This window comes from Akkermansia sp. UNK.MGS-1 (genome assembly GCF_000980515.1).
In the GTDB taxonomy this organism is placed as follows: Bacteria; Verrucomicrobiota; Verrucomicrobiia; order Verrucomicrobiales; family Akkermansiaceae; genus Akkermansia; species Akkermansia muciniphila.
Window position 1 is genome coordinate 173,015 of record NZ_LBCB01000040.1, and the last position, 84,653, is coordinate 257,667.

Sequence of the window (84,653 nt, forward strand, 5' to 3'; positions counted from 1 at the left end):
GTTCAGCTTGTAACGCCCCACCAATTCGGCGGCCAGGTGCTGGGAATCCGCAGCGGAGCCTCCGTTGCCGCAGAACATGATCTTATTCCCGGCCTTAAGGGTATCCGTACAAATGCGGGCAACCTGTTCAATATCCCCGGCCATGGAAGCCAGGGCTTTGAAATTGTCCGCTATCCCTAAAATCTGGTTCCTGATGTATTCGCTCATTCCGGGCTGCTTTTCATGCGGTTGATGATATTGGTGGAGGAAAAACCCTCCAGGCGGGGCAGTTCAAGAGCCTGCCCTCCATAAGATTTCACGAACTGTCCTTCCGGCCAGCATTCCAAGGGATACCCTTCTTTGGCAATCACGTCCGGACGCAGCTTCTCAATCAGAGGCAGAGCCGTATCTTCATCAAACGGCACTACATAATCGACAAAATCCAGGGATGCCAGCAACAGGGAACGCATCTCCTCATTATTAATCGGCCTGTCCTCGCCCTTCAGCCGCTTGATGGAGGCGTCCGTATTCAACCCTACGAAAAGCACGTCGCACGCTTCACGCGCCTTCATAAAGGAATGCAGATGCCCCAGGTGGAGCAAATCAAAACAACCGTTTGTAAATCCAACCACCTTCTTCTCACGGCGGAAACGTTCCGCCAGCTCCGCCGCGGCCTCCGGCGTCAGGATATTGTCGCGGTGACGCCAGGAGGGCGTCTGGATATCCTTCTCCTTCAACGCCTCCTTCAATTCCGTTCCGGTCACGCTGGCCGTTCCGAACTTGCCCACTACGATGCCGGCGGCCACATTGGACACGACCAGAGCATCCGGCACCGCGGCTCCGGCGGCCAGCGCCGCGCCCAGACTGGCGAGGGAGGTATCACCCGCACCGGACACGTCAAAAACATCCCGGGCCTCCGTAGGAATGCAGACAAAATCGGAAGGGCTGGAGGAAGGAATGAAAATCATACCGTGTTCGCTCAAAGTGACAATCAGATTCTCAATGCCGAATTCGGAAAACAGCCTCTGCGCCCCCGCCACGGCATCCTGTTCCCACCCGTCCATGGCAGGATTGAGCGCCACGCCGGTAGCCTCCTGGAACTCCTTCATATTGGGTTTCACCAGCGTGGCCCGCCTGTAGCGGGAATAATCCGCTCCCTTCGGGTCCACAATGACGGGCTTGCGCGCCGCACGGCACCGGGCAATCACATCCGGGGCGGTTCGTCCGTCAAACAGGCCTTTCCCGTAATCGGACAAAAGGACAAGATCCGCCTCCGGCAAACAGGCATCCACTCGTTCAAAAAAACGGGAAGCCAGCTCCGGCTCCATCCTCAGCGGCTGTTCCTGGTCCGCTCTCAGCAAATGGTGCTTGCCCGCCACAAAACGGATCTTCACGGTCGTCTCGTACCCTTCGCACTCCACCAGCTCCGGAACGCAGTGCGTCTCTTCCAGAAAACGCCTTACCTGCCGCCCATGGCCATCATCCCCGACCACGCTGATAAAAGTGGTGCGGCATCCCAGCGCGCACAGATTGGACACGACATTGCCCGCGCCTCCCAGCATGCGCGTCTCCCGGTCCATCTTCATGATGGGAACCGGAGCCTCCGGCGAAATACGGCTGACGCTCCCATACAGGAACTTATCCAGCATCACGTCCCCGATGCAGAGAATCCGCACCCGGGAAAATCCGTCAATCAATGTATGCAGCCGGTTCATGGGAGACGCCTCTTTCTACCACGCCCCCTGTTATAAGGCAAGGACAGTTGAACCGCGCTCCGGAACCGGAAAACGGGGCAACGCGGCCGCTTCCCGCCGTTCCGGACGGCAGAACTCTCATTCAGTGGCAAAAAATAGGTCAGTCATGATAAAAATCTTGACCTGTAAGCAGGAAAGCACTACCTATTGTCTCCCGTTCCCGGACGAATAGAAAAAGGAAAACAAATCATGCGTGAAGTTACCGTAAGAAAAGGTGAACCTATCGACCGCGCTCTCAAGCGCCTCAAAACAAAACTGGATGTTGAAGGCATTCTGGATGAAATGCGCCGCCGCCGCGCCTTTGAAACCCCGATGGACGAACGCCGCCGCAAGGCCCGTTCCGCCAGCAAGCGCAACAAGGTAAAATGGCGTTACAGCAACAAGAGCGAAGAAACCGCTTCCGAAACTGCTGAAACACCCGCTTCCGCTCCTGAAGCTTAAAACAGTATTAGTTCGGGAATAAGAACCCAATTTCCATGAGGGCAACCCTTTCTCAAGGATTGCCCTTTTTGCTTCCCTCTGCACATGAATCAGTCAGCCCAGCTCTTCTCCCGCGCACGCTCCGTTATCCCCGGCGGAGTCAACTCCCCCGTCAGGGCCTTCCGCAATGTGGACGGGGACCCCTTCTTTGTTCAATCCGCCAAAGGAGCCTACATCACGGATGCGGACGGGCGCCAGCTTATTGACTACATAGGCACATGGGGCCCGGCCATTCTGGGCCACGCTCCGCAACCCGTTCTGGACGCAGTACATGCCGCCGTGGACAGGGGGCTGGGCTATGGAATTCCTGCGCCGGCGGAAGTGGATATGGCGGAAATGATCACGGACATGGTTCCCTCCGTGGAAAAAGTGCGCATGGTCAACTCCGGAACGGAAGCAACCATGTCTGCCATCAGGCTGGCGCGCGGCTATACCGGACGCCGCAAAATCATCAAATTCATCGGCTGCTACCACGGCCATGTGGACTCCCTTCTGGTAGCGGCGGGTTCCGGAGCGCTCACCTTCGGAGAACCGGACAGCGCGGGCGTACCCAGGGAAATGACGCAGCTCACCCTCACCGTGCCCTACAATGACCGGGAAGCAGTAAAAAAAGCCTTTGAACTCCATGGAAGCGACATTGCCGCCGTCATCCTGGAACCCTTTCCTGCCAATGCCGGACTCTACTTTCCGCAAAACGACTTCCTTCACTTCCTGCGGGAAATAACGCTCCGCCACGACGCCCTTCTCATCTTTGACGAAGTCATGACGGGCTTCCGGGTCGCTCCCGGAGGCGTGCAGCAGCTTTACGGCATCACTCCAGACCTTACCTGCATGGGCAAAGTCATCGGCGGAGGCCTCCCCGTGGGAGCTTTTGGCGGCCGCTCGGAAATCATGGACTGCCTCTCTCCGCTTGGCCCCGTGTATCAGGCGGGAACCCTGTCCGGCAATCCGGTCGCCATGGCGGCGGGATTGGCCCAGCTCCGGGAACTCCTGAAAGGGAACGCCTATGAACGCCTGGAACAGCTCGGAGCGCGCATGGAAGAAGGCATCCGCGAAGCCCTCAAAAAACACGGCAGAAATTACACCTTCCACCGTGCGGGCTCCATGTTCTGCCTCTTCTTCACGGAAGAGGAAGTCTATAATCTGGAATCCGCGCAAAAAGCTTCCAAAAAACTCTTCAAATCCTTCTTCTGGAACATGCTGGAACAAGGCGTCTACTTCGCGCCCTCCCCGTACGAAACGGGCTTTATCTCTGCAGCCCATACGGAAGAAGACATTGACCGCACGGTGGAAGCCGTCCGCATCAGTCTCTCCAGGCTGGGTTAACATGCCCCTGATTTGAAGTGACAGCTCACGACCCTTCCCCTATAAGGACTTCATGAGACAAATGACAGGAACCATGCTGCTTCTGTCCTCAGCAGTCGTTATGGCAGCTCCCTGGGCGCATGCGGAGGAAAAGACAATCCGGCTCACGGAAGCGGAACAACAGGAAATCAAGACGGCAAACGAAAAACTGCTGGGCCTTACCCTCCGTTTCCTGCATGACTCCTGGCCGCTGGAAATCATGTTTCCCGGAGAAGTGCAGGAGGAATTCCACTCCATTCTTCAATGCCATCAGATGCTGGAACAATTCCGCCAAACCGGCAACCTCCTGCTCCAGACGCCGGACCGTACCACGCCTCTGCACCTCTGCATTGCCCTGGGATTAAACCGACTGGCCGTCCGGATGGTAGAGGCGGGCGCTCCCGTCAATGCTCAATCCATTTTCATGCATGACGGCACAAAAGAGCCGGGAGACACCCCTCTTACCTGGGCGTGCCTCTCAGGCCTCTATATGAATTCCACCGCGGAAGAAAGGCTGCCGTTGGTGCACGCCCTGCTCAAACACGGCGCCGACCCGGATCAGCCGGGGCCTTGGGGCGTCACCCCGTTCATGTATTCCGCCGCCCTCAATGACTCCGATCCGGGCCAGGAAAAAATAGCGCTGGCGCTCCTGGACGCAGGCTCCCCGGACCTCAAGCGCAGAATGAACGCACAGGCGCGCGGAGTCGGCTTCCTCAGCCTGTCCCCCGCCATTTACGAACGGCTCATCAAAGCCGGCTGTGATGTTAACGAACGCTTTTTTGAAAGCAAGCAATCACCCCTCCACCTGGTCTGCACCAAGGAAAAACCGGCGGAACGCCTCATTCCTCTCATTGAACTTCTCATCAACGCGGGAGCGGATCCCAACCAGCCGGACGTGGATGGCCTGACTCCGCTGATGGCTTGCAACTCTCCGGAAATAGCCGTTTGCCTCATGAATCACGGCGCCAATCCCTCTCTCCGCAACGATGACGGCCAGACAGCCTATGACTTCCATATGAAAAACGGGTATCCCCCCATTGCGGAAGCCATCAAACACTGGCAGTCCAAGCAGAAAAAAGGGGAAGCCCGCTAAATAGCGGGCGCCATCGCCGGCTTTGCCCCCCTCCTTCTCCTACTGGTGCGGGAAAGAAAAGCGGATACCGTCACGGCCCGGGAACAGGTGGCCGGAACCCTCTCCCCGGAACAGCCGTGCTTCCGAAGCCATGCAGGCAGCCCACCCTGTTTCCTGTTATAAAAAAGCCGCTTCCCCAATTCAGGGGAAGCGGCCTTGAAACCACAGGAAGAAAGAATTATTCCTCCGCTTCAATGCCTTCGCCAATCATCTTGGGATCTTCCGGCATTTTGCCTGTTGTGAAGTAACCTTCAATTTCCTCCAGGGAACGCCCCTTGGTTTCAGGCAGGAAGAAGGTCACCGTAATGAAATACAGCACCGTAATGCCGCCCAGCGTAAAGAACACGCCGGAATAACCGCAGCTGCCCACCCACGGGAGGAAAGAACCGGCGATAACCGTGGAAACCAGCTGGTTGATCAACAGAGCAATCGCCATACCGTTGGAGCGGATGCGGGCGGGCATCAGCTCGGACAGTGCCAGCCAGACGCATACGCCGGGGCCGGTGGCATAAAAAGCAATAAAGATAATGAAGAACGCAGTCACGCCCCAGCCCATGGAGGTATCCGGCTTTTCGCCCAATTCCGCCTTCAGAATGGAAACGGGCTTCATGGCATAACCGTCCTTGCCGTTCACCACCATTTTATTGGTGGAATCCGGAACGGCCTTGATCACGGCCAGAGAAGCCTTGTCCTCTTCCTTCTTGATATCCTTGGTATCCTTGGTCAGTTCGGAAAACTCTACGACGGAAAGCTGGGTGGAAGACCCCATCAGGAACTGGTACCAGGCGGGATTGGCTTCCGGCTGGTCATAGGTGATGATGAGCTGCATCCTGTTGATGTCCTTGTCGGCCATGCCGTTCTTGGCAAGAAGATTCCTGATGAAGGGGGAATCCGGAGTACGTTCCAATTGAAGCGTGCGGATGGAACCCACATCCTTGCCCTGTTCAAACTCCTTCTGGACGGAAGGGCTCTGGGCGGCCAGCAGGGCAGCCACATCCGCAGTCACATCCTTGCGGGCTTTTTCCACATTATTGAACAGGAACCCGGTGCCAAGAAGGCCGACCACGATGCCGGCCGTTCCGATTTTAAGCAGGAACTTGCGGCCCTTGCGGTCCACCAGCACCATGGCGACAATAGTCATCAAGCAGTTCACGACCTTGATGGTAAAGTCTGCCCAGTTGGCGGTGGTGCCTTCCAGGCCTGCCTGCTGGAATACCTTCACGGAATAATTCAGCACGGAATTAATGCCCGTAGCCTGCGTAAACGCCAGAACGAGCACCGCCAGAACAAAGGGATAGATATACTTGCGTTGAAGAAGGGACTCGCCGGAAGAGCTCTGCTTTTTGAGTTCCTCCGCCTTCTGCTTCTCTTCCTCTTCAATGTGGACCATTTCATCAAACACTTCCTTGGCGCGGGCATCCCCGTAACTGCGCACCAGCACAGCCATGGCTTCATCCTTGCGGCCGCGGCGGAACAGGTAGCGGGGAGATTCGCTCAAACGGAAGGAACCGAAAAACAGGAACAGGCCGGGAATGGCGCAAACCCAGAAAATAGCCTGCCAGGCCAGAACCTTGGCGGAAGTCAGCGATTCTTCGCTCGCGCCGGAATTCTCGACGCCGCCCACATAACTGGCGGCAAGCAAACCGACGACGGCGGCAAACACCAGGCCCACCGTCAGCAGGAACTGGAACATCCCCGTTCCCTTGCCGCGGGATTCGGCGCTCAGGCACTCGGCCAGATACAGCGGAACGACCACGCCCACAATACCGGCGCTGGCGCCCTGAAGAATACGGCCCAGCAACATAATGCCGAATACCTCCTGGGACAGGCAGATCACGGGGATGCTCGCCGTAAATAAGGCTGCGGCCACGGTAATCAACGCCTTGCGTCCCATCTTGTCGGCCAGATAGCCCGCAAACAGGGAAGAAAGAACGCTGCCGAACAGCACGGCGGCCACCACCTGGGAAAGCTGGGAGGGATTAAAACCGGCCGTCTGCTCAATGTAGGGAAGCGCGGCAGCAATCACGCCAACGTCCACACCGTAGAGCAGGCCGCCCAAACCGGCCATGATGAGGAGATAGCGCATATATCGCCTGGCCGCATCCGGAACGGCGGCTTTCATGTTTTCTTGGTCTGTCATGGTCGTTGCATTCTAGTAAATTGGCTCTTCTCCGCAACCAAAAAAGACACTTCCCGGGCAAAAACAAATTTCCTACCCGGAAATGCGTTCAAATGGTGAAAATATCGCAAAAGAAACAAGTAACAAACTGTCCGAAAACAGGAAATCATTTGGACACCTCTGCAAAAAAGCCCTCATGCATCCCCCGGCTCCGAAAAACAGCCATGGGAAAATTCCGGAGCCGCACTTCAATCCCCGTAAACCGTCCGGAAAAAACTCCCCTTCCGTATTGGAGCCAGAAAAACAGCGCGATGCGCCATCACGGAAACGGAAGCCGCCCTTACCGGCCTCATCTGGCGGAAGAATCTATCCCAAGCCGCTTTTCAATCAGGTTCACAGACAACTCCGCGCACAGGCGCAATTCGTTATCGGCGTCATGAGTGAAAGCCTTAAGCGCGGACAGGGAAGCTTCCGAACCGATTTCCCCAAGAATGCGGGCGGCGGAACGTTTCAAAACAAAATCGTCCGACTCATTCAGCGAACGGATGATATCAGCTTCTCCCGTTGGGCCGGCTGCCTTGCATTCGTCCTCCCACTTCTGGGGATCCTTTTTCCATTCCTCCAGAAGCAACGCCAAACTTCTCTTTTCCGAACCATGCAGTAAAAACCTGATCAGAGACGCCGGAATTTCGCAATCCGCCTTCTTCAGCTCCGTAGCCACGTAATCAACCACGCGCTGAGCCTCCTCATGATCCGGTTCCGCCCATACCACAAGGGCCGAAGCCAACGCGGTCACATATTCCGCATCACGCCCCCACGGTTCCCGGAGAAGCTCCACCAGCCTGGAAGAAACCTCACCTCGCATCTTATCCGGATTCACAGCCGACAAACGTTTTGCAGCGGCAATAACGCGACGGATGTCCAGACAGGACAGCTCCTTCAAATTGGCCAGCACGAAATACTGGTGGCGCTCATCCTGCAACGCGGCGGAAGCGGGCCGCGCTTCAAACCTGTCCCGGTTCAGAATCACTTCCACAAAAAAACGCTCCTTATCCTGCAGGGACACCTTCCCCATCTTGCCCGCAACCTCTACAAATTCCTTAAACGTAATGGGAGTGGGAGTAATAACGAACAGTCCGCCGCCCGTTCCCTTGCGGTCATAAAAAATAGGTTCGTCCTCGGACTGGGTCATCCTCTTCAAATACGCCTTTACCATATCCCGGTTGGCTGCATTCACCCCAACCACCCATACGCCCAGAACCCCCTGGGATTCCTTGCGGTCAATAGCGGAAAACAGAGGTTTCAAATCACCGTCCCCATAATTCTGGACAGAAGCGTTCTTGGAGGGCAGCTGCTCCAGCCCCATGCTGGTAAAGCCGGAGACATCTTCTTCCCCGGCGCTCCCCTCTTCATGACCTCCGAGCAGGGAAGGATTCACCTTGACCGGATACACGAAAGGCAGGGAAGCAATCCCCCCTGCAACCAGCAACCCCAGCAAAATGAAAACAATCTTGTGCCTGCGTCCAGCACAGGCCATCAAGCCTCCGGCAAGACAGGCAAAAAACAGGGCAAACGCCTTCTGCTGGGGCTGCTGCAGCATGGAAAGGAAAAAGGTCCCATCCATCTCGGAAGAAGCATTGTAAAAAATCCAGACGCAGCCGGCGGCAACAGCCAGAGACGCGCAAAGGCACACCAATTGAATCAGCCCCGTTTCCACCAGGGCGCTCTGAATGGCTTCCCTCCTGTCTTTGGGGGAATGGACGGAAACGGCTTTCTTCGCTTTGGCAAAAGGTTTCTTAGGAATCAGTTTTTCCCTGTCGCAAAGAAATTCATGCCCGCATTTGCTGCAATTCACCATAGAACCCTCCGCGGAAGAAGGCACATTGATATGTCGTTTGCACTGTGGACAATTCAGATTCACCGGACTCCAATATGCACGTTTTTCATTCTTTTGCAATACCTGTCTTCCCAACTTTCCTCTTACCATGTACCCCGCGAAAATATGCAAGAAACTTCCATCGGCTCCTATTTCCATCATTTCTCCTTTTCATTTCGACTCTCTGATTTTTTTCTGAATGTAAAAACTCGCTCAAACCGCTCTCATTGAAAATAACATTTAATCGAAAACCATTCCGCAAACTTCGGAAAACAAGGTAAAGGGAAAATTCCCATCTTCCCCTGGCGAAAAGCTGGAAATTTTTCAGTCTCCCTTATCAGGGGCTCAATTTCCAAACGCACCTTGATATAAATTATTTGAATTTTACAACACGGGCCATTGGAAAAAGATAAAAACGCTCTTCATGCTCCTCTTCCCGCCTCACGTCATTCCGAGTGAACACGCTTGCAGAAGAGGAAATTTGGTAGTAGAATTTTCGCCATGTCATTGCAGCCTGCCGAACGCCGAGATTTCATCCGCGATATGATTTCTGATGACCTTGCCTCCGGCAAGCATCAGGCCCCGGTAACACGCTTTCCCCCGGAACCCAATGGGTATCTTCATATCGGACATGCCAAATCAATCTGCCTCAACTTCGGCATCGCCCAGGAATTTCCGGGTGCGCGCTGCCATCTGCGTTTTGACGACACCAACCCCAGCAAGGAAGACCAGGAATATGTGGACAGCATTCAGGAAGACATCCGCTGGCTGGGCTTTGACTGGGGCGATAACCTTTTCTTTGCCAGCAACATGTTCGACTTCTTTTACGAATGCGCCGTTTCCCTCATCCGCAAGGGATTGGCCTACGTAGACGAACAAACGGTGGAGGAAATACGCGCCCAGCGGGGCAACGTGAACGTGCCCGGACAGGAATCACCCTACCGCAACCGCTCCGTGGAAGAAAACCTGGCACGCTTCCAGGCCATGAAAAACGGAGAAATCCCGGAAGGCAGAGCCATCCTGCGAGCCAGGATAGACATGGCCTCCAGCAACATGAACATGCGGGACCCCGTGTTGTACCGCATCATGTTCGCGGAACACCACAACACGGGCAGTTCCTGGTGCATTTACCCCATGTATGACTTCGCCCACCCGCTGGAAGATGCCTACGAACACATCACCCATTCCCTCTGCACGCTGGAATTTGAAAACCACCGCCCCCTCTATGACTGGGTCATTGAAAACTGCCCCGTCCCGGCACGCCCGCGCCAGACGGAATTCGCCCGCCTGAACCTTACCTACACCGTCATGAGCAAGCGCAAGCTGCTGCAACTGGTGCAGGAAGGACACGTCTCCGGCTGGGACGATCCACGGATGCCCACCGTCTCCGGCATGCGCCGCCGGGGCTACACTCCTGCCGCCATCCGCAACTTCTGCCACACCATAGGCATCACTAAATTCAACGGCTTCACAGATGTGGCCCTGCTGGAATACAGCGTAAGGGAAGACCTGAATGCCAACGCGCCGCGCCGCATGGCCGTGCTCAATCCCCTCAAGGTCACTATCACCACCCTGCCGGAAAACGCGGAAGAAATGGCTGAAGTGCTGAACAATCCGGAAAAACCGGAAGAGGGCGTCCGCCGCCTCCCCATCACAAGGGAAGTCTGGATTGAACGGGACGACTTCATGCTGGACCCTCCTAAAAAATACTTCCGTCTGGCCCCCGGCCGCACCGTACGCCTCCGGGGGGGCTACTGCATCACCTGCACGGACTACAAGCAGGATGCGGAGGGAACTATCACGGAAATCTTCTGCGAACACATTCCCGGCACCATCGGCTCCAACCCTCCGGAAGGAATCCAGTGTCGCGCCGCCATTCACTGGGTAAGCACCAAATACGCGGTGGACGGAGAAATCCGCATCTATGACCGCCTTTTTACGGAAGAAAACCCGGACGCTGCTGAAGAAGGGTTCCTGTCCGTCATGAATCCCTCATCGCTGACCGTCATCACAAACGCCAAGCTGGAACCCTCCCTGGCCGGAGCCGAACCAGAATTCCGCTGCCAGTTCGAACGTCTCGGCTACTTTGTGGCGGACCGCAGGGACCATGTACCGGGCCGTCGTCCTGTTTTCAACCGCACGGTGGCTCTCAAGGACTCCTGGGCAAAAAAACAAAAATAACCTCTCTTCATCCCCTTTTATGGACAATCAACTTCAATTCTGCACCGTTGAAGAAGCAGTGGAAGAAATACGGCAGGGACGGATGATCATCGTTACGGACGACCCTGGGCGTGAAAATGAGGCAGACTTGATCATTGCCGCCGAATTCGCCACGCCGGAAGCCATCAACTTCATGGTTACCCACGCCAGGGGCCTCGTCTGCGCACCTCTTTCACCGGAACGGGCGGACGCCCTCCAACTCCCGCTCATGACCTCCGTCAACCGGGAAAACATGTCCACAGCGTTCACCGTCTCCGTGGATGCGGCCCATGACATCACTACGGGCATCAGCGCCGCGGAACGCTCCCTCACCATTCGCACGCTGGCGGACCCCAAAGCCACCGTCAACGACTTTGTTCAGCCGGGTCACACATTCCCTCTCCGCGCCGTTCCCGGCGGAGTGCTGCGCCGCGCCGGCCATACGGAAGCCACCATTGACCTCGTGCGCATGGCAGGCCTCCAGCCCGCCGGCGTCTGCTGTGAAATCATGAAGGAAGACGGGACCATGGCCCGCATCGGGGACTTGGGAGGATTCCAGAAAAAACATGGTCTGAAAGCCTGCACCGTAGCCCAGCTCATTGAATACCGCCGGGCCAAGGAAAAGCAAATCCGGCTGGTGGAAACCGTCAACATGCCCACAGACTACGGTGACTTTACCTGCCGCCTCTATGAATCCCAGCTGGACGGTGCTCTCCACCTGGCCCTGGTTCACGGGGAAATCTCCCCGGACAAACCCACGCTGGTGCGCGTGCATAGTGAATGCCTGACGGGTGATGTCTTCGGCTCCCGCCGCTGCGACTGCGGCAGCCAGTTGCACACCGCCATGCGCCGCATCGCCCAGGAAGGAGGCGTCCTGCTCTACCTGCGGCAGGAAGGCCGAGGCATCGGCCTGGCGGCGAAACTCAAGGCTTACAAACTTCAGGAACAGGGTCTGGATACCGTGGAAGCCAACCTCAAGCTCGGCTATCCGGACGACCTGCGCGACTATGGCATCGGCGCGCAAATCCTGCATGACCTGGGAGCAAACCAGTTGCGTCTGCTTACCAACAACCCGCGGAAAATCGTGGGGCTGGAGGGCTTTGGCATAAAAATCACGGAACAGGTTCCTCTCATCATCCCACCCAACGAACAAAACAGCAAATACCTGGCTACCAAAAAATGCAAGCTGGGCCACATCCTGTAACTTTCCACTCCATCCCTTCATGTCCACGGAACTTCCCCGCCGCCAGCGCGCCACGGGCACGCGCGCCAAAATCTGCATCGTCGCCTCGGAATACAACGAACAATACACCCAGGCCCTGGTAGAAAACTGCTCGGAAGAACTGAAAACCGTGCTTCCCTCGGTCCGCCTGGAAATCATCCGCGTACCGGGAGCCTTTGAAATTCCGGTGTCCATTAAATCCGTTCTCTCCCGCTCTCCGGAAAAACGTCCTGATGCCGTGGTGGCTCTGGGGGTCATCCTGCGCGGCAGCACAGACCACGCGGACCTGATCGGCTCCACCATTACCCAGGCCCTGATGCAGCTCGCCCTGGAATTCACCACCCCCGTCATTCATGAAGTCCTGCTGCTGAATGATGAAAAGCAGGCCTTCGCCCGCTGTATCGCCTCTCAGCTCAACCGCGGCCGTGAAGCGGCCCGCACCGCTGCCCGCATGGCGGAACTCTTCCTCAACTCCCTGCTCCGGCAATAATACCTATTACTCTCTCTTCTCTATCGCCATGCTCTCACGCAACCAAATCAGACAAGCCGCCCTCCAATACCTTTACGCCGCCTCCCAGACGCCGGAAACGGAACAGGAGGGAATCTGGGATATCCTGATGGAACCTTTCCGGGGAGACTACTGCAAACTCAAGGCCAAGGCCGTCTCCGGCCACCTGACAAGGGACTATCCGGACAAGCTGCGCCTCTTCATCACCCGTGCGCGGGAAACGGCGGACAAACTGCAGCAAGACCCTCTTACCCTGCCCGTCCGCGACCAGCTTCAGGACCTGCTGACCAAGGAAGGAGAATTCAACGCCGCCCTGCTCCGGCTGAAAAAAGCCCTGCACGAAGACCCCGCCAATGACAAGGGTTCGCTTTCCGCCGCCTGCGACGCCGCCCAGGAACTCAATACCGCGCTGATGCAGATGCGCCGCCGCCTGCTGGACACGCTCAAGGACTTCCCAGCCTACAACGCAATCTGGCCCTCCCTCATTTCCTCCTGCAGGAAACTCCAGGAAATCAATGACCGCATCAACTGCCTCATCCACCCGGACGACCGCCCCTCCCTGGCGGAAATAAAAAAAGTGGTGGAGGCAGGACGGGATGCGGATGAACTCTACCGGGAAGCCAAAACCCTGGGGGAAGACATCCTGCGCCGCCGGGACGGGTTGGACGCCGCCATCGACTCCACGTTGGAAAACTACTCCCCGGAACGCGTCAGCGCCATTGACCGCGCCATCCTGCGCCTGGGCGCCTATGAACTCCTTCATCGCAAAGACCTCCCGGCTCCCATCGTCATCTCGGAGGCCATCCGCCTGTCGGAACGCTTCTCCTCAGCGGAATCCCCCCGCTTCGTCAACGGCGTCCTGGCCGGAATCTCAAAAACGGAACACCCGGCATAACTCCGCTTCGCGCCATGGCAGGATTCTTTAAAAAACTATTCACCAAATTCTCCCGAAGCTCCCGGATAGACTGGGAAGAACTGGAAGCTGAGCTGGTAGCCGCGGACATCGGCATCAGGCGCGCCATGGGTATTGCGGACCAGCTGAAGGAAAGCAAAGGCCTGGATGCGGAAAATCTGGTGGAATCCACCCGTGAAGTGCTCCGCCGGGCCTTTCCTTCCACCGCTCCGTCCCTGCCCGTCCCTCCGGAAGGCAAACCGCTGGTCATTCTGGTCGTGGGCGTCAACGGCACCGGGAAAACTACTTCTGCGGTCAAATTGGCCCATTTGCTGCAAAAACAGGGCTCCCGCGTCCTTCTGGCTGCGGCGGACACTTTTCGCGCGGCCGCCGTGGAACAGCTTCAAAGCTGGGCGGACAAGCTGAATATCCCCATCTGCAAGGGAGCACCCGGCCAGGATCCGGCCTCCGTCTGCTATGAGGCCCATACGCAGGCCATCAGGGAAGGCTTCCAATACCTCATTTGCGATACCGCGGGGCGCCTCCATACGCGCCACAACCTCATGGAGGAACTCTCCAAAATTCGCCGGACTCTCGCAAAGCAGGATGCATCCGCCCCCCACAGCACCCTGCTGGTAGTGGATGCCACTACAGGCGCTAACGCCCTGGCACAAGCCAGGGAATTTCATAAAGCAACGCCCCTGGACTCCGTCATTATCACCAAAATGGACGGTTCCGGAAAGGGAGGCGTGGCCGTAGCCATCATGGATGAAATGCACATTTCCCCCTCCTTTCTGGGAACGGGGGAAGAAGCCGAAGACTTTGAACCCTTCAACCGGGACCGCTACGTGGATTCCCTGCTGTAACGGGACCGCCTCAAATCCATGCCACCGCTTCCCCTCATCACCGCCCAGACGGAGGAAAAGCTGCTCGCCTTCCTGACGGAACATGGGCACACCAAATTCCGCACCCAGCAGGTTCTGGACTGGGTGTGGCGCAAGCGCGTCACCACCTTTGACGCGATGAGCAACCTCCCCCCCGCGCTCAAAAATCTGCTGGCGGAAAATTTCCGTTTCCACACGCCGGAAATCGTGGAAATCCACGGCTCTGCGGACACCACACGGAAATTCCTCACCAGAATGGAAGACGGCAGCCTGGTAGAATCCGTCATCATTCCTGCCGCAGCAGCGGAAAATGGAGAAAAATCGGAGCGCGTCACCCTTTGCGTTTCTTCCCAGGTAGGCTGTGCCTTCGGCTGCAAATTCTGCGCTTCCGGGCTGCTGGGCCTTAAACGCCACCTCACCACGGGGGAAATCATCGGGCAGATTCTCTCCGCGGAAGCCATCGCGGGAAAACGGGTCAACAACATCGTCTTCATGGGCATGGGGGAACCCCTTTCCAATTTTGACAACGTGGTGGATGCCCTGGAAATCATCACTTCCCACCGCGGTTTGGAAATAGGGGCGCGCCACATCACCATCTCCACGTCGGGATTCGTGCCCGGCCTGAAAAAACTGGCGGCCTATCCCAGGCAAATCCGTCTGGCCGTTTCCCTGCACGGAGCCACGGACGAAGTTCGCGACCAAATCATGCCGGTCAACAAAAAATGGCCGCTCTCCCAGCTCATTCCGGCCCTTGAAGAATGGAGCAGGGGAAGAAACCAGATGCCCACGCTGGAATACATCCTCATCCGGGACATCAACGACTCTCCGAAAGACGCGTCCCATCTCGTCCGGCTCGCCAAACGCCTGCACGCCAAAGTCAATCTCATCCCGTACAACACCGTGGAGGGGCTTCCGTGGAAACGCCCTTCGGAAGAACGCTGCCGTTCCTTCCGGGATGCAGTTCACAAGGCGCGCATCCCCGTTACCATGCGGTATGAAAAAGGTCATGACATCAACGCCGCCTGCGGGCAGCTGAGGCTGAGGAAAGAACAGGAAAAGAACGGATGGACGCCCCGTTGACGGAACGGGGCTTTTCCGAATTTGCAACGTTGCCTATTGCCCGGCTCCCTCCGTTGTGCTATCCTTCCCGGCCGGATGCCACCCATCCAGCCGCCTCACCATGGAAACTACGACAACCACCACTGCCGTTCCCCCGCTGGAACTGACCAGGGCCCCCCGCAAAACCCCGTCCCTGGACCTCAGGGACATTCCGCAGGCTCCCGGCCCGGAAAAAGGAGTGCTGGCCCTCATGGCCATGGACCCGGCCACTTACGTGGGGCAGTGCGTGACCATCGGCATGACGGAGGACTACTTCTACCTCCCCGCGCACAAGCTGCTCTGGCGCCTTTTCCAGGCCCGATATAACAAAAACGAACCCATTGACATCGTTTCCATCACCCAGGCTTTGGAAGACATGCACCAGCTGGAAGCCGTAGGCGGAAGCGCGGGCCTGGCGGAAATATACACCTTTACCACCACCGGAGCCTATTTTGAGCATTACCTCAATGTCCTGAAGGACAAATTCATCCTCCGCTCCATCATTGACATCGCCAACCAGTCCACCACGCAGGCCTTTGACAATCCGGACGACGTAGCGGAACTGCTGGATTCTGTGGAAACCCATATTTTCCAGATACGGGAACGCTATAACAGCGCCAAGGATGAACAAAGCCTGGCCAGCATCCTTAAACAGGCCGTCACCAATTTTGAAAAATTTATCGCAAGCAAAGGCCAAATCCAGGGACTGACCACGGGATTTGAGGAACTGGACAAAAAAAGCAACGGGCTTAAACCGGGGGACATGTTCATCATCGCCGCCCGTCCCTCCATGGGTAAAACCTCCTTCCTGCTCAACATCATTGAGCACATCGCGCTTAACGAAAAAAAGCCTACTCTGCTCTTTTCCTGTGAAATGCCCGCAGTCCAGATTGTGGAACGCCTTCTTTTCGCCCGTTCCGGAGTCCGCAGCCGGGAAATCATCAAGAGAGGCAACCTCACCCAGCTTGAAATGAAGCACTTCAAACAGGCCGTCAAGGAAGTGGGGGCTTCCCAGCTTGTCATTGACGATACCGCAGCCATCTCCATCAACGAACTCCGGGCCAAAGCGCGCCGGGTCATGCGGGACCAGGGCGGTTTGGCAGCCATCGGCGTGGACTATCTCCAGCTCATGCGCTCCCACTCCAAACAGGCGGCCAACAGCCGTGAACGAGAAGTGGCGGAAATATCCGCCGGCCTCAAAGCCCTGGCCAAGGAACTTAAAGTGCCTGTTATCGTTCTGGCCCAGCTCAACCGCGGTCCGGAAAGCCGCACGGGAGCCAGCCTGGGCGTCCCCCGCATCTCCGACCTTCGCGAATCCGGCTCCATCGAACAGGACGCGGACATGATCGGCCTGCTCTACCGCTCCGCCTACTATGCGGAAGATGAGGAAAAACGCCAGCAGATGGCCGGACGGGCCAATCTGCATCTGGCTAAAAACCGCAACGGCCCCACGGGGGACGTTCCGCTCCACTTCGAAGCGGAACTCATGCGCTTCTCCACACGTGAGGCGGATGAACACGACCAGGAAAGCGAATAAAACATCTCGCTGTCTGTGCCTGTTCTCTGCGGATTAACAATCCGTTACAGGCTGAAACCGAAGATAATTCTGTTTAATTCGGGCAAAGTTACAAGTTTCTACGATCATTGAAATGATACGTTCTTTCTACATGTAACTATTTCCAGAAAAGGGAATTCTCAAAATTTTATTGCAAATTTAAATACCGCAAAGGCCTGTTGAATTTTCATTGGAGACCGATGATGCCAGTCGGGCTTGATTTCATGAAAACGTCCTCTGATACGAAAGGAAACGTCTACACAAGTTATTTTCTCTTAGAATCAAATCTTGACCCCGGATTGTTAAACCGGTAGCATCGCGGCAGCGTCAGCATTTCTTCTGACCCTATTGATCAAGTTATTTCTGTTTTTAATATGAAAAAAAACTTATTTATTGCTACAATCCTCTGCGGATCATGCATCTGTGCCAATGCCGCCAGCATGGTCACGGAATGGACCGGCAATGCCGGCCCTACGGAAGGCAACACCTATGAACTGGGCAATGCGGACAACTGGAGCAACGGTGTACCCGCCCGCGGCAACAACCAGGGGCCGGACGTCATCTTCAATAACACCGGAACCATCACCCTCAGCGGCTCCATGGTGGACACATCCGATGGCGGCAGCATCACCGTCACGGGCAACAGCAATGTTACGGTTGGGGGAACCCGCTGGACGGGAAATGTCACCATTGGAGCAGGTTCCGCTCTTTCCCTCTCACAAGTGGACTTTAAAAGCAGTGACATCATCCTGGACGGCACCTTCAACCTTGGTGTCTGCGGGATTGATTCCGGCGGCAACGGCGCCCGCCTTGTCTTCGGCATTGGAGGCATCATGAACGTCAACCAAAAAATATGGGGAGCTTCGGACTTCTCCGTTTCCGGTACGCTGGCCACCACATCCACGGATCTGGCTGCTGGAGAATTCCAGTTTGTTACCCGCACGCTGATTACCTCCGCCGGCTTTGACGGCGGTTCCATTTCCCTGGGAGACTTCACCGCTGAAGACGGCGGAGCGCTGACCAAGGCATCCGGCATCATGGAAGGGAACGCCGCAGACTATCAGGGCCAGTACTATCTCTACACGGAAGACGGGAACGTCAAAGTGCAGTACGTAGTGGCGGGAGCCGTTCCGGAACCTGCTACGGCCACCCTCAGCCTGCTGGGGCTGGCTTCCCTGATGCTGCGCCGCAGGCGCGCCTGACCTTCCACACCCTGTCTTTTTTCCTCAACAGCCTGTATGCCCACGCATACAGGCTGTTTTATTTTCAGGCGAGTGACGAAAACGTCACAAAAAACATCTTCATGCCATTGCCGGGAATCCGTAGCATTTTTCCATTATCTCCCGTTCGACGCCATGCAAACCCACGCAAAATCACTCAACGAACGTTTCCGCACACTCATCTCTCTGATTTTCGGTCTGGCTATCGGCTGTTCCCTGCTCTTCGGGGAGTCCCGCTGGGAAACGTCTCCGCTCATTGAAGAAAGCCTCATGCTCCTGGCCTGCTTCATGGCCGGCATAGGCGCCTTCGGGCGCATCTGGTGTTCCCTCTACATTGCGGGCTATAAAAACAACGTCCTGGTTACTGACGGGCCATACTCCATGTGCCGCAACCCGCTCTATTTCTTCAGCTTCGTTGGCAGCATAGGAGTATCCTGCGCTACGGAGACCTTCACCATCCCCCTGCTTACGGCGCTGGCGTTCGGAATCTACTACCCGTCCGTCATCAGAAAGGAACAGGAAAGACTCACCGCCCTTTTCGGAGACGCCTACCGGAACTATTGCAGGAACGTTCCCTCCTTCATTCCCTCCCTCTCACGGCTTAAACCGCCGCCTGCCGCCTACTCCGTCAATCCCGCCACATTCACGCACAACATTGTGGATGCGCTGTGGTTCATCTGGTTCATCGGCATCTTTGAATTCATCAGCGGACTTCATGAAGCCGGAATGCTTCCCGTGTGGTTCCTCATTCCGTAACAGGCTCTTTTCTCCTGGCATCCAGAAGCCCCGCAAGCGCCCGTTGGGAAACCATCTTACGGAAAGATGCGCGGTCCCGCGGATAAAGCATCATCTCCGTCCGCGTCTTCCCCCCCCGGAAAGCCCAGGCAAGCCATACGGTCCCCACAGGCTTTTCCGGCGTACCGCCCCCGGGGCCCGCGATGCCGCTGACGGCGACAGCGACATCGGCTCCGGAGCGTTCCAGGGCTCCTTCCGCCATCGCTTTAACCACGGGCTCGCTCACAGCCCCGCAACGCTTCAGGACCTCCTCCGGCACGCCCAGCATCTCCGTCTTTGCCCGGTCGGCATAAGTAACCCACCCGCATTCAAAAACCCCGGAGGCCCCCGGCACATCCGTAATCCTCTTGGCAATCAGGCCGCCGGTGCAGCTCTCCGCCGTCGCCGCCTTCAGACCCTGCTGCGCCAGATGGCACACAACCGCTTTCTCCAGGGATGCCCCCACAGGAGCCAGCACATACGCCCCGGCCAGAATGCGCAAACGGGCCTCTCCCTGTTTCAAAGCCACCTCACTGCCCACCAGGCGCACGTCCACTTCCCCGACGCGCGCGCAATACGCCACCTCCAGACCCTCCACCTGGTGCAGGGAATCATCCACCAGCTCTTGGAGATCGCTCTCCCCTATCCCTACCAGGCGGAACACGCGCAAATGAGAAATATCCTCATCCGCCAAATCTTCCAGAAGCGGCATCACGGAATGTTCCACCATCGGCTTCAACTCCGCCGGCGGCCCCGGCAACAGGATGAACATGGGAAGGGAACCGCTGGCAGGCATCACCAGTCCGGGCGCCGTCCCGTTGGAATTCTCCAGCACCGCGGCGCCATCCGGAACCATGGCCTGCTTGAAATTACACTCCGCAATGGGAATCCCCCTCCGTTTAAAATAACTCTTCAGCCACTCCGCCACATGCTCGTCACGGTGCATGTCCACGCCGCAAACGTCGCACAGGGCTTCCCGGGTCACATCATCGCTCGTCGGCCCCAGTCCCCCGCTTACAATCACGATATCTGCGCGCCGGGCGCTCTCCCTCATGGCCTCGTTAATAGCGTACCCGTCAGGCACTACGGTTACCCTCCCCACGCGGAACCCTGCCTCAAATAATCTGTTGCCCAGCCATGCGGCATTTGTATTCACAATACTCCCCAGCAAAATTTCCGTCCCGGTGTTGATCAATTCAACCCTGATCTGTTTCATGCAGCCAGTATGCTCCCTCAAGCGCTCCGTGACATGCAACAATCCTGCCATGTATCATAAAAAACTTCATTTAAACGCCCCGTAAGATACATTAGGGGCACTGACAAAGACCATGAACACACCTTCCCGGCCCCGGGCCACCAAAATCATCTGTACTATTGGACCAGCAACAGACACTTCCGACATGCTGGGCCAGCTTATTGAAGCCGGAGCCAACGTCTTCCGGCTCAACATGAGCCATTCCAAACACGACTGGGTCCGGGAAGTCGTCTTCCGCATCCGCCGGAAAGCAGCGGAACTGAAAGCGAACGTAGCTATCCTCTTTGACCTCCAGGGGCCTTCCATTCGCACGGGAGATCTGATGGAACCCTACCATTTGAAAAAGGGAGACACCGTGGAAATCCGCCTGGGCACAGCCAAGCCGGAACTTCCTTTTTCCACCACGGTAAACTATGACGGCCTCCTGCAGGATGTTCAGGCGGGCCATACCATGGTGGTGGATAACGGAGGCATCCTCATGCGCATTGCGGAAGTGCGCCCGGACAGGCTCATCTGCGACGTGCTCACGGAAGGCGTATTCGGCTCCCGCCGCCACATCAACCTTCCCGGCGTAGCGCTGCGGCTCCCGGCCCTGACGGAAAAAGACTTGGCGGACCTGGCCGTGGCCGTAGAATGCGAGACGGACTACGTAGCCATGTCCTTCGTCCGGGATGCCGCCCATATTGCCCAGCTCCGGGAACACATCGACAACTTGGGAGGCAAGGCCCAGATCGTCGCAAAAATTGAAGACCAGCAGGCTGTCCGCCACATTGACGATATCATCCTGGCCGCAGACGTTATCATGGTCGCGCGCGGAGACCTGGGCATTGAAGTCAGCATTGAAGAACTGCCCATCATCCAGCGCCGCATCGTCCGCCATTGCCACAGGCTGGGACGCCGCTGCATCGTGGCAACGCATATGCTGGAATCCATGATAACCCAGCCCACCCCTACCCGTGCGGAAGTCACGGACGTTTCCAACGCCATCTTTGAACAAGTGGATGCCGTCATGCTTTCCGGAGAAACCTCCGTGGGCCATTACCCCGTACGCTGTGTGGAAGTGCTGGATTCCATCGCCCACCGCATGGAGTGCTCCGGCAATCTCAACTTCGCGGCATCCGCCATCCTGAACGGAGACCGCCAGAAAGCCACCAAGGCAGCCATCTCCCTGGCGGACTCCGTGGAAAACGCCTGTCTGATCGTCTTTACCCGCCGCGGCCTGGCCGCCACGCAGGCAGCCGTCCTCAGGCCGGAACGGGCTGCCATTTTCGCCTTCAGCAATGACCCTGTCGTTGTCAGGCAACTCGCCCTGGCGCGTGACGTAACCGCCTTTGAATCACCCTTCCTGAAAGATCCGGCCCGCATGATCTCCACCGCCCTGGACCTGCTGAAAGAAAAAGGGCTGATCTCCTCCGGCCAGCCTGTCGTCATCCAGGGGGACAGCCTGCAAGGGGAACTGCTGGCGGACTCCATCATCTTCATGCGCGTGGAATAATGGCCTGCACCTTTCCTATAGAGCGGGAGATGGCCGTGTGGCCCCCGCCCGCCCCCCTCAGGGAACTTCTGCTGGATGCGGATCCGGACGAACGCCGGATAGCGGATCATCTGGCCCACGGCGAACTTTACGTCGCAAAAAACTGCGGGACTGCCGCCGGAGTCATTGTTATCCGTCAGACGAGGGAACATACATGGGAAATCATGAATTGCTCCGTAGCTCCTGAATATAGAAGGCAGCATTGCGGAACAGCCCTAGTGCGGCACGCCCTGGACATCATCAGAAACAAAGGGGGCCGGTATGCGGAAGTGGGAACGTCCGATGCATCTCCGGGGCCAATGGCTCTCTATGAAAGCTGCGGATTCCAGATTTCTGGCGTTATCAACAACCACTTCACGGACAACTATCCGGAACCCGTCTGGGACAATGGCGTGCAATGTATTGACATGATCCGCATGCGTGCGGACCTCTCCCTTCGGAAAGAAGGAGCGCATCATGCTGCTCAAAAAGTATAAACCACGCTGACTCCCGTCACCCAGCTATTGCCCTTTACCAGCGTTCTTCCATACACGCGGTTCACCCCGTGGGAACCCTTGCCGAGCCAGTGCAGGCCAACGAAAGGCTCTATAAAAACATTCCCGAACAGACGGTAATTCGCCGTCACCCTGAAATAGAGAGACTGCCAGCCATTGCTGCTGGAAGGCCAATAGGAAGAACTCAACACGGCGCCGAATTTAAAACCCATATAAAGGTTTTCCGTCATCCGGAAATCCGATCCCGTACACATGTCAAACCACCAGCCCGTGATTCCGTAAAAGGAATATGCGGCACTTCCCTGCGCATAAAAACCGGGAAGGAATCCCACATCATGGCGCATGATCAGCGCCGCTTCATACGTTGTTCCCCCATTGCCGAACAAACGTTCGGAAGCAAACCCCGCCAATCCGCCGTCATTCGCACGAAAGGATAATGCCGCATACGTAGCTTTTCCGAACTTCCGCTGAAGACCAAGATCCACCATCGTCTCATTCTCTATATCCGCCGCCGGATGCCCCAGTAAAATCTCCTCCTTCAAAGCCAGAATCAGGGAATACCGGTCATTCAAATCGCTTCTCCAATCCAGCCGCAAAGGAGCCGTAGGATTACAGCCCGCGGGAATCAGCCCCCTGAACTCGTAATTAGTGGAATACCCGGCTTTGATACTGCCGCTGACCGGTCTTAAAGCAGGAGCGGAAGGAACCTCCGGAATGCGTGATTCCGCCGAAGAAACGGCCATGGAAGCGACAGAGACGATGCCCGCTCCAAAGAGAAAAGAAAAAAAGAAATTCATAACATCGAAATGCCGTGCGGAAAGTATTCTGGATAAAAAAACTCCTCTTGGCAACAAGCAAAAACGCCGCTGTTTTCTGCTCTGCTTCAGGAAACATCATTCAGGCCTGCCTGCTGCCAACTTCAGAAAGAATAAACGAGACCAGCCCCGGCTACTACTCCGAAATTCTTATAAGGCTTGTCGCCCCTGTCCGAACCTCGGTTGGCCTTCAAGGCGCCCTCTCCGGCCCAGTTGAAGCTGACGAAGGGAACGAGAGACAGGTTCTTGGCACCCAGTTTCACCGGAAGTTCAGCCTTCAGCCACCAGGCCTGGGAACCGTTGGACATAAAAAGGGATTTATTGTCAAAATAAGAGGAAGTGGCAGACATCCCGGCGCTCAATACAAAATCGATGTCGGAGCAGATAGCTGCCTGATGCCCCACATGCGGCCGGAACCACCAGCCGGTCATGCCCTGGAAGGCATAGCTCATGGTTACGCCGGCAAACCAGTTTCCGGGCAAACCGTAATCCAGCGTCAGATAAAATTCCTGAATGACGGAATGGGTATTCCTTATATACACATCTTCATCACTCATCCAGGTGGCGTTATAATCATACCTGGCAAAATTCCCAAGCAGGCCGCCGTGAATCAGGTTCCAGCCAAGCGTCGTGGACAGGTTCTTCAGTAAACCATCCCGGTTCTTCCATCCAAAAAGAAAATCGGTCTCGTTATGAAAAGAGAAATCTCTTTCCCCTGCCATGTGGTGTCCTGAAATCAGGAACGTACAAGATGCCGCCCCAACAACGGAATTACAATCATCCAATTTATAATTCAAATCCACACTGGCAGGAATAATTCCATCTCCTTCCGTCAGTGAATGAGAAGCCACAATGCCGCGGCAGGTGTAATTGGAAGCATACCCGGCATCAACTTCCCCGGACAAAGGACAGTCCTGTTCCACGGGAACAGAAACCGGAGAAACAGTTTTAACGGAAATTTCCGCAAAAGCGGAAACGGCAAAAAAAAACGGCACCCCCCGCAATACCAATGATATTTCTGAATTGCATCATCACGCTTCAAATGACAATCTGGATATCGGCGCATTGCAAAAAACGGAGTTCATAAAAAACGATACGCCGCCAGCAATTAAAAAAAGCGCGGCGGATTTCTCCGCCGCACCTGAAAATATAATTCAATCGCAGGCCGGATGGCTTAGAAAGAATAGACAAGGCTGGCTCCAGCCACTACGCCGAAGTTCTTGTAAGGCTTGTCTCCCTTATCCAGGCCCTTATTGACCTTCAACGCGCCGCAGCCGGCCCAGTTGAAGCTGACGAAGGGAACAAGGGACAGGTTCTTCACTCCCAGCTTCACCGGAAGTTCAGCTTTCACCCACCAGGCCTGAGCGCCATTGGCCTGCTCGAACGCAGCGCCAAAATAGCTGGACGTGGCAGACATCCCGGCCGTCACGACAATGTCCGTGACGGGGCAGAGAGCGGCCTTGTAGCCAACATAAGGTTGGAACCACCAGCCGGTCATGCCCTGGAAGGCATAGCTCGTGGTTACGCCGGCAAACCAGCTCTGAGTCAGATCGTAATTCAGATTCAGGTAAAATTCCTGCGTGACGGAATGAGCATGGTCATACTTGGCAAAGCTGCCCAGCAAACCGCCGTGAATCAGGTTCCAGCCAAGCGTCGTGGACAGGTTCTTCAGCAAACCGTCCTTATTCTGCCAGCCAAGGTTGAAATTGGTCTCATTGTGGAAGGAAGTATCCCTGTCCCCCATGAGATGGTGGCCTGAAGTCAAGGTCGTATAAGAAGCGGAAGCCACAATGGAGTTGGCATCGCACAGCTTGTAATTCAGATTGACACCGGCGGGGATGACGCTATCCCCTTCCGCCAACGCGTGGGAAGCCACAATGCCGCGGCAGGTGTAATTGGAAGCGTAGCCGGCGTAAATATCGCCGGACAGCGGGCTGGAAGTCGCCACAGGAGCGGGAACCGGAGTCGGAGCAACAATCTTGACGGGAGTACCCGCAAGAGCAGCTCCGGCAAAGGATGCCACAACTGCCGCAACACTGATGATGTTCTTGGTTTGCATGACTATTACTTGGTTAGGGTATTAATTGTTGATTTGCTAACATGGAAAGAAAAATGCTTTTTCCCCCCTTGTTAAGAAAAGTGAAACATTTTCGTCACAAAAGTAAAGAATTTTCTCTTGATAAATCAGCAAGTCATTGATTTCACATTATTTACATCCACCAGCCCCATGACAAAAAATCCAATTCTCCATATCTTGCCAAACCTTCCCTTCCAAGGCCTTGCTGGATACAGACACTCCGCACCATCCAGAAGCCTGTCTTCTTTCAGGGCAGGAGAAGGATTCACCAAAACCCTCCGCCTGCAGGAAAGCAGCATGGGCAAATCCGCGGCACTGTCGCTGTAGGCAACGGCGTTTTCCAGAACACCATGTTCCGGCAGTACATTCCGCTCCCGCAGACGTTCCACCTTCACCGCCCCCTTATTATTACCGTTCGGCAGTTTCGGCATTGCCGGCATGCGTTCCTCCAGAAGCACATCCGTTCCCAGAATTTCGTCAAATCCCAGCAGTTCACCCAGAGGCTTCACGTAAAATGATGGAGAAGCGGAAACCATGAGACACAAATACCCCTTCTTCCGATACTCTGCCAGCCGCTCCTTCAGCTCCGGATAAATCCATTCCTGCGCCATCTCGGCAAACTTCCGTCCATATTCCCGCACCGTTTCAGCGGGAAGCCCCCACAAATACATGAGATAAGCCCTCTTCATCCGGTTCTCATCCCATATTCTCAAAATATAGAGCGGGATACAGGCCAGGAAAAGAAAAATCAGCAAGCGTCTCCAAGGATGGCGCCTCACCACAAAACAGGAAAAAACATATTGCGTATCCCAGGGAAGGAGCGTTCCGTCCATATCGAAAAGCGCTGCGCCTCTTTTTTTCCAATCGTCCGTCATGCTTTCATCTTATATCCGCTTCCCTTAACTCTCAACAGCCAACTCTTCCATTACTCCCCCCTGAATGCCCAAAACCCCGGCCGCCGAAAAGCAACCGGGGTTTTGAAGCAAATCCAGAAGGAAATAAAGATTAACGGGAGTAGAATTCCACGATGAGCTGCTCGTTGACGATGGGAGCAATCTCTTCCTTGGAAGGCACGCGGGCAATCTTGCCCGTGAGCTTGTCACGGTCGCATTCCAGCCAATCCGGAACCACAGTAGCCTGAGTCAGGTCAAGGGAACGGGTAACCAGCTGCTGGGAGGAAGCCTTGCCGCCAACGGCAATGACATCGCCCGGACGGCAGGAGTAGGACGCAATGTTCGTCTTTTTGCCGTTCACGGTGATGTGGCCGTGGGAAACGAGCTGACGGGCTCCGGCGCGGGTGTTGCTGAAACCGAGGCGGTACACAACATTGTCCAGACGAAGCTCAAGGAGCTGAAGCAGAATATCGCCGGTAATGCCGCGGCGGCGGGCGGCTTCTGCATAATACTTGCGGAACTGGCCTTCAAGCACACCGTACTGGAAACGCAGCTTCTGTTTTTCAGCAAGCATCACGCCATAGTCGGATTTCTTCTTGCGGCCGGCGCGCATGCCATGCTGGCCGGGAGGGAAGGGGCGCTTTTCAAGAGCCTTGGTGGAACCGAAAAGGGCAACGCCAAAACGGCGGGACACTTTATCGCGGGGACCGGTATAACGAGCCATGATATATTAGATCTATAGGTAAAGGATTCTCAATTAGACACGGCGGGCCTTCGGAGGACGGCAGCCGTTGTGGGGAATGGGAGTCACGTCCTTGATGGAGGTGATTTCAATACCGATCGTCTGCACGGCACGTACAGCGGATTCACGACCGGAACCGGGGCCCTTCACACGCACTTCCACTTCACGCAAGCCGTGGCCCATGGCCTGGCGGCAGGCGTCCTGGCACACCACCTGCCCGGCATAAGCCGTGCTCTTGCGGGAACCCTTAAAGCCCATCTTGCCGGCGGAGGACCAGCCGATGACATTGCCGCGCTGGTCGGTCACAGTCACGACGGTGTTGTTGAACGTGGAGGAAACGTGAACCACGCCCGTGGAAACGTTTTTGCTGCCCTTGGCCTTCAGGATTTTGGGCTTGTCGTCATCGCCGCCCAGACCAAGTTCCGCAAAGATGTCCTTGCGGGGTTCGGGCTTCTTGATTTCTTCAGGAGCGGAAACAGCGGCGGCCGGAGTTTCAGCGACGGGAGCGGGAGTTGCCGCTTCCACAGGCTGTTCGGCGGTTTCGTTGGTGATTTCTTCGCTAGCCATAGTAAAGCTATATTAAAATTCAGATTGGCGGATTACTTCTTCTTGGCCTGCGCGCCAACAGTCTTCTTCTTGCCTTTACGGGTGCGGGCATTCGTACGGGTACGCTGGCCGCGTACCGGAAGGCCGCGGCGGTGGCGCTGACCACGATAGCAGTTAATGGAGGTCAGACGCTTGAGAATGGATTGCTTTTCACGACGAAGGTCACCTTCAATCAAAATGCCGTCAGTGGTGATTACTTGAACAATCTTCGTGAGCTGTTCGTCGGTAAGCTGTCCCGTGCGGATGTCGGGATTGATGCCTGCTTGTTCCAGGATTCTCTTAGAAGTCGAGCGACCAATTCCGTAAATATACGGAAGGGAAGCCTCGATGCGCTTCTCGTTGGGTATTTCTGTACCGAAAAGGCGTGCCATAATGGATTGGATTTGCTAGCTGTTATTTTTCTCTGCCTCGCGCAGAGCTATTGCTTGGGGCAAGATGGATACCATAAATTGAGGTTTTGACAAGACCAAAACATCATTTTTTCTATTTTTAATCTCTTGCACCGCTTGAAGATGCATGCCGCCCGTAGCGGCGGAGGATGCGCTCCACAGCCCAGGAAGCGTGTTCCTCCACCAGAGGAGACTCCCCGTAAAGCGCCTTCAGAAAATCAATGTCATCCGGAGTCCCCGCATTCCCCAGCACAACGCAGCCGTTACGCAGCAGCCCTTCCCTCTTGAGCCTTTTCAACGGGGAATTCCGGAACAGGGCCGCAAAACCGCCGGCATCCAGGGAAAGAAGACCGCGCAGGGGAATGGAAGCCAGCAGACGGGACATGCGGAACCGTTCGTCAACATCCGGCAAAGGCTTACCGTTCCAGGGACAGACCGTCACGCAGGTATCGCACCCGTACAGGCGCGTGCCTATCAGGGGACGGATTTCTTCCGGAATAGCCCCCCGGTGTTCAATCGTCCAGTAGGAAAGGCAGCGTCCGGCATCAACCTGACCGTTTCCCATAATTGCGCCCGTCGGACACAGGGCCGCACAACGGCAGCAACTGCCGCATCCGTTTGAAACCGGAGCATCCGGTTCCAGTTCCAGCGTAGTCAGCAGGGTAGCGATAAAAAAGCGGGAGCCCCCTTTCCTGCGCACGATCAGACCGCTTTTCCCGCGCCAGCCCAGGCCGCAGGCCTCCGCATGGTCCCGTTCCATAACGGGGCCGGAGTCCACATACCCCTTCTGCTTCCCGCCGTAAATGGAAAGCAGCTCCTGCAAATCCGCCAGTTTTTCCTCCAGAATTCCGTGGTAATCCTTTCCATGGGCGTAAAGGCAAATGCTTCCCTCCCCCTCCGGACGCCTACCGGGGCTGTCATAATCATAGGACAGGCAGATGACGGAACGGCATCCGAGAAGCACTTCCGCAGGATCCGTGCGCCGCTCCGGGGAACGCGCCATCCACTCCATCCCGGCGTGCCATCCGCGCTCCAGCCATTGAAACAATTTTTCCGCATGCGGGCTTTTTTCCGCACGGGCCACCCGGCAGCCGGAAAAACCAAGCTGCCGGGACACGGCGCACAAGGAATCTTTAATAACAGAGGAATCCGGAGTCAGCACGCCGGAATCATGAACAAGAGCGTGCCTCCCACCAAGAATTTTCTTCTGTCCGGTGGAAATTGGATTGCCTGCACCCCGCCGCCGCTTCATAATGCCGCATATATGAACATCCGGATTCTGAGCGATGGGAAACAGGGCCACCTCAACCAGTCCCTGGGGCTGGCGCAAGCTCTGATCTCCAAAGCGGGGGGAACTGTGGAAACGGTGAACCTGCAGGGGCTTTCCCTTTTGGGGAAAATCCGGAAGGTCGTCTCAGGCAGCGACATTCCACGGCCGGATCTGTTCATTTCCGCCGGACATGCAACGCATATCCCGCTCATCTGCGCGCGGCACCATTTCAAAACCCGGGCCATCCTCTGCATGAAGCCCACGCTTCCCTGCTCCTTTTTCGACCTCTGCCTTATTCCCCGCCATGACCTGGATTCCGGCCGCGATTACACGGATACGAATATCTTCCCTACCCAGGGAGCTCTCCACCCCATGAGACCGGATACTTCCGTACCAAAGGATACCACACTGATTCTCATAGGAGGACCCAGCAAAGATTTTGACTGGGATGACGAAAGCATGCTCAACCAGCTCGCGTCCATCAGCATCCACACCCCCGGAGACCTCGTTCTGACCACCTCGCGCCGGACGCCGGACGGCTTTGCGGAAAAAATCCGGACGGCCGTTCCGGAACTAACCGTTGTTCCCGTGGAGGAAACCCGGCCGGGGTGGGTAGCCCGGCATCTGGCGCACGCCTCCGCCGCCTGGGTCAGCCAGGACAGCGTCTCCATGGTATATGAGGCTCTTGGCTCCGGCGCTCCTGTAGGCATCCTTTCCGTACCGCGCCGACATGGCAGCCGCAAATCCCGCATCCTGTCCGGCCTGGAGACACTGGAAAAGGAAGGCATGGTTACTGGATACAGTGACTGGAAAAAACAGAACTTCCGCCTGACGGCTCCCGGTTCCCCGCTTCTGGAAGCGGACCGTGCAGCAGACTACATCCTCTCCAGATTTTTCCCTCAGCTCCGCGCCTTATGAAAATAGTACATCTCGTCCCCTCCATGGAATCCGGAGGCGTGGAACAAGTCGTTATGGAACTGGGCAGCGGCCTTTCTTCCCGGGGCGTGGAAAATATCGTCGTTTCCGGAGGCGGACGCCTGGTGCCCCGTCTGGAAAAGGAAGGCTCCCGCCACATCCTGATGCCGATAGGCAAAAAAAGCATCTCCACTCTCTTCCGCATCGGGGCCCTCCGCGCCCTGCTTCAGGCCGTCAGACCGGATATCCTGCATCTCCATTCCCGCGTTCCTGCGTGGGCAGGCTACTTGGCATGGAAAAAGCTCCCGCCGGAAGACCGTCCCGGCCTCGTCACCAGCGTTCACGGCTTCTACTCCGTCAATCGGTACTCCGCCATCATGAGCCGGGGAGAGAGGGTGATCGCCGTCTCCAACTGCATCAGGGACTACATCCTTGACCATTATCCGTCCACCCCTCCGGACCATATCAGAATCATACCCAATGCTATTTCCCCGGACCAATATCACCCGGCCTACTCCCCCTCCCGGGAATGGCTCACGGGCTGGTTCATGTCCTATCCTGAACTGAAGGGGAAATTCACCCTGTGCCTGCCGGGCCGCATCACGCGCCTGAAAGGGCATCTGGATCTGATTCCGGTCGTCAGGCAGCTTCTGGAACAGGGAATTCCGGCCCACGCCGTCATTGTAGGAGAAGCAAAGAAGGGAAAAGAAGAATATAAAAACGAGGTCCTGCGGGCAATAGAACGTTCCGGCGTCTCCCAGTCCTTCACCTGGACAGGCCATCGCCAGGATCTAAGGGAAATCCTTTCCACATGTTCCGTCACCCTCTCCCTGACCAAAAGCCCGGAAGCCTTCGGCAAATCAACCCTGGAGGCGCTCGCCCTGGGCAAGCCCGTGGCCGGATACGCTCACGGCGGAGTCAAGGAACAGCTGGACGCCTTCCTTCCTGAAGGGAACGTCGCCGTAGGAAATACCGCCGCCATGGCGGACCTGCTGGCCCGCTGGCATGCCCAGCCCCCCCCCCTGCCCCGGCAAATTCCTTCCCCTTACAATATGCAGGATATGATTCAAGCCCATCTGGACGTTTACCAGGAACTGACCCCTTATTCATGACACCCCGGGAAGCAGCCATAGCCCTGAACCTGATACCGGGCCTGGGCCCTGTCAGAATCATGCGTCTCCTGCAGGTATTCGCCTCTCCGGAACTGATTCTGGAATCCCCTTCCTCCCTGTTGATGGAAATTCCCGGCGTGGGGGCGCAGCTGGCTTGCCGCATTTCCTCTTGGCGGAGTACCGTCAACCCGTACAGGGAACTGGAACTGGCGGATAACGCGGGGGCCGCGGTAACCACGGTTTTTGACGACTCCTACCCATCCTCCCTGCGTGCTCTCCCAGACCCGCCCATTGTCCTCTACTCCTGGGGAAACTGGACCGGAACGGATGCCGAACGCTCCATTGCCGTCGTCGGCTCACGGATGGCCACCCATTACGGCAGGCTTTGCGCCAGAAACATCTCCCATGACCTGGCGGAAGCCGGAGTCACCGTCATTTCCGGACTGGCGCGCGGCGTGGACACGGAAGCCCATACCGGGGCCATGGACGCGGAGGGGCGCACCATCGCCGTTATCGGAGCAGGACTCAACAAACTGTATCCTCGGGAAAACAGAAATTTGGCGCAGCGCATTGCGGACGGGCATGGAGCGGTAGTCTCCGAGTTCCCGATGGACTTGCCCCCTTCCCGCACCACTTTTCCCATGCGCAACCGCATCGTGAGCGGCTGGAGCTGCGCTACGCTGGTGGTGGAGGCGTCCGGACGCAGCGGAGCCTTGATCACGGCCCGAACGGCGGCCGAACAGGGCCGAGACGTTTTTTGCATTCCCGGACCGGTTGACCGGCATTCTTCCGACGGATGCCATGCCCTCATCCGGGACGGAGCCATCCTGGCTACCGGAGCCTCCGATATTCTGCAGGACATGAACTGGGCCGTTCCGGAACAGGGACTGCCTCTCTTCTCGCCATGTCCCCCTTCCGGAGCCTCACCCCCACCGCTTCCCACTTTGGAAGAAAAGGAGATTCTCCACGCCATCAGACTGGGTTTCAATACTATTGACACCCTCTGCACCTCTCTGGGAAAAGCGGCGCATACTATCACCCCGCTTTTGGCCAAAATGCAAATTGCAGGGCAAATTACTCCGGACGCTGGAGGGTATTTCTCCATTAACAGCAGGGAACTTTAGGAAGATTCCGCTTTTCCGCCGGGGAAAACGCCAGGTCCGGGCCTCCTCTCCCTGACCATGGAACCGGAAGGGAGCGCCGTCCATCTCCCGTATAAAAACCTTTCCATCCGGATGCAAAAAAACGTCTTAAAACAGTCACCAAATCCTCTCCTTCAATAATTTTATTCCAAAAATTAAATATATCGTCAGGACATCCCCGGCATTTTAAATGTCTGCGGCAAAATTTACATGCCCGCGAAAAACAAAATATGTTCGGAAAAAATCTCTGCTATATTTACGGGACACAGGCTCGGGCGCATACGGCAACACCTCTTAAAAAGAACTGTTGACGAACATATTTTGAACGCATCTCTCCTGTCTGGAGTCTCATCCTTCACAAGATCTGTCCGACGGATGGAAAAAGCAATTCAAAATCCGTTCAGGGTGGTTTTTGGTTCCATAGGTAGTTAATAGAGAAAAAAGGCCGCGGATTATCCGATCCGCGGCCTTTTTCGTCCGGCTCTCTTTCAAATGCGGAGTTTGGGCTTGATGAACGAAACTTCTTACTGTAGCAACAAGACATGCGTTTATTCGCCCTTCTTGCAGGATTCTCCCTTTGCCTGAGCTCCACAAGCTGCCAATCGTACGGGGATTCAAGTGACTACATCCCCCTCGCAACGCCCGTTCCCCCACAACTCTCCCAGCCGGTTTCCCATGCCCTCCCCCGACCGGCCAATTTCCCCACACGCCCTGTAGCCATCCCCTCAAGCGCCCCGCGCACGCCCCGCTGCGCCAGTGCCTGCGTCATGGACGCCCTTACCGGCAAAGTGCTCTTTTCCCACAACGGCCTCCAGCACCGCCAGGTAGCCAGCACGCAGAAACTCGTGACAGCCATGGTCGTGATGGAACACGGCAGCCTGGACAAAAAAGTGGTCATCCAGCCTTCCGATACCAAGGCGGACCCCACCAAACTGGGATTCCGGGCGGGGGAAGTCTATTCACGCCGCGAACTGCTCAATGCCATGATGATCCGCAGTTTCAACGACGTAGCCCTGGCGCTGGCCCGCGATACGGCGGGTTCCGTTCCCCGTTTCGCCCAGTTGATGAATGCCAAAGCCCGGCAGATGGGCATGTACAACTCACGCTTCGCCAATCCCAACGGCCTCCCGGCAGATCAATATTCCACTGCCATTGACATGGCCCGCTGCGCCTATTACGTGTACCGCAACCCGGAACTGCGCAATATTATCTGCAAACGCCAATATGCCTTTACCCGCGCCAACGGCAGAACGCTTCTGTTGAGAAACACCAACAAGCTGCTCACCCAGAACCCCTGGGTTACCGGGATGAAAACTGGATACACGAACGCCGCCGGACGCTGCCTGGTTTCCTCAGCCGGCGTCAACGGGCGCCATGTCATCGTCGTCGTCCTCGGCTGCCATCCGTCCCGTATCTGGACGGAATCGGAAAACCTGATCAGATGGGCTCTGGGATACGCCGTATAAATGCCCGTCGGCAATTGGTATTTGACTTTCACGGCGTGACCCGCTATCAGTCCTGCCTATGTTACAGGCAGGTATTGTAGGTCTCCCCAACGTCGGCAAATCCACTCTATTCAATGCGGTCACCCGGACGCGCAAGGCCCAGGCGGCCAACTATCCCTTCTGCACCATTGACCCGAACGTGGGTATGGTAACAGTCCCGGATCCCCGCCTGCAGGTTCTTTCCGACATGTCCGGTTCTGAAAAAATCATCCCCACGCTTATTGAATTCGTGGATATTGCCGGCCTGGTCAAGGGCGCCTCGGAAGGCGCCGGCCTGGGCAACCAGTTTCTGGCGAACATTCGTGAAGTGGACGCCATCGTGCAGGTAGTCCGCTGCTTTGACAATGATGATATCATTCATGAACTCGGTTCCGTGAATCCTCTGCGCGACATTGACATCATCAACTCGGAACTCATTCTGGCGGATATCGCCACCATGGAAAAGAGACTCTCTTCCCGCGAACGCAAGGCACGCAGCGGCGACAAGGAAGCCAAGGCCGAAGTGGCCCTCATCACCAAACTCCTGCCCCACCTGAACGAAGGCAATCCCGCCCTCACCCTTGAACCGCAGCTGGACGACGATGAACGCAAGCTGCTCCATTCCTTCCAGCTGCTTTCGGATAAAAAAAGCATTTTCGCCTGCAATGTCAATGAAGACGAACTGGCGGACGCCATCTCCAACCCGGACGCCCATCCCTACGTCTCCCAGGTGAAAAAATACGTAGCGGAACACCACAACGCGGAAGCCATTGTCATCTCTGCCCGGATTGAAGAGGAACTCATCGACGTCTCGGAGGAAGAATCCCGCGAATTTCTGGAATCCCTGGGCGTGCGGGATTCCGGCGTTTCCGACCTCATCCGGGCCGTGTACCACCTTCTGGGCCTGCGCACCTACCTCACCACGGGAATCAAGGAAACGCGGGCCTGGACCATTCCGTCCGGGGCAAAAGCACCTCAGGCGGCCGGCGTTATCCACACGGACTTTGAACGCGGTTTTATCGCCGCAGAGGTAGTGCACTACGACGACCTGGTTTCCTGTGGCGGCAAGGCCGGAGCGAGGGAACACGGCAAGCTGCGCATCGAAGGAAAAGAATATGTCGTCAAAGACGGGGACGTTATCGAATTCCGCTTCAATGTCTAGACGGAAGCGTTACCGGAATTCCATTGACTTTTACTGATATAAGGAGCAGATTGCTCACAACCTTCACATCGCCTCATGACTGATACAGACGTCAAATCCACCCCCCTGGCAGCTAAACACGTTGAACTGGGAGCCAGAATGGTTCCTTTTGCCGGCTGGAATATGCCGGTGCAGTACACCGGCATTCTGGACGAACACAAAGCAGTGCGCGAAACCTGCGGCATCTTTGACATCTCCCACATGGGGCAGTTCACGGTAGCCGGCGATTCTGCCGCGGCCTGGCTGAACTCCATGCTGACCAATGACATCAACAAATTGAATGTAGGGCAGGGGCAATACTCCGTCATGCTCAATGACAGAGCCGGAGTCATTGACGACCTTATCCTGTACCGGATGGAACCGGAAACCTTCTTCGTAGTGGTGAACGCCTCCAAGATTGATGAAGACTTCGCATGGCTTTCCGCCCATCAACCTGCAGGCGTAACCCTGGAAAACCACTCCGACGAATACGTGGGGCTGGCTGTTCAAGGTCCCGAATGCGGAGAAGTATTCTCCCGCGTCATCCCCGGTGTGGAACTTCCCCCCCGCAATGGAATTTCCCGCATCTCGGCGGAAGGGACGGATCTCATTGTCTGCCGCACCGGCTATACCGGGGAAGATGGTTTTGAATTCTTCTGCCCGGCTAAGGAAGGCGTCAAATGGTTTGAAGCCTTTCTTGGAGCAGGAGCCAAACCCTGCGGCCTGGGCGCCCGCGACAGTCTGCGTCTGGAAATGTGCTATCCTCTGAACGGCTCCGACCTCTCTCCGGACAAGACGCCTCTGGAAGCCGGGCTCGGCTTCTTCTGCGCGCTGGATACGGATTTCATCGGTTCCGATATCCTCCGGGAACAAAAAGCCAACGGTCTCAGCCAGCGGCTGGCGGCTATTGAATACACCGGCAAGGGAGCCCCTCCCCGCGCCCATTATGCCGTTCACGTCCCCGGCGGAGAAGCCATCGGAGAACTTACCAGCGGCGTGCTCTCTCCTTCGCTGATGAAGGGTATTGCCCTGGCCTACCTGCCTGCCGCCCATGCCAAGGTCGGCACGGAGCTGGAAATTGACGTAAGGGGAAGGAAATTTCCGGCCGTGGTCGTAAAAAAACCCTTTTATAAAAAAGGCTGACACGACGGCGCAAAAATAAACTGACAAACACCTCATTTTACTACACTCTCACTTCAAACAATTACATCTTATGCACGACGTACCAGAAAATCTGCTGTATTCCAAGGATCACGAATGGATTGAAATTGACGGGGACATCGGCACCATCGGCATTTCAGACCATGCCCAGGCCGAACTCTCCGATGTCGTCTTTGTAGACCTTCCCGAAGTAGGCGCCACCGTCGCGGCCGGCGACCCCGTCGCCGTCGTGGAATCTGTCAAAGCCGCCAGCGACGTGTACACCCCCGTTTCAGGAGAAATCCTGGAAGTGAATGAAGAGCTTTCCAATGACCCCTCCCTCATTAACTCCGACCCCTACGGCGCAGGCTGGCTGTACAAAATCCGCCTGGACGTTCCCACGGAAACGGAAGATATGATGAACGCCACGGATTACGAGGAATACTGCTCCTGAACCATTCTTTCCTCCCCCGCCCCGGTGATTCCATCCCGGGGCATTTTGTTTGGCCCGTCCCGCGGCCGGACGCTATTACCAGCCAGAGATACCACATGAATACCCACTCAGATTTTGCCAGCCGGCACATCGGCCCCCAGGGGGAAGAACGCCGGGAAATGCTTGACAGCCTCGGCTACCGGACGCTTGACGAACTCATTGCGGACATCGTCCCCGCAGATATCCGCATGAAGGCCCCGCTGGACCTGCCCGCAGCCAAATCGGAAACGGAAGCCCTGGAGGAACTCCGTTCCATTCTGCGGAAAAACAAGCTCCTGAAAACCTTCATTGGCCAGGGCTATTACGGCACCATCACTCCCTCCGTCATCCTCCGCAATGTACTGGAGAACCCCGGCTGGTACACGGCCTACACCCCTTATCAACCGGAAATCGCCCAGGGACGGCTGGAAATGCTCATGAATTTCCAGACCATGGTCTCTTCCCTGACAGGGCTGCCGGTAGCGAACGCCTCCCTGCTGGATGAAGGCACCGCAGCAGCAGAAGCCGTCACCATGTGCCGGAACGCGCGCCCCAAAGCAAACACCTTCTTTGTGGCGGACACCTGCCATCCCCAGACCATCAGCGTCATCCGTACCCGCGCCGCCTTCCAGGGCGTTAACATCATCGTGGGAGATTGCTCATCCTTTGACCCCGCATCCATCGGTGCGGATCTGGCCGGAGTGCTTGTCCAATATCCGGACACGCTCGGCCGCATCTGCGACTACACGGACTTCTTTTCCCGCGTGCATGCCACGGGCGCGCTCTGCGTCGTGGCGGCGGATCTCATGGCCCTTACCGTCATCCGGGAACCCGGCGCCTTCGGAGCCGATATCTGCATCGGCAACACGCAGCGCTTCGGCATCCCAATGGGCTTCGGCGGCCCCCATGCCGCCTACATGTCCTGCACGGACGCTCTCAAACGCCGCATGCCCGGCCGCCTTATCGGCATGTCCATAGATACCCTGGGCCGCCCGGCCTACCGCCTGGCCCTGCAAACGAGGGAACAGCATATTCGCCGCGACAAGGCGACCTCCAACATCTGCACCGCCCAGGTGCTCCTGGCCGTGCTTGCCGCCTTTTACGCCGTATACCACGGACAGGAAGGCCTCAAACGCATCGGCACGGAAATCCACTTGAAAACCAAAAGCCTGTACAAGGCGCTCACGGAAGCCGGCATCGCCATTAAAAACAAAAACTTCTTTGACACCCTGCTGCTGTCCGTTCCCGGACAAGCGGACGCCATGGTGCAAAAAGCCCTGGAAGCCGGGTACAACATCCGCAGGGTGGATGCCGACCACGCAGCCATCTCTCTGGATGAAACCGCAACCTGTGCGGATATAGCGGCACTGGCCTCCGCCCTTGCAGGTGCGGAAACATCCGCTGCCTGCGATTGCGACGCTCCTGCCTGGGATCCCGTCCACACGCGCCAGACGCCTTTCTGCACGGAAAAGGCTTTCAACTCCTACCATTCCGAAACGGAAATGATGCGCTACATCCGCCGCCTGGAATCCCGGGACCTGGCTCTAAATGAAGCCATGATCCCTCTGGGCTCCTGCACGATGAAGCTGAACGCCGCCTCTGAAATGATTCCCATCACGTGGCCGGAAGCCAACTCCCTGCATCCCTTTGTTCCGGCGGACCAGTCGGAAGGCATCCGGGAAATGCTCTCCGTCCTGTCCGACCGTCTGGCGAAAATCACCGGCTTTGCCGCCGTATCCCTCCAGCCCAACGCCGGCGCCGCAGGGGAATATGCCGGGCTACTGGCCATCCGCCGCTACCAGAAGCACGCCGGAGAAGGCCACCGCAATGTCTGCCTCATTCCCACCTCCGCCCACGGAACAAATCCCGCATCCTCCGCCATGGCCGGCCTCAAGGTGGTGCCCGTCAAATGCGACGAAAGAGGCAACATCGACATGGCAGACCTGAAATCCCAGGCGGAAGCCCATAAGGACAATCTCTCCTGCATCATGGTCACGTACCCCTCCACGCACGGGGTATATGAACAGACAATCAAGGAACTCTGCGACATCGTCCATGCCAATGGCGGCCAGGTGTACATGGACGGCGCCAACATGAATGCCCAGGTAGGTCTGACTTGCCCCGGCTGCATTGGCGCGGACGTCTGCCACCTGAACCTGCATAAAACCTTTGCCATGCCGCACGGCGGCGGCGGTCCCGGCATCGGGCCCATCGGCGTAGCGGAACACCTCGTACCCTTCCTGCCCGGGCACCTCACGCTGGGCCATGAAGAAGGGGCCGTAGCGTCTGCGGCGTGGGGAAGCGCCTCCATCGCCGCCATCTGCTGGATGTACCTCTCCATGATGGGGCCGGACGGCCTCAGGGAAGCCACGGAAATGGCCATCCTTAACGCCAACTACATTGCCAAGAAACTCGGACATCTCTTCCCGGTTCTCTACTCCGGCAACAAGGGGCTGGTGGCGCATGAATGCATTCTGGATCCGCGCCAGCTCACTCATGACGCCGGCCTCACGGTGGATGACATTGCCAAAAGGCTCATGGACTACGGCTTCCACGGCCCCACCATGTCCTTCCCCGTTCCGGGCACCCTGATGGTGGAGCCGACGGAATCGGAACCCAAAAAAGAACTGGACCGCTTCATTGAAGCCATGGAACGCATTCATGCGGAAATCACGGCCATTATCAACGGTACGGCAGACAAGGAAGACAACGTCCTGAAAAACTCGCCCCATACCGCAGAAATGGTCTCCGCCGACGAATGGCGGCACCCCTACTCCCGCAGTGAAGCGGCTTATCCGGTCTCCGGTCTCCTTATTCACAAATTCTGGCCGTATGTAGGCCGGGTGGATAATGTGTACGGAGACCGCAATCTGGTCTGCACCTGCGACACGGTGGAGGAATTCTCCAAGGCCGTAGAGTTATAAAAATCTCATCCTTCCTTTCAAAAAGGCTGTTCCATTCATTTGGAGCAGCCTTTTTCTTATGTTCAAGAATCGGATTTCCAATCCGAAGTCAACACTCTATTTTGAGAACAAATGGGTCATCAAAATGAAAGGGGAGGAAAAGCGGGGTGGGAGAAATGTTCCTTTTTTCTTTTTCAACCCATATTGCTTTTGGGCTTAATTGTTTTCTGGATATGTTTGCTCTTTCGGATTGGAAATCCGTTGAGCTACGTCTCAGATGAGCTTTTTCTCTGCCCTTACTGTTCCTGGCCTTCAACAGCATCTTTCTTTTTCCAGGGAAGATTCCGCTATCCTCAAAGGGTATGGAATTCTCTTCATGATCTTTCATCATGTCTTCGGCTTATACGCTCTACCCGCAGGTGTGGATACGGCATGGATTGCTCCCCAGCTTACCAAAGCCGCTCCCATCTTTAAAATTTGCGTGCCCATTTTTATTTTCATCACGGGGTACGCTATGGGATGGAAAACAAATTCATCCCCAACCTTCGGTTCCCTCATTAAAACAGGCTTTTCCCATTACTTTAAATTCTGGAAAATTTATTTCTTATGCCTCCTTCTGGCTATTCTGGTTTCCTGGGCATTCCCCTTGCCCATTTTGCCATCCGTTGCCGACATGGGTTGGAAAAATGGCCTGCTTGTCGTAACAGGATTGAGGCCCTGTTATCCCGACTGGTGGTACATGGCTCTTTTCGCGGCAGCCACCATGGCCCTTTATCCAATCTGTGCGTGGATCACGCATCACATTGCGCCTGTCCCGTCCATGGCAGCTCTGCTGGGAGTGTCCCTTTTATTTCAAAGTACGGCCCACATTCCCAGCCTGCCGGGAATCGCCTATTCCTTCCCTCCTTTCCTGCCCTGCTTCATTCTCGGCTACATGTGCGCCTTTCTGGCTTCACGCCTCTCTGCTCTTTCAATTTCCCAAAGCTTGGGAGCAATCCTGTTGCTGGCTCTTGAAATACTATCCATCCATCTCTTCAGTTTTTCAAAAGCCAAAACCCTGACGGTTATCTTTCTCTTCACCCTCTGGTGTCTGCCTTGGATAACCCGGAAACTCCGCCTCACACCGCTCTTGACGCTGCTGGGAACTTATTCCGCACTTATGTGGCTGAATCACAGATTCATTTTCGGCTACCACTTCAGCTGGGACCTCTATGGAACCCAAAGCATCAGCGTAGTATTCATCGTGACGCTGGTCTCCTCCCTTCTGCTGGCCATGGCCATGCAAAAACTTTTTAACCGGATGATTCCCTCAAATCCGCAAACGCAGTCAAAAACTTTGTAGCAACTTTACAAGGTCCGGATTCCAACACCTCTTAATTCCAAGGGGGATCTCCGTACTTATTTTCTCCAATCCGGCTTTCCCCATGGGATAAATACCACAACAGCAGCCACCCTATGAAGGGAACGGCCAGAAAAACCAGGAAAAAGCCGCTCCTCCCGACATCATGCAGACGCCGGACCATGGTAGCCGCCAGCGGAATAGACAGCACGGCGAGCACCACGTACAGCAGAGGGGAAACCAGCTCAACCCACGGAACCAGGGACGGGAAAAAACCGCATTCCGCAAAAGAGGGGACTCCCGCCACGGCCAGCCACGCAACCCCCACTCTGGAAAAAACCTCGTGCAGCTCCCCTTTCCCGGCACGGCCCTCAAAACGGCACCATGCCTTGATGACGCGTATCCAGTACTTCTTCCTGCTCCAGCCGGAGTCGGCGCCTCCAGGCTCTGAACCGGGATCCGGCAGAACGGAGGGCTCCCCATCATCATCCATAACAGTCATGGAGGGGATAAAAGAGGCCAGAGGCCTCCAGTCTCCGCCGGGAACCTTCCGGACCAAAGTCCGGTTGGACAGGCGGCCGAGGTTACGGGCCCGCAGCAAAAGCACCAGGTCAACCGGGCCTTTGGAAGAACCGTCAATTGCCTGATACTCGTACAGATCGCTCATGGGGACGCTTACCTGGATTCCTTCCCGTGGCTGAAGGCGGAGGCGGGAATCTCCTTCTTGGACAAACCGGGACCTTCCCACTTCAAAACCAGTTTGGAGGCAGTACCGGAGTTCCCCACATAGCCAATGCGGATGGGATGAAGTCCAGCTTTCAAATAAACGGGATTCTTCCGGTCACCCAGATCGGAGGAGACCTCGGCCCCCGGCTCATAAGTTTTGTCCGCGTCAATCAATTCCATGCCGTGCAGACGGACAAAAGCCTTGCTGCCCTTATTTTCATCCGTGGTCAGATAAAACGTATATGCTCCGTCCTCTGGAATCTTCACATATCCCGTCAGCTCCACACCGCGCTTGTCCGAACCGTTCATTTTCACGGATGGGGAAGGCGTCACGCCATGGGCGGAAGCAGGCTTCTTCCACTGGCGGAAATCCGGTACCCAGGGAAAATCCCCCTCATACAAGGCCCATCGCAACCCGGGAGAAACGGTTCCCTTCACATCCACGGCAGGCACCAGCGCAGAATCAAACACTGTTTTGGAAGGAAGGGAAGCCCGGCGATTGGACAAAGCGGCGGCTTTCATGCGGGCCTGAAGTTCCGGCTTGGAGGATGCGAGATCTTTGCTTTCCTGCGGATCATTCAAAGTATCAAAAATCATGAAATCCTTGTCCGCATCCTTCACCCCCATGCGCAAGCCTTTCAATCCATCCACAAAAACAATCTGCTGCTGGCCTCGCTGCGCTCCCTTGTGTTCGCCCAGGAAATCCTTATACTCCGGCGTTTTGCCGGCGAAATTATATTCGGCATAAACAATGCCGGGCTTCTGCTGGTCCGCATGACCGGTCAGCGTCGGCAGCAGGGAAACGCCGTCACTGCGGGCTGGAACCGGCACCCCGGCGACATCCGCCAGCGTAGCCAGCCAGTCATGGAACTGTCCAGGATGCAGGCTGATCTGCCCTTTGGGAATGCGGGCGGGCCAGCGTACCAGCGTAGGCACGCGCATGCCTCCTTCCCAGCAATCGCGCTTAATACCGTCCATCATGCCATAACTCTTGAAAAACTGCGGATTTTGCGCTCCGTGCCAGTGCCTGGAGTCGGCGCCACCCTCATTGTGGGGGCCATTGTCGGACGAGAAAACGATCATCGTATTATCGTCAATCTTCAAATCTTTCAGCAGACGGATCAAATCAGCCACGGCATCGTCCACGCGGCGGATCATGGTGGAATGACGTTTGGCCACATCATTCGGGAAACGGGAATTGTCCGGATGAATATAGGTATCCTTATTCTTTTCCGCCTTGGCGTCAAAAGCCGTATTCACGGATTCCGTGCCTTCCTTCTTTACCCATTGCAGGCCTCCTTTCAATCCGCCGCCGGAAGGATAGGGAACCCCCGGAACCACCAGATTGCCGTGGGGCGCCGGAAAAGCCAGGTACAGGAAAAACGGCTTTCCGGTCTTGCGGGCGAACTTGCGCTGGTCCACAATCCACTGCTTGGCGCGGGCGGCAAATAAATCCGTGGAATAAGCCGTCTGGGGCACCTGGTCCTTGATATTTTTCCACTCGGGATTGGAAGCGTAACCGTTGTATTCGAAAACGTCACGGGATTCGGAAGGATAGTGAAAATGCCCTGCCAAATGGTCCAGGATACCGTAAAAATAATTGAATCCCCGCTGATGGGGGCCGGCGGTCATGGGCACATGGCTCTGGCCTCCGCCGCCTACACCCCATTTGCCAATGGCGGCAGTATCATACCCGGCATCACGCATCACGGTACCCAGCGTATGGGAATCTTCAATAGGCTGGTCGAAACGGTTGTTTCTCACCACGCGGGAATTCCCCTGGTGCACCCCCAGCAGCAGGGAGGCGCGCGCCGGAGCGCAAACCGGAGCGGCGGAATAATGACGGCGCAGCTGAATCCCCTCCCGAGCCAGAGCGGACAGGGCAGGAGTCTTGAACTCGTTCTTTCTCTCCACCGTCCGGCCATTCAGCTTCTGCTGGCTCCAGTTGGAATCCAGATCACCCCAGCCCATGTCGTCCACCAGAATGAAAATAACATTGGGTTTTGAAGTTTTGACAGACCGGGCAGCCGGCTTCGTTGCCTGCCCGGAAGCACCCATGCACGGAACCAGGGAAGTCAGAAGAACGGATAGTAAAGATACCAGCTTCATGATTCAAAGAAAATAGACTCTAAAAAAGACGTTAAAATAAAGCGTTATCTTACATGAATTTTCTCATCCCTCAAGAAAATTACGAGGAAAGGGCACAGAGGATTGAATCGCCAGTATTATCGGCAAAAAACATCAGGGAACCAGCCTTCACAGCCGGAACAACTACAACCCGCCATACTGCACCAATGAGCGGCTTTTCTGGCTGAAGCCAGGAATGGGAGAAAATTCCTCCTGCATTCCCGGCGCCCCGGTCACCAGCCCCGCCCGGCCATGCTTTATCCTGAATAAAACGGCAATCCCCCCGCCGGGCAGAAAATACAGAAACCGGCGGAAACAGCAATCATGAACCGGAACGTTCCAAAATGTCCGCGCCAATTCCGGAACAGCGTTAATAACCCTGTCCGGAATAGCGAAGGCATCAGAAACGCTTCTTCCTGTCGTCCCTGCGGGAACGTTCGCCCCAGCGTTCGCCGCGGTCACTGCGGAAGCCCCCGCGGTTTCCCCTGAATCCGCTCCGGTCACTGCGGTCCCGCTCTCCGCGGTAACTGTTGCGGAATCCTCCATTGCGGCGGGAAGAGCGCGGAGTTCCGGAATATTCCGGAGCCCCCTTGTCTTCACGGACATTAACTTCATAGCCGCAGACGGTAGCCGTCGCCAGGGCCTCCAGAAGCAGGGGCGCCACGGAAGCGTCCACTTCTATCAGGGAATGCTTGGGGAAAATCCGGATATCGCCCACGGCTCCCTTTTCCATTTCCACCGTATTGTAAAATAACCCGGCTATGTCTTTGGGCCGCAAGCCAATCATCCGGCCTCCATTCATAAACAGCGTAACCGTATCCCCCTTATGCTGCCAGGAATCACCCTTCTGCGGGCTCTCCGCCTCCTCCCCGGTCTGCGGCATACGCCGCGCCCTGCGGGCGGGCTTGTCTTCCGGAATGGGCTGCACTTCCCGGTGCGTACGTTCCCGGAGCAAGTCAAACAGGGCCGCAGCCATGGCCTCCGGCGCAGCCTCCACTTCCTTCAATTCCTCCGGCAGCACGGCATCCGGCTTGAGACGTTCCAGGATATCATCCACCAGGGACTCTGTCCGGAGCTGGTCCACCTGAACGGCAGTCAACACAGGTTCCGGAGTCAACTTAACGCCGATGAAACGTTCAATGCGGCTCATCAGGGAAAAATCACGGCGCCCCACAAAAGTGATGGCCTTCCCCTTGCGGCCGGCGCGTGCCGTGCGGCCGATGCGGTGCACGTAATCCTCCGGATCACGCGGCAATTCAAAATTCACCACGGCATCCACATCGTCCACATCCAGGCCGCGAGCGGCAATATCCGTCGCCACCAGAAGGCGCAGGCTCCCCTTGCGGAAGGAATCCATCACGCGCTCCCTCATCATCTGGGGCATATCCCCATGAAGGCGATCCACCGGATAACCGCGGGCCGTCAGACCGTCCACCACGTCATCCACCACCTTTTTGGTATTGGCGAACACCAGCCCCATTTTAATCTTTCCGGTGTCAAGCAGCCGGCTGAGTACCTCAATCCGGGAGGAAAACACCACTTCGTAATAAACCTGTTCAATGGTAGGCACCGTCAGCGTAGGCCGTTCAATGGAAATCTGGATGGGCTCCTTCATGAACCTGCTCACCAGACGGTTGATTTCCGGAGACATGGTAGCGGAAAAAAACAGGGTCTGCTTCGTTTCCGGCATGGCCTCCGCAATGCGTTCGATGTCTTCCAGAAAACCCATATCCAGCATCTCGTCCGCCTCATCCAGAATCAGCATGCGGAGTCCGTCCAGCCTTAATGCCCCCGACTCCATCAGATCCATGACGCGTCCGGGCGTCCCCACCACAAACTGCACCCCGCGGCGCAGGGCGTCCAGTTGCGGACGGAAAGAAGCCCCCCCGTAAATGGGGACGGCGGAAACGCCGTCCATAAATAAAGCAAGCTTGTCCACCTCCCGGCAAATCTGAACGGCCAGTTCCCGAGTAGGACAAAGAGCCAGCACCTGAACGCAGCGTTCCTCAGGCTCAATGCACTCCAGGGCCGGAATGGCGAAGGCAAGCGTTTTTCCGGAACCCGTATGGGACAGCCCCACAATATCGGCCCCACTGATCGCGGCGGGAATCGCCTGCTCCTGAATGGAGGAAGGAGTATCGAAGCCGAGCACTTCGATAGCCTCCAGAATCTCCGGTGAAATACCAAGAGCCGAAAAAGAAGATGTTTGAGTCATGGGGAAAAATGATCTGTCAAAGTCACGGAAGAAGCTGAACATTCTTCCCTCCCGTGTCCAGCCAAAAGAACGGAAGATACCGTAGATGCCACGATTTCCGCAAAGCCGCCTGCGAATAAAAAAACGGCTCTCCCCGCTTCTGGTCTTTACTGTCACACACGGGGTTGCAACTTGCAGGGGCGCATTCGCGTATGATACAAATATTTCCCTCCGAATTCATGGATAAAACGCCAAACAAATCACAGTCCTCCCTGCTGGGGATTTTCATCAACATCCTCCTCCCGGTGTTGATTCTGGACTATTGCAGCGCGGGGCCCGCCAATCCCCTGGAACGCCCGGAAGGAGAAAATTTCTGGCATATCGGCCCGGTATGGGCCCTCGTCATCGCCCTTTCCCTCCCCCTTGTCTATGGTATCCGTTCCCTGGTCGTCTCCAGGAAATTTGACCTGATGTCCGTCGTAGGCATGGCCGGCGTGCTGCTGACGGGTGTCATCAGCATCTTCGTCATCGGCCCGGAAGGGCGCATCCACAGCGCCACACCCTGGCTGTTCGCCGGAAAAGAAGCCCTGATCCCCCTTATCCTGGCGGCGGCGGTCGTCGTCTCCCGGTCCGCCGGCACGCCCCTTCTCAACATGTTTATCTACACGCCGGAGTTATTCGACGTGCGCAGGATAGAACAAACGGTGGCCGCCAACGGCGAGGAACGGGCTTATCAGAAACTGCTGGCAAACTCGTCCTGGATTCTGGCGGGCACGCTGGTTGCCTCCTCCATCGGCAATTTCTTCCTGAGCCTCTCTTTCATGTCTTCCGTCATACAACAGCCGGAAGCGGAACAGCAAGTGGCCTACAACGCCGCCATCGGCAGCATCACCTGGTGGGGCTTCCTGATCATCGGAATCCCCATCCTGGCAGCCCTTGTCTTCATCATGACCCGCCTGATTAAACGGCTCGGCAGGCTGACCGGCCTCTCGCGGGACGAACTCCTTCTCAAATAACCCCCAAACCATGCGCCTCCATACTTCATGCATCCTGGCTGCCGCCATCGCCCTTCATGCGGCGTGGGCGGACACGCCCCGGTTCGACCGGGTCTTCGGTTCCCATATGGTACTTCCCCACGGGAAAAACATTCCCGTTTCCGGTACGGCCGCCCCCAACAGGGAAATAACCGTCACTTTTGGAAACACTGCCCTGAAAACAAAAACCGACTCCAAGGGGAAATGGAGCGTCACGCTGCCCCCCATGCCTCCCTGCGCCACAGGCCAGACGCTGGCGGCCGTGCAAAACGGGGACTCCGCCAAATTGGAAGATGTGCTCGTGGGAGAAGTGTGGCTGGCTTCCGGCCAATCCAACATGCTGTTCCGCCTGAACCAGACCACGACGGCCAAAGAAGACATAGCGGCTTCCGGAGACGACCAGCTCCGTCTGCTCAACAACGTTCCGCAAGCCCACACCAACAATGCCCCCTACTCCGCGAAAGACTTTGACGCCGTCACCACGGACAACTTCTATAAAGGGCAATGGGCTGCCAGCTCTCCCGCCACCTCAGGGCCAATGACTGCCGTGGGCTACTACTTCGGGAAAAAACTCCGCGAAGGGCTGGGCATTCCGGTAGGCATCATCCACTCCTCCCTGGGAGGCTCGGAAATCGCAGCGTGGATCCCCCGGCAGGTCATTAATGCCAACAACAGCTTCCGCACCCTGCGCGGCAATCACTGGCTGGACTCCCCCCTTATCTCCGACTGGGTGAGGGGACGGGCCAGGAAAAACATCTCTCCGCGTCTGAACCAGGGCTCTCCGGACCATCCCTACAAGCCGGCGTTCCTTTACGAATCCGGCATCGCATGGACAACGGCCCTCCCCATCACGGGCGTCATCTGGTATCAGGGCGAATCCGATGCGGAGATCATTGACAATGCCCAAAACAGCATGCTGCTGAAAACCATGATCTCCTCCTGGAGAAAAGCTTTCCGTAACCCGGAAATGCCTTTCGTCATGATCCAGCTCCCCCGCATCAACGACCCGTCAAAAATCCGTGCCGGATGGCCGGAATTCCGTGAAATGCAGGACGCCGTGGCCAAAACCGTTCCAAAAGTTTACAGCGTCAACACCATTGATCTTGGCTCCACCAATTCCGACGTTCATCCTCCATTCAAGCGCCCTGTGGGGGAACGTGCAGGAAATACTGCCCTGAACAAGGTTTACGGTAAAAAGATCCCCTGTGAAGGCCCTGCCCTCAAGGCCTTCAAACCTTCCGGTTCCAACATCCTGGTTCAACTGGATCAAGCTGCCGGACTGACCACCACGGACGGCAAAGAACCGGCCCAGTTTGAAATTGCCGGGACGGACGGAACTTATCATCCCGCCGCAGCGGAAATCATAAACAGAAAAGGCAACACAGCCGTTATCCGCCTCTCATCACCGGAAGTAAAATCCCCCAAACACGCCCGGTATTGCTGGAACCGTTTCGTGACCCCCAACCTGGTCAACGGCAACCAGCTCCCCGCCCGTCCCTTCCGGACGGACGAACCTGTTCTGAAAAAATAACTTTTACCACACCATCACTCCATGAACCTTCATCTTATCCTCGCTTCTCTGACAGCCACACTCTCACTGGGCATTGCGGCACAAGCTGCTCCCGCCAAAGTAGCCTGTGTGGGGGACAGTATCACCTTCGGCACCGGCCTTAAACCCGGAGAAACCCGGTATCCGCAAGTGCTCGCCACACTCATGGGGCCGGACTTTGACGTCAGAGGCTTCGGCAATCCCGGAAAAACGGCAGGCGACTACCCGGGCCAGGCAGGACGCTGGTACGGCAGCACCAGGGAACACAAGCAAGCCCTGGAATTCAAGGCGGATATTTATATCTGCAACCTTGGCATCAACGACACGGGCCGCTGGTGGAACCCCGAACTGTTCTCCAAAGGCTATGACGCTCTGCTTCATGCGTGGAAAAACGCCAATCCCAAAACACGGTTCTTTGCCTGGGGGCTGCTGGGGCCGGACTACCGCGGCCCGCTCAACAAAAAGGCATTTCCCGGCAACTGCTATCCGGACGTACGTAAATATGCAGGCTCGGACAACGGCTCATCCGCCAACCGCCCGGAAGCGGAAAAACTGATCGCCGCCGTAGCGCGCAAGTACAAAGTCAGTCTCTTTGACGCGCTGCACCCGCTCTCCGACCATCCGGAATGGTACGTTGACGGGTTGCACCCTACGGAACAGGGCGCACGGCGCATTGCGGAAATCACCTTTGCCAAGCTGGCAAAAAGCCTCAGGCTTAAGCAGCCCGCCCCCAGATTGGAACCGGGCACCGGCAACGTGATTATCAACAACCCAGGCAACTCCGGCATCCTTTTGGATGGATGGAAACTGACGGACGGAACCAATACGCTCATCTTTGAAAACTCCACCGTCATTCATCCCAAGGACAGGCTTATCATCGCCATTGGCCCGGAAACTCAAAAAGACCCGACCAAGCCCCTGCAAATCAAGTCCTCCCAATCCCCCGCAGCTTTCCGCCTCATTCCTGCGAAAAAATATTAAAAACTTCCAGAACCGCTTATGGGAACATGCGGAACTCCTGCATGTTCCCATAAGCCCGGCACACGCTATTCCGCCCGCACACACCCGCGGCAGGCGGCATGACTGCGTCACAGGCAGTTTCCCCGCTATCCCGGAAACTCATTTCTATCCTGTTTTAATTGAGCATTTCTGTCTCCAAAACGGTCTACAGTGCATGGAACAGAATAAAAGCAAATCATCCGCATGCCGCCTGCTTGGCCCCCTGGCCACCAACACCAGTATGGACTTCGGCGTTCTGTTGCTGCGCCTGGGCGTAGCAGTCATGATGCTTGTGCATGGCATTCCCAAACTGGGCATGCTTATCAGCGGAAACTGGGCGGCGTTCCAGGATCCTCTGGGAATCGGCAATTTTCTGTCCCTGCTGCTGTGCGTAGGCGCGGAATTCGGATGTTCCGTCCTCCTCTTGCTGGGATTCCTCACCCGTCTGGCCGCCCTTATCCTGATTATTAACATGTGTGTAGCGCTCTTTCTTGTCCTTGGGCTTTCCGGCTGGGGAGCGCAGGAACTTGCGGCCATCTACCTGCTGATCTATCTGACCATCTTCTATACGGGACCGGGCAAATTCTCCCTGGATGCCTGGTGGCTCCGGCGCGACTGCAAGATAGAAGTGGAATGAAAACAGCTCCTCCCGCGCGGTCTATGGCAAAAATACTTCTTTTTTCACTCGCCGCGGAGGGAGCCTTCCTCTAGGATGCTGGTACACCCAGTTCATCCGTTCAATGTCCGGCAAACTAACCTACAAGCAATCGGGGGTCGATACCAAAGAAGCAGCCGCTTTTGTATCCGACATCAGCTCTCACGTTAAAAGAACGCAAAAACAGAGATCCCTTCACCAGGCCTTTGGCCTTTTCGCCGCTGCCTATGATTTGAGTTCCTATAAGGAACCGGTCATCGTCACCGGGTGCGACGGTGTAGGCACCAAGACGGAAATTCTCTTTGAACTGGACATGGTGGAAACCGCCGGCAAAGACCTGGTGGCCATGAACGTCAACGACATTCTTACCACGGGCGGCGACCCGCTCCTTTTCCTGGATTATCTGGGCATCTCCAATCTGGAACGGGAACGCTCCCGCATCACCCGCCTGGTGGCCGGCATGTGCGACTACCTGGAATCCTGCAACTGCATCCTGGCCGGAGGGGAAACGGCGGAAATGCCCGGTGTGGTGCCGGAATCCATCGTGGAACTCTCCGGCTTCTGCATCGGCTGTTGTGAAAAAAGCAAACTGATTGATCCGAAAACCGTCCGGCCCGGAGACGTATTCATCGGCTACAAATCCGACAGCTTCCATGCCAACGGCTGGAGCCTCATCCGCCGCATTCTGGAAGAAAATCCGGATGTAGTTGATGAAGAGGAACTCCGTTCCCTTCTTCAGCCCACCCGCTTGTACCATGACGTGGTGGCAGATATGCGCCGCTTCAATGTCACCCCGAAGGCATACGCCCATATCACGGGGGGAGGCCTCCCGGAAAACCTGGAACGCTTCCTGGGCGACTACGGCGCAGACCTCTCCATTCCCTATTGGGACAACACCGCCGCCCAGAAAATCCTGAAGCATGTGGATCCGCAGGACCGCTTCAACACCTTTAACATGGGCATTGGCTGGGTAGCTATCGTGAGACCTGAAGATGCGGAAGCCGCATTGAAGGCAGGTCCGGGCGGCACGGTCATCGGCACGCTGAGAGAAGGCCGCGGCATTCATGTCAAAGTACAGGGCGAATAAAAACACCATCTCCTTGCAACGGATACGCCACACTTACAGGACAATCTTTTCATCATCATCCCATGAGCGATTTTCTTAAACACGAGTGCGGCGTAGCCGCCATTCGTCTGCTTAAGCCTCTCTCTTATTTTCAGGATAAATACGGCTCCACCCTCTGGGCGTTCAACAAACTGCTCATCCTGATGGAAAAGCAGTACAACCGCGGACAGGACGGCGCGGGCATAGGCTGCGTCAAGCTGAACATGCCCCTGGGGCAGCCTTATCTGTTCCGCACCCGGGACGCCAGCAAAGACGCCCTTACGAGCATCTTCAACGGGCAAATCAAGAAGCTCAATAAAAAAGTTCGCCGCGGCCTGGTCAACCTGAAGGATGCGGCAGACATCAAAAACAACTTCGACTACGGCGGGGAAATCCTGATGGGGCATCTCCGCTACGGCACCTCCGGCCTCTTTGACGAAGGTTCCTGCCACCCCTACCTGCGCCGCACCAACTGGCCGACCCGCACCCTGATGGTTCTGGGCAACTTCAACATGACCAATACGCCGGAATTGAACCAGCGAATGATTGAACGCGGCCAGCACCCCGTCTTCGGAACGGACACGCAGACTGTCCTTGAAGAAATAGGGTATCACCTGGATGAAGCCCATACGGACCTCTACCGCGCCTTGCGGGACAGCGGCATGCCCGGCCCGGAAATTCCCCATGCCATTTCCTCCCGGCTTAACATTCAGGAAATCATCCATAACTCCGCCAAGCAATGGGACGGCGGATATGCCATCATGGGAGCCATCGGCAACGGGGACTACTTCTGCCTGCGGGATCCGCACGGCATCCGCCCATGCCACTACCTGATTACGGATGAATTCATTGCCGTGGCTTCCGAACGCGTTCCCCTGATGACCGTCTTTGAAGTGGAAAGCGAACAGGTTCAAGAACTTCCGCCGGCCAATATGCTCTCCATCAAAGCAGACGGGACACATGCCATTACGGAATTTACCACCCCTCTGAAACCGGCTCCCTGCTCCTTTGAAAAAATTTACTTCTCCCGCGGGAACGATCCTATCGTTTACCGGGAACGCAAAGCGCTCGGCGCGGCGTTGACCCCCCAAATCGTGGATTCTCTTGAAGACCGTTTTGACAAATCCGCTATCACCTACATTCCCAACACGGCGGAAACCGCCTACTACGGCCTGCTGGAAGGCTTGCGCGTCTACCGCCGCAAGCGCGTGCATGCCCAGCTCCTGGAGGCCCTGAGAAACGGCACCCTGGATGAAAACATGCTGGACAGCGCTATCCTGAAACGCTGGCCGCGCGGTGAAAAAATCGCCCACAAGGATATCAAAATGCGCACGTTCATCACGCAGGAAAAAAGCCGTGCGCAGCTGGTTTCCCACGTATATGACCTCACTTACGGCGCCGTAGGGCCGGAAGATGTACTCGTCGCCATTGACGACTCCATTGTCCGCGGCACTACGCTGAGAAGGTCCATCCTCCGCATCCTGGGCCGCACCAATCCCCGGAAAATAGTCATTGCATCTACTGCCCCGCAAATCCGGTACCCGGACTGCTACGGCATTGACATGTCCGAGCTGGGCAACTTCATTGCCTTCCAGGCGGCCGTCTCCCTGATCAAGCAGCACGGACAGGCCCGTCTGCTGGAAGAAGTATACAAGGCATGCAGGGAAGAACTGGCCAAGCCCAAGGAAGAACGGCGCAATTGCGTGAAGGCTATTTACGAAGGGTTGACTGAGGCTGAAATCTCCCGGGAAATCACCCGCCTGGTCACTCCGCATGACGCTCCGTGCCCCGTGGAAGTCATTTTCCAGACCATCGAAAACCTCCATGAATCCATAGAAGGCCCCTGCGGCGACTGGTATTTCACCGGAGATTACCCAACTCCGGGCGGATACACCACAGTTAATGTGGCATACATGCGCTGGTTTGAGGGTAAAGGGGGCCGTGCATACGATTTGCCCTTGTAGCGGCTCCCTTTTTTTGGGTATTCTGCCGACAACATGTCGGCACCCATTTCATACACGACCTTGGAAGACACCGAACTGGTCGCCAGGGCACGGGAAGGAGATTCGCGGGCTTTTGACGAACTTGTCATTCGCCACAGCCGCAAACTCCATGCTACCCTGTACCAGATGACGGACAACTACGACGATGCCTATGACATCGCCCAGGAAGCGTTCTCCAAAGCCTACCGGGCCTTGCGCTACTTTAATGGACAAAGCGCCTTTTACACATGGCTGCACTCCATTGCCGTCAACCACGCCAGAAACTTCCTGAAAAAACGCAACCGCAGAATGACCTACAGTCTGGACGACGACGAGTACGGCGACCATACGGAAAAGGACATGAACATGGCGGATGAAACGGACGGGGCGGACCCGGAACGCCGTACCCATTTGAATGAATTGCAGCTCAAAATCAACGAAGCATTGAAGAAACTTTCCACTAAACACAGGGAAGTCGTTGTTCTTCATGACGTAAAAGGGCTCAACCATACGGAAATATCCGCCCTTCTCGGTATCTCTGAAGGAACGCTCAGATCACGTCTGCACTATGCCCACAAGGAACTCCAGGGGCTGCTGGCGGAATATCTAAGTTAATCAGGGAAAAAAATATTGAACGTCAATTCCCGCCGCCATGTCAAACGCATAGTTCCAAATTCGGGACTGACACATTCTAACTTCTATTATACTTAACATCAACGACGATGGATAAACAATCCACAGATCATAAAGAGGAAACTCTGGCGGCCATGCTGGCATCTTTCCGCAAGGAAGCCTGTTACCATGACACCTTCGAGGAAGATTTCCTCCGCAATTTTCATCTCAGAAAGGAAACCGATCAGGCTGCCCACTCTGCTTGGAAATTGCTGCTCGAACGCCTGGACAATTATCTGCAGAACTTTCGTGGTTGGCAGTGGGTCTATGCTTCCATGTCCATCGTGACATTAGCTGCGGTAGGCGTTATTATCGCATCCGGAAACATGGATGAACCTTCTGAATCTTACGTATCCTCCACCAAGGATAAGGAAGAAATACTCCTGACGGAAAAAGCCGTTCCCGTAAGTAAGGAAACTATTGAACGAACCTCAACCGAAGTTGCTCCCACGGAAAAACCTGAATTCACCACGGGAGACTCTTCATATGAAACATCGGCCAAAGACAACCAGCTGAAACCTGATTCCCATGCCGATAAAAAACCGGTATCCCGCGTTCTCATTGAGATGTAACAATCCATGATGGACCTGGCTCCGATATTGACGGGCATAGCCGTTGCAGGCCTGATTTGCCAGGCAACGGCCGTGCCTGTCCCTTTTAAGGTAGAAGCCATCCTCCCCCAGGCGGAAGGAGCGCCGTATGCGACCATGGCGGCGCAAATCGGTAAAGACATGCTGGCCTCCTTGATTCCCTACCGGGTTTTAAAAAACGGAGGCGTGACTTACCATCTCGGGGACAAAAGTACCCCGCCCCTTCAGGTTTGGGCCCAGGAAAAGCTCACAGGCCTGACAATCTTTAAGGTGGATCCAGCCCGTATATACGACGGGCAGGCAGACCTGACCCCTTCCGGCATTCTTAAACGCGGCGACAAGCTGTCCTTTGCCAGCAGCAAAAATGAGACCACGCAGGGAATTTACGTGGGCATGGAACATTCCATCGGGGAAACCAGTTTCCCCCTGCGGCTCATCCGCGCCCAGTTCCCCAAGCTGGCAGTCCCCCCCATCGGCCAACCATGCTACGACTCTGAAAACCGTCTGGTCGGCATTGTTCTGGGCGTTTCCCGCAAAGGGACCTGCCACCTGCTGCCCGCCCGGGCCATCTCCTTCCTGGCAACCCATCCGGAAGCCAAAAGAGTGCGCCTGGGTTGCCTGCTGGACATCAACTCCTCAACCCCCGTCATTGAGGGCCTTATCAACGGAGGTCCTCTTGCACGGGCGGGAATCCAGACCGGAGACATCCTCATCAACATCAACGACACGCCCATCCGCAACTACGGAGACATGTTGGACGCCACTTATTACCTGACGGGAGACAAACCTCTGTCTATCGAAGTCATCCGCGGCACCCAGGTGGTGACAAGCAAGGGAATCCTCCCCACGCAGGATCCCCGTTAATCCAAAATCCGGGCTCCAAATAAATGCCGGGGCTCCGGACGGCTCCCGCTCAAAATCGCCCAGAACCTTCTTTCAGGCTTGAACTCGCCCGCCGGCGCACTTAAAAAAGGGCGTGCTTCAAATCGTCTTCAATAAAATCAGCGCTGCGGAAGTATCCAGCATCCCCACTCTGGAACAGCTGGATCTGCTCGGAGACTTCCAAGTCTCAGAATCCACCCTCCAGACCCTGGATGACGCCCGTTTCGGCAAGATGGAAAAGGATGGTAAAATTCTTTATCGCTACGTCGCCAAAGATTACCGCATCTACTTTGAAGTCATCGAAGGCAAAGTGATCGTCCACCGCGTTCTGCACGCCAACAGCCTGAACGATTTCCTGTTTCGCACCAATATTTCCCCGACTGCCGGGGAAGATGAAATCCTGAGCCAGTCCAAGCACTTCTGGAAACTTATCGACGAAGGCAAAAACGCCTCCAAAGCCTGACCTTTTCCCATTCATGGCCTGCATCATTCTGGGCGTCACCGGCTCCATTGCCGCATACAAGGCGGCGGATATCGCTTCCGCCCTGGTCAAACACGGTCATGAAGTGCACTGCGTCTGCACAGCCAAGGCCCTTGAATTCGTCACCCCCCTCACCCTGCACACGATTTCCCGCAACCCCGTCTTTTCCTCCTTTGAGGATGAAAAGACGGACTGGGTTCCCCCGCACATCCAACTGGCCCAACGGGCGGATCTTCTGCTTATAGCCCCAGCCACGGCAAACACCATGGCCAATTTCGCCCATGGCTTCGCTCCGGACATGCTCAGCTCCCTCTACCTGGCTTGCCAGTCTCCGGTGCTTATTTGCCCGGCTATGAACGTCCACATGTGGGAACATGCGGCCACGCAGCAAAACGCGGCCGTTCTGAAGCAAAGGAAGGATCATTACATCCTCGGCCCCAGTGAATCCGGAATTCTGGCCTGCGGAGCGGAAGGCGCGGGAAAACTCATGCCGGTGGACAGGATTATTCAAAAAACACTCTCCCTTCTGCCGTAAGGACGGCAAAAATCGCTCCATGCCTGTTTATTGGTTTGCCCCCGGAGAACTAAATCTTCTATCATGGACGCATATGAAAATGCTCCTGTTCTTCTTCGGTTCCCTCATGCTCTGTTCCTGCGGTCCGGATAAATATCCCATCAGCTTTCATATGGAAACGGGAGCGACGGACAGCAAAAAATTCGCCTTTGAAAGGGACGGCCATTACTATAGCAAGGCCCCCTTTATTTCCCATAAGGACATTGAATCCTATTACTCCTTCCCCGCGCCGGACAACACCTACGGCATCGTCGTCAACGTCCGGAAAGGCCTGGGCAGCCGGGTGGAAGGAATAACAGCCGCCAACCTGGGCAGGCAAATACTGCCCATCGTCAACGGCCATGCCATGCAGCCCCTGCGCCTTTACAGCAAACCTGTCACCTCTGGAAAACTGGCAGTCATGGGAGGGTTCTCCCCGGCGGATCTTGCCGCCATGGCGGAATTTATTCCACCGGCGGATCCCAAGAGAGAAGAACCCATCAACAAACTGGCCGCCGTTACCAAGCCTCTTCTTCCCAGCAAGAACCCTGCTCAGGAAAAGAAGGAGGCCAAAGACCCTGAAGAACACAAAGACCGTACCGTGATCAGCACCCGCCGGGGGCGGATCTGAGCCAGCACCCCTCGTATCAGCATGCACGGCAAATCCTTTCCTCTCCTGACCGGCATCCTCCTGTTCCTTTGGGGCATGCCATTCCTGACGGCGGATATTGTAGTGCGCTTCCCCACGGAAAATACAGCCCTGCTGGACAACCGCCCGCAGGACTTTTACATGTATGTAGACCGCAATTTTGAAGGGAAGAAATCCCAGCCGTGGGAAGCCGGAGCCTACGGCTTTACCCGGACCCTCGTCAGAACCCAGGCTGGCCCCGTAGCCGTCAAATTTCATGAGGGTATCGACATTAAACCTCTCAGGAGGGATGCTTCCGGCACGCCGCTGGACGACGTGCACCCCGTAGCCGGAGGCACGGTAGTCCATGCCTCCGCCAACCCCACCCATAGCAATTACGGCCGCTATGTGGTCATTGAGCACCAGCTGAAGGACGGCCCGCTTTACAGCCTGTATGCCCATCTGGCCTCCGTCTCCTGCAGGAAAGGCGACCGGGTAGGAACCGGAAACGTCATTGGAAAGCTGGGATACTCCGGGGTGGGTTTGAACAAAACGCGTGCTCATGTGCATCTGGAACTCTGCCTCAAGCTACAAGATGACTTTGAAAACTGGTATTCCAGTCTGAAACTGGGCACTCCCAACCGCCACGGTTCCTATAACGGACTCAATCTGGCCGGTTTTGACCCGGCACCCGTCCTCCTGCAATGCAAGGGCGGAGCGGAATTTTCCCTCTCGCGCCATATCTCCTCCCTGCCGGTCCAATACGTCGTGAGGGCTCCCTCTTCCGGCGAACCTCCCAGCCTTGTCAAACGCTACCCCTTCCTGCTGAAGCCGGGGCCCGCCGACCCCAAATCCTGGGAAATCAGTTTCACGGGAGAAGGGGTTCCCGTTTCCGTGACTCCTTCCAGCCAACCGTGCACGGAACCCGTCGTCATCCGGGCCGTTCCGCATCCTTTCTCCCAACTGTACAGGACCTGCAACCGCGTTTCCGGCTCCAGCAAGGACCCTAAGCTTACCGCCGCCGGCAAACGCTACATCCGGCTCATCTTCATGGGGCCTGAATCATAATCCTACGATGATGCAAACCTTTTCCAGATTCCGTTTTCCCCATGCCGTTCTCACATCCTGCGCGGCTGTCCTGCTTTCTCTGGGCGGCGCTTCCCCTGCAGCTGCCGCCCCCTCTGCGGGAGACACCTTTCCGCAGGACAGGCAGGACCTCCTGAAAAACAAAAAATACCAGCAGGGACTGAAAGCCCTGGAAAACCGCCTTCCGCTGGAAGCCAGCAAACACTTTCAGGAATGCCTGTCTTCCCAAAACCTTGCGGAATCACAAAAAGCCATAATCCGCCCCTTTCTGGCAGAAGCCCTGATCCGCGCCAAAAAAACGGAAGAAGGACTGAACGCCTGGGAGCAACTGTCGGACTCTCCCATGAAATCCTACTGGACGGCAGTGGGCCTCTTCAATAAAGGCTCCTTTACCAAAGCCTTGGAAAAACTTACCGCTATCCCGGAAACGGATCCGCTTTCCCTCTACGGGCTTCAATTGAAAGCCCAGCTTGCGCGCCAGCTTCAGGACCGGCAGCTTTTACTGGAAACCCTCAGCAGGCTGGGGCAGGCGGAATCCCCCGCCGTCTCCCGCCCCGCATGCCTTCTTCTGGCGGATGTGCTGGTGAATCAGGAATGTTACCAGGACGCCGCCGCTATTCTTGAACAACTCAAAACGGAAACGGAAGCCGGGACGGACAGCAACCGGCTCATCCGTTCATACACCGAACTCATAGAAGGCAAGCTGGCCAGCAAACAGGGAAATCTGGACCAGGCCATCAAAACCTTCTCCGCCGTTATGGACAACAAGTCCTATCCGGAAAAAATCCGTGATCTGAGCCGCCTGGCTCTTGCCAGGGCGGAAATAGCCCGTGAAAAAAGCAATCCGGAACAGGCGGAAGAGGAAACGCGGTACCAGCCTCAGGAAGAGGAAGCTCCGCACACCGCCGGAACGGCGGAGGAACGCCTGTTGGCGTTCATTGGCGGCAAAGCGGAATCCGCCTTGCTGATGGACGCCTTCAACATTCTGCTGGAGGAAGACATCTTTCAAACCAATCCCCAGGCTCTGGAAAAACTCAACGGCTGGGTAAAAGCCAGGGATGCATCCCGCCAGCCGGCGGCCATGTATGCCATGGGAAGCCTTCTTCTGGAAAAAGATGACCTGTCAGGCGCCGTCAAAATGGCGGAAGAAGGGCTCTCCAAATATCCACAGAGCCTTCCCGTTCAAATTCTTTCTCTGAATACCATTACTGTTCTGCTGGATAAAAACCGTCTGCAGGATGCGGAACGTCTTATTTCCAAATATCCCGGTTCATCCCCTGACCTCGTCTTTCAACAGGGAGCCCTGGCTTTCCTCAAAAAAGACTACTCCCTGGCGCAGAAACTTTTCCGGGAAGCGGCCCGCCGCGCTTCGGAAACAACGGCGGAAAACGCCCTGTTCAATGAAAACCTGGCCGCCCTGAACGCCAATGACGCCTCCGGAGCCGCCGCTCTCATCAAGGAAGCCGCAGACTCTTCCCGGCTCCGGGAGAGCATCCTCTTTGAACAGGCCCATTACGCCGCTAAAAGGATGGCCCCTCAGGCTGCCGAATTGCTGGCAAATTTCATAACTCTGGCGGAAACTCCGGCCCTGAAAACCCAGGCGCGGCTGGACCAGGCGGAAGTAGCCCTGAATCTCAACCCTCCGGACCTGGAAACCGTGCAGGCTATCCTTCCCCTGTTGGAAAAAGAGCAGTTGTCTCCGGAACAGACCATGCAGCTGGCGCGGCTGAATATTCTGGAGGAGGAAAGCCGGCAGGAATGGCCCAGCGCCATTCAGTCCTGCCGACGAGCCATTGCCCTGGATTCGGAAGGCAAACAGGCGGATATGCTTTACCTCAAACTGGGAGAGCTTCTGTACAAAAACGGAGACTTCCATGAAGCGCAGCTTGTCCTACAGCCCTTTCCCTCCAAATATCCTGACAGCCCTCTTCAGGCGGCAGCCCTCTTTCTGGCAGGAAAAGCCGCCCAGCAAAGCAATGCCGGCAGCACGCTGAACGCCGCCCTGAACATCTTCAAAACCCTGGGCGCGGGGGACACCCCCTTCGCCCAGCCTGCCAGAATAGAAGAAGCCTCCGTTCTGCTGCGCATGGGGAAAGCGGACCAATGCATCGCCGCCCTGGAAAACCTGCTTTCCTCCCCATTGCCGCGCTACATGCGCCTGCTGGCCCTCTCCATCCAGGCGGATGCCTGGGTAGCTAAGGAAGATGCCCATTCGGACACTCTTCGCAGGGCCATCAACCTCTGTACGGAGATCCTGGACACACCCAACCTGGGACTGGCCTGGAAATTCAAGGCTCTGACCCAGCGGGCCCAGTTCTATGAACGGATGAACGAACAAAAAAAGGCGCTGGATGACTATGCCTCCATTCTGGCCCATACGCCCAGCGGAAGTTCCGCCAACAAACGCAGGGACTGGCACTGGTTCTACAACGCCGGCTTCGCCTCCATCCGCCTGCTGGGCCAGCTTCAGGACTGGGACGGAGCCCTGGCGCTGGCAAAAAAACTGGCGCAGACTTCCGGCCCCAGAGCCAGGGAAGCAGCGGCTTACGCGCGCCGCATCCAGCTGGAACATTTCATTTGGCAGGATGAACCGGAAGCCTCCGCGCCGGAAAACGGAAAGCCGGCAACACCGGATCAAACTGCGGATTAAGAAGCCTTTCCTCCTGCCATGGATACCCCCCCCACAGCAAAAAACTGGAGACTCAACGCAGCAGCCATCATCATGGACGCTGAAGGCTGCGTATTGCTGGGCAAGGACAGCGGCCGCAACCCGTACTGGCACTTTCCGCAGGGAGGCGTCATTAAACACGAAAGCATTGAACAGACTCTTGCGCGGGAGGTATGGGAGGAAGTGGGCCTGCGCCCCACGGAATACACCATTGTCAGCCGCCTGCCCGGCCTGCGTTACAAATACCCTTCCGGCAACCGTAAAGTTACGCGCTGGATAGGCCAGGAACAAACCTACTTTCTTGTGCGCTGCAAAACCAGACGCCCTAAAACGGATTTGCACCGCAGCCCCGAATTTTCAAAAACGAAATGGATTCCCCTCCAGAATCTCAAACTGGAAATGTTCCCCAAATTCAAAAGGAAAGTCATCAAAAACGCCCTTCAGCAATTCTTCGGGCCCGGCTTTCCTTCCAAACATGCCGCTGTGAAAACATCTTCCCCCTCCTCACCCTCATCTTCAACACTAACTTCGCGTACGATGAACCGTTACCTGGTGCCTCCGGGCAAAAAACTGCGTTTAAAGGATTATTCTCCGGATGACAAATCTCTCTTCTCCGGAACCAAGGAAGAATCCCTGATTGAATTCGACAAACTGAGGGAAGAACTGCAGGAACTGCAAAAAAAACTTTTTGCCCAGCACAAGCACAAAATTCTGGTTATTCTTCAGGCCATGGATGCAGGGGGCAAGGACGGCTGCGTCAAGCATGTCTTCTCCCGGGTGGATCCGCAGGGGCTGCACGTAGTCCCCTTCAAAAAACCCACTACTGAGGAACTGGACCACGATTTCCTGTGGCGCGTTCACAAGGAAGTCCCCGCCAAAGGGCAGATCGCCATCTTCAACCGTTCCCATTACGAAGATATCATTGCCGTCCGCGTGAAAAAAATCTTCCCGGACCCAGTCTGGAAACGCCGCTACAAGCATGTCCTCGACTTTGAATCCATGCTTGCGGAAGAAGGAACCGTCATCATCAAGCTATTCCTGAACATCTCCAAAGAAGAACAGAAAAAACGGCTGGAATCCAGACTTCAGGACCCGGATAAACTTTGGAAATTCTGCATGGATGACCTGGATGACCGGAATCGTTGGGATGAATTCCAGACAGCCTACCAGGATCTCATTGAAAAAACGTCTACTCCGGAAGCTCCCTGGTACATCATCCCGGCAGACCGGAAATGGTACAGAAATCTGGTTGTCGCCCGTCTGATGGTAGAAAAACTGCGCCATCTCCAGCTTTCGCTCCCCACTCCCAACTTTGATCCTGCCTCCATCATCATTCCAGATTGATAAAATCTGTCATAACGATAACAAATTTGTGCATCTTGAAATTATTTTTGTACATTTCTCGGTATTCAGTTGTCACACCATTATAAAATCTGCATTATTCACAATAACAATCAAAACTTAGAATTTCTAACGCTTGACTGTTCCAGTGAAAAATTGTTAGAAAACAACTTAACGCCTAGAACGTGTAAACATTCTACATAGAAAAACAAAATCAAATGTATTTAGCATCCCAACGCAAGGAGTTCATTCTGAAAACGCTGGCTGAACATGGAGCTGCAAGGACCATCGCTCTGGCCAAACAGATGAAGGTCACGGATGAAACGGTCCGCAATGATTTGATTAACCTTGAAAAACGCGGCTTCCTCAAGCGCGTCCACGGCGGCGCTCTGGCGCTTACTCATAAATCCCTCCATGAAGACATTGTCACTCAAGACGATGTGTCTATCAGGATTGCAAAAAAAACCGTTCAGAATATTCCCGCTTCCGTGGTTATGTTCATTGACAGCAGCACCATGGGCTACCAAATATGCAACCACATCAATTCCAAGGATACGCATGTGGTTTCCAACAACCCCACGTTGCTGACCCGGCTTGAAGGCATTCCGAACCTGAGTTTCTATTGCACGGGCGGGCACTTCGACCGTGAAGCCCTGGTCTATGTAGGGCAGGACGCCGCCAAGGCCGCCGGGTCCCTGAGCATTGACATGGTCGTGCTGACGCCGGACTGCTACTCCCCCAAGCATGGCGCCGGATACAAGAACATGCTGCAATCCGAATTCATCAAGAGCGTCATCCCCGCGGATGCCAAGGTAATCATCGCTATGCCTTCCACCAGCGTAGCGAACAACCCGGCATTCTATACCGTTGCGCCCTCCCAGGTTTCCATGCTCATCACTGATGAGGCCCTTTCTCCGGAAATGGCCGACCAGATTGAAAAGAGCGGCGTCAAGGTGGAGCTCGCCTGACGCCGGCCTGCTTTACAGGGGGCGGAAGTTCTTCGGAACTTCCGCCTTTTTTATGATGATCATATACTCTCTCCTTTCCATTCCGTCCAGTACTCCCGGCTTCCCGTCAGCTCATCCTCCCTGGAGCCGATTTCTTCAAACCCTCCGCGCCGATAGAATGCGCGGGCGTGGGCATTCTCTTCATAGGCCCCTACCGTCAGCATTCCCTTGCTTGTTCCTTCACCCAATCCGGCAACGCTGTGCCTATTCCTTCACACTGGCGCTCCGGCGCCACAAACAGAGCGGCTTCTTCCCCTTCCCCCACCAGGCAGGCAAACCCGACAACACGGCCGCCGTCCCTGCACATCCATGACCCTTACGATTACTTAGGAATGCACCCTTACCGTGATTTATGGCCGGTCACACCATTTTTGAGCTGATAACAGTTTATACTTGACCATCCCCTGAATTTATCTAAAAAGGAAAATCGCTTATTTAGTATTTGAAAATGAGTAAAGGTAGGCTTGTTTCAGAATTGTATAAATAAACGAAAAACACCATAGATTTTCTGCAATAAACATGGAAAAGATTGCTGCTTCCCTGTTGGCGACAGCTGGTATTGCCTGCGCCCAAACATACAACTACGATTCCTCCTCTGAAACGCTTGTGATAACAGGCAAGGGCAATACGGTTGCCGACCGCATTACTCCGGAAGACCCCATAACCCCCGGGAGCACAGTCCCTGGGACTTCGGAAATATTCGGAGACACAAAAGAAATTATCTTAAAAGACGTTTGGACATCTCCAGATTCGATCCGCATTAAATATGTGGAGCCGACTTCTGCGGGAAACAACACGACGCTGAAATTGGAAAATTCGTGTTTGAACGCATCGGGGGACTTTGATAAAGGCGGCACGGGGTTAATCCTTATTTTGGATTCCCAATCCAATCTTACTCTGTTCGGAAACCGCCTCACCAACACAATCAGAATCGAAAACCAAGGCCGCATAAGTTGCATCAACAGCACTGTAAGGGAAAACTCGTATTTGTGGGACAACAAGACAACCACAGGTTCTTCAGGCGTTCTGGGCGGAAGTGGATATTATAGCTTCGGGAACGTTTCCTCTATCGAGACTAATAAAGATTTCGGACTCATCAAGACCAGCGGTCAAATTACAGACCTCGAAATTTCGGGAATTTACACTGTGGACGGGAATTCCGCAAAAACAATCGGCGACGACTCCTACATCGTGGGTGTGAACACGTCGAGCAGTTCTGACGGGCAGGCGATGACGATTTCGGGTTCACTTACAATCAATGCAAAACAAGGCACGGGGATAGGTATACTGGCCAACCAGCTCGGCAGCGACGACGTTTCGCTCAAAAATGACTATTCGGGCCAAATTTACGTGACAGCAAAAGACGCCTTCGGTGTAAAAGTTGGTAAAAACGCGGCCATGGACCCCTCTGCTGCGGGCGACATCTACTCGCTTTCCGTGGGCGAACTCGACATCGAAAGCACAATCACTTCGGGCAGCACGCAGGGTGAAGCAACGGGTATATACGCAAAAAGCGTCAAGCGCGATTTGACAGCAAATGCAATCACAGTAAAGGGGTACACCAATGCAACCGGTATCCATCTGACGGAAGGCGGCCGCAACCTCACCATATCCGATATGCAAGTAAGCGCGGGAATCAGCGGCAACGCAGCAGGCATAATCGCCGCGCCAGGCAGAGATAACCCTGTTTCCACAGCCGGAAAACTCGAAAACATCAGGATAGATAATTTGGAGGTTTCAGGCGGCGCAGATGCCACGGGTATCTTTGCAAACTCCATTACAAAATCGGGCCAAAGTGAAAACATCATAGGCAACATTACGGTTTCGTCTGAAAACGGATTGGCAACCGGTATTTTCGCCGATAACGCTGACATCAACCTCGGCGGCAGAATCCTATCCTCAAGCGCACGCTTCAACGCCTACGGAATTTGGACGGAAAACGAGCTTTACTTAAAAATGTTCGATGGTTCGGAAATCTCGGCAATCGCTGCAAACGAACACTCCATCGCCCAGGCAATCCGCTCGAAAAACCTCTATCTGACATTCGAAGGCAGAGCGACGATAAACGGCGACATCATGGCGGACACCGGCATGATGCTAGACAACGGATACAATGTAGTCGTCAACGGCAATATCGAGGGTAGCCATCTTTTCACAGAATCAACAATCGGCACGGTTTCAGGCAAAATGAAATTCGACTCGGTTGCCGGCCTGAACATTACCGCATCAGTGGGTTCGCTCGAAATCGGTACGTCGGGCCAGGATTCGGGGTATATTAACGTCAACACAGTCGAGACATCAGCAAACATTTCAAACGCCGTTTTGGTGACAATCGAAAACGCAAACGGCAACGTCTCGTTCAACTCGGTTAATTCGGCGACGGTAAACAACGCCGTTGGCGACATCTCAGCAACAAATGTCACTAACGGACTGGTAGTCGGCGATGTCGGCAACATCCGCGTAAGCCGTACGAATGTCCATGTGCTTGACGGCAAAACTGTGAGCGGCGACATCGTTTCGACGACAAACCTCATACTGACAAACGCCGGTTCGGCAACACTCACGGGGTCAGTTTCGGCGGGCGGGAACAGACTTACGATAATCAGAGACTTCGGCATAAACTCCTCAGCCGCGACCGTAATCAGCGCGGGGACACTCGCGGGCGCGGGCTTGCGCGGCACCATCAACAACCACTACGACAACATCTTCGGTTTCTCCGCAACCGACGACTCTTCGGGAAGCCTCACCGCCGCAACCGCCTTGAAAGGCACGCACGACGTCGTCTCGAACAACATTTCGGGCATGATCAACGGCGACTTGGATCCTTTTGAAAACACCTACATCACCGTGAAGTACGTCAACGTCGGCAGCAATGTCGGCTACGAAATCGAGAAGAACACCTATCTTGCCGAAGCAGTTGCGACAAACGAATTCGAAAAGGCGTTGGCAAAAACCTACGACGATCTTGAATACATCGACGGCGACGACGCGGCGAACGAGGCGGCAGTTACCAAAAAACGTAATTTCGCCGCAATGGTAAAAAGCGGCACACTGGGTGCGATACTTCCGCAGTCGGTAGTGCACAGCGTGCGCATGAACATGGATCTTGCCGACATAATCCACCTCGACACGCTCAACCGCACGAGCGCGGCAATCGACGGCCTCGGCGCAAAAAGCAGCGGCACGGAAGTTTCGGGGGGGCGTTTTTCAGGCATTACCGTCCGCAACATAAACAGGTTTGCCACCTACGGCGGCGATGAAAACATGGATGGGTCGAGCGACTATATTTCGGGCGGCTTGGTGAATTTTGAATACACGGCGGGTAACACGTTTCTTGCGGGCTTCGGCTTCGGCGGTTTTCAGGCAAAATCGTCAGGCAAGGGCAACTGCGGCAAGGCGGAAACCCAAAGCCTTGCGGTCAACGCCTACACCGACTGGCGGTTCTTCGGCAACTTTGACTGGTACTTCGGCGCGACCTATGCTTTCGGCATGAACAAAGCCGAAAGGATGAACATCCTGAACAAAAGCAAAGCCGATTGGAATTCAAACCTCATCGGTGTCTTCACGGGCGTTCGATACGCGTGGAAGCCTTTTGCCGACACCGGATTTTACCTGAAACCCACAATCGGCGTAAACGCGGACTTCCTGATGAACCCGTCGTTCACGGAAAAAAGCGGGGAAGAACGCATGAGCGCGGAATCAGAAAACTATACAAGCGTAAAGTCGCTTGTGGGAATCGAGGGCACTTACGCGTTTTCAAACGGCTTCTACTTTACGGGCAGAATGTTCTACACGCACGAATTCTGCGACGACCGCTACGGAGTAAACGCCATGCTCGGCTCTTCCTTCATAAGGGTAAGGGGCTGGAAAATGGACAGGGACGCTGGCGTATTCGGCGCAGGCATCGGATACAGCATCACGGAACAGTGGAGCGTCTATGCCGACTATGCCGCGGACGTTTCGGACAAAGTGCGCCACAACGTCAATATGGGCGTCACGTTTAAATTTTAAGTCGATTCGCGAATGAGCAAAAAATCTGCAATATATTTCTGCCGCAATAGAATCGCCTCATAAACATCTGTAAAAGCATTGATAGGGAGGGAACCGCTGTTACTGAGCTCCGGTGTCATGGAACACAAACGACTTTCTGTAAAAGCGCCCCAGCCTCTCAGCCCTTCCATTCTGGCCTGTACACGAGCACCGGGCCGGTACGCGAAGACTGAACGCCGCGCACCTTCCGAACGGCGGAGCCCACCAGGGCGGCAGCCTGTTCCACCTCCTCCTGCGTCGTCATGAAAGACAGGGAAAAACGCAGGGAGGAACGTACCGCCTCATCAGACAATCCCATGGCCGTCAGCACGTGGGAAGGCATCGGCTGCAGCGTATGGCAGGCAGACCCAGCCGAACACAGCAGGCCGGCAGGTTCCAGCAACAGCATCAGCGCTTCCGCCGTACATCCGTCAAACGCCAGATTGGAAGTATTGGGAATACGTTCCGTTCCGCCGGAATGCACCGTCACGCCGCCCGCCTGTGCCCGCAGGAGAGACTCAAAAGAATCCCGCATCCGGGACAGCCGTCCGGCGTCCTCCTCCAAGTGCCTCAATGCCGCCCGCGCCGCCGCACCAAAACCAATGATTCCCGGAACATTCTCCGTGCCGGACCTCAAACCGTACTCCTGCCCCCCCCCGAACAGCAAAGGGGAAAAAGGAGCCCCCGCTCTCCTGTACAGACATCCAATCCCTTTGGGGCCATGGAATTTGTGTGCGGATACGGAAGCATAATCCACTTCCATTCCATGCAAATCCACGGGAATTTTTCCGGCGCACTGCACTATATCCAAATGCACGGGAACTCCATGTTTCCCGGCGGAGGAACACAAAACCGCCGCATCCTGCAATGCGCCTGTCTCATTATTGGCCCAGGCAAAAGAAACGCCGGACACGCCCCCTGCGCACATGGACTCCCATTTTTCCGGAACCGCTCGCCCTTCCCTGTCCACAGGGCAGACACAGCCGCTGCCCAGGGCCAGGGCCGTCTTCAAGGAGGCGTCATGGTCCGTGGACAAAACGCCTATCCCTCCCTCCCGCTCCCCGGCCATCTGGCGGAAAGCCATATTAGACGCCTCCGTTCCGCCGGAAGTAAATACAATTTCCGAAGGAAATGCGCCCAACAGGGCGGCAACGGCCGCACGGGCCTCCTCCACCGCCTCACGCACATGTCTGGCACAGCCGTAACCAGCGGACGGGTTGAAAAACCGTTCTTTTAAAAACGGCTCCATGGCCTCGTAAACCTCCGGGGCCAGCGGTGTGGTAGCGTTATTATCCCAATAAATCACGCCTTCATAACTCCCCCAATCGCGGGAAGGAGTCAAGCCGGAACATAATGCGCAGCTGCACAAGATCACTCTTCACTTTTACCCGTGATTCCGCATAATGCCTCTCATGCGTTTTCTTATCACGGCAGGCCCCACCAGGGAAGCTATTGACCCCGTCAGATACCTCACCAACCACTCCTCCGGAAAAATGGGGTATTGCCTGGCGGAAGCGGCTGTTCACGAAGGCCACAGCGTCCTTCTCATCTCCGGCCCCACTTCCCTGGACATCCCGCACGGCGTGGACTTCCTGCCGGTTGAATGTGCACGGGAAATGTATGATGCTGTCAAAAACCAGGCTCCCTACGCCGACGCCGCCATCCTCAGCGCCGCCGTAGCGGATTATCGCCCCGTTTCCGTTCCGGACCGCAAAATCAAGAAAACGGGGGAGCGCATGATTTTGGAACTGGAACGTACTGCGGATATTCTTGGCTCCATGCGCGCGGAATTCGGCTTCAGAGGCATTCTGGTAGGCTTCGCGGCGGAAACCCATGACGTGGAAAATTACGCGCGCGGCAAACTGGAACGCAAGCGGTGCGACATGATTGTGGCCAACGACGTTTCCCGCAGTGACATTGGTTTTAACTCCTCTGAAAATGAAGTGCTGCTCGTTTACCCGGACCGGACGGAGCTTTTGGAAAAAGCGCCTAAAACGCAAATTGCCTTTCAAATCATTGAGCGCGCATGCCGTCTCGCACAGGGAAAAGCTCCGTCATGGCGCACGGCAGACCCGTTCCACGCTTGAACCGGAAGAAGGTTTGCCCCACGATCCGATGTCGGCATGTAAATGCCGGCGGCCTTTCCCAAAACTACATTTTCCATTTTCATGCCCGTCACTCTTCAGGATTTAGGCTGGAACGACCACTTTCAACGCGCTTTCGACGCCGTTGCCAAACCAGGCTGGATGCCGGGGCGTCTTATCCGGGAAACAAAAATCAACTTCACTGCTCTTCTGGACGGCGGGGAAGATGTGGACGCCGTCGTCAGCGGCAAACTCTGGCATGATGCGGCAACGGATGCGGAACTGCCCGCTGTTGGAGACTGGGTGGCGATTGATCCGGGAGAAGCGGGAGACGAAGCCGTCATACGCTCCATTCTCCCGCGCCAGACCTGTTTTTCCCGCAAAGCTCCTGGGAAAAGCAGCGCGGAACAGGTATTGGGAACCAATGTGGATATCGTGGCCGTAGTGACGGAGCCGGGAACGGACTTCAACCCCAGGCGCATGGAGCGCTACTTTACACTCATCCGCCGCAGCGGAGCATCTCCTCTCATCCTGCTTAACAAAACGGATCTTTTTTCCAGGGAGGAAGTGGAAAAAGCCATGCAGATTCTGCGGGAGCTCTCCCCGGAATGCGCCATAATCAGCATCAGCGCCCTGCACAACAGGGGAATCACGGAATTCCGCAAATGCCTCTCCAAGGGAAAAACCATCTGCATCGTCGGCTCCTCAGGCGTTGGAAAATCCACCCTGGTCAATACCCTGCTGGGGGATGAATGGCTCTGGACGGGTGAAGTCAATGAAGTAACCGGCAAAGGGCGCCATACGACAGTGGCGCGGGAGCTGGTGCTCCTCAAGCATGGAGGTTTGCTGATTGACAACCCCGGCATACGGGAAATCCAGATGTGGACTGATGAACATACCCTCCGTGAAAGCTTTGCGGATTTGACGGAGCTGGCCCATGAATGCAAATTTGCGGATTGCAGCCACGGTAAAGATTCCGGCTGCGCCATCAGGAAAGCCGTGGACGAGGGGAAGCTGGACAAGGAGCGGTACTTAAACTTCCTGAATTTGGAAAATGAAATCGCCCGGCTTGCCAAACGTCAGAAAAAAAGGCAAATGAACGTGGAACGGGCCGGAAAAAGAGACCGGAAAGTGCAGGCCCGGAATTATGAAGACCGCGTGGAACTGGAACGCCGCCACAAACCCAACCACCGTAGCCATGACTGATTCACCGTCAAAATTGGCTTGTCAAACTGCAAAAACGCACCTAATGGTGAAGAATGCTATTTTCACGCAACCTCATCCGAACTTTCCTGGCTCTTCTGGCATTGGGGGCGCTTCCCTTATCCGCAGAAGAACAGCCGGTTCCTGCTCAAGGCGGTCCCGCCGTGTCCATTACTGACCTGAAGCCCGTAAAGCTGGAGAGGGATGCCCACAGCAAGCTTCTTGTAGCGCAATGCACTGTCAATGGAGTCCCATGCAATCTTATCGTGGACACGGCGGCCTCCCACACCACATTTGACATCAAATTCATCAAAAAGAATTTTCCCGGCCTGCCGCTTGAAGACGTTCAAATCGCCCCCGGTTCCAACGTCCGTGCCGCACCACGGCTATTTGCCATGCGGTCCTTCTCCATGGGCGGGCTTCATATTAAAAACTTCTTCGGCCTTGCCCTGGATCTTACTCCCCTGCAAAAGGACATGCAGGTGAAGATAGACGGCATCCTGGGCATCAACTACCTGGGGTTCTCTCCGTTCCTGCTGTCCGTCAGGAATGCTTCCCTGCAGTTTCTGGAACGCTCCCGCTTCCCCCAACACAGGAAACCGCTGGATGTGGAACGTGATCCTTCCGGAATTTTTTACATCCGCTGTTCCCGGGGAGGAGACACTTTCCCGCTGGCTCTTGACTCCGGCTCTTCTCTTTCCATGGCCCCGCTGGAACAGTGGCCCGCAGATCCGGACGGCAATCAGCTCACCACCAAGGCAACCGACATTAACGGACACAATGGGGACTGCACTGTTATGAAACTGGGTATCCCCTCCACGCTCCGCATGGGACCGGACTTCCAAATGGACGGCCTTTCCTTCGCCGTAACGGGAACAGGGGGCCGATACCAGATCGGCGTGGATACTTTCCAGCATTTTGACATCATCATTGATGCTCCGCAGGGGGAAGTCTTCGCCCTTCCTCCCCATTCCAGGCCGGAGCCCCAGGGGCAAAAAGCCCCCGATATCAAACAGGAATCTTGAGCATGATGCAGATCATGCGAATGGTCCGGGCCGTAGCGCCGAAATGGGCCTTCAACGCCACCTGGGCGCGGGAAGACTGGGCATGAGCCAGCAGGGGGTTGTCCAGCATCTCCTTGAGCACGTCTGCCAGGCGGTTTTCATCACACCTGGCAATTCCGTCCACTCCTTCAAGCAGCTGGACCAGTGCATCGAAATTTTCCATATGGGGCCCCGTCAGCACGGGCACGCCACAGGCGACGGCTTCAGCCGGATTCTGTCCACCGTCCGCCAAAAAGCTTTTTCCGATCACGGCTACATCCGCCAGCGCGGTCCAGTCCCTCAATTCCCCCGTCGTATCCGCGATGTAACAAACATGATCCTTCAGGGTTTCTGGAATCTCGCCATCAGTCCGCAGCACGCACTGCCAGCCCTGGGCCTCCAGTTCCCGCACCACGGCATGGCGGCGTTCCGCATGCCTGGGCACGATCAGGGGGAAGCCCCCCGCCTTGCGCGCCGCTTCTGCGATCAGAACTTCCTCCCCGTCATGCGTGCTGGCGGCCAGCACTACAGGCTTGCCGCGTTTCAGTTTGTCCAAAATGGAGGCAAACTCCGCATTAGTCTCCCTGCGCTCCGCCATTTGCTGGTCAAATTTGATGCTTCCCGTCACGTGGATAATGGAGGAACGCACGCCCACGGATTCAAACCTCCGGACATCCCCCTTGTCCTGTACGCCCATTGCGTCAAGGAAGGAAAAATAATACTTTGAAATCCATTTAAATGCGCGGTAGCGGCTCTCGGACCTGGCGGACATACGGGCATTAATCATCGCCATGGGTATGCCGCGCACCTTGGCTGCACGGGCAAAATTCGGCCACAACTCGGCCTCCACCAGGACAATGGCCTCCGGTTCAAAACGGTCAAAACACCTCCCCGGCAGCCCCAGAAGGTCAAAGGGGGCATAAATCACGCGCACGCCGGGAATCTGCGCACTCACTGCCGTAGCATGCCCCGTAGCCGTACTGGTAGCCAGCACGGCGGAACCTCCGCGTTCCCGGAGCCACGCCCGGAGAAACTTGAGAGCCAGCACCACTTCACCCACGCTCACGGCATGCACATACAACACCCCTTTCGGCTCCCGGTTATAGGAGACCCGGTACAGCCCGAAACGCTCCAGAAGCCCCGTGCCGAATCCGCCTCTCCTCTTCTGCTTAAGCAGATAGGAAGGCAGCGTTACCAGCCACCCGACGGTATACAGGATATTGTAACAGAAGGAAAACAGGAAGGCTTTCATCTTACTTCTCAGGCAATTGGTAGAACAGCAGCATATTTTTCCCGTACCGGCGGGTATCCACCAGATTCAGGCCGTCAATTTCCGCGGCGCCTTCCCTTCCGGTACCCCAGCCCTCCTGCACTTCCGCAATAAACACGCCACCACCCTTCAAAAGTCCGGCAACTCCGGCCTCCGCCAGTTCAACAATAAAGTCGCGGTCCGCCGGCCCCTTGCAATAAGGAGGATCTGCAAAAATAATATCGTACTTCCTGCCGGCCAGCAGTTCCCTTCTCACGAACTGGACGGCATCTCCCTGGATGACAGTTCCGCCTTCCAAGCCCGTCTTGACGAGATTGGCCCTGGCCGCCGCGCAGGAGAGACGGGAAAAATCCACCATGCGGGCGTCTCTCGCCCCACGGCTGAGGGCCTCCAGGCCGAAGGCGCCGGACCCGGCAAATAAATCCAGCACGTCGGCCCGGTCCATCAGCGGGTTCAGGATGGAAAAAACGGCTTCCCTGACCCGGTCTGTCGTGGGACGAACTTCCCCCTTGGGAACAGACAGGGTTATGCCGCCGGCCTTTCCGCTGATGATACGCATTGTTGTCTTACCGGAAATGAAAGGAACATCATATCCCTACTGGCGAGCCTTGGCCTTGGCCTTTTCCAGCAAAGGGTCACCCGCGATGCGGGTAACGGGAACACGCAGAACGATGGACTGGTTGGCAATGGCAACGTTGTCCGGGTTCTTTTCAGACATGTTGTAAACGAAATAGGCATACTTGCCGTCCTTGGTCTTGCCCGCAATGATAGTCTCCGTCAGGGTGGAAAGAATGGTTTTCTTTTCCATTGTCCATTCCTTGCCACTCCACGCGCCGTATACATTCAGATCGTCATAGGACACGTCCCCTTTCAGGGTCAGGGTTCCGTTGGGAGAAATCCATGACTTGGTGCTGGAATCATACTTCAGCGTGCTCATCGGCAACGGCCCCTGCTGCGCCACAGCAGCCAAATCCCAGATATTCCGTTCCCCCGAGGCGAAAATACCCAGGGCCACAGGGGCCACTTCCTGCACCTGCTTCAGCTTCCAGCACTCCAGGTACTTGGCATATTCGTCCTTGGTCCAGCCCAGGCGCTCATCATAAGGAACGGGCTGGCCGGGGACAATCTGGCTGACAAGCTCCTTCTTGTCCTTGTCGGGCAGGGAGGCGAAAACGCCGTCTATCTTTTCCATGAACGGCTGCAGGCTTTCATCAAGCACAACGCTGACGGCGGCGGCTTCCGCCATTTTGCCGACCGGGAGATATTCGTCAACTATTTCCGGCTTTTCCGCTGCGGACAGGGAGGAAACCAGAACAGGGACTATCAGTGTTAAAGCCAGATTACGGAGCGCTTTCATAACGTGTTCGTATATTTTACTCAACAAAAGACCCTTGGCAAGAGTCAAAGTGAGTGTTATCCGTATGTACATCATGAGTTGGAAGTTACTTTTCACTACCCTGTCCGCCGCTCTGAGCCTTGCTTCCTGCGTGTCCACCCCGGCATCGCGCATCCAGAAAAACCCGGCCCTTTTCAATTCCCTCCCGCCCAGCCAGAAAACACTGGTGGAATCCGGACAAATTGCTGAAGGAATGTCTCCGCCGGCCGTTTTCCTGGCCTGGGGGGACCCCTCCGCCGTAGCGGAAGGCCACCTTAACGGGAAATCCGCCACCCGCTGGATTTATTCCTCCCTCCAGCCGGTTTACACCCCTCCCCCCTCTTTCTGGGCCGGCCCCTACTGGGGCGGTCCCTACTGGGGGCCGGGCTTCTACCGTCCCTATTATCCTTATTACAATGATGTCACCTATGTGCCGGTAAACACCGGATACGTGCTTTTCATCAACGGCAAGGTGCAATCTTGGGAACGCAGGCGCTGACGGAAACGGAGCCTGCCCTATGGCACGGAATGCGCCGGCGCAGCAGAAGGAGGGCAATCTCCCGCTGATGCGCCGTTTTTCTCTCCGCGTTTCCTAATGCCGCTCTAATCCCCGCCCCTGGACAGGGGGCGTTCCAGTTTCTCCCGGAATTTGGGAAAGAACTCCTTCAATTCCCCGGAAACCTTCGGATATTCCAGCCTCATCTCCGCCAGGGCCTCCACAATGGCGCACAAGCAGACGAGCCGGGAATACCATTTGTTGTCCGCCGGCACCACATACCATGGAGCCTCCCGGGAAGAAGTATGGCGTATCATCTCCTCATACGCTTTCTGGTACTGGTCCCAGAATTCGCGTTCGTGAATATCCCCTTCAGAAAACTTCCAATTTTTGTCCGGAGTATCCAGCCGTGCCAAAAGGCGCTTTCTCTGTTCCTCTGGGGAAAGGTTGAGGAATATTTTCACAATGCTCGTCCTGTTGGCGAGCAGGTGGCGTTCCAGGTTATTGATGGATCTGAACCTCTCCTCCCAGAAAGCACTCTTGGCATGGGAGGGATTAAATCCCTCTCCGGCCAGAAACTCCGGATGCACGCGCACGCTAAGGACTTCTTCATAATAGGAACGGTTGAAAATGCCAATCATCCCCCGCCTGGGGAGGCGCGCTACGCACCTCCACAGAAAATCATGGCTCCGTTCCAGCGTGGAAGGCTGCTTGAAGCTGCTGACTACGCACCCTTGCGGATTGACGCCTCCCATCACATGCTTCACAATGCCATCCTTTCCCGCGCTGTCCATCGCCTGCAGCACCACCAGCAGCGCATGAGACTCGCTGGCATACAATACTTCCTGAAGCTGCTCCAGCAATTCGATGCCCTTTTCCAGCTTATCCACAGCCTCTTTCTTGCTGTCTTTGCCCAGCTTGCCGAGATCGCCGGGATCATAGCGGGACAACTTGAATCCCCTGCCGTCCGTCACCCGGTACGGTTCAATAAATTTCCTGCATCTTTTGACCAGGCGGGAAGAAATATCCATCATTTCTATAATGACACTGTCTCTTCTCAAAATGTTGAAACAACAGCAAAAACATCAATACCCCTCTCGTTGGGAGATTCCACCCCGCCGATAGACGACAAACCCCCGGCATAATTCGGAACGTTCATACTTGCCGGAATACTCTATGGACTGGAGAAAAGCAGCATAATCGGATGGCCGGGAAACTACGATCACCTTATAATCAGACCATTTGTCCTTTAACGGGCCGGGAATCCATCCATAAAACTCCTTTCCGGCTCCATTGCATAAAAGTAAAATGTCAACATGACTGCTCTGCAATAATTTGCAATAAGATACCGCAGAGCGGAAATCTTCACGGCCATACAAATCATTGCAACGAATACGAATATCGCTCACCGCCCAAACAATCATCATTAATAGGAACAGGATAGTTTGGGCAATCCTGGGGAACGACCAATCCCATAACGCCACCAGGGACCAGGCCAGACACAATACAGGCAATAACGGCGCGCAATGCCGTCCGGAAAAACGGAAATCCATCATTTCCGTTCCATAAAGGAATACGGCCCCTGGAAGCAATATCAACACCAGCAAAGCAGGAACCAAGGGCCTCTCAGCCCGCTTATTCCACAAAATGATGCCGCAGGCAGAACCGGCCAGAAGAATGGCGCCGGAGATCATCCCTGCCCCCAATCCGTTCATATTCCATAAAGCATCAGGAGTCATGCACATCCTCAATTCTAGACGGGAAGGCCCCATGCCGGCCAATCCCGATAACTCGTACATGGAAGCGCATGCATTGACTATCCAGGAGGAAGATATGGAAACCGCACGGGCGCCCAAGAAAAGAGTGTAAAGATAATATGCTCCCAACCCGGAAAATGGAAAAATCCACCAGAGCAGGGCTCGCCGAAACCTCCGCCCTCCAAACTGCCGGAATGCCATGACCATGAATGCCGCGGCAAAACCGAGCGCCCATACAACCCCTGTCAGGCTTGTAAGACATAAAAAAAACAGAGAACCAAAAAAGACATGGAATTTTACCGGTTCTCCCCGGCTAACCTGCCAAAACAACATGGAGACAGCGCAAGAGGCCGCTATCTGCAACATATAGGGCCGCAACTCGTTAGAATAATAAACAAAAAACGGTGAAATCAAAAGAATCACCAGCGCCTTTGGTTCCTTTCTGAAAAACCAGGATGATAAAAATACCCAAAATATATTAAATAACCTCAGCATCCATTCAGACTCCGCACCCGTCAGATGATGCCACAAAAATAAAAGGTAGTAATAAAAGGCCATTTGAGCATCGCTACCGCCAATTTCACAAATCTTCTTCCAACATCCCTCCATTCCCTGCTGCATGGCGCACAATGCAGTACAACATTCATCAATCCAAAAACTTTGGTTATTCAGGGAAAAAAAGAAAGACAAAAAAGGTAAAATCCACCAATATTTGATGCCCCCGTCATTGCCTTCCGGCGCCCTCTTTTGTCCCCTGCACATAGTGCAAGGCAACATAGCGGATTGTATATCCGGTGGCAACATATTTTTCTAAGATAAAAACATCAATAACTTTTCAAAGTTGCAGAGATAAGAAGAAAAAACAAATCTATTTTCATATTTATCTATTGATATTCATATGGATATGTGATTTCTTCCTGTAAAAAAGCAGGCGGCGGATATACAATCCGCAAAAAAATGTTGTTTATACGGATATTGCGTAAAATAAAAAACTTATCCACCAAAGCGGACCTGATCTGATGGGGTATTTTCCAGCTTGCAGTCCTCAAGGGTCCATGTGCGGGGAGGCAGCACCTTGTTATCTTTAATCAGAATATTGGCGCATCTTCTGAATTGGAAAGGTTTCTGCCCCCATCCCTTAAACTCGTCATTGTAAATGACCTTATTATTGATGAACTTGAGGTTGTCCGTGGAAATGGCGAACAGCAGCGGCACATCGAACGTCTTGAAAACATTATTTTCTATCAGCACATTGCGATGATAGTAATCCCTCTGCCTGTCCAGCTGCTTGACTTCCGGGTAAATGGAAATAATGGCATTCGTAAACTGGTAACGCGAGGTCAGGTTGTTAATGAATGTATTTTTGCGGATCACCACTTCATGGCAGGCGCCGCTTTCATACCACCCCTGGGCATCCCCTGCCAATAGAATGGCGGAGCCGGAGGAATGGTCAAACAAATTGCCCTCCACCAGCACTCTCTCCGGCGTTGTAAAAAGAGATCCTCTGGCACGGTTGTTGCGGACGATATTGTTGCGGAAAACCACGGAAGGGTAAAAATCCGCATTCTCCACGGCATCCCCGGCCCTGACGGAGGAGGGGAGCGGCTCTTCCACCGTAATCACCATCTCCGCGGAATTCTTTTTCACTGCCGTCTTCACGGTGGCCGTTCCGCCGGGTTCCAGCGTAGGACCGTTGATGAAACGGATTTTTTCACCGGGAAGAAACACCTCAAACCCCACCGCCTGCCGATGCATGTATTTGCACTTCAGGGTATGGCTGTCCACTACTTCCATCACGCCCAGGCAGGTGGAATGAACATTGATGGCATCATCCATCATCCCTTCGAACAGGGCTTTCTCCACCACGATTCCGCCCCGGGTATTGGAAAAATGGGTCGCGTCCGCTCCGGCGGTGTGTACGCGCCCCGTGCCTTTCCTGACCATGACTCCGCCGCCTTTCATATGAAAGTCCTCCGATCGCTGGACCAGCAGAGCCATGCCTGAGCTCTGGTGCAGAGATACGTCATTCAGTGATGTTTTCCGAGCCCGGTACACCACGCATCCCGGATGGGGGCGGTTATAATTCCGAAGAACCAGCGTATCCCCCGGCTTGATTCCCTTCTGCCTGAGGTTCCAGGACAAACGGAGACGGCTCCCGCCCAACGGCTCCACATGCCCGTTCCAGCCGATGTCCGATGTATTGGCGATAATATGTCCCGTCCCTTTCTCAAAGGCCATACAGTGTCCCATTCCTTCTTCCCAGCCTTTCCCCTGGAAAACGAACCTGTTGTTCCGGATTTCGTAAGGGTAGGCCTTTTTGTCTATTTCCACTTCCGTGAACCGGTCATCCGTCTTCACGACGCGCGCCTCCGTACACCAGGACCGTTCGTAATCCACGGATAAACGGTTGATGCTGACATTTTCGCTGTCCATCACCAGGAGGGGAACCACCTTGCCGTGAAAAAGAAACAGGGAACCATTGCCCTCCACGCGGACATTCCGCAAATCGGCCAGAGGCACACACACCGGATGAATCAGCGGCTGGTCATGGTTGGAAATATGGAAACTCATGTTCAAAGCCCCCTCCGGATAAAAATGGTAAATGCCTCTGGGGATGTTCAAAACGCCCCCGCCCTGCCTCCGGAGAGCGGAAACGGCAGCCCGCAGCGCCGGCCCCTGATCTTTTCTGACGCCGGGAACCATGCCGAATTCAGAGGCATTCACCACAGCTCCTTTCATCCCCTGCCCACTTCCTGCCGTCTTCCAGGCCAGATCTACCCAGTCCGCATGGTCGTAGGAATTATTGTCCACCCGGTCGGCCATCAGGTAAAGATGCCGTATGCCGTTTTCCGCCACCGGAATGGAAAACTTCTTCGCGGCCATCCCCCTCCTCATCACGCCGGAACTCCATAAAACCTCGGACCCGCTCATCACGCGGAATTCCACGCTTCCGTCTCCATCCGCACCGTCATCAATTCCGCATGCACCTTCCAGCCTCAAAACTTTCGGGTTTTCCGGAACGGGCAGGGGAATCATGGACGTAGCGTGCGTACCGATTCCCGTGGCATATTTTTTGCCGCCTATGCTCAACCCCGCATTACTGAAAGACCGGTCCAACCGGGTTTCCCCCGTCTCCTGGCGAGTCATCAGCAGGCTGGAGGCAGGAACTTTTACGGCTATGGTTCCGGATTGGGCAGCTTCTTCCTCGCCCCGGGACTGTGCCGGGAATAATCCCGCCAAACACGCTGCAACTACAAAACTCCATGAAAACATCCGGCTGAACATATTTTTTATACTCCGTTCCCGTATTCCTTCTATCAGAAAAAATATGGATCGTCCAGAAGCTTCCATCAGAGAAAAAGAGAGATTGCCTTCCATACCGAATTCAGGGACACTGTCTCCATGCGATCAGCATTCTTCCTACTGCCCGGCATCCTTCCGGCTCTTTCCGCCTGCGGGCGCGGAGGCGCCACGCTTGAAACGGATAACGTCCAAGCGGAATGGTTCCCCAACGGCAGCAAAACGGCGATTGTCCTGGAAGGGGAAAGCGAACCCGTTTCCGAACGGGAAATCCGGCATCCCCATTCCGGCATGACTCTTTTTTACCATTCGCTGGGGGACGGCAAAGGAACTTTGGAAATCGCAGGAGGGGTTCCGGAAACGGCTACAGTAACATACAGCCAGGGAGCGGCTTCCGCGGAGCTGCATTTCAAAACGGCCTCCCGGGAAATACTTCTGAATGACGTACGCCGCCTGGGCGCGAACGAAAAAACGGCCTTCCTGAATGGCTGGAGCTGCCAGGAACGGGGCACAGCCCTGCTCCGTTCCGGGACAGCCGGAGCCATGACCACGGAAAAAAACGTCCCATGAATCTTCTGAGGATACTGAAAACGGGAACATGGAAAATCCCGTGCGCGCTTCTGCTTGCCGGGGTTCTGGCTCTGGCATGCCTCCAGTGCTCCGTCCGCTCCCTGGTGTACCTGCCGCCCCAGCCCAGGGACAAAACCGCGTATCTGGAAAAACGGGCCGCCTGGGAACCGCATCGGCGCACCTTCCACCATAATGGGGCCAAACTCAGCGGCTGGCTTATTGAAAAGAAGGGGCAGCCCCTCCTGGTATATTACGGGGGAAACGCCATGGACATCTCCATGATGCTTCCCTACCTGGACCGGTTTCCCCATGCCAAGCTCCTGGTCAATTACCGCGGGTACGGGCTCAGCACCGGCACCCCCACGGAACAGGATATCATGGGAGACTCCCTGGCTATTCTTGACTCCGTGCTGAAGGAAACCGGAAGAACGCCGGACGACGTCATCCTGGTCGGGCAAAGCCTCGGTTCCGGAGTCGCTACCCAGATAGCCTCCGTCAGACACGTGAAAAAACTGGTGCTGCTGGTCCCTTTTGACAGCCTTCTGGAAACTGCCCGCGGTCTCTTCCCATACCTGCCCGTCAAGCTTCTCCTTCCGGACCACTTCCGGTCAGACCTGGCCGCGCCCAAAGTCGCCTGCCCTGTCAGCATCCTGGCTGCGGGAGCGGATGAAGTCATTCCTCCGCACCACGCCAAACGGCTCCGGGACTGTTTCTCCGTACCGGTCAGTTACCAGGAATTCCCCGGAGCCATGCATAATACCATCTGGCTCAGCCCCGGCTTTGATAAAGCGTTTTCTCAAAGCATCGGGTACTGATCTCCGTTTTATTCCGCAGGAGCCAGAGACACGCGGCGCAGGCAGCTTCCTTCATGTTCCAGCAGCAGCCATGAGGTTTCTTCCGGCAGCGCTTCCGGAAACAGGTTGGCCCATTCGACAATGAGCACAGTCTCTCCGTCCAGATACTCTTCCCACCCTATGCCGGTCAGCTCGGACTCATCCTTCAGGCGGTAAAAATCAAAATGGCACGCCGGCAGACGTCCGTCAGCATGCTCATGCACCAGGGAAAATGTCGGGCTGGCAGCCGCCTCGGAACTCCCCAGCCCCTCCATAATGCCCTGGGTCAGGTGCGTCTTTCCGGCCCCCAGCTCACCCACCACGCCCAAAATTTCGCCGGGCATTAAAATTTTACCTATTTGCCTCCCCAGCTCCCTCATTTCCTCCGGGGAATGAGTCAAAACGGGGCCGTTTCTAAAAATTTTATGCCATTCGCTCATTTTTCCATGAAATTTTGCTTGTCTAAAAGAAAGTCATATGGTTTATTGCGGCTCCCGCATCTGCGGGCGAACCTTAACAGTGATAGCAATGGCATACGCAATTTTCAAAACAGGTGGCAAGCAGTACCGCGTCCAGACGGGCGACGTGATCGACGTTGAATGCATCAATACCCTCGAAGAGGGGGCCGAAGCAAGCTTCGATCAGGTGCTTATGGTGGAAAATGACGGAAAAGTGACCGTCGGCACCCCCATGGTGGAAGGAGCTACGGTCTCCGCCAAGGTGGTCAGCCAGTTCCGCGGCAAAAAGATCATCGCTTTCAAATTTAAGCGCCGCAAGGGCTTCCACAAGAAAAAAGGTTCCCGCCGCGCCATGACGAAGCTGGAAATCACCGCTATCAACGCCTAATTTCAACCCTTAATTTTTATTATCTTATGGCTCACAAGAAAGGTCAAGGTTCTGTCAAGAACGGTCGCGACTCCCGCAGCAAGCGCCTCGGCGTTAAAAAATTCGGCGGACAGGAAGTGATCGCGGGCAACATCATCATCCGCCAGCGCGGCACCAAATGGCACCCCGGCAAGGGCGTAGGCATGGGCCGTGACTACACCATCTTCTCCCTGGTGGACGGCCGCGTGTTCTTTGACCGCGAAGGCCGCCGCGTCAATGTGGCTCCGGAAGGATCTGAAGCCGCCAACTAAAATACGGATTACTCTATCTCCCTGCAGGGGCGGCCATCCACAGGGATGACCGCCCCTTTTTCTGTCCTTCTCCGCGCCCCAATAAATAACAGGAATTGTTCTTGCAAAACAATTGCCCCTCCCCCACTATCCACGCAGAGCATGAAAAATAAGATATGAATCCCAAAACAGATTCCAAGCAGGCCGTCCGCACCGCCTCTACCCTGCCGGTCATTTCCGGGTTGAGACTTACCAAGCAAAGGCAGGAAGTCTATCAGGTTCTTCTGGAACAAAGGGATCATCCAACTGCCAATGAAGTTTACCAGCGGGTACGCAAAAAACTCCCCAGCATCTCCCTGGCCACCGTTTATAACTGCCTGGAGGCGCTGGTGAACCACGGCCTGGTCAATCAGGTCAACTTTGAACGCAGCTCTTCCCGCTTCTGTCCCAATCTCGTTGAGCACGGTCACTTCCAGGACACCCGGACCGGACGCATTTACGACATCACCATCAAGGAAGGCGTGGACCTGAAGGAATTCATCAACCTGCCCGACGACGTGTGCGTGGAAGAAGCCCAAATCACCCTGAGGGGTTCCATCACCACGCCGCAGGGCTAACTCTCTTTCATCATCATGAGTCTGGTCATTAAAAATTTGCACGCCAACGTGCAAGGCACGGAAATACTTAAAGGCATCAATCTGGAAATTCCCAAGGGAGAGGTACATGCGATCATGGGGCCCAACGGGTCCGGGAAAAGCACTTTATCCAAAGTTCTTTGCGGACATCCGGACTATGAGGTAACGGAGGGGGAAGCCTGGCTGGACGGACAGAACCTGCTGGACATGAGCATTGACGAACGCAGCAGGGCGGGACTCTTCCTGGCATTCCAGTACCCCATGGAAGTTCCCGGCGTTTCCAACGCCAACTTCCTTCGTGCGGCCATGCAGGCCCGCATGCCCCATGGGGAGGAACTGGATGCGGTCACCTTCTACAAAACGCTCTATGCAAAAATGGACCAGCTCGGCATGGCCCGCAAATTCACGTCACGCGCCGTTAACGAAGGTTTCTCCGGGGGAGAGAAAAAGCGCAATGAAGTGCTGCAAATGCTTCTCTTGGATCCCCTCTATGCCATTCTGGACGAAACGGATTCCGGCCTGGACATAGATGCCCTCCGCATTGTCTCGGAAGGAGTCAACTCCATGCGTTCCCCTTTCCGCAGCTTCCTGGTTATCACCCACTACAAACGCCTGCTGGACTACATCAGGCCGGATGTGGTCCACGTGCTGGCTGACGGGCGGATCGTCCGGACCGGAGGCGGAGAACTGGTGGACGAACTGGAAAGCAGGGGATACGAGTTCCTGAAAGAAGCGGAAACAGCGGAAAAGGCGTAATGCCGCCATCCGGCCATCAATCATGAGCGATACACCTGACATGCCAGAGAACGGGAACACACAGAACCTGTTTGACTTCGACCGGAGCAAGGGGAACTTCTCCTTCCCGGAACGCCATAAATTTGATGCCGGATACGGCCTGACGGAGGCCACCATTGACTACATCTGCGACGTCAAGGACGACCCGGAATGGGTGCGCCAGTTCCGCAAAAACGCGCTTGCCGTTTTTGAAAGCAAGCCCATGCCCACCCACTGGGCTTCTCCGGATATTAAAAAAATAGATTTCTCCCAAATCCGCTACTACCTCTCCGACGGAGAACGGCCCAAACGAAGCTGGGACGACGTGCCGGAGGACGTCAAGCGCACCTTCGAACGCCTGGGCGTCCCGGAACAGGAACGCCAGTTTCTGGCGGGCGTGGAAGCCCAGTACGACTCCGAATCCGCCTACTCCAACATGAAGGAGGAACTCCGCAGCCAGGGCGTCATCTTCGTCAACTCCACGGAAGGCCTGAAACACCATGAAGACGTCTTTCGTCCCTGGTTTGGAAAAGTCATTCCCACGGGAGACAACAAATTCTCCGCCCTGAACAGCGCGGTATTTTCCGGAGGTTCCTTTATTTACGTGCCCAAAGGGGTTAAACTCAAACATCCTCTTCAGGCGTACTTCCGCATCAACTCGGAAAATTTCGGGCAGTTCGAACGAACTCTCATCATTGCGGACGAAGGCGCGGAACTCATGTACATGGAAGGATGCACGGCGCCCCAGTTTGAAACTTCCACCCTCCACTCCGCCGTTGTGGAGCTGGTCGCGCTCAAGGGAGCGAAAATTCAGTACGTCACCGTGCAAAACTGGTCCTCTAATGTCTTCAACATGGTCACCAAGCGCGGCCTTGCCATGGAAGATGCGGAAATCCGCTGGATAGACTGCAACATTGGCTCCGGCCTCACCATGAAATACCCGGCTGTGGTGCTCAAAGGCAGGCGCGCGCGCGGGGAAGTCATCTCCATTGCCCTGGCAAACACGGGCCAGCACCAGGATACGGGAGCCAAAATGATCCATGCGGCGGACGATACTACGTCCAACATCGTTTCCAAATCCATCAGCATCGG

General features: G+C 55.6%; 78 protein-coding genes (1 of these 78 cut by a window edge). 51 read left to right on the plus strand and 27 right to left on the minus strand.

Annotation, left to right across the window (positions count from 1 at the left end; translation table 11 throughout):
- On the minus strand, positions 1–207 hold the beginning of the coding sequence (gene gmhA / locus WW58_RS12210) for a D-sedoheptulose 7-phosphate isomerase (protein WP_012419467.1). Its footprint begins 363 nt before the window's first position; only the first 207 of its 570 coding nucleotides appear in the window; the start codon lies at positions 205–207; the stop codon falls past the left edge of the window.
- Positions 204–1,694: a PfkB family carbohydrate kinase gene (locus WW58_RS12215; RefSeq protein WP_022198441.1), complete on the minus strand. Its 1,491-nt coding sequence runs from the start codon at positions 1,692–1,694 to the stop codon at positions 204–206. Before WW58_RS12215 ends, gmhA begins: the two co-directional genes overlap by 4 nt.
- Positions 1,695–1,922: 228 nt before the next feature.
- Here WW58_RS12215 and rpsU point away from each other — a divergent pair, with 228 nt between their 5' ends.
- The 3 genes from rpsU (at position 1,923) to WW58_RS12235 (ending at position 4,650) form a co-directional block, all read left to right on the plus strand.
- Entirely contained in the window at positions 1,923–2,174 is a 252-nt protein-coding gene (rpsU, locus tag WW58_RS12225; RefSeq protein WP_012419469.1) for a 30S ribosomal protein S21, read from the plus strand.
- Positions 2,175–2,258: 84 nt separating this feature from the next.
- Complete coding sequence (gene hemL, locus WW58_RS12230) at positions 2,259–3,539, plus strand: glutamate-1-semialdehyde 2,1-aminomutase (protein ID WP_022198442.1); 1,281 nt, start codon at positions 2,259–2,261, stop codon at positions 3,537–3,539.
- A 52-nt stretch (positions 3,540–3,591) separates the two neighbouring features.
- Positions 3,592–4,650, plus strand: a complete 1,059-nt coding sequence (locus tag WW58_RS12235; RefSeq protein ID WP_215833072.1) for an ankyrin repeat domain-containing protein — start codon at positions 3,592–3,594, stop codon at positions 4,648–4,650.
- Positions 4,651–4,867: 217 nt separating this feature from the next.
- Here the strand turns inward: WW58_RS12235 and WW58_RS12240 are convergent, their stop codons facing one another.
- Positions 4,868–6,829, minus strand: coding sequence for an MFS transporter (locus tag WW58_RS12240; RefSeq protein ID WP_022198444.1), 1,962 nt, complete (start codon positions 6,827–6,829; stop codon positions 4,868–4,870).
- A 328-nt stretch (positions 6,830–7,157) separates the two neighbouring features.
- Complete coding sequence (locus WW58_RS12245; RefSeq protein ID WP_128154930.1) at positions 7,158–8,690, minus strand: hypothetical protein; 1,533 nt, start codon at positions 8,688–8,690, stop codon at positions 7,158–7,160.
- A 495-nt stretch (positions 8,691–9,185) separates the two neighbouring features.
- On the opposite strand from WW58_RS12245, the gene WW58_RS12250 reads away from it, so the two are divergent.
- From WW58_RS12250 to WW58_RS12290, 9 genes are all read left to right on the plus strand, one after another.
- A complete protein-coding gene (locus tag WW58_RS12250; protein WP_022198446.1) occupies positions 9,186–10,865 on the plus strand; it encodes a glutamine--tRNA ligase/YqeY domain fusion protein in 1,680 nt (559 codons plus the stop codon).
- A gap of 19 nt (positions 10,866–10,884) precedes the next feature.
- Positions 10,885–12,087 carry a bifunctional 3,4-dihydroxy-2-butanone-4-phosphate synthase/GTP cyclohydrolase II gene (locus tag WW58_RS12255; protein ID WP_022198447.1) on the plus strand — a complete coding sequence of 401 codons (1,203 nt, stop codon included), beginning with the start codon at positions 10,885–10,887 and terminating at the stop codon, positions 12,085–12,087.
- Positions 12,088–12,106: 19 nt separating this feature from the next.
- A complete protein-coding gene (gene ribH / locus WW58_RS12260) occupies positions 12,107–12,595 on the plus strand; it encodes a 6,7-dimethyl-8-ribityllumazine synthase (protein ID WP_022198448.1) in 489 nt (162 codons plus the stop codon).
- Between the two features lie 28 nt (positions 12,596–12,623).
- Entirely contained in the window at positions 12,624–13,508 is an 885-nt protein-coding gene (gene nusB, locus WW58_RS12265) for a transcription antitermination factor NusB (RefSeq protein WP_022198449.1), read from the plus strand.
- Positions 13,509–13,522: 14 nt separating this feature from the next.
- Positions 13,523–14,371, plus strand: coding sequence for a signal recognition particle-docking protein FtsY (ftsY, locus tag WW58_RS12270; RefSeq protein ID WP_022198450.1), 849 nt, complete (start codon positions 13,523–13,525; stop codon positions 14,369–14,371).
- A gap of 18 nt (positions 14,372–14,389) precedes the next feature.
- Positions 14,390–15,469 carry a 23S rRNA (adenine(2503)-C(2))-methyltransferase RlmN gene (gene rlmN, locus WW58_RS12275; RefSeq protein ID WP_046437958.1) on the plus strand — a complete coding sequence of 360 codons (1,080 nt, stop codon included), beginning with the start codon at positions 14,390–14,392 and terminating at the stop codon, positions 15,467–15,469.
- A gap of 100 nt (positions 15,470–15,569) precedes the next feature.
- A complete protein-coding gene (gene dnaB / locus WW58_RS12280) occupies positions 15,570–17,024 on the plus strand; it encodes a replicative DNA helicase (protein WP_012419480.1) in 1,455 nt (484 codons plus the stop codon).
- Positions 17,025–17,416: 392 nt separating this feature from the next.
- On the plus strand, positions 17,417–18,244 hold the full coding sequence (locus tag WW58_RS12285) for a PEP-CTERM sorting domain-containing protein (RefSeq protein WP_046437959.1): 828 nt from the start codon (positions 17,417–17,419) through the stop codon (positions 18,242–18,244).
- Between the two features lie 153 nt (positions 18,245–18,397).
- A complete protein-coding gene (locus tag WW58_RS12290) occupies positions 18,398–19,018 on the plus strand; it encodes a methyltransferase family protein (protein WP_046437960.1) in 621 nt (206 codons plus the stop codon).
- On the opposite strand, the gene WW58_RS12295 is transcribed toward WW58_RS12290, so the two are convergent.
- Positions 19,008–20,252 (minus strand): competence/damage-inducible protein A, encoded by a 1,245-nt coding sequence (locus WW58_RS12295; protein ID WP_046437961.1) that lies wholly within the window; start codon positions 20,250–20,252, stop codon positions 19,008–19,010. The two genes, WW58_RS12290 and WW58_RS12295, sit on opposite strands and share 11 nt — an antisense overlap.
- 112 nt (positions 20,253–20,364) lie before the next feature.
- On the opposite strand from WW58_RS12295, the gene pyk reads away from it, so the two are divergent.
- Positions 20,365–21,786 (plus strand): pyruvate kinase, encoded by a 1,422-nt coding sequence (gene pyk / locus WW58_RS12300; RefSeq protein WP_046437962.1) that lies wholly within the window; start codon positions 20,365–20,367, stop codon positions 21,784–21,786.
- Positions 21,786–22,301 carry a GNAT family N-acetyltransferase gene (locus tag WW58_RS12305; protein WP_215836848.1) on the plus strand — a complete coding sequence of 172 codons (516 nt, stop codon included), beginning with the start codon at positions 21,786–21,788 and terminating at the stop codon, positions 22,299–22,301. Before pyk ends, WW58_RS12305 begins: the two co-directional genes overlap by 1 nt.
- On the opposite strand, the gene WW58_RS12310 is transcribed toward WW58_RS12305, so the two are convergent.
- From WW58_RS12310 to queG, 8 genes are all read right to left on the minus strand, one after another.
- Positions 22,289–23,116, minus strand: a complete 828-nt coding sequence (locus WW58_RS12310) for a hypothetical protein (protein ID WP_046437963.1) — start codon at positions 23,114–23,116, stop codon at positions 22,289–22,291. The genes WW58_RS12305 and WW58_RS12310 overlap by 13 nt on opposite strands.
- 122 nt (positions 23,117–23,238) lie before the next feature.
- Positions 23,239–24,057: a hypothetical protein gene (locus tag WW58_RS12315; RefSeq protein ID WP_241653797.1), complete on the minus strand. Its 819-nt coding sequence runs from the start codon at positions 24,055–24,057 to the stop codon at positions 23,239–23,241.
- A gap of 251 nt (positions 24,058–24,308) precedes the next feature.
- The gene (locus tag WW58_RS12320; protein ID WP_046437966.1) at positions 24,309–25,193 is read right to left on the minus strand and encodes a hypothetical protein; all 885 of its coding nucleotides are present in this window, start codon (positions 25,191–25,193) and stop codon (positions 24,309–24,311) included.
- Positions 25,194–25,318: 125 nt separating this feature from the next.
- Positions 25,319–26,086, minus strand: coding sequence for an HAD family hydrolase (locus WW58_RS12325; RefSeq protein ID WP_046437968.1), 768 nt, complete (start codon positions 26,084–26,086; stop codon positions 25,319–25,321).
- A 130-nt stretch (positions 26,087–26,216) separates the two neighbouring features.
- Positions 26,217–26,828 (minus strand): 30S ribosomal protein S4, encoded by a 612-nt coding sequence (rpsD, locus tag WW58_RS12330; protein ID WP_022198459.1) that lies wholly within the window; start codon positions 26,826–26,828, stop codon positions 26,217–26,219.
- A 33-nt stretch (positions 26,829–26,861) separates the two neighbouring features.
- Entirely contained in the window at positions 26,862–27,413 is a 552-nt protein-coding gene (gene rpsK, locus WW58_RS12335; protein ID WP_022198460.1) for a 30S ribosomal protein S11, read from the minus strand.
- Positions 27,414–27,445: 32 nt separating this feature from the next.
- On the minus strand, positions 27,446–27,823 hold the full coding sequence (gene rpsM, locus WW58_RS12340; protein WP_012419492.1) for a 30S ribosomal protein S13: 378 nt from the start codon (positions 27,821–27,823) through the stop codon (positions 27,446–27,448).
- Positions 27,824–27,941: 118 nt separating this feature from the next.
- A complete protein-coding gene (queG, locus tag WW58_RS12345; protein WP_102758767.1) occupies positions 27,942–29,093 on the minus strand; it encodes a tRNA epoxyqueuosine(34) reductase QueG in 1,152 nt (383 codons plus the stop codon).
- 12 nt (positions 29,094–29,105) lie between these two features.
- Here queG and WW58_RS12350 point away from each other — a divergent pair, with 12 nt between their 5' ends.
- The 8 genes from WW58_RS12350 to gcvP all read left to right on the plus strand — a co-directional run bounded on the left by WW58_RS12350 (position 29,106) and on the right by gcvP (position 39,480).
- Positions 29,106–30,029: a mitochondrial fission ELM1 family protein gene (locus WW58_RS12350; protein WP_046438032.1), complete on the plus strand. Its 924-nt coding sequence runs from the start codon at positions 29,106–29,108 to the stop codon at positions 30,027–30,029.
- Positions 30,026–31,138: a glycosyltransferase family 4 protein gene (locus tag WW58_RS12355; protein WP_046437970.1), complete on the plus strand. Its 1,113-nt coding sequence runs from the start codon at positions 30,026–30,028 to the stop codon at positions 31,136–31,138. Before WW58_RS12350 ends, WW58_RS12355 begins: the two co-directional genes overlap by 4 nt.
- Positions 31,135–32,262, plus strand: coding sequence for a DNA-processing protein DprA (gene dprA, locus WW58_RS12360; protein WP_046437971.1), 1,128 nt, complete (start codon positions 31,135–31,137; stop codon positions 32,260–32,262). The genes WW58_RS12355 and dprA overlap by 4 nt, the downstream gene beginning before the upstream one ends.
- A 560-nt stretch (positions 32,263–32,822) precedes the next feature.
- A complete protein-coding gene (locus tag WW58_RS12365; RefSeq protein ID WP_094139293.1) occupies positions 32,823–33,746 on the plus strand; it encodes a D-alanyl-D-alanine carboxypeptidase family protein in 924 nt (307 codons plus the stop codon).
- A 58-nt stretch (positions 33,747–33,804) separates the two neighbouring features.
- Complete coding sequence (ychF, locus tag WW58_RS12370) at positions 33,805–34,926, plus strand: redox-regulated ATPase YchF (RefSeq protein WP_046437973.1); 1,122 nt, start codon at positions 33,805–33,807, stop codon at positions 34,924–34,926.
- Positions 34,927–35,001: 75 nt separating this feature from the next.
- Positions 35,002–36,087, plus strand: coding sequence for a glycine cleavage system aminomethyltransferase GcvT (gene gcvT, locus WW58_RS12375; protein WP_046437975.1), 1,086 nt, complete (start codon positions 35,002–35,004; stop codon positions 36,085–36,087).
- A gap of 70 nt (positions 36,088–36,157) precedes the next feature.
- Entirely contained in the window at positions 36,158–36,538 is a 381-nt protein-coding gene (gene gcvH / locus WW58_RS12380; RefSeq protein WP_012419500.1) for a glycine cleavage system protein GcvH, read from the plus strand.
- A 95-nt stretch (positions 36,539–36,633) separates the two neighbouring features.
- A complete protein-coding gene (gcvP, locus tag WW58_RS12385; protein WP_046437977.1) occupies positions 36,634–39,480 on the plus strand; it encodes an aminomethyl-transferring glycine dehydrogenase in 2,847 nt (948 codons plus the stop codon).
- An 88-nt stretch (positions 39,481–39,568) separates the two neighbouring features.
- Here the strand turns inward: gcvP and WW58_RS13720 are convergent, their stop codons facing one another.
- Positions 39,569–39,850 (minus strand): hypothetical protein, encoded by a 282-nt coding sequence (locus WW58_RS13720; protein ID WP_157738224.1) that lies wholly within the window; start codon positions 39,848–39,850, stop codon positions 39,569–39,571.
- Between WW58_RS13720 and WW58_RS12390 the strand changes: the two genes are divergently transcribed.
- Positions 39,836–40,801 (plus strand): acyltransferase family protein, encoded by a 966-nt coding sequence (locus WW58_RS12390; protein WP_161994065.1) that lies wholly within the window; start codon positions 39,836–39,838, stop codon positions 40,799–40,801. The genes WW58_RS13720 and WW58_RS12390 overlap by 15 nt on opposite strands.
- A 31-nt stretch (positions 40,802–40,832) precedes the next feature.
- Here WW58_RS12390 and WW58_RS13725 read toward each other — a convergent pair whose 3' ends face one another.
- From WW58_RS13725 to WW58_RS12410, 3 genes are all read right to left on the minus strand, one after another.
- A complete protein-coding gene (locus tag WW58_RS13725) occupies positions 40,833–41,465 on the minus strand; it encodes a DUF805 domain-containing protein (RefSeq protein ID WP_022198470.1) in 633 nt (210 codons plus the stop codon).
- Positions 41,466–41,473: 8 nt separating this feature from the next.
- Entirely contained in the window at positions 41,474–43,633 is a 2,160-nt protein-coding gene (locus WW58_RS12400; protein ID WP_022198471.1) for a sulfatase-like hydrolase/transferase, read from the minus strand.
- Between the two features lie 418 nt (positions 43,634–44,051).
- Positions 44,052–45,866: a DEAD/DEAH box helicase gene (locus tag WW58_RS12410; protein WP_022198472.1), complete on the minus strand. Its 1,815-nt coding sequence runs from the start codon at positions 45,864–45,866 to the stop codon at positions 44,052–44,054.
- Between the two features lie 218 nt (positions 45,867–46,084).
- On the opposite strand from WW58_RS12410, the gene WW58_RS12415 reads away from it, so the two are divergent.
- From WW58_RS12415 to WW58_RS12490, 16 genes are all read left to right on the plus strand, one after another.
- Positions 46,085–46,861 (plus strand): VC0807 family protein, encoded by a 777-nt coding sequence (locus WW58_RS12415; protein ID WP_022198473.1) that lies wholly within the window; start codon positions 46,085–46,087, stop codon positions 46,859–46,861.
- A 10-nt stretch (positions 46,862–46,871) separates the two neighbouring features.
- A complete protein-coding gene (locus WW58_RS12420) occupies positions 46,872–48,410 on the plus strand; it encodes a sialate O-acetylesterase (protein WP_022198474.1) in 1,539 nt (512 codons plus the stop codon).
- A gap of 21 nt (positions 48,411–48,431) precedes the next feature.
- The gene (locus tag WW58_RS12425) at positions 48,432–49,409 is read left to right on the plus strand and encodes a GDSL-type esterase/lipase family protein (protein ID WP_022198475.1); all 978 of its coding nucleotides are present in this window, start codon (positions 48,432–48,434) and stop codon (positions 49,407–49,409) included.
- 193 nt (positions 49,410–49,602) lie between these two features.
- Positions 49,603–50,064, plus strand: a complete 462-nt coding sequence (locus tag WW58_RS12430; RefSeq protein ID WP_022198476.1) for a DoxX family protein — start codon at positions 49,603–49,605, stop codon at positions 50,062–50,064.
- Positions 50,065–50,167: 103 nt separating this feature from the next.
- A complete protein-coding gene (gene purM, locus WW58_RS12435; protein ID WP_022198477.1) occupies positions 50,168–51,169 on the plus strand; it encodes a phosphoribosylformylglycinamidine cyclo-ligase in 1,002 nt (333 codons plus the stop codon).
- Between the two features lie 62 nt (positions 51,170–51,231).
- Complete coding sequence (locus WW58_RS12440) at positions 51,232–53,151, plus strand: glutamine amidotransferase (RefSeq protein WP_022198478.1); 1,920 nt, start codon at positions 51,232–51,234, stop codon at positions 53,149–53,151.
- Between the two features lie 60 nt (positions 53,152–53,211).
- A complete protein-coding gene (locus WW58_RS12445; RefSeq protein ID WP_179218865.1) occupies positions 53,212–53,784 on the plus strand; it encodes an RNA polymerase sigma factor in 573 nt (190 codons plus the stop codon).
- A gap of 107 nt (positions 53,785–53,891) precedes the next feature.
- Positions 53,892–54,413 (plus strand): hypothetical protein, encoded by a 522-nt coding sequence (locus tag WW58_RS12450; RefSeq protein ID WP_046437986.1) that lies wholly within the window; start codon positions 53,892–53,894, stop codon positions 54,411–54,413.
- Between the two features lie 6 nt (positions 54,414–54,419).
- Positions 54,420–55,295, plus strand: a complete 876-nt coding sequence (locus tag WW58_RS12455) for a PDZ domain-containing protein (RefSeq protein WP_046437988.1) — start codon at positions 54,420–54,422, stop codon at positions 55,293–55,295.
- A gap of 112 nt (positions 55,296–55,407) precedes the next feature.
- Positions 55,408–55,776 (plus strand): hypothetical protein, encoded by a 369-nt coding sequence (locus WW58_RS12460; RefSeq protein ID WP_012419515.1) that lies wholly within the window; start codon positions 55,408–55,410, stop codon positions 55,774–55,776.
- 13 nt (positions 55,777–55,789) lie between these two features.
- Positions 55,790–56,329, plus strand: a complete 540-nt coding sequence (locus WW58_RS12465; RefSeq protein ID WP_046437990.1) for a flavoprotein — start codon at positions 55,790–55,792, stop codon at positions 56,327–56,329.
- A gap of 73 nt (positions 56,330–56,402) precedes the next feature.
- A complete protein-coding gene (locus WW58_RS12470; protein WP_046437992.1) occupies positions 56,403–56,978 on the plus strand; it encodes a hypothetical protein in 576 nt (191 codons plus the stop codon).
- A gap of 21 nt (positions 56,979–56,999) precedes the next feature.
- Complete coding sequence (locus tag WW58_RS12475) at positions 57,000–58,043, plus strand: M23 family metallopeptidase (protein ID WP_128154873.1); 1,044 nt, start codon at positions 57,000–57,002, stop codon at positions 58,041–58,043.
- Positions 58,044–58,050: 7 nt separating this feature from the next.
- Complete coding sequence (locus tag WW58_RS12480) at positions 58,051–60,711, plus strand: tetratricopeptide repeat protein (RefSeq protein WP_046437994.1); 2,661 nt, start codon at positions 58,051–58,053, stop codon at positions 60,709–60,711.
- Positions 60,712–60,729: 18 nt separating this feature from the next.
- Positions 60,730–62,073, plus strand: a complete 1,344-nt coding sequence (locus WW58_RS13730) for a PPK2 family polyphosphate kinase (RefSeq protein ID WP_094139284.1) — start codon at positions 60,730–60,732, stop codon at positions 62,071–62,073.
- Between the two features lie 215 nt (positions 62,074–62,288).
- On the plus strand, positions 62,289–63,038 hold the full coding sequence (locus WW58_RS12490) for a DeoR/GlpR family DNA-binding transcription regulator (protein ID WP_012419521.1): 750 nt from the start codon (positions 62,289–62,291) through the stop codon (positions 63,036–63,038).
- Positions 63,039–63,097: 59 nt separating this feature from the next.
- Here WW58_RS12490 and WW58_RS13735 read toward each other — a convergent pair whose 3' ends face one another.
- Both WW58_RS13735 and WW58_RS13740 read right to left on the minus strand, forming a co-directional pair.
- Entirely contained in the window at positions 63,098–63,241 is a 144-nt protein-coding gene (locus WW58_RS13735) for a hypothetical protein (protein WP_022198486.1), read from the minus strand.
- Positions 63,235–63,384, minus strand: coding sequence for a GNAT family N-acetyltransferase (locus tag WW58_RS13740; protein ID WP_022198487.1), 150 nt, complete (start codon positions 63,382–63,384; stop codon positions 63,235–63,237). Before WW58_RS13740 ends, WW58_RS13735 begins: the two co-directional genes overlap by 7 nt.
- 212 nt (positions 63,385–63,596) lie before the next feature.
- Here WW58_RS13740 and WW58_RS12495 point away from each other — a divergent pair, with 212 nt between their 5' ends.
- Positions 63,597–67,088 carry an autotransporter family protein gene (locus WW58_RS12495; RefSeq protein ID WP_046437995.1) on the plus strand — a complete coding sequence of 1,164 codons (3,492 nt, stop codon included), beginning with the start codon at positions 63,597–63,599 and terminating at the stop codon, positions 67,086–67,088.
- A 157-nt stretch (positions 67,089–67,245) separates the two neighbouring features.
- On the opposite strand, the gene WW58_RS12500 is transcribed toward WW58_RS12495, so the two are convergent.
- Entirely contained in the window at positions 67,246–68,448 is a 1,203-nt protein-coding gene (locus WW58_RS12500) for a cysteine desulfurase family protein (RefSeq protein ID WP_179219107.1), read from the minus strand.
- 70 nt (positions 68,449–68,518) lie between these two features.
- Here WW58_RS12500 and WW58_RS12505 point away from each other — a divergent pair, with 70 nt between their 5' ends.
- From WW58_RS12505 to WW58_RS12515, 3 genes are all read left to right on the plus strand, one after another.
- Positions 68,519–69,193, plus strand: coding sequence for a phosphopantothenoylcysteine decarboxylase domain-containing protein (locus WW58_RS12505; protein ID WP_022396473.1), 675 nt, complete (start codon positions 68,519–68,521; stop codon positions 69,191–69,193).
- Between the two features lie 81 nt (positions 69,194–69,274).
- On the plus strand, positions 69,275–70,396 hold the full coding sequence (gene rsgA, locus WW58_RS12510) for a ribosome small subunit-dependent GTPase A (protein ID WP_022198491.1): 1,122 nt from the start codon (positions 69,275–69,277) through the stop codon (positions 70,394–70,396).
- A 161-nt stretch (positions 70,397–70,557) separates the two neighbouring features.
- Complete coding sequence (locus WW58_RS12515) at positions 70,558–71,418, plus strand: retropepsin-like aspartic protease (protein WP_179219105.1); 861 nt, start codon at positions 70,558–70,560, stop codon at positions 71,416–71,418.
- On the opposite strand, the gene WW58_RS12520 is transcribed toward WW58_RS12515, so the two are convergent.
- From WW58_RS12520 to WW58_RS12530, 3 genes are read right to left on the minus strand one after another with little or no spacing between them, the layout of a single operon-like run.
- Positions 71,402–72,688 carry a 3-deoxy-D-manno-octulosonic acid transferase gene (locus tag WW58_RS12520; RefSeq protein WP_022198493.1) on the minus strand — a complete coding sequence of 429 codons (1,287 nt, stop codon included), beginning with the start codon at positions 72,686–72,688 and terminating at the stop codon, positions 71,402–71,404. The two genes, WW58_RS12515 and WW58_RS12520, sit on opposite strands and share 17 nt — an antisense overlap.
- A 1-nt stretch (position 72,689) precedes the next feature.
- Positions 72,690–73,265, minus strand: coding sequence for an RsmD family RNA methyltransferase (locus tag WW58_RS12525; protein ID WP_012419528.1), 576 nt, complete (start codon positions 73,263–73,265; stop codon positions 72,690–72,692).
- Between the two features lie 36 nt (positions 73,266–73,301).
- On the minus strand, positions 73,302–74,063 hold the full coding sequence (locus tag WW58_RS12530) for a hypothetical protein (RefSeq protein ID WP_046436694.1): 762 nt from the start codon (positions 74,061–74,063) through the stop codon (positions 73,302–73,304).
- A gap of 73 nt (positions 74,064–74,136) precedes the next feature.
- Between WW58_RS12530 and WW58_RS12535 the strand changes: the two genes are divergently transcribed.
- Positions 74,137–74,580 (plus strand): hypothetical protein, encoded by a 444-nt coding sequence (locus WW58_RS12535; RefSeq protein ID WP_128153433.1) that lies wholly within the window; start codon positions 74,137–74,139, stop codon positions 74,578–74,580.
- Positions 74,581–74,684: 104 nt separating this feature from the next.
- On the opposite strand, the gene WW58_RS12540 is transcribed toward WW58_RS12535, so the two are convergent.
- From WW58_RS12540 to WW58_RS12550, 3 genes are all read right to left on the minus strand, one after another.
- Positions 74,685–75,611 carry a polyphosphate kinase 2 family protein gene (locus WW58_RS12540; RefSeq protein WP_215833611.1) on the minus strand — a complete coding sequence of 309 codons (927 nt, stop codon included), beginning with the start codon at positions 75,609–75,611 and terminating at the stop codon, positions 74,685–74,687.
- A gap of 51 nt (positions 75,612–75,662) precedes the next feature.
- Entirely contained in the window at positions 75,663–77,111 is a 1,449-nt protein-coding gene (locus tag WW58_RS12545) for a hypothetical protein (protein ID WP_215833612.1), read from the minus strand.
- A 216-nt stretch (positions 77,112–77,327) separates the two neighbouring features.
- Complete coding sequence (locus WW58_RS12550) at positions 77,328–79,574, minus strand: NPCBM/NEW2 domain-containing protein (RefSeq protein WP_215833613.1); 2,247 nt, start codon at positions 79,572–79,574, stop codon at positions 77,328–77,330.
- Between the two features lie 162 nt (positions 79,575–79,736).
- On the opposite strand from WW58_RS12550, the gene WW58_RS12555 reads away from it, so the two are divergent.
- On the plus strand, positions 79,737–80,204 hold the full coding sequence (locus WW58_RS12555) for a hypothetical protein (protein WP_046436697.1): 468 nt from the start codon (positions 79,737–79,739) through the stop codon (positions 80,202–80,204).
- Positions 80,201–81,019, plus strand: a complete 819-nt coding sequence (locus WW58_RS12560; RefSeq protein ID WP_046436698.1) for an alpha/beta hydrolase — start codon at positions 80,201–80,203, stop codon at positions 81,017–81,019. Before WW58_RS12555 ends, WW58_RS12560 begins: the two co-directional genes overlap by 4 nt.
- 8 nt (positions 81,020–81,027) lie before the next feature.
- Here the strand turns inward: WW58_RS12560 and tsaE are convergent, their stop codons facing one another.
- Positions 81,028–81,438: a tRNA (adenosine(37)-N6)-threonylcarbamoyltransferase complex ATPase subunit type 1 TsaE gene (tsaE, locus tag WW58_RS12565; RefSeq protein WP_232051451.1), complete on the minus strand. Its 411-nt coding sequence runs from the start codon at positions 81,436–81,438 to the stop codon at positions 81,028–81,030.
- A gap of 127 nt (positions 81,439–81,565) precedes the next feature.
- Here tsaE and rplU point away from each other — a divergent pair, with 127 nt between their 5' ends.
- The 5 genes from rplU to sufB all read left to right on the plus strand — a co-directional run.
- The gene (gene rplU, locus WW58_RS12570) at positions 81,566–81,883 is read left to right on the plus strand and encodes a 50S ribosomal protein L21 (protein WP_012419537.1); all 318 of its coding nucleotides are present in this window, start codon (positions 81,566–81,568) and stop codon (positions 81,881–81,883) included.
- A gap of 26 nt (positions 81,884–81,909) precedes the next feature.
- Positions 81,910–82,173: a 50S ribosomal protein L27 gene (gene rpmA, locus WW58_RS12575; protein ID WP_012419538.1), complete on the plus strand. Its 264-nt coding sequence runs from the start codon at positions 81,910–81,912 to the stop codon at positions 82,171–82,173.
- 155 nt (positions 82,174–82,328) lie between these two features.
- Positions 82,329–82,769, plus strand: coding sequence for a Fur family transcriptional regulator (locus tag WW58_RS12580; RefSeq protein ID WP_031930286.1), 441 nt, complete (start codon positions 82,329–82,331; stop codon positions 82,767–82,769).
- 15 nt (positions 82,770–82,784) lie between these two features.
- The gene (sufC, locus tag WW58_RS12585; RefSeq protein ID WP_022198500.1) at positions 82,785–83,543 is read left to right on the plus strand and encodes a Fe-S cluster assembly ATPase SufC; all 759 of its coding nucleotides are present in this window, start codon (positions 82,785–82,787) and stop codon (positions 83,541–83,543) included.
- Between the two features lie 22 nt (positions 83,544–83,565).
- Positions 83,566–84,653, plus strand: a 1,088-nt coding sequence (sufB, locus tag WW58_RS12590; protein ID WP_046437997.1) for a Fe-S cluster assembly protein SufB, incomplete at its 3' end; no start/stop codon positions are given.

Coding starts and splice junctions, on each gene's coding strand:
- WW58_RS13740 (WP_022198487.1), bottom strand. CDS start 63,384: ATGTGCAGGGACGGCGGCCGTGTTGTCGGGTTTGCCTGCCTGGTGGGG.
- ychF (WP_046437973.1), top strand. CDS start 33,805: ATGTTACAGGCAGGTATTGTAGGTCTCCCCAACGTCGGCAAATCCACT.
- WW58_RS12420 (WP_022198474.1), top strand. CDS start 46,872: ATGCGCCTCCATACTTCATGCATCCTGGCTGCCGCCATCGCCCTTCAT.
- WW58_RS12455 (WP_046437988.1), top strand. CDS start 54,420: ATGATGGACCTGGCTCCGATATTGACGGGCATAGCCGTTGCAGGCCTG.
- WW58_RS12355 (WP_046437970.1), top strand. CDS start 30,026: ATGAAAATAGTACATCTCGTCCCCTCCATGGAATCCGGAGGCGTGGAA.
- sufC (WP_022198500.1), top strand. CDS start 82,785: ATGAGTCTGGTCATTAAAAATTTGCACGCCAACGTGCAAGGCACGGAA.
- rpmA (WP_012419538.1), top strand. CDS start 81,910: ATGGCTCACAAGAAAGGTCAAGGTTCTGTCAAGAACGGTCGCGACTCC.
- WW58_RS12215 (WP_022198441.1), bottom strand. CDS start 1,694: ATGAACCGGCTGCATACATTGATTGACGGATTTTCCCGGGTGCGGATT.
- WW58_RS12325 (WP_046437968.1), bottom strand. CDS start 26,086: ATGACGGACGATTGGAAAAAAAGAGGCGCAGCGCTTTTCGATATGGAC.
- rpsU (WP_012419469.1), top strand. CDS start 1,923: ATGCGTGAAGTTACCGTAAGAAAAGGTGAACCTATCGACCGCGCTCTC.
- WW58_RS12560 (WP_046436698.1), top strand. CDS start 80,201: ATGAATCTTCTGAGGATACTGAAAACGGGAACATGGAAAATCCCGTGC.
- gcvP (WP_046437977.1), top strand. CDS start 36,634: ATGAATACCCACTCAGATTTTGCCAGCCGGCACATCGGCCCCCAGGGG.
- WW58_RS12490 (WP_012419521.1), top strand. CDS start 62,289: ATGTATTTAGCATCCCAACGCAAGGAGTTCATTCTGAAAACGCTGGCT.
- dnaB (WP_012419480.1), top strand. CDS start 15,570: ATGGAAACTACGACAACCACCACTGCCGTTCCCCCGCTGGAACTGACC.
- pyk (WP_046437962.1), top strand. CDS start 20,365: ATGAACACACCTTCCCGGCCCCGGGCCACCAAAATCATCTGTACTATT.
- WW58_RS12415 (WP_022198473.1), top strand. CDS start 46,085: ATGGATAAAACGCCAAACAAATCACAGTCCTCCCTGCTGGGGATTTTC.
- WW58_RS12250 (WP_022198446.1), top strand. CDS start 9,186: ATGTCATTGCAGCCTGCCGAACGCCGAGATTTCATCCGCGATATGATT.
- WW58_RS12450 (WP_046437986.1), top strand. CDS start 53,892: ATGGATAAACAATCCACAGATCATAAAGAGGAAACTCTGGCGGCCATG.
- WW58_RS12525 (WP_012419528.1), bottom strand. CDS start 73,265: ATGCGTATCATCAGCGGAAAGGCCGGCGGCATAACCCTGTCTGTTCCC.
- WW58_RS12350 (WP_046438032.1), top strand. CDS start 29,106: ATGAACATCCGGATTCTGAGCGATGGGAAACAGGGCCACCTCAACCAG.
- WW58_RS12290 (WP_046437960.1), top strand. CDS start 18,398: ATGCAAACCCACGCAAAATCACTCAACGAACGTTTCCGCACACTCATC.
- WW58_RS13730 (WP_094139284.1), top strand. CDS start 60,730: ATGGATACCCCCCCCACAGCAAAAAACTGGAGACTCAACGCAGCAGCC.
- hemL (WP_022198442.1), top strand. CDS start 2,259: ATGAATCAGTCAGCCCAGCTCTTCTCCCGCGCACGCTCCGTTATCCCC.
- WW58_RS12545 (WP_215833612.1), bottom strand. CDS start 77,111: ATGTTGCCTTGCACTATGTGCAGGGGACAAAAGAGGGCGCCGGAAGGC.
- rplU (WP_012419537.1), top strand. CDS start 81,566: ATGGCATACGCAATTTTCAAAACAGGTGGCAAGCAGTACCGCGTCCAG.
- WW58_RS12255 (WP_022198447.1), top strand. CDS start 10,885: ATGGACAATCAACTTCAATTCTGCACCGTTGAAGAAGCAGTGGAAGAA.
- WW58_RS12495 (WP_046437995.1), top strand. CDS start 63,597: ATGGAAAAGATTGCTGCTTCCCTGTTGGCGACAGCTGGTATTGCCTGC.
- rpsD (WP_022198459.1), bottom strand. CDS start 26,828: ATGGCTCGTTATACCGGTCCCCGCGATAAAGTGTCCCGCCGTTTTGGC.
- gcvH (WP_012419500.1), top strand. CDS start 36,158: ATGCACGACGTACCAGAAAATCTGCTGTATTCCAAGGATCACGAATGG.
- WW58_RS12320 (WP_046437966.1), bottom strand. CDS start 25,193: ATGCAAACCAAGAACATCATCAGTGTTGCGGCAGTTGTGGCATCCTTT.
- WW58_RS12240 (WP_022198444.1), bottom strand. CDS start 6,829: ATGACAGACCAAGAAAACATGAAAGCCGCCGTTCCGGATGCGGCCAGG.
- WW58_RS13720 (WP_157738224.1), bottom strand. CDS start 39,850: ATGATGAAAGATCATGAAGAGAATTCCATACCCTTTGAGGATAGCGGA.
- rsgA (WP_022198491.1), top strand. CDS start 69,275: ATGCCCGTCACTCTTCAGGATTTAGGCTGGAACGACCACTTTCAACGC.
- WW58_RS12410 (WP_022198472.1), bottom strand. CDS start 45,866: ATGACTCAAACATCTTCTTTTTCGGCTCTTGGTATTTCACCGGAGATT.
- WW58_RS12520 (WP_022198493.1), bottom strand. CDS start 72,688: ATGAAAGCCTTCCTGTTTTCCTTCTGTTACAATATCCTGTATACCGTC.
- purM (WP_022198477.1), top strand. CDS start 50,168: ATGTCCGGCAAACTAACCTACAAGCAATCGGGGGTCGATACCAAAGAA.
- dprA (WP_046437971.1), top strand. CDS start 31,135: ATGACACCCCGGGAAGCAGCCATAGCCCTGAACCTGATACCGGGCCTG.
- rlmN (WP_046437958.1), top strand. CDS start 14,390: ATGCCACCGCTTCCCCTCATCACCGCCCAGACGGAGGAAAAGCTGCTC.
- WW58_RS13725 (WP_022198470.1), bottom strand. CDS start 41,465: ATGAGCGATCTGTACGAGTATCAGGCAATTGACGGTTCTTCCAAAGGC.
- WW58_RS12390 (WP_161994065.1), top strand. CDS start 39,836: ATGATCTTTCATCATGTCTTCGGCTTATACGCTCTACCCGCAGGTGTG.
- WW58_RS12400 (WP_022198471.1), bottom strand. CDS start 43,633: ATGAAGCTGGTATCTTTACTATCCGTTCTTCTGACTTCCCTGGTTCCG.
- WW58_RS12475 (WP_128154873.1), top strand. CDS start 57,000: ATGCACGGCAAATCCTTTCCTCTCCTGACCGGCATCCTCCTGTTCCTT.
- WW58_RS12505 (WP_022396473.1), top strand. CDS start 68,519: ATGCGTTTTCTTATCACGGCAGGCCCCACCAGGGAAGCTATTGACCCC.
- ftsY (WP_022198450.1), top strand. CDS start 13,523: ATGGCAGGATTCTTTAAAAAACTATTCACCAAATTCTCCCGAAGCTCC.
- nusB (WP_022198449.1), top strand. CDS start 12,624: ATGCTCTCACGCAACCAAATCAGACAAGCCGCCCTCCAATACCTTTAC.
- WW58_RS12285 (WP_046437959.1), top strand. CDS start 17,417: ATGAAAAAAAACTTATTTATTGCTACAATCCTCTGCGGATCATGCATC.
- WW58_RS12305 (WP_215836848.1), top strand. CDS start 21,786: ATGGCCTGCACCTTTCCTATAGAGCGGGAGATGGCCGTGTGGCCCCCG.
- WW58_RS12430 (WP_022198476.1), top strand. CDS start 49,603: ATGGAACAGAATAAAAGCAAATCATCCGCATGCCGCCTGCTTGGCCCC.
- WW58_RS12555 (WP_046436697.1), top strand. CDS start 79,737: ATGCGATCAGCATTCTTCCTACTGCCCGGCATCCTTCCGGCTCTTTCC.
- WW58_RS12235 (WP_215833072.1), top strand. CDS start 3,592: ATGAGACAAATGACAGGAACCATGCTGCTTCTGTCCTCAGCAGTCGTT.
- WW58_RS12365 (WP_094139293.1), top strand. CDS start 32,823: ATGCGTTTATTCGCCCTTCTTGCAGGATTCTCCCTTTGCCTGAGCTCC.
- rpsK (WP_022198460.1), bottom strand. CDS start 27,413: ATGGCTAGCGAAGAAATCACCAACGAAACCGCCGAACAGCCTGTGGAA.
- WW58_RS12535 (WP_128153433.1), top strand. CDS start 74,137: ATGAGTTGGAAGTTACTTTTCACTACCCTGTCCGCCGCTCTGAGCCTT.
- WW58_RS12480 (WP_046437994.1), top strand. CDS start 58,051: ATGATGCAAACCTTTTCCAGATTCCGTTTTCCCCATGCCGTTCTCACA.
- WW58_RS12440 (WP_022198478.1), top strand. CDS start 51,232: ATGAGCGATTTTCTTAAACACGAGTGCGGCGTAGCCGCCATTCGTCTG.
- ribH (WP_022198448.1), top strand. CDS start 12,107: ATGTCCACGGAACTTCCCCGCCGCCAGCGCGCCACGGGCACGCGCGCC.
- WW58_RS12530 (WP_046436694.1), bottom strand. CDS start 74,063: ATGAAAGCGCTCCGTAATCTGGCTTTAACACTGATAGTCCCTGTTCTG.
- WW58_RS12580 (WP_031930286.1), top strand. CDS start 82,329: ATGAATCCCAAAACAGATTCCAAGCAGGCCGTCCGCACCGCCTCTACC.
- WW58_RS13735 (WP_022198486.1), bottom strand. CDS start 63,241: ATGCTGACGGTAGGGGCCTATGAAGAGAATGCCCACGCCCGCGCATTC.
- queG (WP_102758767.1), bottom strand. CDS start 29,093: ATGAAGCGGCGGCGGGGTGCAGGCAATCCAATTTCCACCGGACAGAAG.
- WW58_RS12425 (WP_022198475.1), top strand. CDS start 48,432: ATGAACCTTCATCTTATCCTCGCTTCTCTGACAGCCACACTCTCACTG.
- WW58_RS12540 (WP_215833611.1), bottom strand. CDS start 75,611: ATGATGGATATTTCTTCCCGCCTGGTCAAAAGATGCAGGAAATTTATT.
- gcvT (WP_046437975.1), top strand. CDS start 35,002: ATGACTGATACAGACGTCAAATCCACCCCCCTGGCAGCTAAACACGTT.
- WW58_RS12295 (WP_046437961.1), bottom strand. CDS start 20,252: ATGAAACAGATCAGGGTTGAATTGATCAACACCGGGACGGAAATTTTG.
- rpsM (WP_012419492.1), bottom strand. CDS start 27,823: ATGGCACGCCTTTTCGGTACAGAAATACCCAACGAGAAGCGCATCGAG.
- WW58_RS12470 (WP_046437992.1), top strand. CDS start 56,403: ATGAAAATGCTCCTGTTCTTCTTCGGTTCCCTCATGCTCTGTTCCTGC.
- WW58_RS12310 (WP_046437963.1), bottom strand. CDS start 23,116: ATGAATTTCTTTTTTTCTTTTCTCTTTGGAGCGGGCATCGTCTCTGTC.
- WW58_RS12465 (WP_046437990.1), top strand. CDS start 55,790: ATGGCCTGCATCATTCTGGGCGTCACCGGCTCCATTGCCGCATACAAG.